Origin of the sequence: Paenibacillus sp. JNUCC-31 (assembly GCF_014844075.1) — a bacterium.
Classification (GTDB): domain Bacteria; phylum Bacillota; class Bacilli; order Paenibacillales; family Paenibacillaceae; genus Paenibacillus.
In genome coordinates, this window is sequence record NZ_CP062165.1 from 4,496,244 (window position 1) to 4,611,586 (window position 115,343).

97 protein-coding genes and 1 pseudogene (2 of these 98 cut by a window edge) are annotated in these 115,343 nt (G+C 43.6%); 71 read left to right on the forward strand and 27 right to left on the reverse strand.

What is annotated here, in order from left to right:
- A protein-coding gene (mprF, locus tag JNUCC31_RS19560) for a bifunctional lysylphosphatidylglycerol flippase/synthetase MprF (RefSeq protein WP_192263551.1) crosses the window boundary here: on the reverse strand, nt 1-429 show its start. It extends 2,202 nt beyond the left edge of the window; only the first 429 of its 2,631 coding nucleotides appear in the window; it begins with the start codon at nt 427-429; the stop codon falls past the left edge of the window.
- A 449-nt stretch (nt 430-878) separates the two neighbouring features.
- Between mprF and JNUCC31_RS19565 the strand changes: the two genes are divergently transcribed.
- From JNUCC31_RS19565 to JNUCC31_RS19585, 5 genes are all read left to right on the forward strand, one after another.
- Complete coding sequence (locus tag JNUCC31_RS19565; RefSeq protein WP_192263553.1) at nt 879-1,193, forward strand: thioredoxin family protein; 315 nt, start codon at nt 879-881, stop codon at nt 1,191-1,193.
- A 116-nt stretch (nt 1,194-1,309) separates the two neighbouring features.
- Nucleotides 1,310-2,233, forward strand: coding sequence for a trigger factor (locus JNUCC31_RS19570; RefSeq protein WP_192263555.1), 924 nt, complete (start codon nt 1,310-1,312; stop codon nt 2,231-2,233).
- Between the two features lie 378 nt (nt 2,234-2,611).
- The gene (locus JNUCC31_RS19575; protein WP_192263557.1) at nt 2,612-3,355 is read left to right on the forward strand and encodes a LytR/AlgR family response regulator transcription factor; all 744 of its coding nucleotides are present in this window, start codon (nt 2,612-2,614) and stop codon (nt 3,353-3,355) included.
- The gene (locus JNUCC31_RS19580) at nt 3,352-4,644 is read left to right on the forward strand and encodes a sensor histidine kinase (protein WP_192263559.1); all 1,293 of its coding nucleotides are present in this window, start codon (nt 3,352-3,354) and stop codon (nt 4,642-4,644) included. The genes JNUCC31_RS19575 and JNUCC31_RS19580 overlap by 4 nt, the downstream gene beginning before the upstream one ends.
- A 295-nt stretch (nt 4,645-4,939) precedes the next feature.
- Nucleotides 4,940-7,255 carry a glycoside hydrolase family 95 protein gene (locus tag JNUCC31_RS19585; RefSeq protein WP_192263561.1) on the forward strand — a complete coding sequence of 772 codons (2,316 nt, stop codon included), beginning with the start codon at nt 4,940-4,942 and terminating at the stop codon, nt 7,253-7,255.
- Nucleotides 7,256-7,449: 194 nt separating this feature from the next.
- On the opposite strand, the gene JNUCC31_RS19590 is transcribed toward JNUCC31_RS19585, so the two are convergent.
- The 4 genes from JNUCC31_RS19590 to JNUCC31_RS19605 all read right to left on the reverse strand — a co-directional run bounded on the left by JNUCC31_RS19590 (nt 7,450) and on the right by JNUCC31_RS19605 (nt 13,473).
- Entirely contained in the window at nt 7,450-9,714 is a 2,265-nt protein-coding gene (locus JNUCC31_RS19590; protein WP_192263563.1) for an MMPL family transporter, read from the reverse strand.
- 88 nt (nt 9,715-9,802) lie between these two features.
- Complete coding sequence (locus JNUCC31_RS19595) at nt 9,803-11,131, reverse strand: sensor histidine kinase (protein WP_192263565.1); 1,329 nt, start codon at nt 11,129-11,131, stop codon at nt 9,803-9,805.
- Entirely contained in the window at nt 11,128-11,826 is a 699-nt protein-coding gene (locus JNUCC31_RS19600; RefSeq protein WP_416234451.1) for a response regulator transcription factor, read from the reverse strand. The genes JNUCC31_RS19595 and JNUCC31_RS19600 overlap by 4 nt, the downstream gene beginning before the upstream one ends.
- 228 nt (nt 11,827-12,054) lie before the next feature.
- Entirely contained in the window at nt 12,055-13,473 is a 1,419-nt protein-coding gene (locus JNUCC31_RS19605; RefSeq protein WP_192273163.1) for a DHA2 family efflux MFS transporter permease subunit, read from the reverse strand.
- A 284-nt stretch (nt 13,474-13,757) separates the two neighbouring features.
- Between JNUCC31_RS19605 and JNUCC31_RS19610 the strand changes: the two genes are divergently transcribed.
- From JNUCC31_RS19610 to JNUCC31_RS19645, 8 genes are all read left to right on the forward strand, one after another.
- On the forward strand, nt 13,758-14,342 hold the full coding sequence (locus tag JNUCC31_RS19610; protein ID WP_192263569.1) for a TetR/AcrR family transcriptional regulator: 585 nt from the start codon (nt 13,758-13,760) through the stop codon (nt 14,340-14,342).
- Nucleotides 14,343-16,032: 1,690 nt separating this feature from the next.
- Complete coding sequence (locus JNUCC31_RS19615) at nt 16,033-16,527, forward strand: hypothetical protein (RefSeq protein WP_192263571.1); 495 nt, start codon at nt 16,033-16,035, stop codon at nt 16,525-16,527.
- 502 nt (nt 16,528-17,029) lie between these two features.
- Nucleotides 17,030-17,782, forward strand: a complete 753-nt coding sequence (locus JNUCC31_RS19620) for an SDR family NAD(P)-dependent oxidoreductase (protein ID WP_192263573.1) — start codon at nt 17,030-17,032, stop codon at nt 17,780-17,782.
- 49 nt (nt 17,783-17,831) lie between these two features.
- Nucleotides 17,832-18,911, forward strand: a complete 1,080-nt coding sequence (locus JNUCC31_RS19625) for an alkene reductase (protein ID WP_192263575.1) — start codon at nt 17,832-17,834, stop codon at nt 18,909-18,911.
- 198 nt (nt 18,912-19,109) lie between these two features.
- Nucleotides 19,110-20,108, forward strand: coding sequence for an NADP-dependent oxidoreductase (locus tag JNUCC31_RS19630; RefSeq protein WP_192263577.1), 999 nt, complete (start codon nt 19,110-19,112; stop codon nt 20,106-20,108).
- 15 nt (nt 20,109-20,123) lie between these two features.
- Nucleotides 20,124-20,702, forward strand: a complete 579-nt coding sequence (locus JNUCC31_RS19635) for a TetR/AcrR family transcriptional regulator (protein WP_192263579.1) — start codon at nt 20,124-20,126, stop codon at nt 20,700-20,702.
- Between the two features lie 354 nt (nt 20,703-21,056).
- On the forward strand, nt 21,057-22,235 hold the full coding sequence (locus JNUCC31_RS19640; RefSeq protein WP_192263581.1) for an alanyl-tRNA editing protein: 1,179 nt from the start codon (nt 21,057-21,059) through the stop codon (nt 22,233-22,235).
- Between the two features lie 88 nt (nt 22,236-22,323).
- Nucleotides 22,324-23,628 (forward strand): DUF1963 domain-containing protein, encoded by a 1,305-nt coding sequence (locus JNUCC31_RS19645; RefSeq protein WP_192263583.1) that lies wholly within the window; start codon nt 22,324-22,326, stop codon nt 23,626-23,628.
- A gap of 440 nt (nt 23,629-24,068) precedes the next feature.
- Here the strand turns inward: JNUCC31_RS19645 and JNUCC31_RS19650 are convergent, their stop codons facing one another.
- Complete coding sequence (locus tag JNUCC31_RS19650) at nt 24,069-24,410, reverse strand: DUF1801 domain-containing protein (RefSeq protein WP_192273166.1); 342 nt, start codon at nt 24,408-24,410, stop codon at nt 24,069-24,071.
- A 2-nt stretch (nt 24,411-24,412) separates the two neighbouring features.
- Nucleotides 24,413-24,988, reverse strand: coding sequence for a GNAT family N-acetyltransferase (locus JNUCC31_RS19655; RefSeq protein WP_192263585.1), 576 nt, complete (start codon nt 24,986-24,988; stop codon nt 24,413-24,415).
- Between the two features lie 256 nt (nt 24,989-25,244).
- On the opposite strand from JNUCC31_RS19655, the gene JNUCC31_RS19660 reads away from it, so the two are divergent.
- Together JNUCC31_RS19660 and JNUCC31_RS19665 are read left to right on the forward strand one after the other, a co-directional pair.
- Nucleotides 25,245-25,700, forward strand: coding sequence for a GNAT family N-acetyltransferase (locus JNUCC31_RS19660; protein WP_192263587.1), 456 nt, complete (start codon nt 25,245-25,247; stop codon nt 25,698-25,700).
- A gap of 366 nt (nt 25,701-26,066) precedes the next feature.
- Complete coding sequence (locus tag JNUCC31_RS19665) at nt 26,067-27,422, forward strand: amino acid permease (RefSeq protein ID WP_228469116.1); 1,356 nt, start codon at nt 26,067-26,069, stop codon at nt 27,420-27,422.
- A gap of 100 nt (nt 27,423-27,522) precedes the next feature.
- On the opposite strand, the gene JNUCC31_RS19670 is transcribed toward JNUCC31_RS19665, so the two are convergent.
- Nucleotides 27,523-28,428: a LysR family transcriptional regulator gene (locus JNUCC31_RS19670; RefSeq protein ID WP_192263591.1), complete on the reverse strand. Its 906-nt coding sequence runs from the start codon at nt 28,426-28,428 to the stop codon at nt 27,523-27,525.
- A gap of 140 nt (nt 28,429-28,568) precedes the next feature.
- Between JNUCC31_RS19670 and JNUCC31_RS19675 the strand changes: the two genes are divergently transcribed.
- Nucleotides 28,569-29,612, forward strand: coding sequence for a 2,3-butanediol dehydrogenase (locus tag JNUCC31_RS19675; protein ID WP_192263593.1), 1,044 nt, complete (start codon nt 28,569-28,571; stop codon nt 29,610-29,612).
- A 148-nt stretch (nt 29,613-29,760) separates the two neighbouring features.
- Here the strand turns inward: JNUCC31_RS19675 and JNUCC31_RS19680 are convergent, their stop codons facing one another.
- Both JNUCC31_RS19680 and JNUCC31_RS19685 read right to left on the reverse strand, forming a co-directional pair.
- A complete protein-coding gene (locus JNUCC31_RS19680; protein WP_192263595.1) occupies nt 29,761-30,270 on the reverse strand; it encodes a GNAT family N-acetyltransferase in 510 nt (169 codons plus the stop codon).
- A gap of 168 nt (nt 30,271-30,438) precedes the next feature.
- Nucleotides 30,439-31,206, reverse strand: coding sequence for a helix-turn-helix transcriptional regulator (locus JNUCC31_RS19685; RefSeq protein ID WP_192263597.1), 768 nt, complete (start codon nt 31,204-31,206; stop codon nt 30,439-30,441).
- A 199-nt stretch (nt 31,207-31,405) separates the two neighbouring features.
- On the opposite strand from JNUCC31_RS19685, the gene JNUCC31_RS19690 reads away from it, so the two are divergent.
- The 5 genes from JNUCC31_RS19690 to JNUCC31_RS19710 all read left to right on the forward strand — a co-directional run bounded on the left by JNUCC31_RS19690 (nt 31,406) and on the right by JNUCC31_RS19710 (nt 38,631).
- Nucleotides 31,406-33,727 carry a beta-L-arabinofuranosidase domain-containing protein gene (locus JNUCC31_RS19690; protein ID WP_192263599.1) on the forward strand — a complete coding sequence of 774 codons (2,322 nt, stop codon included), beginning with the start codon at nt 31,406-31,408 and terminating at the stop codon, nt 33,725-33,727.
- Nucleotides 33,728-33,809: 82 nt separating this feature from the next.
- Complete coding sequence (locus JNUCC31_RS19695; RefSeq protein ID WP_192263601.1) at nt 33,810-34,268, forward strand: Uma2 family endonuclease; 459 nt, start codon at nt 33,810-33,812, stop codon at nt 34,266-34,268.
- 393 nt (nt 34,269-34,661) lie between these two features.
- The gene (locus tag JNUCC31_RS19700) at nt 34,662-35,393 is read left to right on the forward strand and encodes a hypothetical protein (protein ID WP_228469118.1); all 732 of its coding nucleotides are present in this window, start codon (nt 34,662-34,664) and stop codon (nt 35,391-35,393) included.
- Nucleotides 35,394-35,404: 11 nt separating this feature from the next.
- Nucleotides 35,405-37,093: a vWA domain-containing protein gene (locus JNUCC31_RS19705; protein WP_192263606.1), complete on the forward strand. Its 1,689-nt coding sequence runs from the start codon at nt 35,405-35,407 to the stop codon at nt 37,091-37,093.
- Nucleotides 37,094-37,491: 398 nt separating this feature from the next.
- On the forward strand, nt 37,492-38,631 hold the full coding sequence (locus JNUCC31_RS19710) for a toxic anion resistance protein (protein ID WP_192263608.1): 1,140 nt from the start codon (nt 37,492-37,494) through the stop codon (nt 38,629-38,631).
- A gap of 94 nt (nt 38,632-38,725) precedes the next feature.
- Here JNUCC31_RS19710 and JNUCC31_RS19715 read toward each other — a convergent pair whose 3' ends face one another.
- Nucleotides 38,726-39,307, reverse strand: coding sequence for a TetR/AcrR family transcriptional regulator (locus JNUCC31_RS19715; protein WP_192273168.1), 582 nt, complete (start codon nt 39,305-39,307; stop codon nt 38,726-38,728).
- 211 nt (nt 39,308-39,518) lie between these two features.
- On the opposite strand from JNUCC31_RS19715, the gene JNUCC31_RS19720 reads away from it, so the two are divergent.
- A complete protein-coding gene (locus JNUCC31_RS19720; RefSeq protein ID WP_192263610.1) occupies nt 39,519-40,277 on the forward strand; it encodes an SDR family oxidoreductase in 759 nt (252 codons plus the stop codon).
- 324 nt (nt 40,278-40,601) lie between these two features.
- On the opposite strand, the pseudogene JNUCC31_RS19725 reads toward JNUCC31_RS19720, so the two are convergent.
- From JNUCC31_RS19725 to JNUCC31_RS19740, 4 genes and pseudogenes are all read right to left on the reverse strand, one after another.
- A pseudogene (locus tag JNUCC31_RS19725) lies at nt 40,602-40,991 on the reverse strand (SMI1/KNR4 family protein); the annotation flags it as partial.
- Between the two features lie 580 nt (nt 40,992-41,571).
- Complete coding sequence (locus JNUCC31_RS19730; protein WP_192263612.1) at nt 41,572-41,892, reverse strand: hypothetical protein; 321 nt, start codon at nt 41,890-41,892, stop codon at nt 41,572-41,574.
- 56 nt (nt 41,893-41,948) lie between these two features.
- On the reverse strand, nt 41,949-42,209 hold the full coding sequence (locus tag JNUCC31_RS19735; protein ID WP_192263614.1) for a hypothetical protein: 261 nt from the start codon (nt 42,207-42,209) through the stop codon (nt 41,949-41,951).
- Between the two features lie 517 nt (nt 42,210-42,726).
- Nucleotides 42,727-43,755: a LacI family DNA-binding transcriptional regulator gene (locus JNUCC31_RS19740; RefSeq protein WP_192263617.1), complete on the reverse strand. Its 1,029-nt coding sequence runs from the start codon at nt 43,753-43,755 to the stop codon at nt 42,727-42,729.
- Nucleotides 43,756-44,213: 458 nt separating this feature from the next.
- Between JNUCC31_RS19740 and JNUCC31_RS19745 the strand changes: the two genes are divergently transcribed.
- From JNUCC31_RS19745 to JNUCC31_RS19760, 4 genes are all read left to right on the forward strand, one after another.
- Complete coding sequence (locus JNUCC31_RS19745; RefSeq protein WP_192263620.1) at nt 44,214-45,500, forward strand: sugar ABC transporter substrate-binding protein; 1,287 nt, start codon at nt 44,214-44,216, stop codon at nt 45,498-45,500.
- Nucleotides 45,501-45,595: 95 nt separating this feature from the next.
- A complete protein-coding gene (locus JNUCC31_RS19750) occupies nt 45,596-46,951 on the forward strand; it encodes a carbohydrate ABC transporter permease (RefSeq protein WP_090893555.1) in 1,356 nt (451 codons plus the stop codon).
- On the forward strand, nt 46,948-47,784 hold the full coding sequence (locus JNUCC31_RS19755) for a sugar ABC transporter permease (protein WP_192263622.1): 837 nt from the start codon (nt 46,948-46,950) through the stop codon (nt 47,782-47,784). Before JNUCC31_RS19750 ends, JNUCC31_RS19755 begins: the two co-directional genes overlap by 4 nt.
- A gap of 150 nt (nt 47,785-47,934) precedes the next feature.
- A complete protein-coding gene (locus JNUCC31_RS19760; RefSeq protein ID WP_192263624.1) occupies nt 47,935-49,221 on the forward strand; it encodes an MFS transporter in 1,287 nt (428 codons plus the stop codon).
- A gap of 105 nt (nt 49,222-49,326) precedes the next feature.
- On the opposite strand, the gene JNUCC31_RS19765 is transcribed toward JNUCC31_RS19760, so the two are convergent.
- Nucleotides 49,327-51,483 carry an alpha-amylase family glycosyl hydrolase gene (locus tag JNUCC31_RS19765; protein WP_192263626.1) on the reverse strand — a complete coding sequence of 719 codons (2,157 nt, stop codon included), beginning with the start codon at nt 51,481-51,483 and terminating at the stop codon, nt 49,327-49,329.
- A 510-nt stretch (nt 51,484-51,993) separates the two neighbouring features.
- Here JNUCC31_RS19765 and JNUCC31_RS19770 point away from each other — a divergent pair.
- The 3 genes from JNUCC31_RS19770 to JNUCC31_RS19780 are packed head-to-tail and all read left to right on the forward strand — an operon-like array spanning nt 51,994 to nt 56,164.
- On the forward strand, nt 51,994-53,340 hold the full coding sequence (locus tag JNUCC31_RS19770) for an alpha/beta hydrolase (protein ID WP_267132526.1): 1,347 nt from the start codon (nt 51,994-51,996) through the stop codon (nt 53,338-53,340).
- Between the two features lie 2 nt (nt 53,341-53,342).
- Nucleotides 53,343-54,758: a cysteine peptidase family C39 domain-containing protein gene (locus JNUCC31_RS19775; RefSeq protein ID WP_192263630.1), complete on the forward strand. Its 1,416-nt coding sequence runs from the start codon at nt 53,343-53,345 to the stop codon at nt 54,756-54,758.
- A complete protein-coding gene (locus tag JNUCC31_RS19780) occupies nt 54,755-56,164 on the forward strand; it encodes an ANL family adenylate-forming protein (protein ID WP_192263632.1) in 1,410 nt (469 codons plus the stop codon). The genes JNUCC31_RS19775 and JNUCC31_RS19780 overlap by 4 nt, the downstream gene beginning before the upstream one ends.
- Before the next feature lie 208 nt (nt 56,165-56,372).
- On the opposite strand, the gene JNUCC31_RS19785 is transcribed toward JNUCC31_RS19780, so the two are convergent.
- Both JNUCC31_RS19785 and JNUCC31_RS19790 read right to left on the reverse strand, forming a co-directional pair.
- The gene (locus tag JNUCC31_RS19785) at nt 56,373-58,142 is read right to left on the reverse strand and encodes a glycoside hydrolase family 13 protein (RefSeq protein ID WP_192263634.1); all 1,770 of its coding nucleotides are present in this window, start codon (nt 58,140-58,142) and stop codon (nt 56,373-56,375) included.
- 254 nt (nt 58,143-58,396) lie between these two features.
- Nucleotides 58,397-58,975, reverse strand: coding sequence for a hypothetical protein (locus JNUCC31_RS19790; RefSeq protein WP_192263637.1), 579 nt, complete (start codon nt 58,973-58,975; stop codon nt 58,397-58,399).
- A 364-nt stretch (nt 58,976-59,339) separates the two neighbouring features.
- On the opposite strand from JNUCC31_RS19790, the gene JNUCC31_RS19795 reads away from it, so the two are divergent.
- Complete coding sequence (locus JNUCC31_RS19795) at nt 59,340-62,849, forward strand: glycoside hydrolase family 2 TIM barrel-domain containing protein (RefSeq protein WP_192263641.1); 3,510 nt, start codon at nt 59,340-59,342, stop codon at nt 62,847-62,849.
- 90 nt (nt 62,850-62,939) lie between these two features.
- Here JNUCC31_RS19795 and JNUCC31_RS19800 read toward each other — a convergent pair whose 3' ends face one another.
- The gene (locus JNUCC31_RS19800) at nt 62,940-64,508 is read right to left on the reverse strand and encodes a stalk domain-containing protein (RefSeq protein WP_192263644.1); all 1,569 of its coding nucleotides are present in this window, start codon (nt 64,506-64,508) and stop codon (nt 62,940-62,942) included.
- A 426-nt stretch (nt 64,509-64,934) separates the two neighbouring features.
- Between JNUCC31_RS19800 and JNUCC31_RS33840 the strand changes: the two genes are divergently transcribed.
- From JNUCC31_RS33840 to JNUCC31_RS33845, 5 genes are all read left to right on the forward strand, one after another.
- Nucleotides 64,935-65,948 carry a DUF4183 domain-containing protein gene (locus JNUCC31_RS33840; protein WP_267132479.1) on the forward strand — a complete coding sequence of 338 codons (1,014 nt, stop codon included), beginning with the start codon at nt 64,935-64,937 and terminating at the stop codon, nt 65,946-65,948.
- A gap of 82 nt (nt 65,949-66,030) precedes the next feature.
- Entirely contained in the window at nt 66,031-66,315 is a 285-nt protein-coding gene (locus tag JNUCC31_RS19810) for a DUF4183 domain-containing protein (RefSeq protein ID WP_192263648.1), read from the forward strand.
- Between the two features lie 201 nt (nt 66,316-66,516).
- The gene (locus JNUCC31_RS19815; RefSeq protein WP_228469122.1) at nt 66,517-67,749 is read left to right on the forward strand and encodes a WXG100 family type VII secretion target; all 1,233 of its coding nucleotides are present in this window, start codon (nt 66,517-66,519) and stop codon (nt 67,747-67,749) included.
- Complete coding sequence (locus tag JNUCC31_RS19820; RefSeq protein WP_192263654.1) at nt 67,749-68,231, forward strand: hypothetical protein; 483 nt, start codon at nt 67,749-67,751, stop codon at nt 68,229-68,231. Before JNUCC31_RS19815 ends, JNUCC31_RS19820 begins: the two co-directional genes overlap by 1 nt.
- Nucleotides 68,232-68,562: 331 nt before the next feature.
- Entirely contained in the window at nt 68,563-68,685 is a 123-nt protein-coding gene (locus tag JNUCC31_RS33845; RefSeq protein ID WP_267132480.1) for a hypothetical protein, read from the forward strand.
- A gap of 247 nt (nt 68,686-68,932) precedes the next feature.
- Here the strand turns inward: JNUCC31_RS33845 and JNUCC31_RS33455 are convergent, their stop codons facing one another.
- Both JNUCC31_RS33455 and JNUCC31_RS19830 read right to left on the reverse strand, forming a co-directional pair.
- On the reverse strand, nt 68,933-69,571 hold the full coding sequence (locus JNUCC31_RS33455; RefSeq protein WP_228469124.1) for a hypothetical protein: 639 nt from the start codon (nt 69,569-69,571) through the stop codon (nt 68,933-68,935).
- A 21-nt stretch (nt 69,572-69,592) separates the two neighbouring features.
- On the reverse strand, nt 69,593-70,156 hold the full coding sequence (locus JNUCC31_RS19830; RefSeq protein ID WP_192263657.1) for a matrixin family metalloprotease: 564 nt from the start codon (nt 70,154-70,156) through the stop codon (nt 69,593-69,595).
- Nucleotides 70,157-70,514: 358 nt separating this feature from the next.
- Between JNUCC31_RS19830 and JNUCC31_RS19835 the strand changes: the two genes are divergently transcribed.
- From JNUCC31_RS19835 to JNUCC31_RS19885, 11 genes are all read left to right on the forward strand, one after another.
- A complete protein-coding gene (locus tag JNUCC31_RS19835; protein WP_192263660.1) occupies nt 70,515-71,069 on the forward strand; it encodes an RNA polymerase sigma factor in 555 nt (184 codons plus the stop codon).
- A 465-nt stretch (nt 71,070-71,534) separates the two neighbouring features.
- Nucleotides 71,535-72,734, forward strand: coding sequence for a WXG100 family type VII secretion target (locus JNUCC31_RS19840; protein ID WP_192263676.1), 1,200 nt, complete (start codon nt 71,535-71,537; stop codon nt 72,732-72,734).
- A complete protein-coding gene (locus tag JNUCC31_RS19845; RefSeq protein WP_192263685.1) occupies nt 72,731-73,213 on the forward strand; it encodes a hypothetical protein in 483 nt (160 codons plus the stop codon). Before JNUCC31_RS19840 ends, JNUCC31_RS19845 begins: the two co-directional genes overlap by 4 nt.
- A gap of 275 nt (nt 73,214-73,488) precedes the next feature.
- A complete protein-coding gene (locus tag JNUCC31_RS19850; protein WP_192263693.1) occupies nt 73,489-74,163 on the forward strand; it encodes a PDDEXK family nuclease in 675 nt (224 codons plus the stop codon).
- On the forward strand, nt 74,164-74,646 hold the full coding sequence (locus JNUCC31_RS19855) for a hypothetical protein (RefSeq protein WP_163758592.1): 483 nt from the start codon (nt 74,164-74,166) through the stop codon (nt 74,644-74,646).
- Between the two features lie 189 nt (nt 74,647-74,835).
- Entirely contained in the window at nt 74,836-75,165 is a 330-nt protein-coding gene (locus JNUCC31_RS19860) for a hypothetical protein (RefSeq protein WP_192263697.1), read from the forward strand.
- Between the two features lie 327 nt (nt 75,166-75,492).
- The gene (locus JNUCC31_RS19865) at nt 75,493-78,630 is read left to right on the forward strand and encodes a DEAD/DEAH box helicase (RefSeq protein ID WP_192263700.1); all 3,138 of its coding nucleotides are present in this window, start codon (nt 75,493-75,495) and stop codon (nt 78,628-78,630) included.
- Between the two features lie 291 nt (nt 78,631-78,921).
- A complete protein-coding gene (locus JNUCC31_RS19870; protein ID WP_192263703.1) occupies nt 78,922-81,303 on the forward strand; it encodes a sensor histidine kinase in 2,382 nt (793 codons plus the stop codon).
- A gap of 2 nt (nt 81,304-81,305) precedes the next feature.
- The gene (locus JNUCC31_RS19875) at nt 81,306-81,926 is read left to right on the forward strand and encodes a hypothetical protein (RefSeq protein ID WP_192263704.1); all 621 of its coding nucleotides are present in this window, start codon (nt 81,306-81,308) and stop codon (nt 81,924-81,926) included.
- Between the two features lies 1 nt (nt 81,927).
- Complete coding sequence (locus JNUCC31_RS19880; protein WP_192263720.1) at nt 81,928-82,545, forward strand: HNH endonuclease; 618 nt, start codon at nt 81,928-81,930, stop codon at nt 82,543-82,545.
- Nucleotides 82,535-84,148, forward strand: coding sequence for an Eco57I restriction-modification methylase domain-containing protein (locus JNUCC31_RS19885; protein WP_192263728.1), 1,614 nt, complete (start codon nt 82,535-82,537; stop codon nt 84,146-84,148). The genes JNUCC31_RS19880 and JNUCC31_RS19885 overlap by 11 nt, the downstream gene beginning before the upstream one ends.
- Before the next feature lie 397 nt (nt 84,149-84,545).
- Here JNUCC31_RS19885 and JNUCC31_RS19890 read toward each other — a convergent pair whose 3' ends face one another.
- On the reverse strand, nt 84,546-84,890 hold the full coding sequence (locus tag JNUCC31_RS19890; RefSeq protein ID WP_192263732.1) for a helix-turn-helix domain-containing protein: 345 nt from the start codon (nt 84,888-84,890) through the stop codon (nt 84,546-84,548).
- A 141-nt stretch (nt 84,891-85,031) separates the two neighbouring features.
- Between JNUCC31_RS19890 and JNUCC31_RS19895 the strand changes: the two genes are divergently transcribed.
- From JNUCC31_RS19895 to JNUCC31_RS19910, 5 genes are all read left to right on the forward strand, one after another.
- Complete coding sequence (locus JNUCC31_RS19895) at nt 85,032-85,547, forward strand: HEPN domain-containing protein (RefSeq protein WP_192263735.1); 516 nt, start codon at nt 85,032-85,034, stop codon at nt 85,545-85,547.
- A gap of 224 nt (nt 85,548-85,771) precedes the next feature.
- Nucleotides 85,772-85,966 (forward strand): hypothetical protein, encoded by a 195-nt coding sequence (locus JNUCC31_RS33460; protein ID WP_228469125.1) that lies wholly within the window; start codon nt 85,772-85,774, stop codon nt 85,964-85,966.
- A 98-nt stretch (nt 85,967-86,064) separates the two neighbouring features.
- On the forward strand, nt 86,065-86,391 hold the full coding sequence (locus JNUCC31_RS19900; RefSeq protein WP_192263738.1) for a nucleoside triphosphate pyrophosphohydrolase: 327 nt from the start codon (nt 86,065-86,067) through the stop codon (nt 86,389-86,391).
- On the forward strand, nt 86,375-88,810 hold the full coding sequence (locus JNUCC31_RS19905) for a DEAD/DEAH box helicase family protein (protein ID WP_192263741.1): 2,436 nt from the start codon (nt 86,375-86,377) through the stop codon (nt 88,808-88,810). Before JNUCC31_RS19900 ends, JNUCC31_RS19905 begins: the two co-directional genes overlap by 17 nt.
- 483 nt (nt 88,811-89,293) lie before the next feature.
- On the forward strand, nt 89,294-91,213 hold the full coding sequence (locus JNUCC31_RS19910; RefSeq protein WP_192263745.1) for a 3'-5' exonuclease: 1,920 nt from the start codon (nt 89,294-89,296) through the stop codon (nt 91,211-91,213).
- Nucleotides 91,214-92,482: 1,269 nt separating this feature from the next.
- Here the strand turns inward: JNUCC31_RS19910 and JNUCC31_RS19915 are convergent.
- Nucleotides 92,483-93,460, reverse strand: a complete 978-nt coding sequence (locus JNUCC31_RS19915; RefSeq protein WP_192263748.1) for an IS30 family transposase — start codon at nt 93,458-93,460, stop codon at nt 92,483-92,485.
- An 85-nt stretch (nt 93,461-93,545) separates the two neighbouring features.
- Here JNUCC31_RS19915 and JNUCC31_RS19920 point away from each other — a divergent pair, with 85 nt between their 5' ends.
- Nucleotides 93,546-94,895, forward strand: a complete 1,350-nt coding sequence (locus tag JNUCC31_RS19920; protein WP_228469127.1) for an ATP-binding cassette domain-containing protein — start codon at nt 93,546-93,548, stop codon at nt 94,893-94,895.
- Between the two features lie 264 nt (nt 94,896-95,159).
- Here JNUCC31_RS19920 and JNUCC31_RS19925 read toward each other — a convergent pair whose 3' ends face one another.
- From JNUCC31_RS19925 to JNUCC31_RS19935, 3 genes are all read right to left on the reverse strand, one after another.
- Nucleotides 95,160-95,927 (reverse strand): MerR family transcriptional regulator, encoded by a 768-nt coding sequence (locus JNUCC31_RS19925; protein ID WP_192263754.1) that lies wholly within the window; start codon nt 95,925-95,927, stop codon nt 95,160-95,162.
- Nucleotides 95,902-96,828 carry a DUF2268 domain-containing putative Zn-dependent protease gene (locus JNUCC31_RS19930; RefSeq protein WP_192263757.1) on the reverse strand — a complete coding sequence of 309 codons (927 nt, stop codon included), beginning with the start codon at nt 96,826-96,828 and terminating at the stop codon, nt 95,902-95,904. The genes JNUCC31_RS19925 and JNUCC31_RS19930 overlap by 26 nt, the downstream gene beginning before the upstream one ends.
- A gap of 262 nt (nt 96,829-97,090) precedes the next feature.
- Nucleotides 97,091-97,810 (reverse strand): hypothetical protein, encoded by a 720-nt coding sequence (locus JNUCC31_RS19935; protein WP_192263761.1) that lies wholly within the window; start codon nt 97,808-97,810, stop codon nt 97,091-97,093.
- Between the two features lie 83 nt (nt 97,811-97,893).
- Between JNUCC31_RS19935 and JNUCC31_RS19940 the strand changes: the two genes are divergently transcribed.
- The 4 genes from JNUCC31_RS19940 to JNUCC31_RS19955 all read left to right on the forward strand — a co-directional run bounded on the left by JNUCC31_RS19940 (nt 97,894) and on the right by JNUCC31_RS19955 (nt 99,939).
- The gene (locus tag JNUCC31_RS19940) at nt 97,894-98,655 is read left to right on the forward strand and encodes a hypothetical protein (RefSeq protein ID WP_192263764.1); all 762 of its coding nucleotides are present in this window, start codon (nt 97,894-97,896) and stop codon (nt 98,653-98,655) included.
- Between the two features lie 247 nt (nt 98,656-98,902).
- Nucleotides 98,903-99,535, forward strand: coding sequence for a sigma-70 family RNA polymerase sigma factor (locus tag JNUCC31_RS19945; RefSeq protein ID WP_192263767.1), 633 nt, complete (start codon nt 98,903-98,905; stop codon nt 99,533-99,535).
- Nucleotides 99,528-99,707, forward strand: coding sequence for a YvrJ family protein (locus JNUCC31_RS19950; protein ID WP_192263770.1), 180 nt, complete (start codon nt 99,528-99,530; stop codon nt 99,705-99,707). The genes JNUCC31_RS19945 and JNUCC31_RS19950 overlap by 8 nt, the downstream gene beginning before the upstream one ends.
- Nucleotides 99,688-99,939, forward strand: a complete 252-nt coding sequence (locus JNUCC31_RS19955; RefSeq protein ID WP_192263773.1) for a helix-turn-helix domain-containing protein — start codon at nt 99,688-99,690, stop codon at nt 99,937-99,939. The genes JNUCC31_RS19950 and JNUCC31_RS19955 overlap by 20 nt, the downstream gene beginning before the upstream one ends.
- A 127-nt stretch (nt 99,940-100,066) precedes the next feature.
- On the opposite strand, the gene JNUCC31_RS19960 is transcribed toward JNUCC31_RS19955, so the two are convergent.
- Nucleotides 100,067-101,236, reverse strand: a complete 1,170-nt coding sequence (locus tag JNUCC31_RS19960; RefSeq protein WP_192263776.1) for an MFS transporter — start codon at nt 101,234-101,236, stop codon at nt 100,067-100,069.
- Nucleotides 101,237-101,504: 268 nt separating this feature from the next.
- Between JNUCC31_RS19960 and JNUCC31_RS19965 the strand changes: the two genes are divergently transcribed.
- The 15 genes from JNUCC31_RS19965 to JNUCC31_RS20035 all read left to right on the forward strand — a co-directional run.
- Nucleotides 101,505-101,996 (forward strand): MarR family winged helix-turn-helix transcriptional regulator, encoded by a 492-nt coding sequence (locus tag JNUCC31_RS19965; RefSeq protein ID WP_192263779.1) that lies wholly within the window; start codon nt 101,505-101,507, stop codon nt 101,994-101,996.
- A gap of 174 nt (nt 101,997-102,170) precedes the next feature.
- The gene (locus JNUCC31_RS19970; protein ID WP_192263782.1) at nt 102,171-102,989 is read left to right on the forward strand and encodes an SDR family oxidoreductase; all 819 of its coding nucleotides are present in this window, start codon (nt 102,171-102,173) and stop codon (nt 102,987-102,989) included.
- Between the two features lie 203 nt (nt 102,990-103,192).
- Nucleotides 103,193-104,485 carry a galactokinase gene (locus tag JNUCC31_RS19975; RefSeq protein WP_192263785.1) on the forward strand — a complete coding sequence of 431 codons (1,293 nt, stop codon included), beginning with the start codon at nt 103,193-103,195 and terminating at the stop codon, nt 104,483-104,485.
- Between the two features lie 391 nt (nt 104,486-104,876).
- Nucleotides 104,877-105,323, forward strand: coding sequence for a tellurite resistance TerB family protein (locus JNUCC31_RS19980; protein ID WP_192263788.1), 447 nt, complete (start codon nt 104,877-104,879; stop codon nt 105,321-105,323).
- 40 nt (nt 105,324-105,363) lie between these two features.
- The gene (locus JNUCC31_RS19985; protein WP_192263791.1) at nt 105,364-105,957 is read left to right on the forward strand and encodes a TerD family protein; all 594 of its coding nucleotides are present in this window, start codon (nt 105,364-105,366) and stop codon (nt 105,955-105,957) included.
- Nucleotides 105,958-106,022: 65 nt separating this feature from the next.
- A complete protein-coding gene (locus JNUCC31_RS19990) occupies nt 106,023-106,598 on the forward strand; it encodes a TerD family protein (RefSeq protein ID WP_192263794.1) in 576 nt (191 codons plus the stop codon).
- Between the two features lie 111 nt (nt 106,599-106,709).
- Nucleotides 106,710-107,291, forward strand: coding sequence for a TerD family protein (locus tag JNUCC31_RS19995; RefSeq protein WP_192263797.1), 582 nt, complete (start codon nt 106,710-106,712; stop codon nt 107,289-107,291).
- A 24-nt stretch (nt 107,292-107,315) separates the two neighbouring features.
- Nucleotides 107,316-108,560 (forward strand): TerD family protein, encoded by a 1,245-nt coding sequence (locus JNUCC31_RS20000; protein WP_192263800.1) that lies wholly within the window; start codon nt 107,316-107,318, stop codon nt 108,558-108,560.
- A 29-nt stretch (nt 108,561-108,589) separates the two neighbouring features.
- On the forward strand, nt 108,590-109,324 hold the full coding sequence (locus tag JNUCC31_RS20005; RefSeq protein WP_192263803.1) for a TerC family protein: 735 nt from the start codon (nt 108,590-108,592) through the stop codon (nt 109,322-109,324).
- 143 nt (nt 109,325-109,467) lie between these two features.
- Nucleotides 109,468-110,664, forward strand: a complete 1,197-nt coding sequence (locus JNUCC31_RS20010; RefSeq protein WP_228469129.1) for an HpcH/HpaI aldolase/citrate lyase family protein — start codon at nt 109,468-109,470, stop codon at nt 110,662-110,664.
- A complete protein-coding gene (locus JNUCC31_RS20015; protein WP_192263810.1) occupies nt 110,600-112,000 on the forward strand; it encodes a phosphoribosyltransferase family protein in 1,401 nt (466 codons plus the stop codon). The genes JNUCC31_RS20010 and JNUCC31_RS20015 overlap by 65 nt, the downstream gene beginning before the upstream one ends.
- 11 nt (nt 112,001-112,011) lie before the next feature.
- Complete coding sequence (locus JNUCC31_RS20020; protein WP_192263813.1) at nt 112,012-113,163, forward strand: cysteine protease StiP family protein; 1,152 nt, start codon at nt 112,012-112,014, stop codon at nt 113,161-113,163.
- Nucleotides 113,160-113,987, forward strand: coding sequence for an HAD family hydrolase (locus JNUCC31_RS20025; protein WP_192263816.1), 828 nt, complete (start codon nt 113,160-113,162; stop codon nt 113,985-113,987). The genes JNUCC31_RS20020 and JNUCC31_RS20025 overlap by 4 nt, the downstream gene beginning before the upstream one ends.
- Entirely contained in the window at nt 113,984-115,030 is a 1,047-nt protein-coding gene (locus JNUCC31_RS20030; protein WP_192263818.1) for an ATP-grasp domain-containing protein, read from the forward strand. Before JNUCC31_RS20025 ends, JNUCC31_RS20030 begins: the two co-directional genes overlap by 4 nt.
- A gap of 146 nt (nt 115,031-115,176) precedes the next feature.
- A protein-coding gene (locus JNUCC31_RS20035) for a hypothetical protein (RefSeq protein WP_192263822.1) crosses the window boundary here: on the forward strand, nt 115,177-115,343 show its start. The gene runs 565 nt beyond the window's last position; only the first 167 of its 732 coding nucleotides appear in the window; its start codon is at nt 115,177-115,179; the stop codon falls past the right edge of the window.

Below are 115,343 nucleotides of genomic sequence, written 5' to 3' on the forward strand. Positions count from 1 at the left end.
TAGAAAAAGTACAGCAGCACCCATCGTTTTCATTGGAATACCACTTTTCTTGTAGAGAAATGTACGTAATCCTACACCGGTAAGACCCGCGAATCCAACCATGTTGTTAAATGTATTAGCAATCCATGCATACCGAAACGTGGTCAGCCAGTGAACATCGAGCTTAAATTGTTTTCGAATTAGAAAATCATACATGCTCATAACCGATACAGCTACAAATGAAGCGAAGATCAATTGAAACAATACATGTAAAGGTTTCATATGTAATTCATAGAAGATGTTGGCTAAATTAATACTTTGGAGCTCATGTCTTCCATATATAAAGATCAGGACCAATATAGCTAAAGGGATTAGTGCTCGAATGAGTTTGGAACGAAAGCATGCACTTAGAAACTGGATTAATTTTTGGTTTTGAAGCAAATCTTTCATTTGTGTCGTCGACTCCATCTTTAAGCAAATTCAATCGGATTAAATATTAATTGATTATGTTACCGATTGAAGACATCATAATAAAAAAAACTAAGGAATTCATGGGTATAAATCTAAAGAAAATCTGAAGAAATTGCCCAAAGTTCTTTTTTTCTAAACGTATCAAATAGAATTCCTAGAAAACAATATTCTAAGATTCGAGGAAAGTGGATGTTCGAGGGCTCAACTCCTAAAACGAATTGTTCAATATTTCCCTATTAGAGATAAACTCTGAAGAACGTGATAGGTATTCTCTCATAAAATTCTTAATCTATAGTAAATTTTGACTTGAAAAGGAACGGAATAAGCATTGAAGCTACCAGAATTGACTGACATCCTAGACTTGCTTTACCTTGGATGATAGCATTTACAACATGAAGTACATTATTTACTTTGGGAGGCGTTGGAAAATGGCTATCACAGAATATAATCCGGAAACGTATGTTGAAATGATTAAGGAAGGTTTCACCATTGTTGATTTTTACGGAGAACGATGTGGTCCGTGTGATTACTTGTCCAATGTATTGGATGAGCTGGTGTACGAACTACCATTCCTCGATATTATTAAAGTGAATACAACCGTTGAACAAGAGCTCGCCGAGAAAAATAATATTCGCGGTGTTCCTGTGATCTATTTTTATAAGGATGGCGAAGTGGTCAAAGATCATGTGGGTAGCATTGGTTTGGCTCAAATCAAAGAGCTAATCAGCGAGATTATGTATTGAAAAATCAATAAGTCATTGAAATTTAGGTCACCCCCTAATTCCAATGGCTATTTTTTATATGGGCAAACATCAAATAAATTGCGATTCAATTCATAATAACGGAGGAGAATAACGAAATGCTAAAGTCTAAATTAATTAAGCTAGCTAACTATAAGGATATGGAAATTACCGATGATATGTGTGGAGAACCGATGAATGAGAATGAAATAGAGGGTTTTCTTGATAAACTTGCCAAAAGGAATGTTGTAACTACAGATGTTGAGAAGATTGAGAATGGCGATTTTGCAGTACTGAATCTCACATCAGAACAGGAAAAATTCAATCGAAAAAATCTGAAATTAACGGTAGGCTTAGGAATGTTTAGTTCCGAACTTGAAACTCAAGTGATTGGGATGAGTAGAGGTGAGGTTAAAACTCTGAATGTTCACGGGCATGATGTTTTGGTTGATGTACAAAGTGTACAGAGAAGGAGTCTTGCTGAAGTATCCAACGACATTATTTCATCGCTTAATATAAATGGCGTAACAACAGTCAGTGAATATAGGGCACACATAATAAATCAGGATTATATGCAAAAAAGACAAAGAGTTATCTGTCAGCACATCATAGACTTTATGATCAGTGAAAGTGAATTTGTGATTTCTGATGAAGATATTTCGTACCTGTATCAACTGCAATTGGATACTTACGATCGTATTGCCCAGCGTGAAAAAAAATCCTTGGAGGAGCTAGTAAAACATTATTTTGGAAAGTCAGTAGATGAGTTCAAAGAATCATTGATTAATGGAGTCCCTAATTCAATAAAATATATCCTTTTATTTGAAGAATATAGTAAAGAAGATCAAAATATAGAACTTATTCAAGCGCACTATGAAGAGCAAATAAAAGAGGACTCAGCAAATTATGGTGTATCTATTGAGGAAGCGAAAGAAGCTCACCCCTATGATTTCTTCGTGATCAGCAGATATAAGGGAATGGTGATCTCTAAATGGTTTGACTACGCAGAAGAGAGAATAAATCAAGAGGAACCGGCCAAATAAAGGAGTAAAGGTAAAGAAAGAACAGAACAGATTAGAAGTGTAGGGATTTAAGATAACTTAAATCTCTTCGCTTTGTTCACTTGATTGTGATGGACAGTAACAAGGAAATTCTTCTTATAAAATTGATTTAACCCCCGTACTTTTCTCTAAAAATGTGCCATTTACTATGGAATTCAACTGTACAGAAATGCGATGTTTTATTAATAAAATGAATCTCTCCCCCCTATCTTTTTTATCCGATATAATTTTAATTATTGAATTGTAGTACAAAGACATGCTAAATTGAGCTTAATTTTAATTAATTATCTGTACTGTCGCAAGTGTTATTAAATTATACAAACGTTGATCATTGCAGCTTACGGGGGAGGGCATTTCTTGATGAATAAACAGTTGGACGTGTTGTTAGTGGATGACGAGCGAATAAGTCTGGATATTCTTCAGAGCTCCCTAAAAGTCTTTAATTATGTTAACGTGGTTGGTGAAGTTACTAATGGTAATGATGTGATTAAATATCTGCAACAATACGAAGTTGATGTCATATTTCTTGATATTATGATGCAAGATGTCAATGGATTTGAACTGGCAGAGCACATACAATCTATATACCCGGATGTTTTGTTAGTTTTCCTGACTGGAAATGTCGATTTTGCGTTAGGGGGATATGAGTATAGACCTGTCGATTTTCTAATAAAACCTGTGCCATTATTGCGACTCGAACGGGCATTATCCAAGGTAAGGGAATTGAAATATAGTTCAAAAGAGAGAAAAGCGTCTCAGATTGGCATCCATGTCGAAGGTGGGATGGAAATCATTAATGTTTCTGATATCACATATATAGAAAAAAGCGGACGTAAAGTGTATATCTGTTGTGAAGGAGGAAAAAAAATTCATTCAAGCGATTCTTTACAGAAGTTGGAGTCTGTATTTGCTGAATACAATTTTTTTCGCTCACATCAATCTTTTTTAGTTCCTTTAGAGCGAATAGAGAGCATTCATATCGATGACTTCAAGAGGTCTTATAGGCTTCGGTTGAAAAATGTAAAAGACATTCTTCCCCTAAGTAGGGACAAACATAGTGAATTGAAAAAATGTCTCTCACGAAAGGGAATGAAGTTCCATTGAAAATTGAACAATTTCAAATTTTCCAACTTTGTTCAATCTTTGGCCCACTCATGTTAGGGCTCTCCTTAATTGGCCAAAACCCCAAAAAAGTATGGAGAGAGGTCGGCTTTGCAGTAGTGATCATGGCTGTTATCGTCTGGGGATTCAGTAGTGTTGTCAGCTACAGCCACTTTATTTTCATTATCCTTTTACTGTGGATCCCCTTATTAAAGAAAGTATTGAAAATTTCATATGCATTCACTGTGATTGCGGTTTTGCTCGCTTTCGTGTTATTCATGTTTCAGATCATGATCAGTCAAACTATACCTCATTATACGAGTATAAGTTCAAATGAATATAAACTATACGTAAATTTGATATTAGCATTACTATGTTCTGTACTTTCATTCGTTGTACATTTGACCAAACTTACGATCTTCCCACAGAATATTGAAGTGTATGCTGTCGCTGAAAAAAGTCAAAAGACGAATTTTAAATATTATTTAGTTCTAATGATGATTGTCTTAAGCATTCTAATAGTTTGGATTGGATTTCTTATTGGAAATTTAAGTATGTATCCTCTCTCGCACCAAGTTTTTTTCGCGTCAGTTACCTTTATCTTATTTATCATTTTTGTTTCTTTCATGAGACGATTGTCCATTGATGCAATGGAACGTATAGAAGCGATTCTGGATAAGCAATATCAAACAGAATTGCTCGGTTTTATGCATATTATCCGTTCACAGCGTCATGATTTTAACTTTCACCTTCAAGCCATTTATGGCATGTTAGAGAACAAAAACTATTCGGATTGCAGTGATTATGTTAAGACAATGGTAGAGGATGCCAGTACCATGAATGATGTATTGCCTTTGAGTCATCCTGCTATAAGTGCATTACTGAATACGTTTAGTGAAATGGCTTCGCTAAAGGGGATTAAATTGGAGTTTATGATCTATTATAATCTAGAACAAATGCCATGCACAGTGTATGAAACCAATAAGGTTATTGGAAACTTGATTCAAAATGCCATAGATGAAGTGGAGCAGCATCCCGATCGTCCATCTTGGATCAAGGTAATGATCTTAAAGCGTAGTAATAACAATGTGATTAAAGTATCCAATAGCATTCAAAATAATATGGACAGTTATAAAAACATGTTTAATCCAGGGTATTCTACGAAAGAATCGCATGAAGGAATTGGACTGACTACCGTTCAGAGAATCGTATCTAAATACAACGGAACTATATATCCTGAATTTGAAGGAGACATCATTCACTTTATTGTGAAAATACCTTTTAAGTATTAATTTTTAATTAGAAACAATCAATGATTGTAGTCATGAGTTACATCCATAATCATTTGTTTTAAAGAAGAGGCTGCTGTTTAGTATAGCGGCTTTTTGTATTTTAGTTACATCAAGAATGGAGTAATGTTACTCCGAATATATAGGGCTCGATAGAATTGTCTAAGTTTAAGTTAATAATATTCATTCATCTATGGATAAGTCCAACGTAGAATGAAAAATGATAATGTGAGAGGGATATAGATAGTTAAACGTGGGCCTGTTTAAACCAAATATTAAAGAATAGAGGGCATACATCATGAAACCAAAAAAAATCTGGTTCAATCGTCCTGCTGACAAATGGGAAGAAGCGTTTCCCATAGGGAATGGGACCCTTGGCGGCATGGTTTTTGGTAAAAACCATATCGAGAGGGTACAACTAAACGAAGACAGTCTGTGGTACGGTGGTCCAATGGAACGAAACAACCCTCATGCTCTTGAACATCTGGATGAGATTAGAGACCTTGTTTTCAAAGGAGAAATAAGACAGGCAGAAGAGCTCGCATCTATTGCTTTAGTTGGAGTGCCTGATGGACAGCGACACTATGAGCCTTTAGGTGATTTTTACATACAAATGGATCATGTAGACAAAGATTTAAGGGATTACCATAGGCATCTCGATCTTAGTAAAGGGACTGTACACGTTGGGTATACTGCGGATCAAACTTCGTATAAGCGTGAATATTTTTCGAGTTTTCCAGACCAGGTACTTGTGGTTCATCTGAAATCTAGCATACCTGGAAAACTATCATTCTCAACCTTGTTTGGAAGGGGGACGCTTCTCGAGCCCACACCATGGTCTGATATCCTCAAACATCCCGTTGGTTTCCAAGCCTATTTGGATCGAATCGAAAGACAGGGTCCAGATACTGTGATTATCCGCGGAAGAAGTGGTGGAGAGGGAGGTATACGATTCTGTTGCGCAATTCGAATCGTATCAGAGGAAGGACGAATTCATTATGCAAGTGGACAACTTTCTTTGAAACATGGCACTTCAGCTACCATTTTGATTGCGGCTTGCACAGACTTTCGAGTTCCTGTGGAACAAATGGTTGATGAATGTATCCGGAGAGTCGAACTGGCATCAGTCAAGACATATCATGAACTTTTGACCAATCATGTCACCGACTATCATTCTCTGATGAACCGGGTGGAAATGGATCTGCAAGGGGAGGAGAATGATAGCCTGTATTCTGCACTCCCCACTGATCAACGGCTGGAAAGGCTGAAATCTGGGAAATCTGATCCCGAACTTATTAGCTTGTACTTTCAGTTCGGTCGTTATCTACTTATTTCAAGTAGTCGGGCGGGTTCATTACCAGCTAATCTTCAAGGAATCTGGAATAAAGACATGCTTCCGATCTGGGACAGCAAGTATACGATCAACATTAATACCCAGATGAACTACTGGCCAGCGGAAAGTTGTAACCTTGCTGAATGCCACGTTCCGTTATTTGAATTTATAGAAAGGCTACGAGTTCGAGGACAGAAGACTGCGCAAATGATGTATGGGTGCAGAGGGTTCGTCGCTCATCATAATTCAGATATCTGGGCAGATACTGCCCCGCAGGATGTATGTATTACTTCAACCTTTTGGACGGTGGGAGGAGCATGGCTTTCATTACATTTGTGGGATCACTATGAGTACACCACAGATATTGATTTTCTTAAAAAGGCATACAGTACAATGAAAGAGGCAGCCTTGTTTCTCTTGGACTATTTGGTGGAAGACCCCTCTGGAAACTGGGTAGTATGCCCTTCGTCCTCACCTGAAAATCGTTATACTCTGCCTAACGGAGAATCCGGAGCTTTATGTTACGGTGCTTCAATGGATAGCCAGATTATCAGAGAGCTTTTTATGAGATGCATTGAAAGTACGCGTATATTACAAGAGGATCAGGAGTTTGGGGAAGAACTACGCTACGCTTTGACGAGAATCCCGGAGCCGGAGATTGGGAAACATGGTCAGATTCAGGAGTGGAGTATCGACTATAATGAGCTGGAGCCTGGCCATAGGCATATATCCCATTTATTTGCACTCCATCCTGGAACACAAATTACGTTGGAAGCGACCCCAGATTTGGCTAAAGCAGCCCGAGTCACATTGGATAGAAGGTTACAACATGGAGGAGGACACACTGGGTGGAGTAGGGCATGGATCTTAAACATGTGGGCCAGGCTGGAGGAAGCGGAGCTTGCTTACAATAATATTATTGAACTTCTGCGTTCCTCTACACTACCGAATCTTTTTTGTGATCATCCTCCATTTCAAATTGATGGAAACCTAGGGGGAACGGCGGGGATCGCTGAAATGCTTCTCCACAGCCATGGTGGAGAAATTCGTTTGCTTCCTGCTTTGCCAAAAGCTTGGCCTAAAGGGGCTGTTCGTGGCCTTCGGGCACGTGGGGGATTTGAAGTAGATATGGAGTGGAAACATGGACAACTTCAGCATGCGGGCATTTGGTCTGTGGAGAAAGCAAAAGTTACGATATCCTATCAGGACCAAAAAATAGATTTAACTTTCCCAGAACCCGGATCGTATATCTCATTGATGGAAAATGGACACCTTAAGTAGGGAGTGTTTTAGTTCATCTGTTTCACAATCTGTCAGTTGTAGGAGAAAAGTCTTTTGCATACAACGCATTGATTAGCAGAATGGTTAGGCGTTTGAATTAATTTTCAGTTCAGAAAAAGCTTCCTTCATGAAAAGGAAGCTTTTTCTGAACTATGCGAACCGCCAAGCTTCAGGATACCTCACTTTTTGTTGCGTTAAACTTTGGGTTCATTCTCTTTCAGTTTGGATAACAGTTTGTCTCCCTCGACATCTAAATTCGGGAGTATACGGTCTAACCATTTCGGCAATTTCCATGCTTTATCACCGAAGACTGCCATGACAGCAGGGACGAGTATCATACGAACGATAAAGGCGTCAATAAGAATACCAATAGCGAGTGTGAAACCGATCTGTTTAATACTGATATCTGAGCTTAGAGCAAATCCGGCAAATACGGATACCATTATTACGGCTGCTGCTATGACAACGCGGCTCGACTGCTCATACCCGTGAACGATGCTGTCCCTTCCATTATATCCATGAACATAGGACTCACGCATGGAACTGACAAGGAAAACCTGATAATCCATAGCCAATCCGTAAAGAATTCCGGTGACCATGATGGGCATAAAGCTTAGTATTGGACCGCCGGTGTCAAAGCCTAAGAGCGAATGCAACCAACCCCACTGGAACACCGCAGTACAGATCCCGAAGGTGGCAAGTATACTAAGAAGGAAGCCGATTGTAGCTTTAATTGGAACAATAATCGACCGAAACACAAGAAGTAGAATAATCAGCGATAGGATAACAATAATCCCTACGTAGAGCGGGAATACCTGCGCCAGCTTTGAGGACATATCAATATTAATTGCAGTAAACCCGGTTACGCCGATCGTCATATCATTAGTCTTTGCAATACTCGAATCGGTATCACGTAAATCCTGTACAAGCTTTTTGGTGGCTTTGTCAGAAGGTCCTGTTTTCGGAATGAGACTAATAATCGCCATGTCTCCCGTTTTATTAATGTTCACTGGTATCACCTGTGCAACATTATCTTGTTTCTGGAGATCAGCTACAAGATTGTTCATCATTTCCGTTGAGATTTTCTTGGAAGAATCTTTGGACTGGGAGACAAGAAGCAATGGACCGTTGAAGCCTTCGCCGAAACCTCTCGAAATGGCGTCGTAACTCTGCCTTGCTTCTGTTTTTAAATTGGCTGTGGCGCTAGAAGGAATTCCTAAATCCATTTTCGCAGCCGGAATTGCGGCAATGCCTAGTACAGCAATTGAACAGATAATAATAAGCCAACGATACTTAATTGTTCCCTTAACCCAGCGAGTCGCAATTCCATTGCCAGCATTGTTCTTATGACTGCTGTACTTCATACGTTCCTTTTTAGAGACTATACGTTCACCTACTAAACCAAGCAGAGCAGGTAGGAGGGTTAGGGATATAAGTACGTTGACAAGGACGCTCGCTGCTGCGACCAGAGCCATTGTTGATAAAAACTCGATTCCAATCACCAGTAAGCCGCACAAGGCACTAATGACTGTTAAGCCTGCAAAAAATACAGCGCTGCCTGCGGTGCCAATCGCTCTGCTCGCCGCTTCACGTGCGCTAAGTTTTTGGTCTAATATCATTCTACGCTGACGGTTTATAATGAATAGAGAATAATCGATTCCGACAGCCAATCCAACCATGAGTGCCAAGGCTGGAGTGGTACCGTCCATATTAATGAATTTCGATAGTGCGAAGGCTCCAATCAAGCTGATGCCGACTCCGAGAATTGCAGTCAAAAGTGGTAGACCAGCTGCAACCATTGAACCTAGTGTTATGAAAAGAACAATGGCAGCAACAACAAGTCCGATTGCCTCTGTAATACTGATTGGACTTACAGATATAAGCGAATCACCTGGCAAAGCAGTAATACCGGAATTATGCAGCTCGGTAGCTTTAATCGCATCCAATACAGAGTCTATTGTAGATTGAGGCAACGAATCAACCTGAACAGTAAAGTTAATCTGGAATAGACCTACGTTTCCGTCAGGGGAAAGCCTCACGTCAGGCATGAGTGCTTCGGATGCGCCTGCTGTTTTTGCTGCATCATGCTGTTTAGTCCCCGTACTCGAACTGTCGGCTTTCCCACTCAATTCACTTGGATTTACCACATAATCCAGCTTGTAAACGTCTTGAATGGCTTTATTAATTAAGCTCAAACGTTCGGGTGTGTCCAGTCGTTCGCTTTTAGGTGTTGTGAACACGATTCTAGCTTGTCCACCGGTTGCTTCGGGACGTTCTTTAGCTAATTGATCCAAAACCTTTTGGGATTCTGTACCCTCAATTTTTATCCCCGAACTAAGATGAATACCGTTTGCTAGAAGTAATGACAGAACAACTCCAAGGATAGCGACCCAACCAACAATAAAATACCAGGGTTTGTTATAGGCAGATTTGCCCACTTTGTACAAAAATGACGACATAATAATATGTTCTCTCCTCTTTCTATTGAATGAACATATTCTATTGCATGTTTTTAAACTGAGTATAAACAAAAAACCACGAAACGCTTTAGCGCTCATGGTCAGGTAAAGTTACACTTATAATCGTTCCATGGTTCAGTTGGCTCTGCACATCGATCTGGCCTTGATGTAAAGCCGTAATTTTTTGTACAATCGCAAGTCCAAGACCGCTTCCCTCTTGTGAACGATTTCTTGCTTTATCAGATTTATAGAACCTTTGGAAAATGAGCAGTGCATCTTCATCGGCAATCCCAATGCCAGTATCGATAATTCGAACAGTCAACTTGTTCTCACACTTTGTAAGTGAAATGGAGATACGCCCGCCTGGAGGGGTGAATTTTATGGCATTCGTTAATAAATTTATCCACACTTGCGCAAGTTGATCCTCATCCGCATTAACGAGAATTTCCTGCATATCTAAATCAATATCCAATTTTTTTTTCGACCATAGCGGCTCTGTGGAGATTACCGTGCGTCTAAGCTGCTCGTCCAGACGAAAAAAGGTAGGGTTAAAAGGATGATGTTCCGACTCAAGCGAAGCCAGCTTCAATAAATCTTCACTTAAACGGGATACGCGCTCGCTTTCATCAGCAATTATCGACAAATAACGTTTACGGTCAGCATCAGAAATATTATTTTGCAGCAAAGTGGTCGAAAAGCCAAGGATGGAAGTTAGCGGAGATTGGATTTCATGGGACACATTCGATACAAACTCCTGCCTCATCTGTTCGATTTGCCTCAGTTTTTTTACCATCTGATTGAAGCTGTCCGAAAGGATGCCCAACTCGTCTTTGTATTTGACCTGGACATTAACATGATAGTTGCCGGCTGCGATTTTTTTCGTAGCTTTAGTTAACATTTTAATGGGTCTAACCAGATAACGCGATGCGACAAAAATAAGTAAACTTCCTATGATTAAACAGAGAACTAAAGCAGTCAAAACAATTTGATTGTAATTTTTAAGATAACTTTCAATGTGAAAATCAGCAAAAAGAGCATAGGATTCTCCGTCAATGGATAGTGGAAGTCCAATAACAGCAACGTTATTGTTACTTTGATAGAGGCTTCCGTGTAATACTGCGTATATATCATTTTGATTTATGGAACGATTTGGATTTAAACTTGTTAGATCACTTTTATACAAACTCAACTTGTATTTCGAAACGGCCATCACACTCTCCATGTATCCATTAATATCCTCAATTTGTTTCTCTGTAATATAGTTGACGATTTGCTTCCCCGCATATAAAGAATTCGCTTGAATCTTTAAGACAAAATAGTTACTGAATAGCACTCTTAATACTAAAAATGTTATTAGCATACTCATTAAGGTAATCCCTAGAAAAGTGACGACTACCCGGATATAGATTGATTTCATGTTTCAGCGCCAACCTCCAGCCGATAGCCTAAACCGCGGATTGTGACAAGCCGGAAATCGTTCGTGACTTTAGCGAAACGCTCTCGCAGTCTATTGATATGAACGTCGACTGTACGGTCCACTCCTGTATAATCTAATCCCCATATTTGTTCGATCAATTGCTCCCTGGTGAAAATTTGTCCGGGATAGCTTGCCAGCTTGAACAGAAGCTCAAATTCTTTCAAAGGCATAGGAATCTGTTCATTATCTGTAGCCCTTATTACTTTCGCTTCAAGTCTGTTACGATCTAATTGAATATTGCCGATCTGGATTGTCTGCGACATGGAGATTCGGTACCGCTTTAATAGTGCTTTCACACGCATCACCATTTCCATCGGATCAAATGGCTTTACCAAATAATCATCTGTACCTAATTGGAATCCTTTCATTTTGTGCGCAGACTCGCTTTTTGCCGTTACCATCAAAATGGGTATATCGCGATCCTCGCGCAAATACCTGCATAGCTCGTAACCGTCCATCTCAGGCATCATAATGTCCAATATTACCAAATCAATCTTCTGTTCTTCTAAAACCTGTAAAGCTTTTTTGCCATTTTCCGCTTCCCATATATGAAAACCTTCCTTTTTTAAGTGATGGGCTATCAATTCTCTAATAAAAGCATCGTCATCGACGATTATGATTCTAGTCAAGATCATTCCTCCTAATACAATTCCTCTTTCCATTCAAGGATCCAAGGTAACAATTGAATGTAAACTCCATATTAACTGGATTAAAAAAATGACGTTATATCAATAAGGATATTGGAATTTTTTTATTACTTGATATTGCGTTGGGTATCAAACGGTAATAATCAAAAAAAGCGAGAGATCAGACGTAAACGTCTTGATCTGCCGCCTGGATAGCAAACTTAACAATATGAAGCCTCATTGGCTTACAATTTGTTTGTAGTCTTCCTCATCGACTTGTTTGGTTCGTTTGATAAAGAAGGAAAGAATCAATCCAACAAAAGCGATTCCGATGATAACAACATAAGCATCATTGATACCTTGGATCATAGATTCTGTGGCCAACTGCTGTTGACTGAGGGCGTTGGCTGAACCCGTAGCTACGATATCCTGTGCATGTACCTTTGCACGGGAAGTCATGACACTCACGAGTAATGAAGTACCTACAGCGCCAGAAACTTGTCTGATGGTATTAGAGATGGCTGTACCGTGTGCGCTGAGTCTTGAGGGCAGTTGGTTAAGCCCTGCAGTTTGAATCGGCATCATGAGCAAAGCGATACCAATTCGGCGGCTGGTTGACATTAATACCAAGAAACCATAACTGGTTGAATCGGTTAAGTCGATGAAAGCAGTCGTTGTCAAGATGGTGATTACCATGCCGATAACAGCCAACCATTTTCCTCCGAATCGGTCAAATAACTTTCCGGTCACAGGCATAAGGAAACCCATAACAAGGGCACCCGGAAGGAGCAATAATCCAGATTCAAGTGCAGTAAATCCACGTGCGTTCTGGAGATACAAGGGAAGTAACATCATGTCAGCATACATGATCATCGTAATCGCGACATTAATGATCGTAGTTAGGGAAAACATGCTGTACTTGAAAGCCCGCAAATCAAGCAGGGGAGTATCGGAAACGAGCTGGCGCCATGTAAATAAGGCAAGAGCAACAATTCCTACAGCAATGAAGACAAGTACTTCTGCACTTGACCATCCCAGACTTCCTGCCCTGCTGAATCCATACAATAATGCTCCGAATCCGATGGTCGACAGTACAACACTGATGATGTCGAATTTAGAGTTGACCCGTTCGGATACATTTTTCAGGTATACAAAAGCAAAACCGATGACCATAAGAGTTAACGGAATCATTCCGTAAAACATCGTTTGCCAAGTATAATTCACCAAAATATAACCGGTAAGAGTAGGCCCGATTGCAGGAGCAAAAATGATAGCAAAACCAACCATGCCCATTGCAGTTCCTCGTTTCTCAGGAGGATACAAGGTCATAACAACGTTCATCAGGAGTGGCATGATAATACCAGCACCCGCAGCCTGAATCATGCGACCTGTTAGTAATATTCCGAAATTGGAAGCAAGGGCGGATACGATGGTGCCGATTAAGAAAATAAACATGGAAGCTTGGAATAATTGTTTGGTTGAGAAACGTTGCATGAAATAGGCTGTGATGGGAATGAGAACTCCATTCACTAGCATGTAACCTGTTGTTAACCACTGTGCCGTTGCTGCGGAAATGTTAAAGTCACCCATTAGCTCAGGGGTTGCGACACTCATGATGGTTTGATTCAACGTTGCAAGGAAGGCTCCCAAAATCATAATAAACAAGATGGGGCCTTTCTTTACAGAGAGTTCATCTTGCACTCTAGCTTGACTCAATTCTATTCATCCTTTCAATCCACGCATGACTAATTGTACAACGTGTAGTATAGTTTACAATGTATACATTAGGATTATATATATATTTGAACAGATTGCAATTTACGTATTGGTCATTTTTGTTGCTTATCTTACAAAAAAATAAGAACTTGTTGTGTAAATCAAAAATAAATAACAAATTTTTGTTGAATATTTAATGTTAAAAATTTGAAGGAGGGCTCGGCATGAAGGGCGATAAGAAATCAGCGTTAGACCCAAGAATTGTGCGAACGCGTCAGTTAATCCGAGGTGCGTTTGTTGAATTGCTGAAGGAAATGGATATCGAAAAAATGTCGGTAAATAAAATTGCAAAACGTGCGACAATCAGTCGAGTAACTTTCTATCTGCACTATAACGATATCACGGATATGTTGGAGAAGATCGCCGATGAGATGATTCAGCACATTGAGCAAATTGTGGATGTATATGCTCCTGAATTTGAGAAGAAAAGAACGGAAGAGGCTTGGCCGGTTTTGGTGAAACTACTTGAACATTTTGCAGAAAACTCTGAGTTCTATCAAGTGGTACTTACCACGAAGCGCACACCGATTTTCACAGAACGACTTCTCAAATTGTTCAGTAGACTGGTCCAAGCTAAAAACGATCGAGTAGAAGTGGTCGGTCAACAAAATGAATCCGGTAATCACAAAGAGATTGCAATATGGTACGGTTCTTCCGCCCTGATTGGAACTATTGATGCCTGGTTGCGACATGATATGCCTTATTCACCCCATTACCTTGCTAAACGTCTTATACTTCTAATGACCTGATACAATTAAACTACAATCCACATACGGCAAACGTTGTCAGGTGTGAAGAAAATAATTTATTCCTCGCTCCATCCATACCTAATAGAGGAGGAATAATGTAATGAAACATAGTGTAGAGCGCATCTATGTGAGAATTCGGAAGGTCTAAGATAAATTTTAGTTGGTATGCTCATGGATTTTTTATGGAATTATCCCCGTTCATCCTTGATTCATCAGATGCTAGCTGGATTCTTTCGTGGAATAGTATGATCGTTCTAGATAAACGTAATACAATTGGCATTAGAACATTAAAGTAGTACACAGAAGAGGTATTGATTCAAATATAAAATTTTAGCTTTATGCCACTATATTCTATGTAGACGAGACAAAAAGAAATTTAATCAAATTATTCGATTCTTTATTTTATCCGGTATTTTATAATAGAATTTCAACAAAAAAAGCAGCTTTTGAAAGCAGCTTTTTTTGTTGAATAACGAACGTAGGTTCCCTTTGTGTAATGGAAAGCAAACAAAAGTTCTTGTGGCCGTTGAGATTATTTATGAGGATCAGAGCGGCATGATAACGAGACGTCGTATGCAGGTCAAAATTATCCGATCCGGAATGATCAAAGTTGATAATCTATTGTCCTGCATCCTATCCAATCAGAACAACGACTTGGTAGGCGAATATATGTTAGTTTATATTAATAGATTAAGCATTAATTTAACTAATAAAAAACCCAAGTTGGTAATAAAACCTACTTGAGTTAGGGCAACTACTAAACTAAAAATATTATGTTGTAATATTTTCAAACATAAAATTAAGAAGAGACCGGATCTATTGACCGGTCTCTTTCGTTTGATTTTTTTCTGTAGGAGGATAGATATACACAGCTGGAAATACTTTTTTTAGGAGGGGTGAGGTTCAATGCCTTTTTCAAGACCTATTCTGAACTACGGAGGTGCCATAGCAAATGCGAATATTAAGTAATAATGATGTTAAAAAAGTATCAGATATTCAGCAAGTAATCAATCCCAGGCAAGGCAGGTATGGATATTAAACGGGTTACTTAAAGCATGACAAGGTGTTTGGACATAAAACAGTGACATGGTTTGCAGATACCGAGGGAATTCTCATAATTTTACCCTTATCAAGTGGGCCCTTATGTAGCTGGATTTATAGAAGTAAAAGTACCCTACACAAGAATCGAGTCCAACAACACTATGCTTTTTAGATTTAACAAAAGACTCAGTTAAATATTTGAAGCAAGGATAATTACCTAGTTTCAAAGAAATAGGCTTTGGAAAAACCATAAAACAAGTATCTGAGGCACTGGATAGCAAAGTGAGAGAATCCTATTATGAGAGTGGAGGACTATTTTGGATTTTGAAGGATGGAACTATGCTTCTTTTAATTTCAGTGAAGAATCTGGGCGACTAGCCTATGTATATTTAAGTTCTAGAGCTTTTCCTATGAAAGGGTTCGATGATATCGAGAAGATCTTGGGCAAAGGCATAAGGTTTGAAAGTACAAGAGTGGAGTGACTATCTCCGAATTTATTAATACCAAACTACCAGAGAAGTTTATAAATTCGGTGAAAAAATATCAGACTCTATCTGGACAAACTCGATTCCGAAAAATACCTTGTCAGTCGCCTTGATGTAGTTCATATCAAACGAGTACTACAATGATCCGTTCTAAGAAGCCAAACATGACTTGGAATGGACAACAATATGATCATGTTCATAGGTGTTCTGTTTGTTATGTAAAATACGGTTTCATTAAAAATGCAGAAGAACCTAATAAGCTTAATCAGGTGATTAAAGGAAAGTTAGATGGTGCTGCGATGAGACAAAGGGCAGAGACATATATAAACAATCAAATTGCCAAAAATGAGATTATAGCAGACATCTATCTTTACAAGTATTTAGATACTACTAAAAAGACTGTTAAAAAGTTATTTCCTGAGCTATTGGAATGGATTGAGGAACAGAAACAGTTACAGAAAGCGCGAATGAATAACAAAGTAGAGGAGGAGCGAATAGAGCGCATTAAAGAAGCCGTAATTCTTATCACAAATCATGGGGATTATCCAACTTATGAAAATGTTGTTGAAATAAGCGGAGTTCCTAAAAATTACATTAGAACTCATAAGAAGGTAAGCAACGTCTTTAATGAGTTAAAGAAAAGATATAGGAGAAAATAATTTCTTCAAAATACTGCGGCAATTTATAAACGAGCTGCTTATTTGTTCTTTTATTAAGCTAAAGAAGACTAATGATCAAAAACGACATTATACTATAAATTTACCGACAAAAAGACTATAAAATATTCATCATATTAATGATTTTTACCGACAAAATAAAATAAAATTAACAAGTACAATTCAGCGAGCATAAAATCAAGCGGCGTATCGCTTGATTTTATGCTCGTTTTTCTTCCCGGTTTGCCGATGGTTCACATAAATGTGCAATGATTATTCGAGATGATTACAAGTGATCAGCAAAATGTAATGCTATTGTTGATGTAACACTGTCCGCTTTAGATATCACAGACCACAAAAATAATTCTTTACCGATCGTTCTTGAAATGATATAGTAACAGCAAGTTAGATCTAATTGTTTTTTTGCGACTTTGGGAACGATCGTTCTAAAATTGTTTTGCAAGCTTATCTACACTAATCTGAATAATCTGAGGGAGAGAATAAGATGAAATACACAGTGATCACAGGAGCAAGTTCAGGGATTGGATATGAGACGGCATTGGCCTTTGCTGCACGCGGCAAAAACTTGATTTTGGTAGCTAGAAGATTGGATAAATTGGAAGAACTCAAGTCAGCAATTCAGGATATTGATCCTGCTGTAGATGTTATTGTTCGTACAATTGACCTGTCTGTTACAGATCAGGCTTACACGCTGTACGACAATTTAAAAGAATACCAAATTGAGACGTGGATTAACAATGCAGGGCTTGGTGAAGGTTCTTTTGTAGCAGAACAGAAGCTGGATAAGGTTGAAACGATGTTGCGTGTTAATATCGAATCCTTGACCATCCTTTCTACACGATATGTAAGAGATTATGCTGATGTAGAAGGTACTCAACTCATTAACGTCTCATCCGCACTTGGATATGCCATTGCTGTTGGAAGCGTCGCTTACTCTGCATCTAAATATTACGTGAGTGCCTTCACAGAAGGGCTGGCCAAAGAACTCGAACTGAAAGGTGCAAAGCTAAAGGCAAAAATTCTGGCACCAGCGATAACGGAAACGGAATTCGTCAAGAAATCATTAGATGCTGAGGAATTTGATTACAAAGTAAACATGCCTAGGTACCATACTGCCAAACAAATGGCGGGCTTCATGGTGGATTTGTATGATAGCAACGAAGTGGTAGGGATTGTAGATCAGAACTATGATTTCAATCTGAGAGGCCCAATCTATCCAATCCTTTCAGAATTTTAAATTCAATTCGTATATGCATGGAACTTTATCGAAAGAGGAGAGTCTCGAAATGGAAAAGTTGTGGAGTAAGACGAAGATTGGAACAATGGAATTAGCTCATCGTTTAGCAATGGCACCGATGACACGTAGTAGATCACAAGAAGATGGGACACCGGGAGAGCTAACATCCCTTTATTATGCTCAACGAGCGTCAATGGGACTCCTTATTACTGAGGGGGTACAGCCTTCTGATGATGGGCAAGGTTACTTATGGTCCCCTGGGATCTATACGGATAAACATATTGAAGGATGGAGAAAGGTTACAGATGCAGTGCACAAAGCAGGTGGATATATGTATATCCAATTAATGCATGCTGGTCGCATGTCACATCCAGACAACACACCACATCATCGCCAACCTGTTGCACCATCTGCAATCGCACCCGGTGTAGAGATGTTTACTGCCAAAGGAATGCAGGAGATCCCTGTTCCGCGTGAGTTAAGTAAAGAGGATATTCAAACGACCATTGCGGATTTCCGGAAAGCGGCAGCAGCAGCTATTAAAGCAGGTGCGGACGGCGTTGAAATTCATGGAGCCAATGGGTATCTGATCAATCAATTTATCGGAGAAAATTCGAATACACGGACAGATGAATATGGGGGATCAATCGAAAATCGTGCTCGCTTTGCGATCGAAGTAACAAAAGCTATCGTCGATGAAATTGGAGCGGAAAGAACAGGCTTCCGTATTTCGCCAGGGACACCTCTTGGTGGGATTCAAGATGGTGAACAAGGTCCAGAACTTTATAGCTACCTTGTTAAGGAATTAGCTCCATTGGATTTAGCTTACCTTCATGTCATGCATCTTGGGAACGAACAACTGCTCCAAGACATTCGTTCAATCTGGACGAATCCATTGTTAGTCAATCGTGCTGGACGAGCTCTGGAAGATCTTAGCGTGGATATAGATAACGGCATTGCTGATCTGGTACCCGTTGGTGTGTGGTCATTAGCCAATCCGGATTTAGTGGAACGACTGCAAGCAGGTGCGCCATTGAACGAAGCAGATCCAACAACATTTTTTGGCCTGGGAAGCAAAGGTTATACGGATTATCCTACGATGGAAGAATTAAAATCCCGAAAAGGTTAATCATAATGTAAATGGTAAATCATGGCGTACAACGGATCGTTGTGCGCCATGATTTATTCACAAACGTTCATGTGAGCGGCGTAACCTAAACATTTTAGCTTGATGCATACATTACATTCTATCGGCAGGGTGAACCGTGTTTTGGTTTAAGGCATTCGCATCCACCCTGATTTTATTAGCAAAGGAAGAGGATGGATCATGAAAGCAGCACAAATACGGAAATATTCAAAGAAAATCCAGGTGGAATTAAATGATGTAAGCATACCACAGATCAATAGCCGTGAGGTGCTTGTCAAAGTAAAAGCAGCAGGTGTAAATCCGCTGGACATTCTTAATATGAATGGTAGCGTTCGGTTGATTGCCGATTATGCGTTGCCATTAACTTTAGGAAATGAACTGTCTGGCGTTATTGAAGCCGTTGGTGATGATGTTTTGAATTTTAAGGTGGGTGACCCTGTCTATACGAGGCTGCCACTTGCTAAAATAGGTGCTTTTGCCGAATATGCGGCCGTGAATGAAGATGCTTTATCCATCATGCCTGAACATCTATCTTTTATTGAAGCTGCTGCAGTACCCCTTACTGCCTTGACAGCTTATCAGGCATTGCATGATGTACTAGCTGCCCAGCCGAATAAAAAGCTATTCATTCCTGGGGGAACCGGCGGCTTCGGCGCTATGGCCATCCCCATTGCCAAATCCATGGGATTACATGTTATTACAAGTGGCAGTGAAAGAGGCAGATCTCGTGCAATGTCGATCGGCGCGGATCAATTCATTAATTATAAGACAGAGAATTATGCTGACGTCCTATCCAATATTGATTATGTGATTGACACTTTGGGGGCTAACGAGATCAAAGCTGAACTGGCTATTTTAAAACCGCAAGGGAAATTGGTCTCATTAAAAGCCGGGCCTAATTATCGCTTTGCAGTTGATCATGATTTTCCATTGTGGAAAAAAGCATTGTTTGGTTTAGTGGGTGCTCGGTTAGATTCTTTAGCTCGTAAGAATCAAAATGAATATCGTTTTTTATTTGTACAAGAAAATGGAAGTCAGTTACAGAAAATCACTACACTTGTTGAAAAAGAAAATATCAAGCCCTCTATAGATTCAACTTATACATTTGAAGACATTAACAAGGCGTTGATTAAAGTGTCGACGGGTCATTCCCAGGGCAAAGTGATTGTAACCTTCTAGACAGGAGGAATCCAAATGGCCAGAAGCAAAGAGTTCGAAGAGTCCATCGTATTAGATAAAGCGATGAGACTTTTTTGGGAACAGGGCTACGAGAAGACATCCATGACCGATCTTGTCGGGCATATGGGAATCCATCGCAGAAGCTTGTATGACACATTTGGCAACAAACATACGCTGTTTCTAAAGGCAGTAGAGCTTTATGATCAACAAATTAGCACCGCACTTGCAGCAGGGGTAAAGCGTTCCAAAACGGCAACGGAAGCACTTCAGTTTATTGTGGGCTTCTTGATCTCAGGAGAAGAGAATCCAGCTTCTGGTTGCTTAATCGTGAATTCGACGGTGGAACTTTCTGCCCGTGACGCCGATATGAATAATAAATCCATGGAGATGTTTGCGGCCGAAGAGCAATTATTCAGGGACATTATTCTGTGGGGGCAGCAAGACGGTGAGTTCACACCGCAGTATGATGCGGGGGAATTGGCGGAATATGTGCACAATGTAGCGGTGGGATTAAGGGTCATTGCCAAAACTTCGATTACCAAAGAAAAACTTCTTCGTATAGCTAATCTATCGATCCAGCTTATCGCAAAATGATATTTTTTTCACAATATTAATGAAGGGCGCGATCATCGAGGCCGGGCAGGTGGCGGAAGAAGGATATCGAGGCTTTTGCGAGGGAAGATGTTAATTATGCCAGGTGCTCGAAACTGAATGAAAAAAGATTGAATTAGCGGTGTATAAGCGATGAAGCAGTTTAACGATAGCGTATGCTTTCGAAGCAGCCTTCTCTCGGATGATTAGGTTAACCGGAATCCTCTTGGTTGGCCTTTTTTGTAATTGTCATGCGATTACGGAAGGCAGAAATTGGCATGAGTCTGCGAGATAGTGTAATCTGTAGTCAAGTACATAGGTAGCCGAGATTGAACGAGAAGGGATTGGGATGATTCAATGACGCAAAAAATCTATTATGACTTCGCGTACACACGGGAGTGGCATACACAAATTACAGGTAGAGTGGACAAGGAAGATGGTATATATGTCACACTGGCGGAAACAGCTTTTTACCCACATGGAGGTGGACAACCTTGTGATCTGGGGCAGATTGGTGGCATTGCCGTGCTGGATGTGATCAGTGAGGACGGTGAGGTCTTGCATAAGCTGGAGCGTGCGCCCGAGCAGAATGAGGTGGATTGCCAAATCGATTGGCAGCGCAGATTCGATCATATGCAGCAGCATACCGGGCAGCATTTGCTGTCGGCCATTACGCTGAAGCAGGCAGATGCGATGACTTTCAGTTTTCATCTAGGGACAGATTATATCACGATTGATGTAGCCGCAGCCGAACTGGGAGCGAACCAACTGGCTGCAATTGAAATGGAGGCCAATCAGCAGATTTACCGAAATGCTAAAATCAACAGTTCCTGGGTCACTGCGGAAGAAGCGGCACGTCTGCCGCTGGTAAAGCAGCCTTCCGTAACCGAAGATATTCGCATCGTGGAGATCGAGGGTGTGGAATATAATGCTTGCGGTGGAACACATGTGTCAGCCACAGGTGAGATCGGGATCATTAAACTGTTGAAAACCGAGAAAGTGAAGGGTGGCACCCGGGTTTATTTTAAATGCGGATATCGGGCACTGAATGAGTTCAACGCCGCGCAGAGCGTGCTTACAGGGATTACAGCCAAATTGAAGACCAGCCGGGAAGAGCTTGCGGAGCGAATCGATAAAATGGAAGCAGAACAAAAGAAGCTGCAAGCCGAGCTGAACGCTGTGAAAACTTCGAATGACGCTTATTATGCGCAGGAGCTTTTATCCGCACGGGAAGGGCTTGTCATTGCTCAAATCTTTGAGGATAAATCGCTCAAGGATATGCAGAGTCTGGCGACCAAGCTAACGTCAGAACATGAGGGACTTGTGCTCTTTGCGAGCATCTCGGAGGCAAAAGTCGTTCTGGCACAGAACGGACAGCCGCCGGAGTGGGCTTGCGGACCTTTCTTCAAGGGCAATCTCGGAGCCTACCAGGGCAAAGGCGGCGGCAACGACAAGATCGCTCAGGCGGGCTTTGCCAGCAGCGAAGATGCGATCGCTTTTTATGAATTTACGAAGGACCAACTCGGACATCACTGATCAACAAGCCGGCTGATCGATATGATATTGTGCGCTCAGCGCAGCGCATCGTGAGGTGAATCACACAAGCAGAGGGGGTCCCCATAGGATGACAGAACGCATTCCGTGTATACGAGAGGGTTGCGCAAATACGATTTTGCCAGCAACGGCTGTCAGAACAGGCGGGTACTGCATGCCTTGCAAGCAGGAGATGGAACGTGAGGCACAACAAAAATACATTGAGGCCAATCGGCGAAATGTGAACTTGTATGAGGGAATGACGGACCCTGTGGAGATTTTGAAAATCATGCATACTCGCCAGGCTCATGATCCATTGATCCGTTATGTACCATATGAGGAATCCCAGGAACAGGTATATCTGTCCTTGTCTATGGAGCAGCAAGCTCTCATGATTGATTATGCGATGCAGCTGATTCGTGCAGGAGATGATGATACGGGTAAAGATATTCTGGTATATCTGGTTTGTTACCATGATATTTCGTTGTCTGCACAGATTTTGGAGCTGCTGGAGCGCGAAATCTACTACCCTGTCATTTTGTATAAGAGTGCCTCTGCCGAAGTACGTGATCAACTCATACAGCAGGTGAACACCGATGATGAGAATCGGAATAATCTATTGCTCATGCTCGCCTATATTGGAGATGAAGTGGTCGTACGTCAGTTCCAGCAATGGAGGCAGTCTCCACCTCACTGGGCAGTTCAGCTGCATGTCGCACCAGAGCACCATACAACCGAAGCCGGTTGGGAGTTAACGAATGAAGGCCAGCGCAGGGATTTATTCACCACCCCAAGTTATGCACTCTATAAAGTAATAGAGAATACAGGTACTGACGACACGTTAATTGGCGATCCAATGTCCATGCTTTTACCCAGTGCCAATAACTGTAAGTGGTGTGGCAGGAAGTTAACGACCTTAATTGAGCTGGATGTCGGGCATCCAGCATTGCAGGACGTAGCTTGGAACAGTGAGCGACTTCGAGTGCAGACTTGCGTGATATGCAGCTGTTATGGCGTCGTTTATATGGAGATGGATTCAGCAGGTGAACTGTGCTGGAGTGCGCATAATGTGATGCCCATGGGGGCGGATGATCTTGACCCGGATGACTATGCTCAGCTTGCACCGGATGCAGGGCGGCAGTTTCGGATTGCGATTGCATCACGTCAGGCGTACCATGCCAGTGAGTGGGCGATGGAGCCTTCTTTATCCCAGATTGGGGGCCATCCTGGATGGGTTCAGGACGCGGAGTATCCAAATTGTCCATGCTGCTCTTCAAGGATGAGGGCCGTTGGTCAACTGGACTGGAGCGAGGTTGAGGAGTATGGGGATGGTATGTATTACATGTTCATTTGCGAGCCATGCCAGATGACTGCGGTATCTTATCAACAGTCCTGATGAAGGAAGCAAAGATCTGATATTTCATAGATGCAATACAGAAGTTGTAAAGACAGTCGAATATTTAAAAGGGGCTATTCCGTATCTAGAACATTACGGAAAGCCCCTTCGTATGAACAGGGGGATGTCCATAAGTCATGAGGATGACACTGGACGCCCCTTGTTCACCTTATTTTGGTTTAACGAACCTGACACACGTTATTCGCACCCATTTGCACCATGCTGAGATGTAACGAATTACAGAGACGTTATTTCATCGATGGGGTCGATTATAAGGCTTTGACGCCGTTGTTGCACCGAAATAACGCCACTGAGATTCGTTAAAGTTTCCATTTCTTAAGAATCAGCCATTTAGGGTGTAACAGATTCGTTAGCGTCTTGGCCAAATGGAGAAATGAAAATTCAAGATAGTCTCACTATTTGATCGTATTCTCTAATGCTTAGAGTTCTGCCGATGCCTGAGTCAGAAGACGAGTCAACCATTCATAATCCGGCGTATCTTTTTCCTTGATTTTGATGGTTTTGCGTTCTGCCGGGCCTTCGAATATACCATCTGGCAGGTCAAGCCCGGTTGCATTGAAGATCGTGAAGGATACTGCCGGCTTGGACGGGGAGATGACCGCCGCGTATTTACCGTTTTTCAGGAAATGAGGTTTCTTGTACTGCACACGTTCCTGTACTTCAGGGATCGACTCATGTACCAACTCCCGCAGTTTGCTTGCAACCTGGACTTGCCAGGGAACCGGGATCTGTTCGATAAATTCAGTGACTTCCGCATTCATATTCATGCTTGTCCACCCTCCACATTGATCTGATTGTGTGCTTCCCATTCTGGTCGTAGAATGCCCATCCATAAGCGATCGTAGCGCTTGCCGTCACGATACACGGCTGATCTGGCGCGACCTTCCAACTGAAAGCCGACCTTCTCATAGGCACGGATGCCTTTTGCATTATAGGCGATGACATCCAGACCTACCCGGTCCAGATTCAATTCATGGAAGGCATACCGCAAAATAAGATTCAACGCTTCCGTTCCGTACCCTTTGTTGCGATGCTCTGCGAGCCCGATGCCAATGGCAAGCTGTCCGCACCGGTTGTTCCATTCAATGCTGTGAATGACAACGAATCCGATCAGTTGTTCATCCTCACGTGTTCGAAGCCGGAAGTAAACTTCCTTGTCCTTCGTCTCACCTTCATCTTCAAGTTGCCTTTCCGAAAAAGGAATGGCAATATCCGTATCCACATTTCGCAAATATTCGGGATCTTCATTCCATTGCAGCATGGTCTGCACGTCTTCTGCACGGGGCGGAGTCATTTTCAATCGTTTGCTATAAAACAGATTTTCAGTCGATAGTGTCATGGGGGTCTCCTTTGAATAAGTTAAGTTTGCTTCACCTCAAAACGACGATTAACTACATAGCTGCTACGCAATATTCTTCGCTCCTTTTGGTTTCAGATAGCCTCACTATAATGGAAATTTCAGGGCATCACAATAGACATTTCATTTGTGTTTTTGAAGCTGTTGTCAGAAAACCTGTCATGGTAGTACTATATAAACAATAGTCATGTATTCTGTGATACAACATACAACAAAATTGTCGGCAGGAGTGGTAGATATGGAGATCAAAGTAGACGATTTGAGCGGTCATCAAGTCATTGGATTAATTGCAGAACATTTGCAAGGCATGGCAGCAGATTCGCCGCCGGAAAGCATTCACGCCCTGGATCTGGATGGGTTAAAGAAACCTGAGATTACATTCTGGTGTGCATGGGAAGCAGATGAGCTGCTCGGCTGCGGTGCCATGAAGGAGCTGAATTCGGAGCATGCAGAGTTGAAGTCCATGCGTACAGCCAAGGCTCACCTCAGAAAAGGCGTCGCGAGACAAATCCTTGCCCATATTATCGGGGTTGCCCAGAATCGGGGGTATCAGCGGATCAGTCTGGAGACAGGTTCGATGGATTCTTTTATCCCGGCGCGGAAGCTGTATGAGGACTTTGGATTTGTTTACTGTGAGCCATTTGCAGATTATCGTTTGGACCCGAACAGTGCTTTTATGACGAAGGAATTATAAATGGATGATAGATATATAGGCATAACGGCATAACGTGAACACAGATAACCAGCATTCTGTTGCATACAGACCGCTGGTTTTTTCGTGTGCATAATTGTTTTGAACATAGTGGTGGATTGCAACAAATCATACATATTCAAGGGCGCAAGGAGAGTAGAATATATTTAAATGAATAGGTTACGATGCATACCGATTGGCTCGTATCATTGTAGGGTATAAAACATACGTCATGTCAGCATAGGCTTGGGATGAATTGGCCGTACGGAACTGCTGGGCTGAGGCATGCACAATAGGGTATACTGGACATTATGTTTATATAAACATGAAACAGGAATGCAGACGTTTTTTACATCAGGAGGATTGGAATTGGCTCAGACAGAAGGAACATTGCAGAAGAAACTTAAACCAAGACATATTAGCTTTATGGCTATGGGCGGTGTCATTGGAACCGGAATTTTCAAAGGAAGCGCCGAAACGATTGGACTCGCAGGTCCGGGAGTCATTGTAACGTACATTTTTGCTGGATTATTGTTACTGGTTGTCATGGCTGCGATGGCGGAGATGGCTACGGTTTACAAGAACAAAAATATGAAGGATTTTGTGCAGGAAGCATTCGGCAGCCGAGTCTCCTTTGTCATGGGATGGATGTATTGCTTCCTATGGTTATCGGTTTGTGTAATTGAGGTAATTGCCGCAGGCAGCTTTCTGCAGTATTGGTTCACGGAAGTGCCGCTGTGGATGCTTAGTCTGGCGTGCGCGGTGTTTATTATACTGATTAATCTGCTGAGTGTAGGTGTATTTGGGGAATTTGAATTTTGGCTGGCAGGCATTAAAATCGCCATGATTATTATTTTTATTATTCTTGGTGCTGGTCTGATCTTTGGAATTATTCCAAGTGACAATACACCGTATTTGCAAAACTACACGCAAGCTGGGGGCTTCCTCCCGAACGGTTGGTCATCAATTTTCTCGGCTCTGCTGGTTGTTATGTTCTCTTATGGAGGTTCGGAGTTGATTGGTTTGACACTGACCGAGACGGAAAATGCGGACAAGGTGATGCCCAAAATTGTGGGGAACTTCATGCTGAGAATCATTTTATTTTTCACGCTGCCGATTCTCATCATCTGTGGCCTCATTCCGTGGAATGAGTTGGGTCCAGAGAGCAGTCCCTTTGTACAGGTGCTGGCTTCCACGGGACTCCCAGGTGCAGCGCATATTATGAACTTTATTTTGGTGACAGCCGTTTTGTCTGCTGCAAATTCGGGCATTTACGGTGCATCCCGAATGATGCACTCCATGGCGGTAGGTGGTGAAGCGCCCAAGGCATTATCACAAACGAATCGTAACGGCAGCCCAGTTAACACACTACTGGTATGTGCCGTGGTCTTGCTCGGAGGTTCCATGTTGGGACTATTCGCACAGGATCAGCTCTTCCGCGTGTTGCTGGCGGTTCCGGGGTTCGTGGTGATGCTTGTGTGGATTTGTATTGCGTCTTCACAGCTGAAGCTGCGCAAGAAATACCCGCTAAAACCGACATTCAAAGTTTGGGGATTCCCTTACATCACTGGAGCAGTGGTGCTTTGTCTTAGTGTAATTGCAGTGATGTTTGTGTTTGATGAGGGCAATCGTTTCAGCATCAGCATCTGTTTATCTGTACTCGCGTTACTGGTTATCTGGTCCCTGATTCGATTCAGGAAGACGGATGGACGGGCAGGGAGTTAGTTTGTATCAAAATTTTATACAAATCTCTGGATCATAACGACATCTCGGCGCTCGCGCCGGGGTGTTTTTTATACCGAAATTGTACTTCAAGCTTCGGAATTCATAACTGGTCCAGCTCAATCGCCTGTCTGAAGCGTTGGGCAAAGCGCTCCGCGGCTATAGCAACCTCCTTGGATTCGGTCTGTACGAAGCCGATTTGCATTTTAGGTTGGTCTATCGAAGCGATCTCTACCATTTTTGCAATGCCTTCTTTCCATAGCGGATGTTGGTGGAAGGAGAAGTCATGACCAATGGTAGCGGCAATATTATTTCTTAGAACTGTGGTGATTGCTTCCGAGTTGTTCGTTTTGAAGAGGATGGACAGAGGGCCATAATCATACGTGAACTCCTGCAGGAAATCTTCGATGAATCCATCACGATACAAAGCCAGCTTATGTTCTTTTAATTGCTCGGGAGTGACTCGGCTAAGCTTGGCTAGTTCGGATTGGTGATGAGTGCATACGACCAATTTACCCGAATACATCGGACTGAAGTGCAGTCCATCGAATTCCCGCAATTGTTTGGCGTAGATGGCAATGAAGCCCAGGTGGGTCTTGTTGTTCCGGATATCCTCGATAATTTCCATGGAACCTTTCTCTTCAATGGCAATATTCAATTGGGGATGTTCGCGTTTCATATCTGCCGCCGTTTGCACAAGGTAAGGCATCACACTTGGAAAGGTGGCGACATGCAGTTCTCCGGTTAAAGAGGACGTCTCGGCATTCAGTGATTTCAATTCATCAATTCGCTGCAAAATATCGAGTGCCTTGGCAATAAATGGTTTTCCTTCAGGAGTGGGAAATGTCCCCTGCCGGGAGCGTTCGAACAGAATCATACCGAGCTCGTTTTCCAGGCGGTGGATCGACTGGCTGATTGCCGACTGAGTGACATGCAGGTGCTCCGAGGCAGCCGAGAATGATTGGGTTTTGGCAATTTCAACAACATATTCAAGCTGTTCCAGATTCATGGTTTCATCTCCGTTTTAGCATTAGTACAAGTAATATTAACATTAGTATCTATAAATATGAATAATACGTGAACAGCGATATAATGTATAGACAGAGTTGGAATTTAGATGGACTAGACAAACAAAGGGGGATGAATCGAATGAAAGCAGCAGTATGGTACGCCAAAAAAGATGTCCGGGTCGAAGAACGGGAAATACCGGTAGCCCAATCAGGACAAGTAAAAATCAAAGTCGAGTACGCAGGAATCTGTGGCAGTGACTTGCACGCTTACCATCATGGCGTAGGCATTCAGGAAGGGCAGAACCACCCGCTTTCAGGGCAGCAAGCGCCGCTGACACTTGGTCATGAGTTTGCAGGAACCGTTAGTGAACTGGGAAGTGATGTAAGCGGTATCAACATAGGCGATCGTGTTGTTATTGAACCGTTGTATCACTGTGGACAGTGTGAGTACTGTATCCAGGGGCGCTATAACCAATGTACCCAATTCGGATTTGTTGGGCTGAATGGCGACGGTGGCTTTGCTGAATACGTTGTAGTTGAGGCGTACATGGTGCATAAATTGCCGGACAACGTATCCTTCGAGGAGGGCGCACTGATTGAGCCTACGGCCGTAGCCTTTCATGCCGTTCGCCACAGCAAGCTGAAAGTGGGCCAGAAGGTTGCCGTGTATGGCGCGGGTCCAATTGGACTGCTGACGATTCTGTCAGCCAAAGCTGCAGGAGCTTCCGAAATCTATGCGGTAGACGTGTTTGAAGAACGCCTGAATCTGGCAGCCAAGCTGGGTGCCATTCCGGTGAATAGTGCCAAGGTCAATGCCACTGAAGTGATTATGCAGCAATCTGGCGGAATTGATATCGCATTTGAAGCGGCTGGTGTACAGCCAACCATGGATAGCGCCGTAGCCGTCATTAAAAAAGGTGGAGAAGTTGTTGTCATCGCAGCCATTCCGAATCCATTGCAGGTGAATTTCTTCGACCTGCTGGTGAAGGAAGCGAACCTGACTGCGACGCTAGCCTATCGTCATATCTTCCCTGAGGTCATCTCTTTGATTGCTGAGGGAGCACTTGATGTGAAACAGGTGATTACCAAGAAAATCAAGCTGGACGACATTGTACAGGAAGGGCTTGAACTGCTGATGAGCGATAAAAGCCATGCGAAAATTTTGGTGGAAATCGGCGGTTAATCATGTGGAAAATGATGCGAATAGCATTTGCTGCTCGATACCGATTTTTTAGCTCAGAATAACGCAAAAAGGGATGTCCATACGTCAGTTAACTGATGTTGGGACATCCCTTTTTCTGCTATCCATGGTTTATTACCATTTGCGAGAATTATGAATCATAACGGTAGCAGATCGCTTTGCCTCCACTACTTTCGGAACTGAATTCCGGGTCTTCTACAAAACCGAAACGTTCGTATAATCGGATCGCGTTCACCATCTGGCCACCCGTATATAAATACACCGTATTTTTGCCCATGTCTTTGGCAGATTCAACACATTGTTGAAGCAGTTCTCTGGCAATGCCGTGACCTCTCCACTTGGGATCAACGCCCAACAGTCGAATAAACGGATAATCAATAGGCAGCTCGAAGTTCGGGTAAGCCTTATGTGCGGTCTCAAACAATTGAACCGTTCCAACAATCTGATGTTCTATTTTGGCAATCCATAATTGCTTAATATAAGGATTGCTCGGCGATTCCCGAATATCCTTCAAATAATGTTCCCATTGTTCCTGTGTTTGGAAAGTGTCCCGGTACTCGGAGTAACTTTCAATGAGAATATGTACAATTTCTTCATGGTCAGCTTCTGTAGCGGGATGAATCGTTACTGCCGTTGTCATCTCAAGTTCTCCTTCTGTTCTTGGTTTGATAAGAGATATAGCTGACTTGAATTGTAACACACCTGATGGTGCTGGATTAATTCAAATTTTCTATATATGACTCATGAAATTCTATGAGTTGGTGCATTCGCACAAGCACATCCAAGGTTCGCGCCCGTACAAGATTCATTATAAGCGGTTGAGCTGTGTGGAATACAGATTATTGCGATATTCGGTGGGTGTATTGCCCTCGTATTGTTTGAACATACGCAGGAATAGTTTGTAATCGGAAAAACCGCATTGTCCCGCAATTTCTTTCACACTGGCATTGGTATTGAGCAGCATCTGCTTGGCCCGGTGAATCCGTTCCGTGAGGATATAGGTTTTGAGTCCGATGCCTTTCTCGCGTTTCACCATTTTGGAGATATAGTCCTTGTTAAAATTAAAGGTCTCCGCAATTTTGCCTACCGTAATCTCAGTATGAAGATGAATATCCACCCACTTGCAGATATGGTCAACGATTGCATTGTGTGGCCGATAACCAGCTTGAGTGTTGCGTTCCAGCTCTTTGAGCAGCAGTAACAATGCCGCATCTGCTTCTTCCGGTGAGAACGATGAACTGTGCAGCAGCTGCTTGAACAGCTGATTAGCCGTGGACGGAACCTGAATGGTCGCATGGGTGGGATACTGGTCGAACTCTCCCTCATTCGAATCATAATGAACCCAGTAAAAGCTGACGGGAGCATCGCTGACCTGATAGCCATAGTGGATGCGTCCAGCCCTCAGAAATAGCAGATCATTCGTACGCACCACGTACTGCTGTTCCTCCTCCGCAATGTACATCTCGCCTTCCAGCATCAAAATGACCTCGTGAACAGGCATGCTGCGCTTCATGTGGCTCCAGTTGCCTTCGGATATGAATTTGCCGCACAGGTAATGCTCCAGTGGTTTTGGCATAGGACGGATTTCTCCACCTTTTCTTGGATTATGAGTCTGATGTAGTTGTATTTTATTTGATAATATGAGGATATTCAAGGATTGGATTGAAAAAGAACGCAAGGAATATATGAACCGCAACACGGATTTTATCCTTATCCTTCGTACATCCATTAAAGTACATCTGAATATCGACTACATTTCGAGGAGGAGCGAGATAATGATTGAAACGAAAAAAGGTTTTTTGGGACCTGAGCATGTAGATCTGTTAAATGGCGTTTTCCAAACGTCACAAGAGGTTGGGGAACGTTATCTGTTAACACTGGACATTGATCGTTTTCTTGCGCCGTGTTTTGAAGCCCATGGATTACCTGCCAAAAAGGAACGGTACGCGGGTTGGGAAGCACGCACCATCAGCGGGCATTCTCTCGGACACTATCTGTCTGCCCTGGCTGTAACCTATCAGGCGACAGGGAATGAAACGCTAAAACAAACCCTGGATTATGCCGTCAGCGAGCTTGCATCCATTCAACAGACAACAGGCAGCGGGAACATCGGCGGATTGTCCGAAGAAGCTTTCCAGATGGCTTTTCGAGCAGAAAATATTGGTGGCTTCAACATCGGCGAGTACTGGGTACCTTGGTACAGTGTACACAAAATCTACCGCGGTCTGATTGACGCTTATAAATTAACGGGGAATCAGCAGGCACTTGAGGTGGTAACACGTTTTGCAGACTGGGCGGTAGAAGGCTTGCTGCCGATGACAGAAGAACAGGTACAGACGATGCTTCAAAGTGAGCACGGGGGCATGAATGAAGTATTTGCACATTTGTATGGGATTACGGGCAAAGCCTTATATCTTGAGATAGCTAACAAGTTCACCCATCAATTGATTCTCAGACCGCTCGAACACAAGCAGGACGATCTTCAGGGCAAACATGCCAATACGCAGATTCCGAAAGTCATCGGTGCAGCCGAAATTTACAATCAGGACCATACCCATGAGAGTTATCGGACAGCGGCGGAGTTTTTCTGGGATACCACGGTTCATCATCGTTCTTACGTGTTTGGTGCGACGAGTATTTCCGAGCATTATGAAGCCAAAGGTATGGAAAGTCTGGGCATCAAAACCGGAGAGAGCTGCTGTACCCACAACATGTTGCATTTGACGAAACAACTCTATACTTGGAACCACGACAGTGCCTATATGGATTATTATGAAAACGCTATCTACAATCATATTCTGGGCACACAGGACCCGGATACGGGGAACAAAACGTACTTTGCGTCAACGCTGCAAGGCCACTACAAAATCTATGGTACTCACGATACCGCCTGGTGGTGCTGCACAGGATCTGGCATGGAGAACCCGGGCAAATACGCCGAGGCGATCTATTTCGAGGATGAACAGGATCTGTACGTCAACCTGTATATCGCTTCACAGCTGGACTGGAGATCCCAAGGTCTATCGCTGAAGCTCGAAACCGACTTTCCTTATTCGGAAAAGGGTACCCTGACGATCACCGAAGGCAGCGCTTCGGCCAATCTTAGACTACGTGTGCCCTCATGGCTGCAAGAGCCAATGACGGCAACGGTCAACGGGGATACGGCGCATCCGTATACCCGGATGGAACCCGGATACCTCGACATCGACCGCAATTGGAACGCAGGCGATGTCATCACCATCACGCTGCCGATGTCGCTCCACCAATACACGTCCCGGGATGATGCGCACAAGGTGGCATTCCTGTACGGTCCGATTGTACTGGCAGGGGCTTTGGGAAGCGAAGGGCTGCCCGAGGATACCATCGTGGACGAAACAGCACTGAATCCCAAGACCGCACCTGTTCCTGTAATCTGGACAGAGCAGGAGGACGTGAGCGAATGGATCAAGGTGGTAGACGCAAGTGCGTTAACATTTGAGATCAGCAAGGATGTCACCTCGGATGGCAAACCGGTGAAGCTGATTCCGTTCTATGATGTACATCATGAGTTCTATACGGTATATTGGCCGTTCAACGATGAAGGGGATGCGCTGGAAAAGGAATTAAATGATATCACCATCGACAGGGTACAGCCTGACGGACAGCAGGATGAGATTGGACATCTTCTGGATAGCAATTGCCGTGCGGAACATCATAACGGTTCCTATACAGACGGCCGCAACAAGCTGCATATGTGGCGGGAAGCATTTGGTGTCAGCGGGGCCTATTTCAGCTACCAGCTGGCGGTGGATGGTTCCGTACCGAACGTTCTATGCGTGGCATACTGGGGCGGGGATCATTCTCCTTTTGAACGAAAGGGTACGAAGTATGAGAGAACATTTCATATCACTGTCGATGGAACGGTAGTCGGTGAACAGCGGATTCATATGAACAAGATTGGCGAAGTGTTCTACGTTACCTATGATATCCCTGGGAAGGTTACGTCAGGCAAAGATAGCGTTCGGGTTGCATTCCAGGCATTGGACGACAACGGCTGTGCCGGGAAAGTCGTGGAAGTACGTACAACGCGTAGCAAACCGGAGTCCATCTTTTCGTAAAAGAAGTATGGTATGAAAATGGGCAAACACAAAGGTATATTAAAAGCAAAATGCTCGTTAGGTAAAAGAGGAGGTAGGAAGTGTGGCCAAACCGGATAATAAAGGCATCTATACTTTTCAGGATTGGCTGACTTGGGAGGGTGCATGGGAATTAATTAACGGGAAAGCCTATGGCACGTCTCCAGCACCCACCTCATTACACTCGTTTATTGTGGGTGAGCTGCACTTCTCATTGCGTACTTTTTTTCAGAATCGAAAATGTTTTGTATTTGTTGCCCCCTTTGACGTGTATTTCAGCGAGAATGAACAGTATGACGTACCTGACCATGTTGTCCAACCGGATTTATCGGTGGTTCTGTATCAGAAATATGGTGTGAATGAATATGGGATTGTTGATCCTGGGAATCAGACCGTTCATGTGTACACATTGGAAGAAGGCAGTTACCAAAACCGTCATCTGTACACGGAGCAAGAAACGATTCAATCGGAGTTATATCCGGAACTGGAGATTCCGCTTCGGAATTTATTCAAGCTGAATTAGATTAAAAGAGATTTGCTCTAAGGAGCCAATAAGAAGAACAAAACATCATAATCACTCCGGCGCTGGCGTCGGGGTGTTTTTTTAAAATTTTTATCAAATAAGCCCTATATAAAAAATGACACGCACTCCGTATTACCACGTATTACCTGATAACATTTATTTTTCCGTCACCGTTTGTTCAAGGGCGCCAGGCTCTTTTTCCAAAGGTTACAAAATCGGTTCCACGTTGTCCCTCTAAAGATGAAATGGGATAAGCCCATGCCACGTATATTATGAATATCCATATTAATCCACCCGAATGCGACGACATCATGTACAATGAAATAAAGTTCCAATGGGGAATATCGACATAAAAGTCCAACACATAGCGCGAAAGGAGGTCTGATGATTTACATGATAAAGTACATAAAACTGCTGGGGCTGATCTTCGGCGTTGTCGTCATGGATGTGCTGCTGTTCTCGCCAGGATTCATCGGACTGGGGTTTAGTGGGGGAGCCTTTACGACAGCGCTCTCGGTGACATGTCTGTTCGGCAGTGTGCTTGCTCTCTTCTATGGAAGCTACACCTTGTTGTTCAGGCAGCCTGTAGTTCTGCCCGTGAAGCAGATCGAAACCCATGAAGATTATGTGGAAGCGTTATCCTTTTATCGACGCATTAAAGTGCTTGAGGAAGATATCACACTGGGGTTGTCCCAATTGAACCGCATGAAGAAAAAGAAAGAAACCCTCCTGAACGTGCTGAATCAGCGATTTGATCCGGGGGAACTGAGTTACAAGAAGTTTGCTTCGGTCACCCTCGAAGTGGAGAAGCTGTTATACCTCAACATCCGAAGTGTACTTAACCGGCTCAATGTGTTCGATGAAGTGGAGTACGCCAGCCTGATGAAGTCCAAATCCGCTACACTTCCCCAGAAGCTTTTTCAGGAAAAGACCAAAGTATATAACGACTATCTAAGCTATGTGAAGAACTCGCTCCATACCAATGAGGAAATTTTGTTAAAGCTTGACCAGCTGATGCTGGAAATCTCCAGGCTGGACAGCTTTGAAGCCGGAGACATTGAACAGATGCCTTGTATGCAGGAAATTGACCAATTAATCAAGCACACCAAATTATACAGACAGTGAGGGGTTGCCTTATGGCGAAGAAGGGGAAGTTTTTTTTCATATCGATCATGATGCTGTTGCTCGTGTTTGGCCTGGTATATGCAGGGATTACGCTGACATCGAACGTTGGTAAATCCAGTACACAGGTGACGACAGAGAATGCAGGCAAAGAATTAGGGAAGCTGTATGCGGACATTGCACCGGCAACGGCTGAACCGGTCAAAGGACAGATCGATCTCGATCCGGTCGATGTGGCAGAGTCTCTGCCGGATATCTCCAAATTCCCGATTACGGTCGAGAATACAACGAATGATTATGTAGAGATTTTCTCTTCGATTGAGAAGGCGGGAACCGGAGCCGATGGCTGGTTAACCGAAGTAACCGAGGAGTTCAACAAGGCTAACATTACCGTTGGTGGCAAACAGGTCTCAGTGAAATTACGCAATATCGCATCCGGTACGGCTGCTGATTATATCAAGTCTGGCAAATATGTGCCTGATGCATTTACCCCTTCGAATGAGTTATGGGGCGAGATGGTGGCCGCGAGCGGTGTAAAGACAGATCTCGTATCCAAAAGACTGGTGGGGAACGTTCCCGGTATTGTGATCTCCAAAGCCAAATATGATGCACTGGTCGACACGTACGGCTCGGTTAATGTAAAAACCGTGACCGAAGCGATAGCCAACAACGAACTTGCAATGGGGTATACCGATCCGTTTGCCAGTTCCACGGGGCTAAACTTTCTCGTGACTGCACTCAACACATATGATAGCTCTAATCCGCTCGGAAAGAAGGCCATTGAGGGTTTTGAGAAGTTCCAGGCCAATGTGCCGTTTACAGCATCAACCACCATTCAGATGCGTGAAGCAGCCAAGTCGGGGCGTCTGGACGCCTTTGTACTGGAATATCAGACTTACGTAAACACCGCAGATCTGAAAAGCGGATACGTCTTTACACCGTTTGGCGTAAGACATGATAGCCCGCTGTATGCACTGGGACAATTGCCACAGAACAAGCAGGAGATCATCAAGAAGTATGCGGAATTCGTAACCCAAGCGAAGTATCAACAATCGGCTGAAGAATTTGGATTCAACGGCTTGCAGGATTACAAGTCCGAGTTGGCCACAGTAGATGGCGATACGCTGCTGTCTGCGCAGAAAGTATGGAAAGAGAAAAAGAACGGCAGCAAACCGATCGCAGCCGTATTTGTCACCGACGTGTCTGGAAGCATGGACGGCGAACCGCTGAACCGACTCAAGGAATCCTTGCGCAAAGGTCAAAAGTTCCTGGGCACAGACAACAGTATCGGCCTCGTCTCTTACTCCAGCGGGGTGACTGTGAACCTGCCGATTGCGAAGTATGATACGAATCAGCAGTCCATGTTTGTCGGTACGGTGGATAGCCTGCAAGCGGGTGGCGGTACGGCAACCTTCGATGGCATCGTTGTAGCGATGAAGATGCTGGAAGATTATATGGCTGCCAATCCGAATGTGAAACCGCTAATCTTTGTCCTCAGTGATGGCGAGACCAACGAGGGTCATACCCTGAAGGATATCCGTGATCTGGTCGAGACGTACAAAGTACCGATCTACACGATTGGTTACAATGCGGACATTAAAGCTTTAGAGAGCATTTCCAGCATTAACGAAGCGGCGAGCATTAACGCGGATACTGACGACGTGGTGTACAAAATCGGTAACCTGTTCAACGTGCAGATGTAACACGGGGATTGCACTCGAAATGACCTGGAGCGTGTTTTCAAACCTTGTTATGAAAATCTGAACCGGGCCGAACGTGTCCGGGGCACTAACGAACATGAGACACGTTATTCAAGGGTTTGAAGCAGTTGCAGAAGACTAAAGGAACCTGAGACACGTTATATCGGGATTTAGTGCCGCATGTCGCATTTTTTGAGGGGGGTTAGGAAATAACGTGTCTGGTGTTCCTTACGATTGAAAAAGAGGGTCTGGAGTCCGAATAAGACGTCTCATGTTCCTTGGAAAAGGGCAAAGCATGGGTCGAGCGAGTGCGTGTGTGTTCTTGCCTGAGTTTGAAGGTACGCCTTGGTATATGGTTCATTATTTCATTTATACAGCACGTAATTGAAGGGGGAACTTGGATGTCGTTTTCGATGGAGATACCTAGCCAGAAGGAAATTCAGAAGGTGATTGAGGAAGAAGTAAAACCCGTACCTGCCGAGGTAGCGGAGCTGCAACAAGTGGCGAATGCCAACGTGGAGATGATCATGACACTGGATCTTGAATCGTTGGAGAAACGCAAAGAGATTCTGCAATCCATTGACGGCTTTGGCATGAACACGATGAGATCATCTTCCGAGAAAAACGCGTTGCTTCAAGTCTCCGTTGGACATCTGTCCAAGACGGGAGACGAGGGCGGTCAGGTCGCCAAAGGCTTAACCGAGCTGCATATGCAGCTGAAGGATCTCGACCCGAGCGTCGTCGATTTTGCCAAGACCGGATTCCTTGGCAAATTGTTCAATCCGCTGCGGGCCTACTTCCTGAAATACCAGAAGGCGGATGCGGTAATTGCCGACATCGTGACCTCGCTGGATAAAGGCAGATCAACCTTGAGAAACGACAACACCACACTGGAGATTGAACAGCAAAATCTGCGGGAACTTACGAAACGATTGCAGAAGGAAATTCAGCTTGGCGTGCTCATGGATGAGTCGATTGATGCGCAGATCGAAGCTGCCAAGGTGCGTAACGAGGACCCGGAGAAAGTCCGCTTTATTACGGAAGAAGTCTTGTTCCCGCTGCGTCAGCGGGTCATGGATTTGCAGCAGATGTTGGTCGTGAACCAACAGGGCATTATGGCGATTGAAGTCGTGATCCGTAACAATAAGGAGCTGATCCGAGGTGTGGATCGAGCCAAAAATGTAACGATCTCGGCATTGAAAATTGCCGTTACTGTAGCGAGTGCTTTGTATAATCAGAAGATTGTATTGCAGAAGATTGAACTGCTTAACCGGACAACCAACGACCTGATCGCAGGTACGTCCAAAATGCTGAAAGATCAGGGCATTGCCATCCAGAAGCAAGCTTATGAGGCCAGCATTTCCGTTGATACGATGAAGCAGGCGTTCACGGATGTGCTTTCCGCGCTCGACTCTATCAGTGTGTATAAGCAGGAGGCCTTGCCACGGATGCGGGAGACCATTAATCAGTTCCGTGAACTGGCGGATACCGGGGAGCAGCAGATTCAGCGGTTGGAGAAAGGGCAGAAGTTGGGGTTATAATTTTAATTTTCATAAATATACAAAGCGGCCGTTCCTTGTTAATCATTGGGGAACGGTCGCTTTTTGGCATACATGCATACTCGCATCATTGAACTCATTTTAGGGTAGACTGAACCACCATATCACCGGGTTTGAAATTAATGATTTTGAATAATTCTTCTGCCATATAAGCGGGGCTATGTTTGAATTCCTGCCGAATCCATTCAATAATCATGCCAAAGATCGCATGGGATTGATAACTTGCCAGCAGCTCGCGATTGATGTGGGACGGAAAGACTTCGTTTAGGTCCTGAAGGGCAAGGTCACGCAGAACATCGCAGATCATCTGCTGAAAATTGGACGATGCCTCCGATTTCACGACAAGGGTGTAGAATTGCGCATGCTGATGTACATGTTCGAAAATTTTGATTGCCGAAGAGGGCATATGACTTACTTCAAATATTTCTTTATCCAGATAAGGTTCACGATAGGAGAAGACCAGATCCTTAATGATGTCATCGATGATCTCATTGAACAGGTCTTCCTTGTATTGATAGTGTCTATAAAAGGTTCCCCGATTCAGATCCGCCAGCTGTACGATATCGGTAATGGATATTTCTTTGAATGACTGCTTTTGCATCAATTGGATGAGGGCATCCTTCAGTGCCGCTTTGGATTTCTTGATTCTTCGATCCATGGAACTCGGAAATTCGGTCATAGGCAGTACTCCTCGTAAATAGGTATTTTAAGATAAAGTACATTCGGAATTAGAAGTGTTGATTAACGTACAATTGGACAAGCTTTTACTGATTGAAGAGGAATGCTATGACTTATTATACTAAGGATAAGAGTTAATGAACATTTGTTTGTTAACTTATTGTAAACGAATACATGGAGGATGATACAACATGAGACTTCAAGATAAAGTAGCTGTAGTAACAGGGGCAGGTTCAGGCATGGGTAAAGCAATTGCAACACTGTACGCGCAAGAAGGTGCTAAGGTGGTTGTATCGGATATCAATGAAGCTTCAGCGCAGGCGGTTGCTGAGGATATCAAGGCAAATGGTGGAGAAGCGACGGTTGTGGTTGCCAATGTGGCGAAGGAAGAGGATATTCAGAACCTGATCGATACGACGGTTAACACCTATGGAACAGTGGACATTCTGGTCAATAATGCAGGCATTATGGACGGCATGGAGCCAGTTGCCGATGTTCTGGATGACAAGTGGGAAAGAGTATTTGCAATCAACACGACCAGTGTCATGCGTGCGACACGCAAAGTGCTGCCAATCTTTCTGGAGAAACAAAAAGGAGTCATTGTGAATATCGCCTCAGCAGGTGGGTTAAACGGTGGACGAGCAGGTGCAGCCTATACAGCCTCCAAACATGCAGTGGTAGGATTAACGAAAAACACTGGCTTCATGTATGCCGAACAAGGCATTCGTTGTAATGCAATTGCTCCAGGTGGGGTGGCAACCAACATCAGTTCGTCCATGGACGGGATAAGCCCATTTGGTGCAGGGCGACAACAGCTGGGCATGGCGATCAATCCACGTGTAGGGACGAGTGAAGAAATTGCACAGGTGGCGCTGTTCCTTGGTTCGGATGAATCCAGCTTCGTGAACGGAACAGTCGTAACGGCAGATGCAGGATGGAGCTCTTACTAATCCATCGTTCAGTGCAGGGGCTATCAGGAATGGGAAGATGTCATAATGAGGCCTTCTTGTTTCTGTTCTGCTAGCAAGTAAAGTTAAATAACTGAAATATGAAAGAAGCTCATACCAGTGTATGGGCTTCTTTTGAACGTTCATAAAAGAACTTCGTCATGGATAAATACATTTTAAAGTCTGGGCAGAGCAATTAAAGAATCTTGATTAATTGAGCAAGGTTTCTGGAATAGGAAGAATCCCGGTGATAAAATAGAAGATTACTGAAGAGGATTCTGCATTAATAGGTGAGAATAAAGAGAAATAGATTGATTTTTAAAGGAGTTATTTCTCTTCAAAACTGCGTTCTGTTTTCCAATACCAGAACTTTGAGCCTTGAGAAATGATGAAACGCTCCAGCCAAGTCTCAAAGTTGCTGTAGAATCGTCCTGTGTGTTCAACAGAAAATAAACTCTCACAAAGCAACAAATATTGCTCATTGCCGGAACGCCAACGTTCTAAATCAATTAGGATTCGATCATCAAGAATATTAGCGACCACAATCTTATTATCTGATGCTTCATTGTAATGTATGACATCCTGGACTGAGTATAAGAAATTTCCCCCGCCATATTCAGGGTCTGCAAACAAGGACGCTCCATTACATAATTGTAAAAAGCTTATGTAGTCTGGAGGCAAGGGAGTAGAAAAATAATCGGAAAGCTCTTTGATTTTATCTTCTGATGCACTTGGTTAAAATTTATTAATAGCAGGTGTTTTCCCAGCAGGAGTAAGTATTTCAATGTGACCTTCATTTTGGTCAGACCATTTCTTAAAGTCTTTGAATACATCCATTTACATTGCTCCTTCTTAAAAAAACTGACTTCACAAAAAGCCTGTGAAGTCAGTTTATCATATTAATACCCTGTGAACCAAGGACTTACAATCGACTCATGCACTCTAGCAGGGATAGGTATTAAATTGTCAAAAGCATTAGTTCCGCCATATTCACGTGGTCTAACATGGTGTATATGGGTCACGGCTCCAGCCCAGTTCCAGCCACTACTTGGATACAATTCGATGTATTTTTTATGTATACACCGCGTTCAGTTTTACCCCATATAACATAGGCCAGTCGGATGGGCGAACCCTTTAACTCTCAGTCCTACCTACTGCCTCTTTCCACGGTGTGTTTTGTTTTATCAGGACTCTCTTTTGCATAACTATTTTCCTTTCTCCTGAACATAAAAAAGCCGCTAAAATAGCGATTTCATTGGGAATATGTTCTTGTCCCTCGACATTTTCTTCTTTTCAACTACTCTTTATCACTGTGTTCTGTAACGATTGACCATCCGTTACCCTTGCCACTCAAAAAATCTTGCTCATAGAAATCTATGCCATCAGAAGTTATGCTTATTTCAACCATCTCAGGCTCATTTTCTACTGAATTTGCGACTATGTAGCCTTTATTTAATAGGTAAGTTATTGCTCTATGCTTCTCGATGTGTTCTCGTTGATAAAACTTTTCCTTCGGAAATACTAAAGTAGGGTTTTCAGTAAACCACGATGAATACAGTGCTTCTACTATATCGTATCTTTCTTGTATACGTTGTTTTATTTGACTTTCTCTTTCCATAAATAGTTTTCCTCCTTAATGGAATAAGGAGCCTCATAAGGCTCCTTTCAAATCTACTATTTTGCTTCTGGTTCGTCTGAAATAATAATTCCCCCTCCATCATAACTTCTTGCCCCTGACCAAAGCAAAACGTCATGGTGTCCGCCTATATATGAGACTTGACCTACAAGCTTAACGCGATATTGACCTTTTTCAGAAATTCGGAAGGTATGTTCATTTCCCTCATGGTCACTCAAACCACCTCCATATACAAAAGCGTAGGAATCGATAGTTTCCCAAGTGAAGTCAAGAAAGCTTGTTCTGTATTCTAGTTCCATGGCTAGAGCAACTTTACTGACAATTTTACCGGGATTATCATAAGTCCACGAACCCCTAACTGTTCCATTTTTTGGTTCAGATATATCAAGATTATAAGGGCCTGTTGCTTGGATTTCTACGCTGTCATTTCCGGGCGCGGCTGTAATCGTAGATGTTTGACCACTATCGTCTACCGAGAAACAGGTTACTCAATACAAAAATATATTAAAAGGAGTCATGTCTAACGAAAAAAACTATGCTTATATTAGCTGCCATGTGTAGCTTTGCATTTATCTCCATTGTGGGAACAAGCACAACAACTTACACTACAAATAATTACAGGTCTGGCTACTGATCATACCCTTTAAAAAAAGAATCGACTCTCTTCTTATAGAGAGTCGATTCTTTTTTTGTAATCTTACAAGGGCGAAAAATTTAAAAGATTTCTTTTCGGTGAATAATTGCTTTATTAATTTGACTAATCAGACGAGAGTATAGGACAGCAGAATAGTAGGACAAACGTTTGCACATGCATGTTTAAGGGTTCCCGGACAGCGTAAACAGGGACGAATCTCGAACAATTAAGCGGTGCGGGATGATGACCGGGTTCTGAGGCAGCTGCTCCCCATTCAGAATTTTCAACAGTACCTGAACCGCGGTATAGCCCAGCTGATAAGTTCCGATATCAATCGAACTAAGCGGCGGCGATGCAAGTTCCGACAAGGCAATATTGTTGAAGCTCACAACACTTATATCTTCAGGAACGTTATATCCCAATTCGGCCAAAGCGCGAAGTACGCCAAAGGCAACATTGTCGTCAATAACAACGAGGGCGGTGGGCCTGTCGGGTAGCGACATGAACAGGGACATCGACCGGAAGCCGCTTTCCTGCAAGAATTCTCCCTCCACGATCCAGTCATTGTTAGCATCAAGACCCGCTTCTTCAAGCGCATTTTTGTATCCAAGCAGGCGATCATGAGACAACGTCAAGTCTGGTGGTCCGCTAACAAATCCAACTCGTTTATGCCCTTGGGCAATCAGATGTGTGGTTGCATCGAAAGCCGTCTGTACATTGTTATTGTCCACCATCGGAGCATCAGGATGCGTTTCGCTGCGGCCAATCAGTACAAAAGGAAACTTTTCCGCCTCCAAAAACGAAATAATCGGGTCTTCCCGTTTGGAGCCAAGCAGCAAAATGCCATCCACGCGCCGCCCATGTACCAGGCGAGATATGGCATTCAATTCATCGCTGGAAGACGTTTCCGTTGAGAGAAGAAGTTCATAATTCATGCGGGTGGCATGGGTAATGATTCCCCGAAGCAATTCTCCGAAAAAGTAGTTCTGAAACAGCTCTTCAGCAGGTCGGGGCAGCATGATACCCAGGGTTTGAGTCGTTTTGGAAACAAGGCTTTTAGCCATCATATTTGGATGATAATTCATTTCTTTCATGATTTGCTTCACTTTGAGTGATGTTTCCGAACTTATTCTGGGATGGTTGGAAATAACCCGTGAGACCGTAGAAGGGGATACACCCGCCAATTTGGCAATATCTTTGATTGTAATCATGTGAAAAATCCCTTCTGTACAAGCATTTCAACATGTCTCCTATGTTAATTCAAAGACTTCGATAAATCAATTGCTAACTACTTCATGGTAAAGAGGAGAAACGAAAAATAAAGGAAGATGGTGGGAGATCAAGCAAATAGGAAATTACAGAAAGAAACACCACAAAAGTGACGGAAAATGAACGAAAATGACTTGTGCAAACGTTTGTACAAACAAAGTTTGCTGTTGTATGATGTTATTGTTATTATAGCGCTTACATGAATTAAATCAACATACTTCCTAGAATATTCATCCCGATTACATAAGGATTGGACCAGTCTGAGGTTGATATGAGCAAACGTTTGTATTGCTTTCAAACGGAACCACGGCGAACTTCGGAGTACAGGAACAGTACACAGAAAAACGGGTGAAAAGCGCGAGTACAGCATCGATCAAGACTACGAAAAGGGGGAAATTCAATGAGAAAATGGCAGCAAGCAGCACTTGCAGGTTTCATGGCACTTGCACTTACCGCATGTTCAAGCGGAGGTGGAGGCGCTGCGCCGACCACAACAGACAGCGGTGAGACTGGGGAAACCATAGTGACCGCGGAAAATATTCAGCCAGAAGAGGGCGCGAGCCTTGTCATATGGGAGGATAAAAATCAGCGCAGCTTTATCGAGGAGCGTGCGAAGAAATTTGAAGAGGAGTACGGCGTTACTGTAAAGATCGAGGAATTGCCGCCGACCGATCAAGTGACCAAGCTCACTACGGACGGACCCGCAGGATTGGCTGCGGATGTAGTCGTTTTCCCGCATGACAAGATTGGTAGCGCTTCAGAAGCTGGACTGATCTTGCCGAACGATATTTTTGAGCAACAGACCACACAATCTACCAGTGACAATGCGGTTAAAGCCGTAACTTTCAAAGACATCTTATACGGATATCCCTACAGCGTAGAAACCTATGCGTTATTTTATAACAAAAAGCTTTATCCCGAAGCACCGAAATCATTTGATGACATTATCAGCTTTGCCAAAACCTTTAATGACACCAAAAACAACAAGTACACTCTGATGTGGGAACTCCAGCAATTTTATTACAACTTTGCTTATCTGGCTTCTCAGGGCGGATATATCTTTGGCGATGAAGGCATGAACAGCGAGGACATTGGCCTCAACAATGAGGGAGCTATCAAGGGTGGTCAGTTCCTGCAAACGCTGAAATCGGAAGTACTGCCTGTGAAAATGGGCGATGTGAACTATGACATCAAAAAAGGTCTATTTTCAAGTGGAAAACTGGCCATGGATATTAACGGACCTTGGTCCATCGCCGATTATCGCAATGCTGGCATTGACTTCGGTGTGGCTCCACTCCCGGCCATTGAAGGCAAACCGATGACCTCCTTCTCTGGAGTCAAGGCGTATTACGTCAATGCATTTACAACCTATCCGAATGCTGCCAAGCTGTTTGCGGCCTATCTCTCCAGTGCCGAATCCCAGATGGTCAACTTTGAGCTGAACGGAACGCTCCCGGCCAATAAAGACGTGGCGGCAGATCCGAAGATTCAAGGGGATGAAATCACGAAGGCATTCCTTGAGCAATTCAACAACTCCACCCCAATGCCTTCGCTTCCTGCCATGGATAACGTATGGGGTCCCATCAGCGCGGCAATTACCGACATATGGGATGGAGGCAAGGATGTAAAAACCTCTCTGGATAACGCAGTGAAACAAGTCAAGGAGAGCCTTGCAACCGTCCAATAAAAAAAGAAAGAGCAGGTGCAGAGGAAGCTAACATGTCCTCTGCACTCTGTTATAACTGATCGGTAACTTCGCTTGCCGGGAAGGAGTAGGAATGAATGAAACAACAGCATGTTCCAGTCACTGTTAAGCCGAATAGAGAAAGACAGCATCGCATGACAGCAGCTGTGTTGTCCGTTGTCCTCCAAGGACTTGGACAGTTGTATAACCGTCAGTGGATCAAGGGAATCTGTTTTCTGATCTTAGAGGCAGTGGGACTCGCCTATCTGATTCCCCGTTTGAATCAGGCCGTATGGGGCGTATGGACGCTGGGCGAGCAGACGCAGCGTTTCGTCAAGGTCAATGGATCAACGGTGCTGCAGCAGGGCGACCACTCCATCTTTTTGCTGCTCAACGGAATCATAGTACTTTTGGTATTTTTCGTTTTTCTTCTTCTGTATATCTTCAATATTCGGGATGCGTACCTCACGGGAAAATTAAGAGAGGAAGGCAAGCAGGCCACCGGAGCTTCTGCTTCCCTGAGATATCTGCTCGATAAACAATTTCCGTATCTTTTCTTATCCATCCCTGCACTGGGCATCCTGTTTTTCACGATTATGCCGATTTTGTTTACGATTACCTTGGCCTTCACCAATTACTCGGCACCGGATCATATTCCGCCCGCCAAGCTGGTGGACTGGGTCGGTTTCAAGACATTCACGGATCTGGTCCAGCTTAAATCGTGGAGCCATACCTTCTTTGGGGTATTAACGTGGACCGTGATCTGGGCCATTCTGGCAACGGTCACCACGTATTTCGGCGGGGTGCTGGTTGCGCTTCTTATTGAACAAAAGGGTATTCGCTTCAAAAAGGTGTGGCGGACGATCTTCATTCTTCCTTATGCCATTCCGCAGATTATCTCACTGCTTCTGATGCGTAACCTGTTCAACGGACAGTTTGGTCCGATTAATACGTATATGAAGGCTTTTGGCCTCGAGGGGTTGCCATGGTTAACTGATCCATTCTGGGCAAAAGTTACTGTTGTTATTGTAAACATGTGGATCGGAATCCCGGTCAGCATGGTGCTCATACTGGGCGTGCTGACGGCGATTCCACGGGATTTGTATGAAGCGGCTGAGGTAGACGGTGCGTCCGGATTTCAGAAGTTTCGCATTATTACGCTTCCTTTTATCATGTTCGCTACGACACCGGTGCTCATTATGCAATTTGCCGGGAATTTCAACAACTTCAATGTCATCTTCCTGCTAACAAACGGCAATCCGCTGCGTGGTGATTATCAATACGCGGGATCAACCGATCTTCTCGTGACCTGGTTGTATAAATTAACGTTGGATAACAACAAGTTCAATATGGCTTCGGCGGTCGGCATCATTATTTTCCTGATTATTGCGTCGTTCTCCATCTGGAATTTCCGTCGTTCCAAATCGTTCAAGGAGGAGGACATGATCCAATGAAAAAGCGCAACAATCCCATGCGTCTGGCGATCAGTTATGTGCTGTTGGTCATTATTGCCATCGTATCGGTGTATCCCGTCTTGTGGATATTTCTCTCGTCACTGCGTCCAGGGGCGGCGCTGTACAGTGAACGTCTGTGGCCTGAAGCGTTCACGCTGGCCCATTACGTGGAACTGTTTACCAACCCGTCGTTCATGTATGGCACATGGTATCTGAACACGTTGAAGATCGCCTTTTTCACGATGATTTTCTCAACGCTTATGGTCACTTTGGGCATGTATGCCTTATCCCGTTTCCGTTTTCGCGGGCGTAAGACCATTCTATCCACCATGCTGATCCTGGGGATGTTCCCCAGCTTCATGAGCATGATTGCCATTTATATTATTTTGCTTCAGATCAAATTGCTGGACACTCATGCCGCGTTGATTCTGGTCTATTCGTCCGGGGCTGTGCTGGGTGGATTTATTGTCAAAGGGTTCTTTGATACCATCCCGCGCAGTTTGGATGAAGCAGCACGAATTGATGGTGCCAGTCATCTGCGTGTGTTCACCAGTATCATTCTGCCGTTGTCCCGGCCGATGCTGACTTATGTAGCCTTAACCAGCTTCACTGGTGCGTGGATGGACTTTATCTTTGCCCGGCTGGTACTTCGGACAAAAGAGAACTGGACACTTGCAGTTGGCATGTGGGATCTGGTTAGCCGTTATCAGGACAGTAACTTTACGATGTTTGCTGCCGGTGCTGTACTGATCGCCATTCCGATTACGTTGTTGTTTGTATTCCTGCAGCGCTTCCTGGTGCAGGGGCTGACCTCTGGCGCCTCCAAAGGATAACGTGATAAACAATTAACCGCATAGACAGCCTGTAGAACATATCCAGGCCACCAATCAGGCGCTTCTGAGAGGTTCCATTCATCGCTGGAACTGTTCCGGAAGCGCCTGCCTGCTGTTTGAGATCCGAATGACAAGAGGAGGAAAAGATCGATGGGAACGTTACAGTCCCCGGAACCGGAAGTGGGGCCAAACGGGGCTCTTGCTGCTGCGGAGAGTCAGAAAATGGCCAACAGGGCGCTTTGGCGCAATGTTGCTTATCGCAGAATTTTGTGTGGCTATGGCATCTCCGTATTTGGTGATTGTTTCAACGGCATTGCCATCAGTCTGTGGGTATTGCAGACCACGGGAAGTGCGAAGAGTATGGCAGCTGTACAAGTATGTAATATGGTCGTCAGTTTTTTGTTCGGATCATTCGCGGGTACGTTTGCCGACAGACTGGATCGCAGAACATTGATGTTGTCGTCGGATTTGTTTCGCGGGGCCATGGCATTTATCATCGCAGTGAGTCTGTTTGTGCTGCAAGCTCCTTTTCCAATCGTTCTGCTTATGCTTTCCCTTTCGATGTTCTCCAGCCTGTTTCAGGCGCCTGCATTTCATGCTTCGGTAACCAGTCTGGTGGGGAGGGAGCATCTGCAGCAAGCTACAGGAACCATTCATCTGGTCGATAATATTGCCCGGATCAGCGGATTGGCCGCAGCGGGCATTGCGGTTTCTGCATTTGGAGGATTTACGGCTATTATGATTACGGGTGTGACCTTTCTGCTGTCTGCGATATGTGTAATGTTGGCCGGACGTTTTCCGGATGTACAGCGCTCTTCCATGCATAGAGGATCGTTCGTAAAGGAGTGGGGCGGTTCGTTCTCCTATATCTTTGCACATCCCCTGATTCGCTCAATCGTTATCCTAAATCCGCTGCTGATTCTCTTCTTCATGTCAGCCATCATGCTTGTTCAAGTTATGGCCGTCAAAGTATGGCAGGCGAATCCTGTCCAGTTCGGACTGATCGAGACATGTATTCCGCTGGGGTACATGCTAGGCTCCGGGATTCTGATTGCCTCAGGAAATCGGCTGAAACGGAGGGGACGATGGGTGTTTATCGGTCTACTGGTCCTTGGTCCACTGTATATGCTGTTATCCAATGTATCTTCTCCTTTGGTGGCCTTGCCGCTGATCATTGCCGGGGGAGCCATGTTTGCGTGCTGTACGATGTTAACCCAGATCATGATGCGTGCCGAGGTTCCCGATGAGCTGCAGGGGAGAATCTACGGGGTGCTCGGAACGATAACAAGTACAGCCCCGATCCTGGGATTAACGGTAGTTTCCGTTTTGGCTGATCAGTGGGGTGCCCAAACTGTGCTGGAGAGCCTGGGAGCATTGCTGCTGGGGGTAGGGATTATTGCGGCAGCAGGATTAAAATCCATTCGGACCTATCAATAGTAAATGCATGCCATATGTAAGGATGAGCCTAATCAAAGAACCCGGAGCAGGCGCTTATCGCGTCTGATTCCGGGTTGAATGATAGGGCAAGGAAGGAAGGAATGACTATTGCCAGTCCACTGTAACGGTCGCGGTTCCACTGGTTGGTGTGGTAAAGGTATGATTGTTGCCATTTTCCCACGTAATGGTAGAGCCGTTCTTTTTGAAGAACTTGAATTCCAGATTCGTTCCGGCAGGCACGCTCACGTCATAATACCAGGTTGGATAAGAATAGATCACCTGATTGAACGCCGGACCAATGGCGAGAGGGCCTGTGGACCAGTTACCCAGCTCCGCAACATTGCCCGTCAGATAGAGATTCTGGCCGAGTGTCGTGGATGCATTGTTGATGACAAACCGAACGGAAACCTGGTTGCCACTAAGAATCGTGAAATTGTTATAAGTGTTGCTGTTGACTCCACTCGCTGCGACTTTAACTGCATAGTTGCCGGCGGCAACAGCAGGGATGGTCACTTTGATCTGAGTATCTTCCCATGATGTGATGGCTGAACCGGTAACAGCGGTTGTACCGAAATAGACAGTGCCTTTGGTAGTACCAAATCCACGACCATCAATGGTAACGGTATTACCCGCTTTGCCCATTACAGGGCCCACATGCCCGATGGTTGGTGTAGTGGTATTGGCTGTATACTGCCAGACTGCTGTAGCTCCTGCTGCCAAAGTGAAGTTAGCGACGTTACCTCCTGTAGAGGTAATGTTATTACCACTTAATGCACCTGCAAGAACATCGTTGTATGTACCCGAAGGGAGTGAAGTGGTAAGGCCACTGATGGATGTGGAAGTCGAAAGATTACGGTTAACCGCTACGACGGCCACGTTGTTGCCGAATTTACGTTCATACACATACACATCATTGTTAATCCAGCGCTGCTGGGTTGTTCCATAGGCGATGGCTGGATTAGTTTTGCGCAATGGAGCCAGCTTGCTGATGACGTTAAAAGCAGTTGTTGTTTTGGAGAACGAAGGCATTTTGGCACGGTTATCCGGGTCACCGTTACCTGTCATATACTGCTCAGTGCCATAATAGATGGCTGGTACGCCCCGAGAGGTAAGTGTAAATGCAAGAGCTTGTTCCAGGCGACGGTTGTTAACGGCACTTGTTTTGAAGCGATCCATGTCATGGTTATCAATAAAAGTCACTTGGTCATTCACCTGGGCATAATCAGCGGCAGTGCTGGTGATCATGGAATCCAGGGCAACCATCGTGGATGTGTTATCACGGAACACGTTACGTACTTCATTGTTGAAACGGAAGTCGAGCAGACTCATGCCGGATTGGTTGGCGAAGTTGGTGTTGTCCGCATCGGATGCGGATGAACCCAGGAACCATTCACCAAACGTGAATACCGGTTTGTAGCCATAGATGGAAGACATCCAGTTCTTTTGCCATCCCATCGGCATATGCTTCACCGCATCTACCCGGATTCCGTCAATGCCCATATCCAGCCAGAGCTTGATCGCATCCTTGAAGTAGGTGTCAATGGTGCTGTTATTGTGGTTCAGGTCAGCGAGATCATAGAGATTTTTGTAGATGCCATTCTCCAGTGTGGAGAAGTCAGAGCCGCCATTGTGGTGGAAGTATTTGTTCGTATCATTGGTGTAGCCACCAAGCAGAGTGCCGTTATTGTACAACTTTCCATTCTCTGCGAACGAGGTGTCAGTCTCCATGGCAGGAGAGGTATGATTGGGAGCGAAATCAATGATGACTTTGATGCCCTTGGCATGGGCTGTGTTGATCAGGTTCTGGAAGTCGGTCATCGTACCGAATGCCGGATTGGTCTTCTTGAAGTCCCGTGCCCAGTATCCGTGATAGGCCGTGTTGTTGACACCGGAGTAGTTGATCAGCGAGTATATGTTCTCGACAGGCTGGGAGATCCAGAGTGCCGTAATGCCCAGATCGGTAAAATAGTTATCATTGATCTTGTTGATCAATCCCTGCCAGTCGCCGCCGCAATAGAGCTTCAGGTTGGTACAGGAGGAATCAGAGGCCCCCCCGGTAGGATTATTCGAGGGATTGCCATCCAGGAATCGGTCGGTAAACACCTGATAAATGACATCGGTGCTGAAATTCTGCTTGTTGGTTACTGCCGTATCGGCATCTGCGAATACAGAGGCAGCCGGGAATAATGGAAGTGCGCTGCCAGCCAGCAAGCTGAGGGTTAGCGTGGTACTGAGGATAATTCGCTTGGTCCAATTGAACATGGTAATCCACCCTTCGTTTATTAGATGTGTATTCTCTTCCTTGATCAGAAAAGCGCTTTCAAGTCAGTCGTTGACCGATTATCCCTAACGTGTCCCCTCCTTTTTGAATGCCAACAACCCCGGCACCTCCTGCTGGAGTTACCGGGGTTGTCCTAAACCGAATGGGTTTAAAAGCATGGCCCTCTAGTTATAATCACAACGTTATGATAATTAAATAATGGCGGAGTTGTCAATAACTTTTTGTTGAGCATTTTTTTTCTATTTCCATATTTACAAACAAGCCTCAACAGATTTAAACTATTCGCAGACACACTAATATAAGGGCTATGCATTTTAGAACATCTCGGTGTTTTAAAACAACCCCGTCTCTTCTGAGACGGGGTTGTTTGTCGATGCAGCCGAGGGCAGAGCACGAGCAGGAGGCATATCGAAAACCCGGTAGTGTACCGAGGAAAATCCATAGGAGAGGCGGTTGATGGCTCAGTGAACACTCATTCTGTCATCGAATGTGTGGAAGGTTTCAATGCATCCCGGCTGGGTAACATGAGAACGATATTTATCTATTTGCCACCAGGCTACAAGGAGCATGTGAATCATCGCTATCCAGTGTTATACATGCATGCGGGTCAGAGGGCCTTTGGTCCTTCGGCTGCGGGAAATGAAACGTGGAATGTGGATCAGGTGGCAGACCGGCTGATTGCTCAAGGCTTGATGGACGGGCTGATCATTGTCGGGATAGCCCATGTGCGTCCGGTTACACACAATGAATTCTATCATTTCATCAGGCCTACAAGAGAAGCGGTGAGTGTGGGATGCTCAGGCCTGGACTATGAACACTTTATCATTCATGAACTGAAGCCATACATTGACGAGCATTACCGCACGCTTCCGGACAAGGACAACACGGGACTGCTTGGTTCTTCCGCAGCGGCACTCAGCACCTTCCATATCGGAACACGTCATCCTGATATTTTTGGCAAACTGATGATGCTCTCGCCTTTCTTCGTGGACGTGCAGCTGGATGAAACGTCGGAGAGCAGGCTGCAGGAAGAGAACATGTACCTCATGCCTGAGAGTAATGCTCCGGTTCAAATGTGGATGGATATTGGAGACGCAGAAGGACTGTTTCTGCCTTCCCAGGTAAGGGATATGGTTCATCAGTTGCTTGCTCTGGGATACAAACCTGGCAAGGATATCGCATTTCTGGAACAACCGGATGCCGGTCATCAGGAAGCGGATTGGGGAGAGCGTGTTCATCTGCCTTTATTGTACATGTTTGGCCGAATCGGTAACCCAACTTCTCTGGAGCTGAAGGGAAGGGATGTTATCGGATTGAAAGGCGGAATGAGTTGTCACATCAATGCACTGCTTCATTACGACAGCGGGTTCACCATGAGTGTGATTGAAGGGGACTATAAGTCCGATCATCCTGAGGTGCTGGAGGTACGACCAACCGGGGAACTGGTTCCTTTACGACCTGGTAATTCAGTGGTCACCCTGACGGTGGGAGAGCTGTCGGCATCATGCATGTACACAGTCTTGGAAGAATTATCGGGGTATGTGAGCGTATGTATGAGTGTAGAAGCACCGCCCCAGGATATATATGATGAGTCTATCTACGGAGGAATGGGTATGAAGCTTCTGCATACAGGTGGTGGGCGGTATGAGGGCTGCTTCGAGGTTCCGCGTGATAGCGGCTTTCGGTTCAGGTTCACGCGCGGCTTTCGGCAGTTCGAAACCGATGCTGATGGCAAAGCGCTGCCCAATCGGGTGTTCCGAGCCCGTGATAACCTGTCTCTTCATTATCAAATCCAGTCTTGGGGCAGCGCGGCTGCCAAAGCCGGGAACAGGAGGTAGCCATGATCATTCATTCGTTTCAACCAACGATGGATATTCCGTATTATTATCCCTGCAATTTTCCTATGATTCATGAAATCCTTCAGCGTCAGGGCTTAATAAGCAGTCTGGGCCTGTTGGCCTCCAGCCGCTTGTATAGTCTGCCTTCCTGTTCAGATCGTGGCCTGATCAAGCCTTATTTTCACAAGCTGAATTATGGTGAGTCGGTGTGGGAAGTACGTGGAGAACGGGAGTTTGGCAGCTTCGAGCAAGGAAAGGAACATATTGAGCAGCGGCTGCGGGATGGGGAGCTTTTTATCGCCACAGGTACAAGCTACTGCCTGCCTTATGGGGAGGATTACCGTAATCCTGAGTATATTCATAAACTCGTTAAACAAGGCTCGCGCCTGCATCTGGTCGACCATTGGCTGGCCGTGTACGGAATGGATGAGAAGCAGTTCTATGTCTATGATCCCGTTCCTTCCAAATACATGGGAGCTGTATCGTCTGCAGACTTCCAGGAATTCTGGAAAGGGAACAAAAATATTTCCGAGCTGGAGGTAGCCCGGCGTAAAGAAACATTGCGGACATATGGCACGATGGAGATCTGTGCTGTGGAACCACTTGACTCTGCGGGCTACCGGGACATGTTGCGCACTGCGCTGGCAACGCAGGCTCATGAATTCATCACGGGCAGAACGGTCTGGCAAGGAAAGCGAAGCTATTATTTTGGACAGGCTGTATCCCTACAATTGTTACAACGTCTACATCCGGATGCTGAGGTGGATCGGGAACAAGAGAAGGCCGTCTCCGCGTTCTTGTTCGATATGCGCTGGAGTCGCTATTTTTTTCGCGATTTGCTGGAAGAGGCCGCCAGATGGCTGGATTCTCCCCATGATCGATATGTTGAGGGGTTCCGTGCAATCATAGCCCGCTGGGAACAGGCGCACAAGTTGCTCCAGATCGCCAGGATGAAGCGAAGCGCGGATTGGCGGGAGCAGTTGACGGGTATCGTTCAACAATTGGCGGCGGACGAATTGCGCTGGTACGAAGCGCTGATGACGACACATCAGCATGCTGACCGATTCAGACAGAACTCTTCGACTGCAGAGAACCCCGGGCCTTCACAACGGGAAGTTATTGAGCGGATCGTACTGGGGAGCTGCGAAGAGCTCAATCGATACCATAACGCGCCCATTCTTCTGGAGCAAGGCATGCAATCGCCTCTGTATGGAAGCCGGGGGAGACTGGACTCTCTTGAACTTGTCACCTTGCTTGCGATTGTAGAGCAAGGGGTTGAGGATGAGTTCGGTGTAGGAATAGCTCTCGCGGAAATGTCGGCTGCTACCATGCCGGAAAGCCCTTATCGGACCGTGGAATCGTTGGTTAATTATCTGGAGGCGCAATTGGAACGTTGCTCAAAGGGGGACACGGGATGAATATCACTTTTCTTCTCGAACGGTTCGCTGCATATGGTAATTGCCCTGCGTTGATATGGGAGGGTGAGCAATATAGTTATAGCTGGCTATTGAATCAGGTACACACCCTTAACCAGTGGATATCCAGAGAAGGGCTTGAAGGGGCGATCATTGCGCTTGAAGAAGATTACTCCCCTTATTCGGCAGCGGCGTTGATTGCTCTTTTGGAACGGGATTGTATTGTGGTTCCGCTGGATCGTCATCTGGTTGAGGCCAAACGGAATGAATATATAGCGCTCGCACAGGTAGAATGGCGTATGAGTGTTGGGAACGGAGAAGTAGTGGTCAGACGCTGCTCTGTGCAGGGCAGTCGATCCCCGATATTGGCCAGGCTGGTTCAGGAAAAGAAAGCAGGTCTGGTGATCTTCTCATCCGGATCGACAGGGCGAAGCAAAGCTGCTGTTCACTGCGCGGATCGACTCCTGGACGGTTTCAGACGGCAAGTCCGGCCGCTCTGTACCATTCCGTTCATGATGTTTGATCATATTGGCGGGTTAAATACAATGCTGCAATCCCTGTCCAGCGGCGGGTGTTTATGTGTCATACCGGATCGCTCACCTGTGGAAGTATGTCGAGCCATTGAGAAGTACCGCGTTCAGGCGCTGCCTGTCTCACCAACGTTCATGAATCTAATGCTCCTTAGCGGAGTCTATCGGGAGTTCGATCTATCCAGTCTCGAAGTGGTCTCTTATGGTTCAGAGGTTATGCCAGAGACGCTGCTCAGCGCATGGAATCGCCAGTTTCCGAATGTACGCACAGTGCAGGCTTATGGCATGTCGGAGCTTGGCATCCTGCCCACTCGTTCCAAAGATTCGGGTTCATTGCTATTTACGGTTCGTGGTGAAGGAGTCAATTATAGGATTGTGAACGGGTTGCTTGAGATCTTGACCGAAACGGCCATGATCGGGTATCTGAATGCTCCATCTCCATTCACGGAAGATGGTTGGCTTCAGACTGGGGACGAAGCAGAGATGGAGGATGGGTACATTCGCATTTTGGGCCGCCGCTCCGAGATCATTAATGTTGGTGGGCGTAAGGTTTACCCTGCGGAAGTGGAGAGTATTCTGGAGCAAATGGATTCCATTGAAACGGCTGTCGTGAGCGGGGAGCCCAGTGGAATTACGGGGCAGATGGTCAAGGCCACGATCAGACTTACAAGTGAGCAGTCTCTTAAGGAACTGCGAAGACAAATCTGGGACTTTTGCCAAGACAAGCTGCCACCCTACAAAATCCCGCAAAAGATCGTCGTTACCCAGGAGACTTTAACAAGCCCAAGAATGAAGAAATTAAGAAATGCCGGTCCAATCTACTCCGTTCGGGATGAGGTTGCGGCCAGTATGGAGGAAAATTTGGGAGGGACAAATTAACGGAGTGGCTAATAAATGCCAACGCAGGATGGACACAGCGGGTTGCAATGGGAGAGGGGAACCGTAGGCTGCATTACGCGCCAAGGGTTCCCCTTTTTTTTGTCTTTAAGTGATAAACATATCTGCATATTAATGTGCTTAACAAAAAGCATGACTTTACTCCTGACCGGAAGTAGCATCGAGAAAGCCTCATAATTCAAGTGGAATATTAAGCGTTCACATGTGATTTGACATCCAGCTGCAACAGGGAGAAACCGTACGCATCCAGCGCCAGCGCCAGCTTGTTATGCTGAGTCTCCTTGGTGGTGGCTGAGAATACATCACGCCAAGTCCCTTGGTGCAGCGGCAGTTCCATGCTGCGGGGTTCTTCGCTTGCATTCAGAACGAGTACAAATTGTTCCCCGGTATCCCGATCCTTGCGTCCAATGGCAATGCACGGATCTCCAGCTTCAGCGTATATCATCGTAATGTCCGCACTGCGCAATGCAGGGTGTTGTTTGCGCAGGGCAATGGTTTGGGTGAAGAAGTCGAGCAGATCCTTGTTCTGCTTCTGTTCGTCCCACTCCATACATTTGCGGCAACCTGGATCATAGCCTCCATCAAGCCCTACCTCGTCACCATAATAAATACAAGGAGCACCTGGATACGTAAGCAGCAGGAGGACGGCCAGCTTCATTTTGCGTACATCTCCCTCACATAAGGTGAGGAGTCTTGGCGTGTCATGACTACCGAGCAGGTTGAAAGCAGCTTCCGTTACAGGCTGTGAATACGCAGCGAGCAGTTTGCCAATCTCGTTGGCGAATCCGAGACCGTCCAGCTTGCCGAGAACGGCAAAGTCCATAACTGAATTCGTGAACGGGTAGTTCATGACCGCGTCAAATTGGTCCCCTTGCAGCCACATGATGGAATCATGCCAGATTTCGCCGAGCAGATAGGCATCCGGATTAAGTGATTTGACCGTTTGCCGGAATTCACGCCAGAATTGATGGTCCACCTCATTGGCAACATCCAGTCTCCACCCGTCGATTCCCATATCCTGAATCCAGTAGCGAGCTACTTCCAGCAAGTATTCTTTGACCTCGGGATGCTCCGTGTTCAGTTTGGGCATAAGGGGTTCAAAGGCAAAGGTATCATACGTGGGAATACCGTCCTCGATTCGAGCCGGCCATTCTCTGACGTGGAACCAATCCGCATAACGAGAAGCCGCCCCTTTTTCAAGCACATCCGCAAATGGAAGAAACTCTCTCCCGGAGTGGTTGAACACCGCGTCCAGAACAACCCGTATGCCACGTGCATGGCATGCATCCACGAGTTCCTTCAATTTCTCATTGGTGCCAAAGTGGGGATCGACCCTCATATAGTCTGCGGTATTGTACTTATGGTTGGTTGTAGCCTGGAATACCGGGCAGAAATAAATGGCGGTAATGCCAAGCGCACTTAGATGGTCGAGGTGGTCCAGAACTCCTTGCAGATCACCTCCAAAAAAATTGACAGGGGTCGGCTCACCGCCCCAAGGCTCAGCGTTCTTCGGACTGATCGACGGATCACCATTGGCAAAACGTTCAGGAAAGATCTGATAAAATACAGCGTCCTTGACCCACGCTGGCGGTTCGAAGATATCTGCCGGATTCATAAATGGAAAATCGAAAAATTCCAGCGGATGATCGGGCAGAGCCTGCTCAAATCCCCGTTCCGTCATCCAGACCGATTCCTCTCCCTTAATCAGTTGGAAGCCGTAGCGTAATCTCCGGTAAGGTGGTTGCGCGTCCACTTCCCAATAATCGAACAAGGCATCACGGGCAAAGATTCGCATCGGAAGGTGGAGAACCGTACGATCCCAGGCATATTTATCCCCGATGATGGCAATTACGGCATCCAGATCGCCCCGCTTGGAACGGAGTCTCAGATGCATGGTTGAACGGTCATACACGTAGGACCAATTCATTTTGGGACGATGATAAATGGCTTCAAGTAACATGGTATTCACTCCTTGGTTGGGATGAATCATGCAGCTATAAACGCAAAAAAGGCACAACCCCAATGTTTACGAGGTTGTACCTTTCGGCAGCATAGCCTTTTGATTATACTGCTATTATACGAAGTAACTTGGAAAAAGAAAACACTTTTTTTTCCTTAATTCTCAATTTATCGAATTCAAAACGCAAGATGCGTTTTCGCTTCATATATGGGATAAGGTGATTTGGAATCACCAATCCATTTGGGTTCTATTTACTAAAATTCATACCCAAGTTTATTGGCATAAGCAGAGATTTCTTTGTGATACTTTTCGATGCTTTTCTTGCCGACATCAATTTTGGCGTTAGCTTGTTTCAGGACAGCACTGTTTACCGTTGTTTTGGAGACGGATTTTTTAGCGAGTTGGAATCCCTCCAGCTGTGTATAGCTACCTTTGATCAAGTTGGCATGGATTTTTTGCAGCTCCACATTTTGCGGTTTAATGAGCTTCAGCTGGGATACATATTTGGTGTAGTTAGGAATCGCTGTGTTGGTCAATTTCAGGAAAACGGACTTGCGATTGGAAGATGTAATGTAAAATCCCCCTCCCAAAGCATTGAAGGCTTTCTCCTCATATACGGCTGCGATATCCAGTTGATCCAGGTAGTTCAAGAAATCCTCTTCGTCGGCTGTAAGTTCCGGCTCTTCTTCTGTCGTGTCAACTTCGGTGTATCCGTCTTCCGAATATGTAGTCGTTGAGTCATCCGCAGCAGCGGCATAGGACCCTGCAGGTGCGAATACCCCGCCGAGCAAAACAAAACTCATAATGATGGATAGTACCCATGATTTCTTCACGTTCTAATTTCCCCTATCTATATATGTGATATTATTCCAATGGATAATCTAACATAGCACGACAAGAAATTACAGGAATTGATTGCCATAAATTCAGACGTAAGGGATATCCGTGAGTTTAAATGGTTCTTGATCGGATAGGAAAATTACAGAGAGAAAGGACAGGAGCAGACGACCAGTTAAATATTTTGTTCATAAAACTTATCAAAAAAAGTGCAATAAATGGACGTACAAACGCGGGGCAGATGATATAATCGGGGAAGTGTTAATGTTTCATCATATTATGTTCGAAAAGGTTTTCGGGGATAAGTCTATTTTTGTTTGTAACCGCAATCATAAATACACACAGGAAGTGAGAACTGAGATGAATCAGAAAAAGCTTTTTACAGATGGATGGCAATTTGCGAAAAGTAAGCTGGAGGTTTCGGAACCTGCAGGGTTAACGTTTGAACCGGTCGAACTTCCTCATGATTGGCTAATCTATAATACGCTTGAACTGTATGAGGACAGCATTGGCTGGTATCGCAAGACATTCCCGTATACGAAGGATGAGCAGCAGGTTCTGCTTTGCTTTGACGGGGTGTACATGGATTCTTCCGTATATGTGAACGGTCAGCTTGTCGGGGAATGGAAGTACGGCTATTCAGCTTTTGAGCATGAGATCACGAGTGCTTTGGTGGAAGATGACAATGAAATTGTAGTCAAAGTGGTGCATCAGAGCCCGAACAGCAGATGGTATTCCGGGGCCGGAATTTACCGCAATGTGTGGCTGAAAACGAGAGAGCGGAATCATATCGTCACAGACGGTACCTATGTATCCATTCAGCAGCAGCCAGAAGGTTGGCAGGTGGAAGTGGATACGGAGCTGAATCTCGACAAGAACGCACAACTGGTGCACACGATTTGGTATCAGGGTAAGCAGATTGTATCCAGCAAAGCGAACGTTACCGCCAGAGCGGATAAAGACGCTGGACATGGAGAGATACAATTGAACAGCCAACAGCTGACGGTCGATCATCCGAAGTTATGGAGCCCGGATGAACCGAATCTGTATGATCTGGTAACGGAGCTGCAAGTAGCTACAGGTGAGCAGGGCTATGAGACGATCGAGACCGTCACACAGCGGATTGGCTTCAGGGATATCAAGCTGGATGCAAACGAAGGCTTCCACCTGAATGGGATCAAGATGAAGCTGAATGGCGTGTGTGAACACCATGATCTTGGGGCGCTGGGGGCTGCTTTTAACCTGACGGCGCTGCGCAGAAGATTTGGGCTGTTGAAGGAAATGGGCGTTAACGCCATCCGGACCGCTCATAATATGCCTGCCAAAGAGTTCATGGAACTTGCGGATGAGATGGGGATGCTGATCGTTTCGGAAGCGTTCGATATGTGGGAGAGAGCCAAAACTCCTTACGACTATGCGAGATTTTTCCCGGAATGGGCACATACCGATGTGAAGAGCTGGGTGAAGCGTGACCGTAACCATGCCAGTCTGATCATGTGGAGTATCGGTAACGAAATCTATGATACCCATGCGGATGAGCGGGGGCAGGAAGTCACTCGCATGCTGATGGAGTATGTACTGGAATTTGACCCCAAAGGGAATGCAGGCGTGACCATTGGTTCGAACTACATGCCGTGGGAAAACGCGCAAAAGTGCGCCGATATTGTAAAGCTCGCAGGCTATAACTACGCGGAAAAATACTACGACAAGCATCATGAGGAACATCCGGATTGGATTATCTATGGTAGTGAAACGTCGTCTGTGGTGCAGAGCCGTGGGATCTATCACTTCCCGTTTGAGCAATCCATTCTGGCAGATGATGATGAGCAATGCTCGGCGTTGGGGAACAGTACAACAAGCTGGGGCGCGAAGTCGGCAGAATACTGCATTTTGGCAGAACGGGATACCCCGTATTCCTTGGGTCAATTCCTGTGGACCGGATTCGATTATATCGGGGAGCCGACACCGTATCATACGAAGAATTCGTATTTTGGACAGCTGGATACAGCAACGTTCCCGAAAGATTCCTATTATATCTACCAGGCAGCCTGGACGGATTATAAGAAAAGTCCGATGGTTCACCTGTTCCCTTACTGGGATTTCAGCCCTGGTCAGCTGATCGATGTACGCGTGTGCAGTAATGCGCCGAAGATTGAATTGCAGCTGAATGGCAAGACAATTGGCACGTATGATATCGATCATGCAAAGGGAACCCAGCTGGCAGGCTGGTGGAAAGTGCCGTATGAAGAAGGTGAGCTCAAAGCCATCGCTTATGATGAAAACGGAAACGTTATTGCAACGGATGTGCAACGATCCTATACCGATGCGAAGAAGATTCGCCTGCAAGCGGATCGGGAGCAGCTGCAAGCGGATGGTACAGATCTTATGTTCGTAGAAATTCAAGTGGAAGACGAAGCAGGCAATCCCGTGCAAAATGCAAATAACCGGGTGCAGGTCCAAGTGACTGGTGCAGGCCGTCTGCTGGGTCTGGATAACGGCGATAGCACGGACTATGATCCATACAAAGGACTGAGCAGAAGATTGTTCAGCGGTAAGCTGATGGCAATCATCGGAGCAACGAACGAGCCGGGAACGGTACGGATCGAGGTGACTTCGGAAGGGTTAGAAAGTGCGGTTGCCGAGTTCGAATCGCGAGCCGTTGAAGGCGAAGGGAATCGTAACTTCATTGATTCCGGGGCCGCCGCCAGTCAGGAGCAAACCGTGCTCATGAGTAATACGGATCGTCCGGTATTGACGGGACGCGCGCAGGAGATTCCTTTGCGGAAAATTGAGATTATCAGCGCAGGTGGGCAGCTATTCGATCCATCAAAGCAGGAGATGACGGTGAGCGCCAAGCTGTATCCAGAGAACACATCCTACCGGGATATCGAGTGGGCCGTGGTGAACGATGCAGGGATCGAATCCAACATTGCTAAGGTCGAAGTGATTCATGCGGAATCGGACGTGGATGGAGATAGTCAACATGTAGTGAAGGTCATGGCGCTGGGGGATGGAAAATTCCGACTTCGTGCGACAAGCAGCAACGGTACGGATAAAACGAAACTCATCTCCCAGCTGGAATTCAAAGCAACGGGTCTGGGCACGGCTTACAAAGATCCATACAGTTTTATTACGGGCGGACTGTATGATTACACCAAAGGGGAAGTCGGTAACGGTAATGAACGCGGGGTAGCGACAAGCCGGGATGGGGAGACGCATGTGGGCTTCCGAAATATCGACTTCGGGCCGTATGGCTCCGATACCCTTACGATTCCGATCTTCGCGTTGTCCAGTGAGGATTACTTCATTCAGATCTGGGAAGGCATGCCGGATGAAGAGGGAAGCACACTGCTTGCGGATGTGGTGTATCAGAAGGAATCCAGATGGAATGTATATCAGGAAGAGACCTATCAACTGTCCAAGCGACTTAGCGGGATTACGTCGATCTGTTTTGTACTGAAGCAGAAGATTCATATCAAAGGCTTCTCGTTCGAGCGCCAAAGCCGTGCATTCGAGCAGAACACAGCTGCATCATGTGATCATCTCTACGGGGATACATTCAAGATCGAGGGCGATCATGTTGAGGGGATCGGAAACAATGTGTCGCTGGAGTTTGAAAATATGGACTTCACGGCAGAAGGCACGTCCAAGCTTGTGATCTATGGCCGTTCGCCGATTGATAAAAACACGATTCATATCCGCTTTGCGGGTGAGGATGGACAGAGTAACCAACTGGTTGAGTTCACACAGTCCGATGGATATGAGGAGCGGGTGTTTGCGCTTGAGCTGGTAAAAGGTGTGCAGAAGGTGACCTTTATTTTCCTGCCGGGTAGCCAGTTTGACTTTGGCTGGTTCCGGTTCGAAAAGTAGAGTAACAGAGCAATCCCCTTCAAGTAAACGGTGTTCGTTAAGAACAAGACGTTTATCTGAAGGGGATTTTTTCTATGCTATGCGGCTCGTTTAGCGTCCTGAATCTTTCTGATCAGCATCGTCAATGGTCAGCATAGCTTTTTCTGAATCCCAGGATACGTTCAATCCCAAGTCGCGTAATACCTCGAAAGGCACTGTGGTTGCTCCTGAGTAATTGCCTATAGGTTCCGATAGTGTCCTGACTTGCTCCCCAGACGCAATTGCGTGTGTTACAAGATACTTTGTTTCATTGGGGCGGAGTGTAATTGTTCTGCCTTCATATTTCAACGTATAGTGGTCTGCGCTACCTTCCGTCTTATGAACCTCAAATTCTGCACCGAGTGCTAAGGCGATGGCCTTAATTGGCAGCTGCACGGTCTTAGGCGTTTCAATAGCAGCATACATCGACTGGAACAGTTCACCGTTCAGATATACATCTGTACCAATTTTGGCTTGAACGGGTTTATAAACCATGCCTCCAGATGATGTTGCAGGTGCCCCCGCTTCCTCGTATTTATCACTTCCCCAGCCCCATACGGTTCCATCCGAGGATAAGGCAAGACTGTGGTAATATCCTGCTGAAATATCAGTAATGCCGGATAGATGGTTTACTTTTCCTTCTTTGCCGTTCACGGTCCTTCCGTAGCTGTACACCTCACCGGATGTCGTGAGTAATAACATATATTGCGAATTTCCATCCATCTTCTTCACCTTGAAGTCGTAATGAAAGCCGAACGCTTTCCCTTTCTCGTCCACCCCCCAAACTTTCCCGTTCTTATCCAATGCAAGCAGGGATGTATCTGAACTTGTGATCGATGATATGTTGGTCAGGCCTTTTATCTTGGTAGGTTTGGACAGGGTTTTACCGGGTTCGTCGGGCTCGTTCCACGTCCATACGGACCCATCTTTCTTCAGAGCATATCCATGCAGACCTGCCGTTCCAACCTGGATGATATCTTTCAGTCCACTGATCGCATGCGGTTTACGTAAGTGATCAGAATCGCTTACTTGAGCCGCCGGGCGCTGCCATGACCAGACTGTCCCGTTCTGGAGAAGGGCAACGTTGAAAGTACCAGTCACCACATCCTTCGCAGAGTGGATGCTTTCGACTTTGCTGGGTAGTTTACCAGCACCCCACTCCCAGACGGTTCCATCCGCCTGAACGGCTGCGTTGATTCCACCACTGGCGGCTGAAATGGCTATTACATTGGATAGTTCCGGTATGCGGGTTGGACCAGATGTATGACGATATCGAACCTTTTCGCTCACACCCAGCTCTCCCCACAAATTACGGCCCCAGGTCCAGACCGAACCATCACTTCTCAAGGCAACAGTGTAATAATAAGCTCCCTCTACAGCGGTATAGTAGAGTTTCTTCTCTGTGTTTGCTGCATTCGATTGAACAGAAGGATTACTGGCTGAATGCTGTACGATGGTGGCTGCGTGAGTCGTTGGTACAGTAGTCAGCTCAATCAGCAGGCCTGACGCAACTAATGCGGCAGCCATTGCAATGGCGAATCGCCGGGCTGATTTATTTTTACCCTTGGGTCTATGATTCAAGCGTGAAGTGGAGCGTTGTTTGTCTTTTGCTGTATCATCAAATGGGTTAACCGAACGCATGGTATCGCCTCTTTTTCGGATGAGATGGATGTGAATGATGCATTGTTATATAAACGCCTTATGAAGGATTGAAGTTACATACCAATGATAAAATTTCTTTTATATTGAAGATCCGTGCTGAGTGTGTTTAATTTCTTTCTAGCAACCAATAGGAAACATATACGGAGTCGTAACTTAAACGTGGGGGGATAGAATGAGAAAAAATATATATCATATCGTTAGCGTTAATCCTGTTAACTTCAATATCCTTTTGACCCTTCATAAGCAGACAATGAACGCATATCGGTAAGACAAAGGACTATGGCAGGAGCTGTTGTCTTTTTTATTGGGCATCCTTCCTAGTTATACGCACACTCTCCGAATGTGCTAATGACATATATATAGGGCATATACACTGTGTGCTTTGGCCTAAGGAGAGTGAACGTTTTGAAGTATCTAAATAAGAGGATAGCTACGCCTAAACGATTAAGATCCAGACGTTCAACATCGAAATGCAGAAACAAATCCCCAGGAAAACGCAGGATATGCCATATTATCCGTAAACCTTGCCGGAAAAAGCGGCGCTACCTCCGACCGAAGCGCCCAATCAGACAACTGAAAGTAGTCTGTGGCAAAAAAGTCATTGCTTTGCCGAGGGGGATTGGCGTCAACCCGGTATTTCCGGAGCCCGGGTCCCGGCTCGCTCCGACGAGACAACATGAAACGGAGACGGTCGGACCTCGTGGAACACAAGGTCTGGTAGGGGAGCAAGGTGCCAAAGGCCCTGCTGGCCCTCACGGCGAGCATGGCCCACCGGGATTTCCCGGAGCCCAGGGGCTCGTCGGCCCTCCCGGAGCGGAAGGTCCTGTCGGTCCTCCTGGAGTGCCGGGCGCGCCAGGGCTTCCCGGCTCCCAAGGCCCCGTCGGCCCTCCGGGCAAGCAAGGCGAACCGGGCCTGCCCGGAGTACAGGGTCCCGCCGGACCTGCTGGTGAGCAGGGCGTGCCGGGGCCTCCCGGCTCCCAAGGCCCCGCCGGCCCTCAGGGAGAGCGAGGCGACCCGGGCGTGCCCGGAGCGCAAGGCCCCGTCGGTCCTCAGGGCGAGCAAGGCCCTGCTGGTCCTCCAGGTGAGCAAGGTCCGCCGGGCAGCGTACCCGGAATTGAGATCATTCCTACGGTAAACCGTTACTTCTATTTTCCGGAAACCGATCTGGATTTATCTGACTCGGTTACGATTCCCGTCGGGGAATTCGTGAATGACGAAGGCGGTAGCGCAATCGAATTTGCTGGACTTGGACTTACCAGCTTCAGCAATCTTTATATCAACGGGATTGTCCAGCCAGGCAACTCCTACGACGTAAGTGTTGATATGTTGTTCTTCCCGTCACAAAGCGGTGTGCTCTTTGCTGGAACGCCAATCATTGTGGAGACAATTCAACTAACAGCAAATATAACAAATGGTTAAATTTGGTCAAACCTCCTCGTGACTTCGCCTTCACTACTCTCGAATCTACCACATATACTATGTCAGGTAGGAGGTGAGAACTATGCCACTCGTAACCCCATTTCAGAACAGTGTAAGATTTGCTGCAACCATTGGTGACGGAACAGGTACCGGAGCAACGTTTGCGATTGCTGCAACTGCTTTTACAAACGACGCCGGTGCAGCTGCAACGGCATTTCCAGGCACGTTCAATTATTACAATCTTTATATTAACGGCATTATGCAAACAGCGGATACATCTACCGTAACAACCACCACAATTACGATTCCTGGTGGAGACGCACTGAATGCTGGAATTCCAGTTGTCGTACAATTCGTCGTGTCTTAACGCTTACCTGAATCATGATGCATCATTATCTTGTTCGGCTTCTATCTCAGATAGAAGTCGTTCTTTTTTTGTACAAGGCATCAGCCAACTTAAGGTATTCATGCACTAATGCGCAAAATAGCAACCTAAGGGATGTTGCCCAACGACCGAATAACCGATGAGAAAATGAATCCTCCGTTTGATTCCAATTCCCTTTCTGACTTGTTAAAATTTAGGTACATACACTACGGACAGGTTGGCGGTGAAGAGGGAATGCAACGAATCGAGGTACATCCCGTTGTATTGGACGAAAAAGCCCGGTTGGTCCAGCAAAAGAAACAGGAACTGGAGCGAATGGTCCGAGAACTGGAGAAATCCATCTATCTGTTGCAATCCGAATGGTCGGGTGTGACAGGGGAACGTTTCTTTTGGGATTTTATGCAGGTGAAAGAAGTGTTCCCGGCCACACTCGGGCTGCTGGACGACATTCAGAATGAGTTTACCTTTATTGCGAGAAATTTCAGGACAACCGATGGCTCAGGTGAGGTTGCGCTGTACATCCCAGAAGAACTAAAGCGAAATTTCGCTGTAGGACTGCTTGATAAATCCATTGGCGAAACGATAACCGGAATGGGCCAGACGGCAGAAGCGCTCTTCTATAATCCGTTCAGTACATTAAGCAGTGTGGCATATGCCATGACAGTGGGGAAAGTGGTTGACGTTGGACGAGGTATTGGATTCGCATGGGATGCAGCCTGGGGCACGGGAACAGCTAGGTCTGATATAGAACAATTTGTGGATGAGCAGAAGAAGCAGATTGATGAGAGTGGAGCAGGATATTACGGTGGAGCGATGACGGGCCAGGCCCTGGCCTATGTTTTATTTGGCAAAGCTTTTCGTTCGGTGGAGAATAAGCATAGCGATCTGGGTGGATCGGGTGGAGGTAAGGGCAAAGAGGGGAATGTTGGTAGTATAGTTAGGGATGGAAACAAAACAAAATATACGAACCCTGCTGGGAATGATCTGACGTTTGTTGACCAACACCCTAAAAATATTAATCGTGATGTTGTTAACTTTTTGAAAAGTCCAGACGTAGGTAAAGCCACTGAAGCCAAGGTTGCCGACTTTATTAACAAAGAGCAGCAAGTCACAGCATTTGGGCAAAAAATCCTGAAAGAGAATGGCGAAGCGGCAGGTGATCTAGACGTAGTTACCAAAAGTGCAATTATTGAGGTGAAGGCTTCAATTAAAGCTGTAAAAGAAGATCAATTTAATAAATTCATGGATAAAAACCACGAGTTATTCTTTAATCCAGAGCAAAAGCAGGTAATTCTATATATTGATAAGCCGTTAACCAATTTGAGATCAGAACATTCACAAATGTTAGAACGCATTGAAAAGCAAGGTGTAACTGTTGTAAATTCATTGGAAGAATTAAAGGGGGTATTAAAATAATGGGAACTTCCGCATTTATATTAACGGATCGAAAAAAATATACAACTGAAAAGTTATTATCAGATTCTATAGTTGCAGCTTTTAATGCAGATGTTATGCTCAACTTTCACAATAGTAAGAATTATTCAGCAGACGGTCATTTTCTCTCAACTACCATGAACATAAGCCATAAATTAGTGAAAGAAAATAACTATTCGTTTATCTTCTACGTTGATGCAACAGATAATCCGGGATTGGAATTTTACTATAATGATGATGTTGGACTAGAAGCAGACAGAGAACTTTTTCAGGTCGGCTGCATAGAAGAAATATACGGTGTTCAAGAACTTGTTTTTGAATTTATTTACCATTACCTCAAGTTAAACCCTGATGATTATTTTTGGGTAGCAGACTATGACTGGGTTTATAGTTGGGGGGATATGGAAAAATTAAAGGCTCTACCGTACGACCCGGATTGGTGTTATAAGAATCCGCGATCTTAAAGAAGATTATTAACATGTGACATGTTAAACAGCCTATTCCTATTAAGAATATATGAACAAAAGAGAATCTTTTCTTTGATAAAGATGAAGAAACTTACAATAGCGAAGGTGCATTAAAATATACTCGACTATAATAATTGGTGTTATATAGATCCAAACAAAATTTAGGTGAAACACAATAATTAAGATTCAGGCACTTCTACCAGACCCTAAGTAGAGGTGCTTTTTCTATAAAATCACAACAACTAGATTGGATAGATAACGAGATTAAAACCTTAGAGAAGGAGAAAAAAATATGTTTGGTAATTTTTATTTTGGAGGGGATTAAGAAATGTCCATCAGTGCTGTGATACTTGAACCACAGAATGATTATGAAAAGAGTTTTTTTGTTGCAGTAGCAACAGAAGCTTTTTTCAAAGAGTGCTGGCAACCTGCTGTTGAATCATTAGATTGACGCCAAGTCTTCTAATTTTCCAATTGAGCTGCCTATATTCATTTTGATCCTTTTCAGACACTCAGCCATAACTGTATTTTCACATTTATATTCCTATTGTTTTTAAATTTTAAAAGCATAGGGTTTATAAACTAAAAATCAGGTTGCTGATCATATACCCTAAAGGTTACCTTTCTTTATAGACAAAAGAAAGGTACTTGCCCTAAGCTGCTAAAGCTTAGGGCAAGTACCCATGAACTACTATTACCTATTGTTGATTCTCAGCAACAATACGTTTGATTTCTTCTTTAAATGTAGCTAGATCCTGGCCACTTATCATAGCTTTTGATTTCTCCTGTTGATTTACTGAAAATACCCTGTCGCCTTGGATTTCATATTTTCCCTGAAACTCACCTGCAACATAATAAAGTGGGCCAATCTCTTCATCATGTCCAGCTTTCAAAAATAATACGTAACTGTCACCCGGTTTCATAAGTGGGTTATCACGCTGAATAGTGAGTTCGCCTGTTTTTTCCCTTTCCTCTTCTACACCAACTTGTGTTAGAATAACTTCTTTCTGCTCACCATCGCCCTTTAACTGGTCTGTAATTGTAGCGTTATAAAATGTAGAGTCCTTTTCAACATCTTCGCTACGAACATCCTTTATCTTCACTTCAGCAATGACGACCGAAGCCGCTTCAAGTTCCTCTATACTATCATAAGAGTATGCCAAACTTCCGGAGGTCCCTCCAGTGACAGCCTTAGATTTAGGATCACTTGTTATTACTGATACTTGATCTGCCGCTGGAGCAGTTGTTTTTTGACTCACTTGGGAGGGAGTCGCAGAACATCCTGCAATTACTGCAACCGCTGCAATAGATCCAACAATTATCTTTACAGATTTCAAATTTACCGCCTCCACTTTCGTTTAATAAAGAGAATTAATACCACTTAAATCATCGGATTGAGGTGTATAAACGCCACATGTATCATACCGAGCAGGTGTGTTGTCCCTCATCAGAACACATCCTGATGCATGGTCAAGTCCTAGTACATGGCCGATCTCATGTGCTGCTACGGAACGTGCCTTAAGACTAGAATAGCCGCTAGTGTAGTATGTGTTTATCCAAGTGTAGGAGTAATATGTTGTTCCGTTAACGTCGGTATACCACTGTGCTTTTCCATCATAGTCAGTATTGCTTAGGTGTACACCTTGAAATTCAACATTAGGACTTGATGTTGTTTGCGTAGAAAAATTAGGTTTGGTTGATTGCTGGTTCCAGTTATAGATAGCATCATTCCAAATAGAATTAACCGAATCAGATCCGGTTTTATTATAGCTTAACTTACTGACTTGATTAGTAGACCATTTAGCTCCAGTGGGAACCCATGCGTGCGTTACATCAGTAAATCCACTAAACGGAACGAGAAGGCCCGACATCATTGCTGCGACGGCAATTTTCACACCTATACGTAATTTCTTTGTTTTCATACTAAAACACCATCCTCCTTTTGTTGGATTCCCTGAACAGGTCTGCAATGGATCGGGCTTTCATTCTCTAAACGATCCATCCATGAGAAATGTTTCCAATTTCCAAAAATTCGCAACACCTAACCCCCTCTGATAATATTCACTCTCACTGTACAGGAAGAACGGAAAGCTCCTTTAGATCAGAGCCTATTGATTATAACGTATAAAATACCAAATCCTGACCGTTTCTACCAATTTTTTTTATAAATAAGGTATACTATGTTTACCAAATATATGATCTACCGCACTTTCATAATTTAATCCTGTATTTAAAGTGAACCATCATTACATATGCAAAATGGGAAGGAGTATACACCAGTTGACGAGGGAAAAATGGTTTTATTTATTACGCAGGCCAATGGAAGAATTGGAAAATGATCAACATGAAGAAATCTACCAATCATATTATAAATTTATCTATGGAAATTTGTATTCGCTGCTTGGAGATCATGCACTCACAGAAGATTTAATTCATGAGAGTTTCCTTAAAATTATTGTAAAGGGACCCGATCTTCAGTCAGAACAAAATATCCCCGCTTGGATTAGAAAAGTTGCCTACAATACCACTATTGATTTTTTAAGAAAGAAAACTAAAGAAAATCAAACATTAAAAGCCCTTATTCCCTTGTACGAGTGTGATACTCATAGGACCAATAATGTCGAATCTGAACTGGAATTAAAATGGAGGAACGAGAAGCTTTATCAAGCTATTGGGGAATTAAAATTAAATCATCAGATAATGCTCAAAATGTTCTATGTAGAGGGGAAGACCTGTAAGGAAATTGGGGAATCTATTTCTCTGACAGAAGCTACTATCTCTAAGAGATTATCGAGAGTCAGGAAATATCTACGCGAACTTATTATAAATCAGTAATTATTAGCTCTGGGATAGCGCCCGTTGGAGCCTATAGAGTATTGAAGAAATACTGCTACAGCTAATTTCTATGGACAAATTGTTCCATACAATAGTTCTGGATCAACAGTTGAACCAGATGACTATTGGAACTATACCGCAGTTTTATATATGACCATATAATGAGGGCAATCGCTGCTGGAGAAGTTAACAGTAAGTGGCCTTCTTTTCCATGAGAATGTGGATTGTTCTGTTTCAGATCAACTTAAATTATGAATTTTAGGAGGATTTGTATGAGGGAAATTCAAAGCATCACAGTATAATTAGCGTCAAACATGCACTATTGCGCAAAAGAGCTGGCTTAGGAATGTTCCCCAACTACCGGATAACCAATGAGAAAATGAATCCTCCGTTTGATTCCAATCCCTCTTCTCACTTGTTAAAATTTAGGGATAATTACTACGAACAGGTTGGCGGTGAAACGACATGCAACGTATTCAGGTACATCCTGATGTGTTGGAGGAAAAAGCCCGGTTGGTCCAGCAAAAGAAACAGGAACTGGAGCGAATGGTCTGGGAACTGGAGAAATCCATTTATATGTTGCAATCCGAATGGTCGGGTGTGACGGGAGAGCGTTTCTTCTGGGATTTTATGCAGGTGAAAGAAGTCTTCCCTGCTACACTGGGTATTTTGGATGATATCCAGAAAGAGTTTACCTTTGTAGCGAAAAATTTCAGGACAACGGATGGTTCGGGTGAGGTTGCTCTATATATTCCTGAAGAGCTGAAACGAAACTTTGGTGTAGGGCTGCTCGACAAGTCGATTGGAGAGACAGTAACTGGAATGGGTCAGACGGCGGAGGCACTCTTCTATGATCCGTTCGGCACGGTGGCCAGTGTGGCATATGCGATGACGGTGGGAAGGGTGGTCGATGTTGGGCGAGGCATTAAGTTCGCATTTGACACAGCCTGGGGAAACGGTACGGCCAGATCGGATGTGGAGCAGTTTGTGGAAGAACAGAAGAAACAGATTGATCAGGATGGACTGGGTTATTACGGCGGCTCCATGATGGGTCAAGTGTTGGCCTATGCTTTCGTTGGTAAGGCGTTTCGTTCGGTGGAGAACAAGCATAGCGATCTGGGCGGATCGAGTGGGGGGAAGGCGGAGCCGGGGAAAGGGAACACTTATACTAATGATGCTAGGTTAAGAATGGAAGGGAATAAAACTATATACCCTAATCAATTCGGTAATGAGATATCTTGGACCAAACAAGGTTCTAAAGATATAGATGCTATTATCGAGAAGAATTTAAAAAGTTCAAAAGCTGGTGATGTTTTAGAGGGTGAAGTAGCACAGACTGTAAAAGGTACAGGAAGATTACAGGGGACTGGAATACAGTTGAAATTGCAAGATGATACAATAGCAGGGGATATTGACGTGTTAACAGATTCACATCTTATTGAAGTGAAAAAGTCTTTAAGTGCAGTAAGTAAAAAACAATTTGATAAGTTGACTGATCCGTTAAATGAGAAATACTTTAACTACGATAACAAGGAAATCATATATTATATTGAAGATATTACTGTAAATAATAGAACCCAGGAAAATCTAGTTAAAATGATTCAGAATAAAGGAATAAAAATAATAAGTTCTGCTAACGAATTAGAGGAGGTCTTGAAGAAGTGAGTTCTTTGATTTTTTTGAAAAAGATAGAAAATTACGTTCCTGAAAAAGCCATTGAGGATTTTAAGAAAGCAGCTCAAAAAGCGAATATGTTTTGCATTTTGATAAAAGATAAATATCGTGATGATCTTTTTATATCTGCTGAAGGGACACTATCAGAAGTTGATGAATCTACTTTTAAAAGCGTAGAGAATAAGGACAACTTAAAGTACTTCACATTTAATGTTAATCAAGTAGAAGAAGATTCAATTGATAGTTTCACTTGGCTTACTCAAGACGAAAATTACTTCTGGGCTATGGATATTGAAAATATAAATCATGAGTACAAGTTTATCTTTAGATTCGTTGTAGAGTACTTCAAAGATAATATTCAAGATTATCTATGGTTTGATGATGCTGAATGGTATTACTCCGCTGACGATATTTTAAAATTAAGTCAGATGCCATATGACCCGAAGTGGTGCAGTGAAAAGATTATATAGTCTTATACATCTATAGATAATTCATTAAAGTGATTAAGCACTTCTACAAGAGAGATTCAAAATTAGAAGTGCTTTTCTTCATGAACGGGTGCAAAAGAAAAATCAGACATCAGTGATGAAATGCCACAGTGTAGGGCATATTAAAACATACTCGACTATATATAAGTCACACGCCATTTAGGGAGACCTTTATTTCAGATCTTTATTATAACGATAGTAACAATTGAAATTTTCGTATATATAGTCCCACGGCCAGATCGGATGTGGAGCAGTTTGTGGAAGAACAGAAGAAACAGATTGATCAGGATGGACTGGGTTATTACGGCGGCTCCATGATGGGTCAAGTGTTGGCCTATGCTTTCGTTGGTAAGGCGTTTCGTTCGGTGGAGAATAAGCATAGCGATCTGGGAGGATCGGGTGGAGGTAAGCCGGAGTCTGGGAAGGGAACAGATGCGTATATTGGTAGTATAGTTAAAGATGGAAACAAAACAAAATATACGAATCCAGCCGGAAATCAATTAACTTGGGTTGATCAACATCCGAAAAATATTAGTCGTGATATTAAGTCATTTGTTGATAGTCCCAATATTGGTAAAGCAACAGAAGGAAAAGTTGCAAAACTTGTTTCGGAACAAAAAGAAGTTATAGGCTTTGGACAAAAGGTTCAGAGGGAAGATAAAACACCAGCCGGTGATTTTGATGTGTTAACAAAAGATGAAATTATTGAAGTGAAAGCTTCTGCTGGCGCTCTAAAAGTTGATCAAATTGAAAAATATACAAATGTAAATCACAAAGATTTTTTGAATTCAGAAAACAGAAAAGTTATTGTATACATTGAAGAGCCACTAATTAATCTAGCGCCTGAACAATTACAAAAATTGAATAAGATTAAGGATATGGGCGCAATTATAGTAAACTCAGATGAAGAATTGAGAGGAGTTTTAAAGTAAATGGGAACCTCATCATTTTTTTTAGTTGAAAGAGACAAATATTCACCAGATAACTTACTATCATCCATAATGTTAGCAGCTTTTCATTCTGACGCTATGCTTTACTACAGGAATGAAAAGTATTTTACCGAAGAGAAACAATTCAAGTATACAACGATCAGTATCATGCAGGATCCAGATATGGATGATAATAAATTTTTAATATACATTGATGGAGTTAAGAACGATGGGTTAGAGTTTTATAATAATGGACAATTTTCAGGATTAGAAACCTCCCTTTCCTTATATCAAGTTGGTTGTATCGAGGATGTGTATGATAACGAGAAGTTACTTTTTAGTTTTGTGTATGAATACTTGAAATTAAATCCCCATCAATATTATTGGTTGGGAGGTTATAATTGGGTTTACAGTTGGGAGGATATGAAAAAACTTAAATCATTACCGTTTGATCCGGATTGGTGTTATAAAAATCCCCAACACTAAACACCCTGATGCATGTGATGAATTCTTGAAAAACTTCAAAAAGCCTATTCCAACTTGATTAAAAGTAGGAATAGGTTTCTTTTTACAAGGCTAGCTCACAGAAATGAAATCTAGTTAGCAAGAATAAAGAACAATGCATACCGTCCACCGGACTATTTTAGTTCGGTTTTTGGGGGGGGGGATTAAGTAATGTCTATCAGTGCAGTAATACTTGAACCACAGAATGATTTTGAAAAGAGTTTTTTTGTTCCAGTTGCCACGGAATCCTTTTTTAAGGAGTGTTGGCAACCTGCTGTTGAATCATTAGGATTAAAATGGATTGACCTCTTTCCATCAGGTGTTGATATAGAGAAGGAAGATGTAACCTTAATTATTGGGGAGCTAATGCTGATAAAAGAATGGGCGGCAGAAAACTTAAATGAGGAACAAAGAGATAAAATATTCGAAAGGATAGCAGGACTTCGAGATAAACTGCCACTTGCATTTCAACGTAAGGATACAGTTATTTTTATAGGGTAGACGGATTTATATTCTATGAAAGTTTAATAGGATTTGAATAAGATTGAAGGAAAATGAGGCTTTGTTTATTCAGAAGAGAAAACACATTCAAAGACATATAACCCTAAGTGGTACAGTAAAAAGATTGTTTGAGTCTACTCTTCCTCATAAAACAAATAAGTAAAGCACTTCTACCAGATCACAAGTAGAGGTGCTTTTTCCTATGAAATCAAAACAACTAATGAAATCTTCCACAGGTTGGTCGATAATATAGAAGAAGTAATTTTTAGCTCACCATATACATAGAGAACTATCCACAACCATCCTACACCCACACGAGGTACATTCATGAAACAAGGCATATATGAACAGCTTATCAACACCATCACCAGACAGGAGATTTCGGCGCTGGACCCGGATGTGTATAACATTGGGACCGAGAAGCTGGATGCAGAGGAAGCACGTAAACTGCTGTCCACGTATTTGGCGGCGGTGACCCGGCGAGCGCTCAAGATTGTACGGGAACAGACAGAAGATAAGACAGCTGTGTTGGCGCAAATCCGAACGTGTAATGAGATTATTGCTACCCTGAAAGGTACGCTTGGGGAAGAAGAATACAACGAATTGCAACTGGATGAGCAGGGGGAAGTGCTGACCCATGTGTATTCCAAGCTGAACAGCATTCGTGCGGTCCGGGATACCAAAATCGTTCGTCCAGATACGCCCATCTCCCAAAGCTCTTTATTCACAGGTGCAAAGTCCGAGCCGAGTATGTTACTGGAGTTGCAAAAGGAGATCGTGACCGCCGATCGGATCGACTGGTTGGTGTCATTTATCAAATTTAGCGGGCTTCGCCTACTGCTGGAACAGCTTGAACAGTTCACGGCTAGTGGAGGGAAGCTGCGGATCATCACAACTACATACATGGAAGCAACCGACCTTAAGGCCATCACTGAACTTAGCAAACTGCCCAACACGGAAATCCAGATTTCCTATGATACCAAAGTGACTCGGCTGCACGCCAAAACGTACATTTTTCACCGCGATACTGGATTCACCACAGCCTATGTCGGCTCCTCTAACCTGTCCAACCCGGCGCTAACCAGTGGTATGGAGTGGAACCTCAAGGTGACGGAGAAGGATTCACTCGATGTGCTGCGCAAGATTGAAGCGACCTTCGAGAGTTACTGGAATGACCGCGAATTTACTCGGTATGTAGCTGAAGATGAGGGACATGAGGCACAGTTGAAGGCGGCTCTGAATCGCAAAAAAGATCAGTCCAACCACTTTCATCTCGACATCCAGCCATACGATTATCAAAAGGAAGTGCTGGAGCAGCTGGACGCTGAGCGTACGCTGTACGGACGAACCCGCAACCTGATCGTCGCCGCCACAGGCGTTGGCAAAACGGTCATCTCTGCCTTTGACTACAAACGATTCCGTGCATGTCATGCGGGAGCTAAGCTGCTTTTTGTCGCCCATCGGGAAGAAATCTTGAAGCAAAGCCGGGATACGTTCCGGTATATCCTGAAGGATATGAATTTTGGTGAGCTGCATGTCGGGAATCACCGAGCGGAGGCGCTGGACCAACTGTTTGTTAGTATTCAGAGTCTTAACTCCATGAAGCTGACGGAGATCACCAGCCCAGACTATTACGATTACATCATTGTGGATGAATTCCACCATGCCGCTGCTCCTTCGTACCAGAAGCTGTTATCCCACTACGAACCGAAGATTTTGCTAGGACTCACTGCAACTCCGGAACGGATGGATGGCAAAGACATTACAGCCTACTTCGATCATACGATTGCCGCCGAGATCCGTCTGACTGATGCGATTGATCGGAAGCTGCTGAGTCCTTTTCAATATTTTGGCGTCACCGATACCGTTGATCTATCTCAGGTGAAGTGGTCGCGTAAAGGCTATGATCTGAATGAATTGGAGAAGCTGTATACCCATAACAAAATCCGTGCCAACCAGATCATCCAAAGTCTGAACAAATACGTAACCGATCTGGACGATGTGAAGGGACTTGGGTTCTGCGTAGGGGTGGATCATGCAATGTATATGGCAAAAATATTTAACGAAGCCGGCATTCCATCCATGGCCCTGCATGGCGGGTCGAACGAACAGGAGCGTCATTCTGCGAAAGGACAGCTGGTAAACGGGGAACTGCGCATGATCTTTGTCGTTGATCTGTACAATGAGGGCGTGGATATCCCTGAGGTGAACACCATCCTGTTCCTGCGTCCTACCGGAAGTCTAACCGTATTCCTGCAACAGTTGGGACGTGGACTACGGATGGCGGATGGAAAAGAGTGCCTGACCGTGCTCGACTTCATAGGACAAGCGCATCAGGAGTACAGGTTTCAAGATAAGTTCCGTGCTCTGATCGGCGCCACCAAACATTCCATCTCGTACTACGTCGAGAACGGCTTCTCTAAACTGCCACGCGGCACGTTCATTCAATTGGAAAAACAAGCGAAGGAATACGTCATGCGCAACCTCAAGCAGATGAGTCGTAATCGCAGAGCGTTGATCCAGAAGCTGCAAACGTTCCAGCAAGACACCGGACTGCCGCTGACACTGGCTCATTTTGTAGAGCATCACGGGATGACACTATATGAATTGTATGGTGGACGTACGGGCAAAAGGTATTTCCGCGGTATGTTGGCCGAAGCCGGATTAATAGCACCCATCGAAGATGAACACGAGGAGTATATCCGCCGACTACCGTCTGTGCTGACGATTAACTCCCGAAGCTGGCTGACGTTCCTGATCGACTTTATTGAAAAAGGCCAAGAACCGACTACCGCCGATGAACAGCGCATGTTGATTATGTTCTATTACACCTTCCATCGGGCTGCGCCTGAGAAACTAGGACTGAGCAGCATCGAAGAGGGTGTGCGGCGTGTGTTGTCTTGTGAGGCATTCCGAGCAGAGCTTGTGGATATTTTCAAATATAATTGGGCTCATCTGCGATTTGTGGATAAAAGTAATTCGTTCCCGTACACTTGTCCACTGGATATCCACTGTATGTACTCCATAGACCAAGTGCTTGCCGCCTTTGGTTATTGGAATGCCCAGCAATCGCCCGCCTTCCGCGAAGGTGTGAAGTATTTTGCCGATGAACAGACGGATATTTTCTTCATTACGTTGAACAAATCAGACAAAGATTTCTCACCCTCAACGCTGTACGAGGATTATGCGATCAACGAGCGTTTATTCCACTGGCAGACTCAGAGCCGGGTGTCGGAGCATACGGCTACCGCGCAGCGGTATATCCATCATCGAGAGACGGGCAACCGGATCGCGCTGTTCGTGCGGGAGTATAAGGAGGAGCATGGCTATACGTCTCCATTTGTCTTTCTGGGCGAAGCGGATTATGTGAGTAATGAGGGGAACAAACCGATGAGTTTTGTTTGGCGGTTAAGGGAAGAGATGCCCGCGAAGATGGTGGCGGTGGCGAATAAGTGTATTGTTTGATGGAATATAATTGAATATAATATTTATTAGTTATATATTTTGCACTAATGGATTATAATAGTGCAAATTTGCCCCAGATCTGTGTTGTTCCGTTTTCAAAGGGAATAAAGTTGAGTTATTTGCTTAAATATATTATTTTTTGTCGATTCAGCTTAGGAGTGTAAATCTTAATTGCGGCATTGTTTTAGAGTTCAATAACCTTTAGCTATTAAAAGTTATTTGTTACATTTTTAGTCCAATATCGAGTTAAGTTCGGTTTTTATTATAATATTTTTAAAGGAGGAAAAGAGAATGCCGCAAATCCCATTCAAAGTTTCAGCAAGGGCTGCAAGACTTATAGGTAGAGAAAATGTTAGCAATGCAGATGGTGCACTTATCGAGCTTATAAAAAATTCTTACGATGCTGGGGCTAGTATCTGTGTGGTTTATTTTGATTGTACGAATCAAGATGATAATTCTATTTATATAATAGATAATGGTCATGGTATGAATGCGCAAGTGATCGAGGACAATTGGATGACGATTGGGACTGACAATAAGGAGCATGATTATTTAGGCGAAGATGGAAGGGTAAAAGCGGGCGCCAAGGGAATAGGTCGGTTTGCACTCGATCGATTGGGTGGTAAAGCTGAGATGATTACCCATCCCAAAAGTGGTAAAGAGACTTACTTTTGGAATGTTAACTGGGAAGACTTTGAAGAAACAGGGACTACCATTGAGAATGTGTATGCTAATATTGAGATAAATCAAGGGTTTGATTTTCAGAACAGTGTAAAGAATCTATTGGATCTTTTTGAACAGAGGATAGATTTTAAAAGACATAAATTCAATAACGGAACAATTCTAAAAATAAAGGAGTTAAGAGATGATTGGAGTGATTATTACATTGATAAAATCAATACAAATTTAGAATTCCTAGTTCCAGCTAAAGAGCAAACAATATTTGAATTATATGTATTTAATAAGGAATTTCCTAAAAAGTATGGACAAATAAGTTCACTTGCCGAATATGATTTTGACTACAAGCTTCGAGCAATAGTTCTACCGAATAAGAATATTGAAATTGAGATACATAGGAATGAGCTAGACTTAAAGTTAGTTGACATGGACTTGTTTGAACTTGAGGAAATGAAAGCAGCACCTTACGATATTGACACGTTTAAAAGAGGCTTTTTTCAAAAGTCAACAACATTAAACTATTTACTACCTAACTTTGAGAAGGAATTTAATAAAAATGTTTTAGATAATTTAGGTGGGTTTGAGTTTACTATGTACTTTATTAAAAGATCTTTCTCCAATAATGATAGGAAAAAGTTTTTCTATAGAAATTTTGATTCTGGAAAACGAGATAGTTGGATGAATACGTTCTCTGGAATTAAGGTATATAGGGATTATTTTAGAGTAAGACCTTATGGAGAAATGGAAGGAAGTTCATTTGATTGGCTGATGCTTGGGGAAAGAGCTGCAAAAAGTCCAGCAGCTCCAAGTCACAAAACAGGTTCTTGGAGAGTACGTCCCAATCAAATATCTGGTAGTATATCTATATCCAGGCTTAATAATCTTAATTTCGAAGATAAATCAAGTAGAGAAGGTTTTCAAGAGAATAAAGAGTTCCAAGCACTAAAAGAAATAATAAAAAAAATTGTCCACGAATTTGAATATGATCGTCAGTACGTAATGAGAGCCTTAGATAAATTGTATTCTAAGAAGAATTTTGATGAACAAGATAGAAAACAAGCAGATAAAATAGCAAAAAATATCTTAAATAAGATGGTAGATAATGAGCATGAGGATATTGGTACATTAACCGAGAAGAACATAAAGTCATTAAATGCTCATAACGTAAATATTTTGGCTAAATCGTATCTGGCACAACAGCGCTCATTTAAAGATCTGATAACTGAGAACCAGTTGCTAAGGGCTCTCGCAAGTACAGGACTAACTCTGACTTCATTTGCACATGATTTAAGCAATTTAAGTTCAAACATACTGCATAGAAATAATAATGTAAAAAAAATGATGTCGAGGTTAATTGATGATCATCAATTATTAGAGTTAAAAGAATATCAAAATCCTTTTGTATTAATTGATGATATGGCAAAAGAAGATGAAAGATTGAAAAATTGGCTAGAGTTTTCTTTGAATACTATAAAAGTTGACAAAAGGAAGCGTAATAAAGTTGATTTATACAAATATTTTGAGGTTTTTGAAAGATCTTGGAACCCTGTTTTGACATTTCAAAAAGTAAATATTGTGGTTCCTTCATCTATGGATAATGAAAGATTCTATTTTAGAATATTTGAAATTGATTTTGATAGTATATTTAATAATTTAATATCTAACTCACTCTCTGCGTTTCGACGAGAGGATGCATCAGAAAAAAGGGAAATCCGTATTGAGTTGTATGAAATTAATGATGAATTAGTTATTAACTATTCTGATTCGGGCCCTGGTTTGTCTCAAGATATTAATGAGCCTTTTAAAATTTTTGATCCATTATTTACAACTAAGAGAGATAAAGCGGGGAAAGAAGTTGGTACTGGTTTAGGAATGTGGATAGTAAGGTCTACAGTCGATTATTATAATGGACTCATAAAGATTACCAATATCAGACCAGGCTTTTCATTACAACTTGTTTTTCCTAAAAGAAAAGATGAAGGAGTACTAAATTAATTATGTATAGAATCGCGTATATAGACGACGAAACTAATATAGTAAGACAATTTCAAGCGACTATGGATGAGGATTTCGATGTAATTGAAATTGATCTAAAAGAGAATATTGAAGATATGATTGAAGATATCATAGAATCAAAAGTATCAGCAGTGGTAATTGATTTTAATTTAAATAGTTCTAAATCTGAAATTCATTATAACGGAGTGGATTTGCTTAATTATTTGTTTGGTGTAATGGAGAATTTTCCGGGTTATATTCTAACATCATTTGAATCTGAGGCAGAGGGGACTCTGCTTGATCCTGATCTAATTCGTGCTAAAGAATTTGTTAGAGACCATAAAGATTGGTTTGTTCATAAGCTAAAAAAGAAAATTGAGAGTCATAATAAACAGATAGATTTATTCAAGTCTGAATTATCTAACTTAAATAGAAAATTCCCTAATTTGAATTCTAAAGAAGAAGAAAGACTTATTTTTTTGGATGATTATTTAGAGAAAAATTCTAATGGTTACAAGTCATTACCTAGTGAAGTTAAAAAAATATCAAACGATGCAAGGTTAGATAGGCTGATATTGTTATCTCAGAGATTAATAGATGAATTTAAAAATGAGAGGGAATGACATGAGCACCAGTAATCTTAGAACTAGAGATCCGATAAGAACTTGTAAAAAAACTTACACTAATTATAGAAGTTTTAAGAAGTATTTAGCTCAAGATTTCAATAATAGGTGTGGGTACTGTGATGATTTTGACGGATGGATTGGTGGGACTTCAACCTATCATATTGATCATTTTGCTCCAAAAATAAAATTCCCACTATTGGAAAACGATTATACTAATTTAGTATATGCTTGCTCATTTTGTAATAGGTTTAAAAGTGATGATTGGCCCTCCGAAGATCATACTATAAGTGTTGTAAAAGATAAGGGTTACATAGATCCTTGTGATGCTAAATATAAGGGTCATTTTGAAAGAGACCTGTATGGAAACATCATTCCATTAAACAATGTGGCGGATTATATGCACAACAAGCTACAATTTTTCTTAGCAAGACATCGTATTATATGGAATTTAACTAGGTTAAAAATTCAATTAGATGAGTTAGAAGGACTTGCTACTCGTTATAAAGCTGAGAAAGAAAAATATGATAAGATACTTCATTTGTATTTTGAATTAAGTATTGAATTTCAAAATTATCTAAGATATTTGTTAGGGGAAAACTTCCAAGATGGAACATAAGAAAAAAAATGGGGTTTATTATACACCTGATTCCTTGGCGAACTTTGTCATAAATCACTTGTATTTTAATTTCCTCGAAAACAAAAAAAAAATAAACGTCTTAGAGCCAAGTTGCGGTGATGGTATATTCATCAATGCCATTGTTAACAGTAAAACTGAAAAAAAACAAAAACTGAATATTACTGCGGTAGAACTGGATGAACTAGAGATTGGCAAGATATCTCAAGAAATGTCTGATAAAGTTGGAACAGATATAAATATTACTTTTCATAATAGAGATTATCTTGAATTTCAGGTGTTAAATAAAGACAAATATGATTTAATCATCGGAAATCCACCATATATTAGTCACAAGCATCTAACTGAACATCAAATCTCTTTAAGTAATGAAGTATTAACTAAGGCAAAAGTGAGTCCACCTAGAACAAAGAATCTATGGATTTCCTTTTTAATAAGTTCAGTTCTATCATTAACCAATAATGGAACTATCTGTTTTATATTACCCTCTGAGTTGTTACAGGTTAAACATTCGTTATCTATTAGAGATTTCCTATTTAAACATTTTAATTATATTGAAATATTTACTTTTGGAGAGATAGTTTTCGAAGGTATTGAGCAAGATACTATTATATTCATAGGTTCTAATTCAAAAGGTAAAAGAGGTTTTAAATACAGCAATATTGACAATTTGAAGGATTTAAACATAGATGTAATAAATGAGAGCGAAAATTTAGCGGATATTCAAATCAGCGAAAAATGGACCTCCCTAATATTAACGAATAGCCATATCGATAAGTTAACTGCTATGAAAGAAAGAGTTTATCCCCTCGACTTTTACTGTAGCTCTGGTGCAGGTATTGTAACAGCGGCTAACAAAAGTTTTATTGTTGATGATAATTTAGTTGAGAAATATAAGCTGGAAGAATTTAAACTCCCTATAATTCAAAAAAGTTCACAAATAAAAAATTTAATAAACTTCACTAAAAATGATTTCGAAGTGATACAACATTCAGGAAAACCTACTAACTTACTGCTTTTTAAAGATCAGGATTATGAACTCTTCACCCCTGAGAGTAAGTTATATTTAGACCTTTTAGTGAAAGATAAAGTACATCAGAGATATAAATGCACAAAAAGAAATAGGTGGTATGTTGTACCTTCAGTATGGAAATCTGATGGTTTTTTCTTTAAAAGATCATTTTTGCATCCCAAAATAATTGTAAATGATGCTGAGGTATTGGTAACTGATACAGCTTATAGAATAACCATGAAAGAGGGGTATGATATTAAATCATTAGCATTTTCGTTTTATAATTCCTTGACGCTTGTATTTACTGAATTATTCGGTCGATATTATGGTGGTGGGGTCTTAGAACTTACTCCGAATGAATTTAAAAAAGTACCGATACCTTACGTTAATGTTACCAATGAAGTGTTAATACAATTAGACGATATGTTCAGAGATGAAGAAGATTTCAGTAAGATTTTAACCTTTACGAATGATATTGTATTAAAACAAAGTTTTGGTTTCACAAATGATGAGATTGAATTTTTAAATACTATAAGAGAACGGCTAATAAATAGGCGGTTAAAAAGATACTGAAACCATATTAATCTGGTAGTATTTTGATTAGGTCGATAACATTTTTTAGTTGTTGATTGGATATAGAATATGCTTGGAAAATAGTTAGTGGGTTAGCCTCATGGGCTTCAATTTTACATTTTTGTAGTTCGAGGAATTGTTTATTTGAGGAATAGTTCTGTTCTAAAATTTTTAAAATTTCCTGTTTATAATCCATAATTCACCTCTAAATTTAACTTATTGTATAAAGTCAGTATTATCCATTGAGTGCGATGTATTCATTTAGATTTTTGATCTAGTCTGTTATTGATCAATACTTCCTAAATTTGTTCTGAATTATACAGGGTATGTTTATTCTCTTTGTAAAAGACCGCAGAAACAAAGAAGCAAAGTAGCCAATAGCTGCTTTGCTTCTTTGTTAACCTTTTAAAATCTCGCGTATCACATTTTTCGTTAGTTGAATACTTTCTGGAGAGGCGTCTCTCAACATTGTTACAATTTCTTGAATTACTACTTCTGACTCTGTGAAGTGAAAGTCCTCATCAACATAAGCGAAAAGCTGCATTAAGTTTACTTCAAGTGACTCAGCGATCTTTGCCAAGTTCACCAAAGAAACATTCTTTTCTCCACGTTCGATCTGTCCTATGTATGAAAAATGAAATCCACCTTTTTCTCCGAGGGATTCCTGTGAATACCCTCTTTCTTTGCGTAGTGCGCGGATTCTGGCTCCCACCAGCTTCAAAACTTCTCTGTCCTCGTTCACGGTATTCACCTCTCTATGTTCAAAAGTGTAGACAAGTTTCCTCAAGGTAAACACCAAACGAAGAATACAAATAATTTATTTGATTACTATAGGTATCATTTTATTGTATAATACTGGTATTAACTCTTTGGAGGGATGACAATGGCAAGAAATTGGTCCATAACCGAAGCACATTTTAATCACCAAGTAGATTTTACTCCACGTTCGCAAGACCATGATATCTCCACACAACCTAGGTCCAAACACATTCCTGCTTACCATATGCTACATACTACAACAAATGCCTATCACCAACATGCTAAGTATCATCTCAAACTTGCCGCCATCATGTGTAATCATAATCAGTTTAAAGCCTGCCTAATTCTATGTGATTGGGCTCTAGCCTCCATGATTAAGGCGCTTTATATCCATAAGTATCATTCAGTTCATCCACCCAAGGAACTCACCATGAACGAAATCTTGCCTTTAGTGCATACGGACACTGAACCCGGACTGGATATTGCCTTGTTCATCGGCACGATGCAACATATGTCATCGCAAGCAGATTACCCACATGACCAGCCACTAGAACTGAACAACATCGAAAAGCTTCTTCAACGAACAGAAGAGATATTGTACGAGTTATCCAAACGAATAATGAATAATTCATCAGAGTGAGATTGATTTTGAAATGGCTTCTTAGGGTTAAATGCTTGAGTAATCTATGTTGCGCTTACAAGATGACATCATCCAAATAAAGGATATATGATGCAGAGAATACAAAGGATGCTCCTTTCTCTGCATCTGGAAAGTAGGTGTACATTTTGAAAAGAGTAATCGCTATCTCGTTTCTTATATTATCTCTATTGGAATTGGTTACTTTAATCCTAGTCGGTAAAAGCATGATGAACGGGTATATGGAACCAAGCACGTTTAGAGGGATGATTTCATTCCCGTTATTCGCGATGTACCTATCGATCTGGATGTTCTTCTCACGACAAGAGTTTACCGGAGGACGAGTCGCGGGACAGATCAGTTTGACAGCGGCATTGTTGACGTCGTGCCCGTTGGTGTGTTTGTTGATTATTTTCTATTAAATCAACCCATCTCTTCCCATGGCAAATGGTATAATGGCAAAAAGGGAGATTCTGGCGCGAGGCTTGAAGCTCTCACAGCAGAAAGGATGTTATACCACATGCCTACATACAACAAATTGGTGCGGGACAAGATTCCGCATATTATCACATCCAGTGGTAAGGAATGCCGCACACGCATTCTGGACCCGGAGGAATATAAGCAAGAACTAAGAACGAAGCTGCGTGAAGAGTCTGAAGAATACATGAGTGCAGCGAGTGATCAGGAAGCTTTGGAAGAACTAGCCGACATGCTGGAGGTGATCCAGGCGCTGGCGGAGGTGCATGGTGCGAATGCGGCCCAGCTAGACAAGCTTCGGGCAGACAAAGCCGAGGCGCGTGGTGGATTCCAGGAACGGGTGTATCTGATCGATGTCGACGAAGCTTAACGTTAAACTCATTACAGATAACTTGGCAGACGAACTCATTTCCCGGATGCAGCATGCGTCCGGGATTTATATTATGACTTCCTTTATCATGCAGTCTGGTGTGAAGCTGCTTGCTCCGCATTTGAAACGGGCAGCAGAACGTGGAGCCGAGGTACGGATGCTCGCGGGAGACTATCTGTATATTACGCAGCCGGAAGGACTGCGGGCGCTGTGTGAGGTAGATCCACGAATTGAGGCACGACTGTGGCGAAGTATGGGAACTTCTTTTCACCCAAAAGCCTATCTGTTCGATCATGACAACGGGGAAGGACTGCTGATCGTCGGCTCGTCGAACTTCTCATTCACGGCGCTGAAGACGGGGTATGAATGGAATCTCGCGATGAATGCCGAGGCGGAACCGTATACGTTCCAGATGGCCTTGGACAAGTTCATGCAGAGCTTCTACCATGAGACGACATTACCAGTGAACCCGGATTCGATTGCGCTGTATGAAGAAGAGTACCGGAAGTATCACCAGAAGAACCCGGAGATGATCCAGCGGATCACGGAGATGGAAGAAGCGGAGTTCGGCACAGGGCTGCCGGAGGAAACAGAGGAGGAAACCGCCGAGCTGTCGCTTGTACCCATTCAGCCGCGGTTTGCGCAGCTCGATGCACTTGAAGCGTTGGAAGGCACGATGGAAGAGCAGTATGACAAGGCGATGGTCGTTATGGCGACCGGGCTTGGCAAAACGTATCTGGCGGGTTTCTTCGCCCAGCGGTTCAAGCGGATACTGTTTGTGGCGCATCGGGAAGAGATTTTGTTCCAGGCGAAGAAGTCTTTTCAGCGGATCATGCCGGAGCGCAGTCACGGTATTTACAACGGGCAGCATAAGGATGGAGCGGCGGATTGTGTGTATGCTTCGATCTTTACACTGAGTATGCAGCGACACCGGGATGGTTTTGCGGCGGATGCATTCGATCTGATCGTGGTGGATGAGTTCCACCATGCGGCAGCTAAGACGTATATGTCGGTGATCGAGCATTTTCAGCCGAGGTTTCTGCTGGGCATTACCGCTACCCCGGATCGACTGGATGGCAAGGATGTGTATGCGCTCTGTGATGGGAATGTGGCGTACCAGATGCATTTTATTGAAGCGATCCGGCGAGGTTGGCTGGCGCCATTTCAATATTACGGAGTATTCGATGATACGGACTATTCGCAGATCCGCTGGATCGGGACAAAGTATGATGAAGAACAGCTCATGGCCGTTCAGTTGCAAGAGGAGCATGTGGAGACGATCTATGCGGCCTGGGTGCGGCACAAGCAGACGAGAACGATTGGCTTTTGCTCATCGATCCGCCAGGCGGACTATTTAGCTGCCTATTTCCGCAGTCAGGGCGTGAAGGTGCTCAGTCTGCATTCGCGCACATCGGAGATGTCGCGGGAGGAAGCCATTCGCCAGCTTGATGCGGGTGAGCTGGAGGTTGTGCTGACGGTGGATCTGTTCAATGAGGGGACAGATATTCCATGTGTGGACACGTTGTTGTTCGTGCGTCCAACGGAGTCACTTGCGGTATTCACCCAGCAGGTGGGGCGTGGTCTAAGGCTGGCGGAGGGAAAATCGCATTGTGTTATCATCGACCTGATCGGAAACTACCGAAATGCGGATGTGAAGCTGAGTCTGCTGGACGTGCGTGGAGATGAGGAACGAAGCGGGAAAGCGATGGATTCGGCTGTGCCTGAGGTTCCGGCTAACTGTGGGATTCATCTGGAGACCCGAGTGGTGAACCTGCTTCAGGAGCTAAGCCGCAAACGGCTACCGCGCCGCGAAAAGCTGCATCAGGATTTTCTGAATGTGAAGCGAGAACTGGGGCGTATTCCGACTTATCTGGAACTGCATCTCATGGGGCATTCGAAGAGTATCGGGTACAGGAGCGAATTTGGTTCGTATGTAGGGTTTCTGCATTGGGCAGAACTGCTGTCCCCATATGAGGGAGAGATATACGTCCGGCATGAAACGTGGCTGCGGGATGTGGAGAAGACGGTTATGAACAAAAGCTATAAAATGATTGTGCTGCTGTACATGCTGGAGCGAGGAGAAGCGCACTGGATGGACCCGATCACACCGGGGGAGATGGCAAGGTTCTTCCATACGTATCTGACGGAGAAGGAGTACCGGAAACGGAAAGACTTTTCGGACAAAGGCAAACTTGCGCTCTGGGAGTGGAATGAGAAGACGGCAACAGAGATTGAAAAGTTGATTGTTGATATGCCGATGACGAAGTGGAGCAGCGCGAAGGGCAGCATAACCCGGTTTGTGGATGGAGTCTTTTCGCTGAATGTGCAGGTGGAGGATGCGGAGGAACGTGCGGTCCTGTATCGCTGGACGAAGGAGATTTGTTTGTATCGGTTGCATGCGCATTTTGAGCGGGGGTAATCTCTTACGATTAGATTTACTTGAAGATATTTTTTTGATCGATTAATTGATCACAATATCTAGTTTTTAAATTCATAAATAGCCAGAATTATAATGGCGATTAACGCTATAAGAAAAAAAATAGCCAGGGCAATTAAAAGACCGTAACCTAGTACAGAGGCTAACTTGGTGATTAACTTTTTCATAATAAACAACCTTTCTGGCGCTCGGTAAAGTTACTGTTACTTGGGCAACTGAAAAAGTAAGCGGAAATTGGAATTGGTACTTATTAGTATATAACAACGGAAAAAGAGTTTAGTTTCCCATTTTTGCAAAAGAGTGACTCTGAATATCGGAGTCTCTTTTTTTGAGTTAGCACCTGATAGATTTCGTCTGCAACGGAATGAAGTATAGATCCATATATAAATCTATTGTGGAAAATTGTGGTTTTATGGTGGATAATGTCTGTATAGCAATTATAGATTTTGACTAGGAGCGGTTCGCATGGCATATACAGTACCCGAAGCTATTCCGAAGAAAGCGACAGCTGGAGAAAGGCTGTTATTTGAGACACTGAAGAAACATCTTCCAGAAGACTACATCGTATATTATGAACCTGAGATTCGTGGAAGACGACCGGATATCGTGATTATCGGGCCAGACCTCGGCCTGCTTGTGCTTGAAGTGAAGGATTATACGAAAGGAACGCTGCATCAGGTGAACCGGGATGAATGGATATTGCGCAATACGGCAGGAGAGACGGTTACCGCCCGGAGTCCGTTGAAGCAAGCGAGAGACTACGCATTTCTCATTGCGGATCAATTGAAGAAGGACAAGAACCTAATTAAAGAGGGAACGCCGGGATATTTGAAATTCAATTATGGGTATGGGGTCGTCTTTACCCGCCTGAAGCAAAAGGATTTTCTGCACATGGATTTATACAGCGTCATTGATCCTGTGTTTGTGCTGACCAGGGAAGAGATCGACCCTGAGGATGAGGATTTCTCGGAAACAATCCTGATCGAGAAGCTGCTGAACATGTTCACGGTGCCGACTCGAAATCGATACACCTTGACCGATGAGGATGTGCAGGCGATCCGGTACCATCTGTTTCCCGAAGTGCGGATTAGCGCGGAGCGTAAAGAAGTCGTACCTCATCAAGACCAGCTATTATTATCCCTACATAATATCAAGACGATGGATCTGCATCAGGAAAAACTGGCGAAGCAAATCGGGGACAGGCACCGTTTGATCCGTGGAGTAGCGGGTAGTGGCAAAACGCTGGTGCTCGTCAGTCGGGCCCGGATGTTGGCCAAGGCCAATCCGAACTGGAATATCCTTGTTCTGTGCTATGGTTCTACACTGTCCCAATATTTGAAGCAGGCGATTGTACAGAAGATGGCGGAGCCTGAGGATTTATTTGATTTTGCCGATGGTGATGCGGCTTCAGCGCATACATCGAATATTCAGGTGAGCACGTTCCACTCGTGGCTGGGTAAACATTTTCGCATCATCGACAGGAAGTTGCCAGCGTTGCTGGAGAAGGTGGAGCAAGGGCTGGAAGAGTTGCCGGAATATGATGCCATATTGATCGACGAGGGGCAGGACTTCGAACCAGAATGGTTGAAGCTGGTGAGCGCTTGCCTGAATGCTGACACGCAGTCCTTGCTGCTGGTGGAGGATCGGGCACAAACCATTTTCAAACGAAAGAACAGCTTGGCCCAAGATACAGGGTTAAATTTTCGTGGCCGCTCCAAAATACTGACGATCAACTACAGGAACACGGCTCAGATCGTGCAATTCGCATGGGATTTCTACAAGGAGTATTCCAAGCTACAGGAGAAAGTCATAAGTACTACGGTAGACGGAATCGAGATTATACCGCCTCAGTTCACGAAGCGTAAAGGGCCAGAGCCTCTGATCTACAAAAGCCGGAGCACTCAGGCCGAGATGGCGTTTGTTGCCAAGTCCATTGACTTTTTACGACGGGAAAAATCGTTTGCCCTGAAGGATATTGCAATCCTGTATAGGGTACAGGAACATCAAGGGATTAACATTATTGGTGAGATGCAGCAAGCTCTAAACGATAACAGTCTTGCGTATAATTGGGTGACCAGAGATGACCAGAGCAAGAAGAGTTTTGATCGGGAAGAGGAAAGCATTAAAATTCTAACTATCGATAGTGCAAAGGGCTTGGATTTCAGGGCTGTGTTTATCATTTCCATTGAAACGATGCCACGCAAGGTTGGCAAAACAGATGAAGTGGATGAGCGGGAAGTGTCCCGCTTCTACATTGGAATGACTAGAGCCCTGGAATGGCTGTTCCTTAGCTACTCTGGCGAGTCCCGATTCACGCAGTATCTGGATGAGGTGCAGCAGCAACGAACGGAGAGGCAGATGGATAAGGCTGTAAGGAAAGTGTAAATGCTCGTGGTTTGAACAGAGGAAAATAAAATACTCACTGAACTATACTTGAAAAAACGTACCTTTCATACATTTTGTTATGGAAATGCGTTTTTTCGTTTTGTGTTCTTTTAAGAGGTGCATTCATACAGTTCCAGAATGAGGTGTTTCGTTAGAATTTTCAGGTGCAGGATACGGAGGAACGGGCGGTGCTGTAATGTTGGATGAAGGAGATCTGTCTATATCCGTTGTGTATACATTTTGAGTGGGGGGCGGAATATATTTTATTTAAGAAGAGGATAAATGTAGTTGAAAAACGTCTATTTTAAGTAAATTTAGTGAAATTAAAAATTTATCTTGACACAGAACTCACACAAAAAAATAAAGACTGGTGATTGAATAAAAGAAAACAAAATGTATAATTGTATTATAATCCCAGTTGGAGATGAGAAAGGAGCACAAATGAAAAAATATGTTGGTTTGAATGTTCTTTTAGGGGTAATTGTGATTTTATGCTTTGTGACTATAGAAAATCTTTGGCCTGATCTAAACTATAAATTCCTGATTTATCTAGGTCTCATTGTGGCTATATTGTATATTCTCAAAGATTTTTTCTTAACCAATAAACTTTCTTACAAAACGAGTTCTACTATTTTATTGATATTTCTAGCTGTTACTATAGTCGCGCATTTTATATTTTCCGTCTTAATTATGGACAAAGGTTTTTTTGATAACAATTATATTGTTTTTTTAGGATTAATTTATTTGTTAGTATGGATTCGTCTAATGTACACCAATAAATCTAAACAAAGGGCATAGAAGGAAATTTTCAAAATGATTTTAAAGCTCTACTAAGTGGAATTTTAAAATAAATAATAACACGGAAATGAGGTGATCGCATGTCAGAGATTACGAATTCCGATGTTACTCCAACTTGGAGTAAATGTACAACTGGTTGTTTAGTGTGTGTAGGGACTTGTGTTGCCGACGGCCCAGTCCCATTGGTTGATGTAGCAGGTGCCATTATAGCTTCTGAATCACTTGACTGGTTTAATAATCACTAGTGAAAGGAATGTATTTTGGGTTGGCTCTGCGTTAGTCAGCTATTCTGCGGGGCTGACCCTCACCTTAATTAAGGAGGTAAAACCAAAGTGAACGTAAAGCTTAGCTTTGGTTACTGCTCATGAAAAGGGGATTTTATTTTTCAACCAAGAAGAATAACTACTTTTACGATGATATAACAGGAAATGTTGATATAGTCAGAGATGATTTACCTGAAAATGCTATTGTTTATGGAGATTCTAAATATACTCCATCAAATGTCGACACAATGGAAATCGAATATTCGTGAGCGGTTCTCCAACCCAAGCATTTTCGTGGTCTGTGATTCATTAGATCGAGTGAATGGGCGAGATCTTCATCGTCCACTTGAGCGAGATCGGTACCTTTAGGGAAAAACTCTCGAAGCAACCCGTTTGCATTCTCGTTGGAACCGCGTTGCCAAGACGAATACGGATCAGCAAAATAAACGTGCAGGTTATGGGTCGTTTCCAGATTGGCATAGCATGCAAACTCCTTTCCTCGATCAGCCGTAGCTGTGAGGAAGGTCCCTGTAGGGTACTGTGAGATAGCTACACCGAGCGCAATCTCCATCGACAACGCGGTACGGTCGGGCATGAGAACAGCGGTATATAGGCGTGTTTTGCGTTCAATCAACGTCGCTACGCAGCCTTTACTTTTCCCACGACCCGATACGACGGTATCCAGTTCCCAGTGTCCAAACGTTTCACGGGAACGAACCTCTTTGGGGCGATCTGAAATGGATTGACCAATAGCGAATTTACCGCGAGTTTCTGCGGGTTTCTGGCGCTTCCCCTTGTGCCGAAGAACCTGTAATACACCTCGAACCAAGCGCCCAGCGTAGATCCAGCGATAGATGGTTTTGAAGGAGACTACACGCCGGCCTTCGGTACGGAAGCGTTGAGTGATCTGTTCCGGAGACCACGTTGCCTCCAGCTTTTCCTCCAGTGAAGCAGCCAAGCTGTCTGACCATTTACCTGGAGAGACAGAGGCTTTACGACGCTCCTCATAAGCGTTCTGAGCGTGTTCTGCCTGATAGGGTTGTGATGAAGTAGCACGATCTAGTTCACGGCAAATCGTGGATGAGTGCCTTCCCAGCTCTTTTGCAATGGCTCTTGAGCTTTTTCCTTGTCTGTGGAGGATTTCTAGCTTGCTGCGTTCGATTATGCTAAGATGTGAATAACTCATGGACTGATTCTCCTTGTGTGAATGCTTGTGTGGTAACTTTCATTCTACACGAATCAGGCTATGAGCCATTTTTTATTTACAGTAGGTGTCGCACTTCATATTACAATCCGTCAATAAAAAAGAAAAAGGCTATCTGATGTCAAGAATTTCAGAGAGTTCGAATGTTTCTAATTTATTTTCCCCATCCATGATTAATATGGTAGTAGGAGTTTTCGATTTTGTTATTTCTTTGATGATGATATTCAAAATTAACCTTTACTTATCTTTAGTTGTTGTGATCATGCTCCCCTTTTATGTTGTCCTTTCTGTTTACTTTTCAAGTAGAATAAAAAAATCAGTCACTCAAATGAATGAGGATTCCGCAATCATGGCAGGTGGAGTATTTGAGACAATTAATTCTATAGAAGAGATTAAAATACTAGATTTGAAAACAATTCAAATGAATAAAGTTGAGAAATTATCCAAAATTGTAAAAGAATCCATTGTAAATATGAATCGAAATTTAAATTTTTACTTTGAGAATTTTTCTTTTATGAGTGCATTCATTGGTACAGGAATTTTATACTTATCCGGGCTTCTAATCATAGATCATGCTTTTACTATCGGGAGTTACATAGCTTTCACAGGTTACTTGTCCAGAATATTAGGAAACCTTCAAGTCTACTCAACAGCTGGTATTACTATTCAACCCATACTTGTAAGCATTCGAAGAATTCAAGAATTTCTTGGCTATGGTGATGAAGGAGATGAAAGAGACAGGAATCTTATTGGTGGTATAGAAAAAATTGAATTTATAAATGTTAGTTTTAATTATGCAGACAAACGGGAAGTCATTAGAAATTTTAATCAGACAATTATCAAAGGGGAGACCATTTTGATTCTGGGGTCTAACGGATCAGGGAAATCAACTTTAATTAAATTATTATTAGGTCTGTATAATCCCAGTGATGGTCAAATCATGCTTAATGATGTTGATCTTACTAAAATTAAGCTGAATGATCTAAGGGAAAAGATAGGCGTAGTTTCTCAAAATATTCATTTATTTAAGGGAACCATACTAGATAATATACTTCTAGGGAGTGATGATTCTAAGTTGAGTTATTTAAATAAGCTCATTAAAGATTATAACTTAGATGTATTCTTGAATTTCGAAAATAAGTTGGATACCGAAATAGGAAACGGAGGAAGTAATTTATCTGGGGGGCAAAAACAATTAATTGGCTTCTTAAGAGCTCTTGTTTTACAAAAAGAAATTCTTATTCTGGATGAGCCGACTTCGGCTTTAGATACAGCAGTCAAGGAATGTGTTATCGACATTATAAAAAATAGATCCATCGCAAATATTACCATAATTATTTCCCATGATCCTAGTTTTTATTTTATCGATAATAAAATTTATATGAATAAGAACTTTGAAGGTATGGTGGCGAAATAAAGGATCAAACTAACGATCAGAGGCTGACAATATAGGTCAACAAATTGGATGGTTAGAGGAATTCTGGAGCAAAGAGTTGGTTTTAAACTTTTGATCTATATTAAATTAACGATTCAAAAAAAAGGAAAAGTAAAACGTTGGAACGTTAAAGTATTGGAAAAAAACCTTTGGATGCATTCCGAATCCATGAAGAATACAACCAAAGGTTCTTTGTTTTGTTTGGACTGAAACCTCCCACATATTTCGTTAGGCATAGAAAAAATCTTATACTTCCTCACCCTCCACAAAAACCATAATCGCCCGATACAAAAATTCCAAGAATTCCGCATCGCCAAACTGATCAAAATAACCCGCGTATCGACGATCCGTCGTATAGGCCTCCGCAATACATCTCAGAATCTCAGCATCACAGACCATGAACTGTTCCAGGCAACTCTTCCATTCACGCACTAAGGCTTGTACCTCACCAGAAGCAGGAGACAACTCCTGATGCTTCGCCAATTCCCGAAATACCTGCTCCATGTTGACCGAAAACTGCTGGTAGGCTTGTTCTTGTTCTTCCACTGACAACTGGCCCATATTAGCTTTGAATTCCTGATATTTCTTTGTATCCCCGTAAACGAACTTCGCCTCGGATTCATATTGTTCTTGAATGGACAGGATGGGGGAGTCGCCAAACAGATTGAGTTGAGCGATATCCGTTCCATCCACATACTCGTCCAACTGGCCGATGATCGTTTCGAGCTTTTGTTTTCGTTGAACGAGCGTACTGCGATGCTCTCTTAGAATATCTTTCTGTTCTTCTTTGGAAAGCTGCATCATAGCTGCAATGTCTTTCAATGAGAAATTCATTTCTTTGAACAACAGAATCATTTGCAGATTCCCCAGTGCTTCCTGATCGTAATACCGATAGCCATTGCCCTCGACTTTGCTCGGTTTTAATAGATCCGTTCTATCATAATAATGTAATGCGCGTTTGGTGATGCCGGTAATCTGAATGATATCTTTAACGGTGAAGTACGGTGTCTTCATTCCAAAAGTCCTTTGTTTCCGCAAGGATGTCACTTGCCGGAGTGATAGTTGCTTCGGTAATCGATTTGCCTGTTTTGTTCAAATAATATTGGATTAAGTGATAGCCGCAGGCATAACCAGCAGCATATGGCATCCCTACGGGAGTGAAGTTTTGCATCTTCGCAAGTTCATCGCCGTACAGATACGGATTCATCTGGTCAAAACCGGTGACATGCAGCTGGTCTTTCATTTTTGGCTTGATTATGGTATTCAATGTTTCCATATTCGTTTTGGATACCCAGGGTCCTAGTAACTCTTCTCCATACAAAGATGTCGCAAAGTTCTCGGCCAACCCCTCACTAACAACCATTTCTCCAAGCGTAATCTGTGGATTCCACTGGATAAATTGATATCTCACATTATGATTGCATTCATGAGCTAACACGGATTGCATACGTGGTAAAGTATACGCACCCGGAATCAGGTTCGCCATAATATAACCAGGGATGCCGCCATCTCCACATATGCCTTCATTCATTTGTAGCGACGGGCTGTTCTGATCCCCCAATAAAATCGTGTACAGATATTCGGAGACCGGTAGTTCAATCCCGTGATCAGTAAAGGTGGAAAAGCTTGTTGTAACGGCTTCATGACACTTTTGCCAAAATGCTTCAGACGAGATCGCTGCTAACGGTTCGTTAATCTCAGTTGTTATATCTGCGGGAGCGATATTCATGAAATTGTTCATCATAATCACGTCGAAGCCGTTAGGCTCACTGGATCGAAACGGAATCTGTTGAATGTTCCACTTGTTCATAAATGGACCCATCATATGCTCGCGATATAGCTCCAACTTCTCATCGGGTGCGGCCTTGATGATCTCTTCATAGATTTTATCCGAGCGTAATGCGGTAATCTTCATCTTTAATCTCTCCTTCATGTTAGCTTGAGTTCATTATCAAGTATGACCTTACGTTACAGTCAAGGAGGATTTGCCTTGTGGTACCTTAATTTTAACAGGTGAGTGGAATAATTAACCAAATAGGTGATTTACTAATTGTTACAATTTTGGTTCTATTCCTTGAAGCTTTGAGACAGAACTGAAACCCGCATCAAAGTTCCTTATTATATAATGCTTTTAAATTGGAAAAACACCCCACAAAGGGGTGTCCACTTTTACCGTATTAAAAGTTGGTCGAGTATGACAATCCAAATGTTGAAATGTTATAACTTTTTCCGTGTACGGTGCCTGATCCGTTACGGATCGCTGTTCTACGGGCAATCGGATCTGAGCCGCTAACTCCTTTCAAGACAGAATACAATCGGTCTTTGTCGGGATAACGACCTGTCTCGCCCATATCTCTCCATGCTTTTTCGAGAGATGTAATTTCGGAAATAATGGAGCTTTCTCCGGAAAGGCTCCAGGACTGCACGGAATGATCGAATAAGAATGCAAGCCCCTGCGTGCTAATAATGCCGAATTTGCCAGCGAAGGTGATGGCACGATTAAAATAACTTTCGGCGTATTTACGCTGAAGTGCCTGGTTCGCAGACTTTGCCCCCATGGACTCAAACAGTGTCTTCCACTCGGATACCACATTACCACCACTTGTTGAGATACTTTCACCCCAAGCAATTTGCTGTGATTTTGTTTTGTTGTTGACCACATCTTTCAGAGTCGCGGCTTTGGAGGTACCGAAGACGGCTTTGAACTCGGTGTCATTGTTCTGGATGTACTCCTTCAGTAGAGGTTGCAAAGTACCTTGTCCAAAATTGTACTGAATGATACCAAAGGAAAGTCCCTGTCCATCAAAATTACCAGTAACGTTCGAATATCCATTGTTGCCTTCAAAGAATCCGGTATTTCTCAACAATTTGTCTTTCAAGCTGTCTGTAAGTGCCATATAACTTCATCTCCTTATGTTTGGGAATACTCATAAGGCGAACGAAGTCGACTATAAAACAACCTGAAATGAGGAAAATGGTTATGAAAAAATATACGATCTTCTTCTTGCTCTTGTTCATTGTTGGTACGGGGAGTCTGGTTTGGTTGTACATAACCAACTCATCCGCGAGTGAGGCAGCTGAAACAGTTGCCACGGAGACGGAACTCCCGCATACCGAATTATCGACTTTACCTGATATCGTTGAAATCAAAAGTGAGGGGAAATCCATAAAATTATCCCTTAACGACATTCCTCAGTATAAGAATTATTTATTAAATGAAGCAGATATCCAATCGGAGATTGCTCGTACTCAATTTACGTCGTTGGATGTACCTTCTTCCGAAACGTATGCGATACTGAAATATGGCTGTGGGACCAAGGATTGTTCCACCATTTTAGTTAAAACAGATGGAAGTAAGAGCGAAAGTCTAACCATGCCTGTCGGCATATTTCAGGATTATAAACTTTCTCCAGATCAAGGAAAGATGTTAATTCGTTATGCTTATGATGAAGGCGGCCTGGTCCGTAGACAAATCCTTGTTGCCGTGGATCTCAAACCATTAAAAGTCATTCCGTATACATCAGCTGATCTTGAAGAGCCATTCATGTTGAAGCCGACTTGGCCCATCATCTCATATGATTGGAATGATAATAACGAATTCACTATTGAAACGGCAGCGTTGGAAACAAGCGAGTATTCAGCATTGAAAGACTGGTTTTCTTCCGAAAATCGCAAAACCAGGAAGGTCACGATCCGGCTGGATTCGATCAGACGCCTCGATGAATACCCAAAAGCTACTTAAAACACTCAGGTAAGCTATATCAATCTAAAAGTGATAATAAGACATCGGCCTAATTGTGCTGGTGTCTTATTTTGTATATCTATGGATCATGGGGATAAGTAATCCTAAAGGATGATCTTTTAGTTATTTTGTACGATATGGAAAAAAATATAGTATAATAAAGGGAACAAATGTTCTTATTAATGGTTGTTTTTTCTATTGGTAAGAACGCCTTCTTATATATAAAGATTAAAGGAGGGGGAGTCAGATGAGTACCCTAGAGAAGACTAGTGATTACACAACACTTGCGGTTACTGCACAGTTTGAGGAGTACAAGCACCAAAATCCAGCGTTATTCCATAATCGGGTTGTTCTAAACTTTTTTGAGCAGGAGAAGCACCAGAAGTTACTGTTGGAGTCCTTGAGAGGGGAGGCTGGTAAGGAAGAAGAGTTAAATGAGGCGTTCCGCAAATATTTCTTTCAATTTCGATTTATCACTTATGTCACATCATCGCTCAAATTCATGAGTATCGATCAGATGCGGCGGAATCAGCGTTATGCAGCTCGAAATGTATTGATCTATGACAGGCCATCCTCGGACGAGTCCAGTGTGTGTATCGGTGAGACGATGAGTGCCTATCAAACTTCAGCGGATATTCTACAATCGGATGAACGTTCTATGAATTTCCAAGAGGGTTTTGCTGATGAGCATGTGGAATCGGCATTTGAGAGTTTAACGGATAAGCAGAAGCATGTCACCACGCTATATTATGGACAAGGCTACCACGATCATGAAATTGCGAGCAGGCTTCAGGTCAGCCAGCAGGCCATAGCGAAGACAAGAAATACAGCTCTGAAAAAAATGAAAACCGTAATGGAGAAAGGAGTAAGCAATGGATAATAGCTCATTTGCAACTTTTATAGGGGGAATCAGTCAGGTCGGTTTTCCCATCATGATTACATTATATTTATTTACCCGATTCGAGAAGAAGCTGGATCAACTCTCAGTGAATATCAGTACTCTTATAGAGGTAATCAAAGCGGTGATTAAAGATGAATCAAAACAAGGTTGAATTCTATGATGCAGTGCGGAGGGCACAGAATGGAGATCGAGAGAGCATGCTTCAAATTATCAGTGCATTTCAACCTATCATTCAGCGGATGAGATATCAGGTTAAACCCCAGGAACGTGACGACCTGTCACAGACCATTGTTGAAGGATTGATCATTAAAATCATGAATTACGAGTTGGAGCATGTACCTACGTACTCGGAGTTCTGCAAACAACTGTTTAATGCCGAATGAAAGACGAGCGTATATACTTAACTAACCGAATTCAGAAGCCCTGTTATATTCCATGGTGTCACTAAGTCACTGTGAAATATAGACAGGGTATTTATAATGTTAAAAACAAGAATCGATAGTGGCTTCATCAAACGAGGTAAGGCAGTTGTAACGAAAATACTCTATCGAATGTTGTTTCGCTGACTCGCACCAGTAATCCGCCAAGCAAGGTACCAACGGCACTAATCCCAAAAGACAAAAAGCGAAACACGCTTCCAACCCTGCCGAGCAACTCATTAGGTACGGAACGTTGCAGGATTGAAGAACGTGTAACATTGTAGACGATAATGAAAAATGCAGCACAGAAATACAAGCCGCCTACCCAATAGGCGTTCGTGGTTAAACCCACCACACCGTAGATGATGCCCATACACAAAATGGAGGAGATAATTAATTGTTTTGTACTCCATTTCTTACGCATATAAGCAACGGCCTGGCTCCCCACGATGCTGCCGATTGTTGCAATGGAGATTAATATACCGAATGCAAAAGCATCCAACTGAAGGACATCTCGTACAAAGAAGATTTGAGTGGCCAGAATGATCGAATACATCAGCGTAATCGTGACGGACAGAATCGCCAAACCACGGAGAAAACGATCATGATACACATATTGAATCCCGGACCACATCTCCCGTTTCCAATTCTTCATTGGGCGAGCTTCCTTCCTGGTTGCTTCCGTATCCCCTGGGTAAAAGTTTCCCTTCAAACTGATTAAAAAGAGCAAAGCAACAACAGCCGTCACGGTGTCTATCGCAAAAGGAAAGACAATATGCAGGGTGATGATGAACCCTCCCAGAGCAACGCCCAGAATATCACTCGTCATTAACTGTCCAGCGGTGAACTGCCCATTGGCTTTCTCTAATTTACTTTCATCTACAAGTTGCGGGATGATCGTCTGCACCGTGCTGTCGAATACGACTCGACTCAGTCCGATACCAAACATGAACAGAGCCAGAATCGGAATGCTCACCCAGCCTCCCCATATACATAAAGTCAGCACAAGGAGAAGAATCATTCGAGTAAAGCCTGCTCCGATCAGCATATGTTTGCGAGAATATCGGTCGATTAGAACGCCCACGGGCAGACTGAAGAGAAGCCAGGGCAAACGGAGGGCTGTCATGGTTATGGAGGCATATAAAGTATCGGTCGTAAGATTGGAAATGAGCCATGGAACCGCAGCGAGCGTAAGTCCATCACCCAAGAAAGTAAGAGAGAACGCACCAAAGAGTTTAGTATAGTTCGACTTGATCTTCATAGTTTCCTCCACCATCAGATTCAAAGCAGTTCTACATCAACCTGTATAAAACCATATTTATCCTTTTTAATACAAATTTAAGTTATTGTATAATGGAGTGCAATCCTAATTTTACCATTTGAAAGTATAGAATGGGTGAAAAAGGGTTCATTTATGTGCAAGCGTTTTGATTTTTATAGAAAAGAAATAATGAATTGACATTTTCTATGGGGTGAGTTATCTTTGCCTATATAGTTAAGCTATTAACTAAATGGAGAGGACAGAACACATGGATAATCTGCAAGAAGAGAACCTACTGCCAATTGATCCTAAACAAGATACGCTGCAAGAATATTTGCTTCGTCTGCCACTGCCCAATGAAGCTTTTTTTACGATGGTTGAGGCGACTGCCAATCTGGTGGCCGTGTCGGAGAAATACTGGCAATCCCAAGGGCTGAATGGAGCAAGAATTCGCATACTCGTAGAGATTGCCAAAGATGGGGGAACGATGCTTCCTTCAGTGCTTGCCGAAAAAATCGGTGTCACCAAGGCCAACATTAGCTTGCTGCTGACACCGCTGGAGCGTGATGGCTACATTGCGAGGGCTGAACATGCCCGAGATGGTCGCAAGACGGTGATTTCCATTACCGATGCAGGACGAACATTGTTGAGGGAGCATCTGCCGGGTAACCGTGAAGCTGTGGCTGGGCAAATGGGCAAGTTGAATGAACAGGAGCAGCATCAGTTGATTGCTTTGTTGCAGAAGCTGAACAGGTCTTAATCCTTAATGCAGTCTAAAACGATGCTAAGATCAGTCGATTCTGAGGCAAGATATGTGTGGAAAGGGATAGGATTGGTTCAGTGAGGAACATGTTGTAGTTCAGTGGATCACTCTGTCTATTTAGTTAATGACTTAACTATTTGTTGCAATTCATTTACAGGAGGGAAAAGCAGGATGACGATCATGATTACCGGAGCCACAGGACAATTAGGCAATATGATTATTGCAAATATGCTAGTCAGGGTCCCCGCTACAGAAATTATCGCAGGAGTCCGTAATGGGGGGATGTCTGCAACCTTAAAAGCTTTAAAGGATCAGGGTGGGGAGGTTCGCTGTATTGACTATGATAGGCCGGAAACGCTACAGAAAGCCTTTGCCGGTGTGAATAAATTGCTACTGATTTCCAGCTCGCATAACGATGATACAGTCCGGCTAACTCAACATACAAGTGTAATCAATGCGGCGAAGAACGCTGGAGTTGAACATATCCTTTATACCAGTTTTGCTTTCCCACAGACGGGCCTTAAAGGTTCAAGTAACGTGCATAGACTTACCGAGCAGGTCATATTTGATTCGGGGATGAAGTATACGATTTTGCGCAATGGGCTGTATATTGATTTTGTGAATGTCCTTGGACTACAGGAGGCGATACAAAGTGGCGTGCTAACAACTCCAGCCGGAGATTGGCGGTTTAATGCGGTTACACGCAGTGATCTTGCACGGGCCATTGCGAACGTACTCGCAGAGAAAGGTCATGAGCAGCGGATATATGAGCTGGCCGCGCCACGGACTTGGACCTTTGCTGACCTGGCAGAGGTGCTTACAGAGTTTGCAGGCAAGACCGTCATTCACAGCGAGGATGTGTCGGTACAGCACTGGATCTATCCTTTTTTAAGCAGTATTGATACCGGATCTACATCTAAGGATCTTGAGCAATTGATGGGCCAACCGATAACTTCGTTGAAGAAGAGTATTGCACCTTTTCTGAATTAATCGAATTACATTGGAGTGACGTTAAGCCCGTATGAATTGTTAATGCATTAACTTCAAAAAACGCTTACAAACTTTCAATTCTACCCTACCTTTTCGGAAACGAAGCTGAGATAATGGAAAAGTAAACGGGCATGAAGTCATCCCGCTATCGTTCATCATTCACGTAGAAAAATACATGCTGCATATCCATAGGAGGATTATTCATGACTACACAACCATTGGCACTGATCCAATCCACTTCAGGCCAAACGCTGCTTGCCCAAATGTATGGTCAGCAACAACTGGAAGAACAGACAGCACGTTACACGAAGCTCAATGAATCATTCGAACAGTACTTCGGCGTACAAGAGGGCAGCAAGCTGTTCAGCTCGGCTGGACGCAGCGAAATTGGGGGCAACCATACGGATCATAACCACGGTAAGGTACTGGCGGGCAGTATTACGCTGGATACGATTGCGGTAGCTGCGCCAACGACGGATTCGGTAATTACTTTTTATTCCGAAGGGTATGACCAGAAATATGGTATCGATCTCACGGATTTGGCACCCAAGGCGGAGGACGATGGCACTACGGCTTTGATTCGTGGTATGGCTGCAGGGTTCGGGGAGTTCGGATATAAAGTAGGCGGATTTCAGGCGTACATCTCCAGTAATGTGTTCTCGGCATCGGGCCTGAGTTCGTCGGCATCATTCGAGATGCTGATCTGTACGATCTTGAACCATTTCTACAACGAAAGTACGCTGGATGTTGTAACTCTGGCGAAGATTGGTCAATACGCGGAGAATCACTATTGGAACAAACCGTCCGGTTTGCTGGATCAGATGGCTTGTGCCTATGGTGGGCTGATTGCAATTGATTTTGAAAATTCGGCACAGCCGGTGATTGAGCCTGTAAAGTGGGATTTTCAGGAGAACGGATACTCTCTCGTGATTGTGAACACAGGTGGGAACCACGCGGATCTGACAGAGGATTATGCTGCTGTTCCTTATGAGATGAGAGCTGTTGCTCAGGCGCTGGGCAGTGAGTATGTTCGGGAAATTACGGCTGAGGCAATCTATGCCAATCTCAAGCAGGTCCGTGAGGCTGCTGGAGATCGTGCGGTGCTGCGTGCACTTCATTTTCTGGCAGAGAATGATCGGGTGGATGGTCAAGTGTCGGCGCTTCGTGAAGGGCGTTTTGCTGACTTCCTGAACCTGATTACGGCATCCGGGAACTCTTCCTGGAAGTGGCTCCAGAATGTATATCAAAGCGGTTCGGTGAAGGAACAGGAGATTGGGATCGCGCTGGCACTGACAGAGAATTATTTGCATAACTTGGGTGATGGCGCTTGTCGCATCCACGGTGGAGGCTTCGCAGGGGTCATTCTGACGATCCTTCCCAACGCTAAAGTTGAGGAATATATGTCCTGGATGCACGGCATGCTGGAGACGCCAATTATTGTGGTTAATGTGCGCGAGCAGGGTGCGGTATGTTTGAATGCATTGTTGAATAGTTAAGCTGGATTTATGAGTTTTAAACGAATAAAACATTTGTTATAACTGTGCATAAATGCGCATTGCTATTGGCGTATAAATTCTATAATATGGATGAAAAGTGAAGAACAGCCTCCTGAAACATCATGGTTCTGGAGGTTGTTCTTTTTTTGTTTGTCGAATTTTGTAATTAAATGTAGAACGTTTAAAAAATAGATGATATCCCTTTATAAAATACTTCATGGTATATGAGATGTTTTTGTTTTTATATGTAGAAAAATGACAAAATATAGAGTATAGTAAAGGGATAATTTAACTATTTTATGCCATGAATTAGGATGTAATGACGTATATTGTATTTTGCTAGTTTGCAAAGGAAGTTGAAGTGAAATGAATCTAGTAATGGAGGATAACAATGAGCTCATTCAGAAATTGGCTTAACTCGACGAAACAGGGTCTTGAGGAGCAGGTTAAACGATTTAAGAACAAGGATTTTATGGATGCTGTAGTGGCAGGTTGTGCTTTAGTTGCTTTTGCAGACGGTACGATCGATGCTTCGGAGAAAAACAAGATGGCGGGATACATAAATCTTAGTCAGGAATTGAAAGTATTTGATATGACTGTTGTTATTGAACGTTTCAATCACTATGTGAATAATTTTGAGTTTTCCCCCGAGATCGGGAAGCAGGAAGCCTTGAAAGCTATCGCCAAGTTCAAGTCCAAGCCGGAAGTCGGTCGTGTCATTGTGGGTGTATGTAGTGCTATTGGTTCTGCTGACGGTAACTTCGATGATCAGGAGCGCAGAGTCGTAGCTGAAATCTGCACGGTCCTTGGGTTGAACCCAGGTGAATTCAGTTTGTAGCAAACAGTACGCATCTCAAGCTGAAAGGAGGTGAATATCAGTGGCTGGTATTAATTTGGTCAAGGGACAAAAAATTGATCTAACCAAGGGTAAAGCAGGGTTAACTCAAGTTATAGCCGGTTTGGGTTGGGACCCTTTAGCCTCCAAAGGATTTTTCGGAAGAAAAAAGCAGGCGAATATCGATTGTGATGCTTCGGCTTTGCTGTTGGATGAGAATGGCAAGTTAACGAAGGAAACCAATCTGGTCTGCTTCCATAACAAGCAAAGTCTTTGTAGATCTGTAGTTCATTCAGGAGATAATCTAACTGGCGAAGGTGAAGGGGACGATGAGCAGATCAAAATCAACCTCTCCTCTGTACCTGCCGATGTTCATAAAATTCTTATCGTCGTTAATATTTATGACTGTGTGAATCGTAAGCAGGACTTTGGCATGATTGAACGAGCTTATATCCGTATTTTGGATGGGAGCAACTCACAGGAATTAATAAAGTTTAATCTATCCGATAATTATGCAGGTATGACAGCCCTCATCTGTGGCGAATTGTATCGACATGGTGGAGAGTGGAAATTCTCTGCAATCGGTGAAGGCGCTCATGCGGTACATATCGATGAGCTTGCACGTCGCTATACGTAGAAATATATTGGATTTCCGGAATAACATTTTGTATCTAATATTACAGCGAAGCGGAGATGAATCGAATGGCTATCAATCTATCCAAAGGTCAAAAGATCGACTTAACGAAAACAAATCCAGGACTGGCCAAAATCACTGTAGGTTTGGGCTGGGATACGAATAAATATGATGGCGGCAAGGATTTTGACCTGGATGTATCCGTATTCTGCGCTAATGCGGACGGTAAGGTTGACGGAGAGAAGAATTTTATTTTCTTCAATAACCCGCAAAATGAAAATGGTTCGGTAGTGCATACGGGCGACAACCGTACGGGCGAAGGAGATGGCGATGATGAGCAAGTAAAAATCGATCTGCCTAATGTTCCGGCGAATATCGAGAAAATTGCGTTCACCATCACAATCTATGAAGCTCAGGAACGCAGCCAGAATTTTGGACAAGTGTCCCGTGCATATGTACGTATTCTGAATGAAGCGAATTCCGAAGAACTGATCCGTTTCGATCTGGGCGAAGACTTCTCCATCGAAACAGGTGTTGTTGTTGGTGAATTGTACCGTCATAGCGGTGAATGGAAATTCAGCGCGATTGGTAGCGGTTATCAGGACGGTCTGGTCGGCCTTACGCGCGACTACGGTCTGCAATAGGATTCATTTATTAATCTGTGACCATATAAAAGTCAGGGAAGCCGTCAATTTGGCGGTTTTCCTTTTCATTAGAGAAAGGTATTTCAACAATAAAGAAAGGTGGACGAATATATGACAATTAGCTTGGCTAAAGGACAGCGTATTGATCTAACGAAAACGAACCCTGGCTTGACACGGGTTGTCGTAGGCCTTGGATGGGATACCAATAAATATAGCGGTGGAGTCGACTTTGACTTGGATGCTTCTGCATTTCTGCTTCATGAAGATGGCAAAGCCAAAGGTACGGACGACTTCGTCTTTTACAACAACCCAACGGGTGGTGCAGGTTCATTAACGCATACTGGGGATAACCGTACAGGCGAGGGAGAAGGCGATGATGAGCAGATTATCGTGGATTTCAGCAAAGTCCCTGCAAATATTACTCGGATTGGCATTACCGTAACCATTTATGATTATGAAGCGCGCGCACAGAATTTCGGTCAGGTGTCCAATGCGTTTGTTCGCGTTGTAGATGCGTCCAATGAGCGAGAGGTTTTACGTTATGATCTGGGCGAAGACTTCTCCACCGAGACAGCTGTTGTATTCTGTGAATTCTACCGCTCGGGTGCGGATTGGAAGTTCCAGGCGATCGGCAGCGGTTTTGCTGGCGGACTTGCAGCTCTGTGTCAGAACTACGGATTGGACGCCCAATAAGAGAAGAAGAAAGGTGAACCTGTTATGGCTGTAACTGTCGTCAAAGGGCAAAAGACGGACTTGACCAAAACCAATCCCGGGCTTTCCCGTCTTACGGTTGGTATTGGCTGGGACTCTTCCTCAGCTCTTGAACTTGATACATCTGCATTCCTTCTTGGTGCTGGCGGTAAAGTGTCAGGTGATGAAGATTTTATCTTTTATAACCAGCCGACAACGGCATTTATTACGTATAAAGACACACCTCAGCAGACCGATAAAAAGCAATTTGATATTGATCTGAGCAAAATCCCTGCTCGTATTGAGAAGATTGCGTTCAGTCTGACGATTTATGAAGGTGAGTCCAGAAACCAAAGCTTTGGACAGGTTCAGCATACCTATATCCGCTTTGGGAATGCCAATAGTGGACAGGAAGCATTGAGATATGACTTAGCCAGTGGGTTTACAGTCGAGACGGCGATCGTCATTGGCGAGTTGTACCGACATAATGGAGAGTGGAAATTTAATGCGGTGGGTTCCGGTTTTGCTGGCGGACTGAATGCCCTGTGCGGCAATTTTGGAGTGAGTGTAGAGAGTGATACTTCAGCTTCACAGCCTGTTCCTCCAACACCCCAGCCGCCCGCACCGAAGCCTCCAGCTCCACCTGCTCAGCCGCCTCAACCCAAGATTGAACTGAACCTTAACAAGATTGAACTGAAGAAAAAGGGCGACACGATCAACCTGAAGAAAAATTCTGGCGGACTTGGGGAGATTTTAATTAATCTCAACTGGAATCAACAGACCAGCCGAGGGTTATTCGGGCGAAACAAGAGTGTGGATCTGGATCTCGGTTGCCTGTTTGAAATGAAGGACGGTAGTAAAGGAGTCATCCAGGCACTGGGAGAATCATTCGGGTCTTTGAACCGATATCCATACATTTCGTTGGATGGAGATGACCGAACAGGGTCCGTGAGAACTGGAGAGAATTTACGCATTAACGGTGCGCATATCTCCGATATCAAGCGCATTCTGGTGTTCACTTACATTTATGAAGGGGTTACGAATTGGTCACAAGCCGATGGCGTAGTCACGATCAACCAGAAAGACGGACCTGATATTATCGTGCGCATGAATGAATATGGAAGCTCCTTGGGAATGTGTGGAATTGCTATGTTCCGCAACGTAAATGATGAGACGTTCAGTATTGAGAGAATTGTCCAGTTCTACAATGGACACCGTGCCCTGGATGAAGCCCATGGGTGGGGAATGCGCTGGACTGCCGGCAGTAAATAACAATTTGAGTTAGCGGAGGCTCTCTTTTCATGTTAAGTGATTTTTTCAAAAGTATTAGCGAGAACTATGGCCATTTTTTCTCTTGGACCGAGATTGTGGCTACGCTCTCTGACCCTGTAAGTTGGGGGATTATTGGTAGTCTGATCTTGCTGGAAGGGCTTCTATCCGCAGATAATGCGTTAGTGCTGGCCGTTATGGTTAAACATTTGCCTAAAGAACAACAGAAGCGCGCGTTGTTTTATGGTATTTTGGGAGCTTATATTTTCAGGTTTATTGCCATTGGGCTGGGGACATTCCTCGTCAAGATTACCTTGATCAAGGTGCTTGGAGCGTTATACCTCTTGTACATTGCCTACAAAGGACTATTCAAGTCTCAGGCAGAGGAAGATCAGGAAGGCAAGCAATATTCATTCTGGAAAACCGTGCTTATGGTCGAGTTGATGGATATTGCTTTCAGTATTGACAGTGTTATTGCAGCATTTGGTATCAGTGAGCAGATTTGGGTACTCTTCCTCGGAGGCATTATCGGGGTGCTCATGATGCGTGGTGTTGCACAGGTTTTCCTTAAACTCATTGACAAGTTCCCTGAACTGGAAAAAGCAGCATTTGTCCTTATTGCTATTATTTCAGTGAAAATGATGTTGAGTGCTTTTGGTATCCATATCTCAAATGTGATCTTCTTCTCATTACTGATTGCTGTATTTGCTGGAGCCATGCTCCTCAGTTCTGCCAGAAGAAAAAAAGAAAACAAAGGTCAGGCCTAATCATTTTCGTCACATTTGCCACATCAATCCCTCCGCTTCTTGGAGGGATTGGTTTTTATACCCCGACAGCATTCATTTGACGATGCAGACTGGCTTCAAGTCAGATGTGTAAGGAGGAGAATAACCTGAAATATTTTAATTTTTTGAACTCAGAGGAGGAAGAAACGTTATTTTTTTCTTCGCCCGTATCGTTTAGTCATCGAACCTCCAAAGAAATACTGGCATACGCTGTTGGGGCTGCTTTGTACATGCCGGCTACCCGTCCGCATATTGCGGACGATATTATGAACGGTAAGCATGAAGGACTCACGACCATCATTATTGATCTGGAAGATGCTGTAGGAGATGAGCAAGTTGAGTTTGCGGAACAATGTTTGGCCCAGCATCTTACACTAGTTGCAGAGTACATGGAGACGGGAATGCTGCTTTCCAGCAGAATGCCTTTGCTTTTTGTACGGGTAAGATCTCCAGAACAGTTGGAACGTCTTTTTGAAATACTGGGTGAACGGATATCCCTGCTGACAGGTATTGTCCTGCCGAAGTTCAACTGTGAAAATGGACGTGCTTATTTGCAGCTTGTTCACGAATATAATCAGCAGAAAAGTAGCGCACATGCAATCCTATACGCCATGCCAATTTTGGAGACAGCGGAAGTGATCTACCGTGAGACGCGCTGGGATACATTGCTCCAGTTGAAGCAGATCGTGGATGAGTATGCACAGTATGTACTGAACATTCGAATTGGAGCGACGGATTTCTCAAGCCTCTTTGGACTGAGAAGAAGTCCGGAACTCACCATATATGATATTGCAACCATTCGTGATTGCATATCTGACATTATCAATTTATATGGACGCGTAGACAATGGTTATGTGATATCGGGTCCAGTCTGGGAATATTTTAGCCAGCGTGAACGAGTGTTTAAGCCGCAATTAAGACAGACACCATTTGAGGAATCACTGGGCAAGACAGGCCGGAATCTCAGAATGAAATATATTTCGAACTCCATGGACGGAATGATGCGTGAAGTCATGATGGATAAGGAGAACGGTATTATAGGAAAAACAATCATTCATCCGACACATATCAAGCCCGTTCAGGCAATGTATGTTGTTACCCATGAAGAGTTCATGGATGCACAAAGCATTGTAGCTCGCAATGACGGAAGTTTAGGGGTTTTCAAAAGCGTGTATACCAACAAAATGAACGAGATCAAGCCGCACTTGAGTTGGGCTAAACGAATTTTAATCCGATCACAAATATATGGGGTGTTACATGAACAGCAACATTTTGTCGGGCTCTTGCCCAAACACGAACCAACTTACGTTTCCTATTCTTGATCAGTTCAATGTCACGATTGAGGCTACCCACAATCCTTTGGAAATCCCACTGGAGAATCTATTCTCCATGGCGGCTCGCTTGAATAAAAAGAGATCATTTCTCTTTGTCAGTAAGTTACTTGGCAAGCATATTGCCGTCAATCCCTATACCTCGCTATTAAGCGGGGCTGCCCTAGCCGTTCTTCTGTATGAAGATCTAAGTCACGGAGAGGACAAGCGCATTTCAGAATGGAAACAACGGATGGTTCACGGATTGACAGACCCGGATCAAGCTCGAGAGGCTTATGAGTATTTAATGGATGTCGGAATGACTTTGCCTGAAGAGGTGAAATTCGTCGGTTTCGCCGAGACAGCCACTGCTCTCGGTCACAGCATGTACGAATTATTCTCTGATCATGCAACGTACATTCATTCTACAAGGGAGTATCTGCCTGAAATAGAGCCTCATATTCAATTCGAAGAGGAGCATTCTCATGCGATGTCTCATCGCTGTTACGCATTGGACTCCGAATCACTCGCAGAGGGTGGACCTCTTGTCCTTGTGGATGATGAGATGACAACGGGCAATACAACATTGAACATTATTAGGGATATCCAGCGCACTTATCCGCGCAAGAAATATTATATCGCTTCTTTGCTGGATTGGCGCACAGATGCGGATGAGCAAAGATTCTCTGCGCTGGAAAATGAACTTGGAATAACAATTACACCATTATGCTTGTTAAAAGGGAAAATTCAGGTCATGGGTGAACCATTGATCGATGCTTCCAGAGAGAAACTGGTGTATGAACCCTCATCGTCGATAAGTGTTTTGTCTGTAGCAGGTGAAATGGAGCAATGGGCTGCTGTCTCTGCTGATTCGGAGGGGAATCGCTCGTCAATTCCCTATCTTCGATATACAGGACGGTTCGGAATTCATTCAGCCCATAATCCCGTTCTTAGTTCAGGTATTTCAAGGATCGCAGCTCTTTTGCGAGAAAAAAGGAAGGGCCAGCGCACCCTTGTTATGGGCACAGGCGAGTTTATGCATATTCCGATGCGGGTTGCAGCTGAAATGGGTGACGGGGTGCTGTACCAGTCCACGACTCGAAGTCCCATCTATCCTGTGAATTACCCGGGATACGCTGTTATTGCTGGTGAAGGATATGCTTCGCCAGAAGATCCGGCTGTCCAGAATTACATCTATAATGTATCCCCGGGGCAATATGATGAGATTTTTGTACTGATGGAAAGACATATGTCCGAAGTTCACATGCAGCCTATGATGGATGTATTGTCACGACTCGGATGTAAGCAAATATACGTGGTGTACTGCGGTGTTCCACAGGAGGGCTGAGAAGACAAGCTATGAATTTATCTACGATTGAAAGTATGATGAAGCGCAAGATTAAATCCCCTGAGCCGCTGGGCAGTTATGACTCGTCCGATGTTGTGTTTTTATTAAAGGACTTAAGCAACATTCATTTGGAAAAAGAGACCGGAGAGCGTGAACATGCCATTCAGTCGGGTGTGCATTATTCGGAAATGCTACCCGTGGAGTATCACCCTACGGATGAATATATGGAGTTATTTCACGATACTTTAGCACAATCGGCGGAGAAAGTGGCTATGGCTGCTGCCGTGGTAGCAGAGATGATCGTGCGCAAGAGGGGATTGGACACCGTTCTGGTCTCGCTCGCTCGTGCAGGAACGCCAATTGGCATTTTGGTCAAACGTTATATTTCAATGAAATATAACGTGGATATGCCTCATTACAGTATTTCCATTATTCGCGGAAAAGGAATTGATGAGAACGCCATTCTATATATTTGGCAACAGCATGGATTGAATGCACCTATTCAATTCATTGATGGATGGACGGGTAAGGGGGCCATTCGTAAAGTACTGGTTGAAGCCTGCGCGAAGATGGAGGCGCGTTACGGTATTCGACTAAATGATGATCTGGCCGTGCTTGCTGACCCAGGCCAATGTTCTGAAACCTATGGCACTCGAGAGGATTATTTAATTCCGAGTGCTTGTCTGAACTCGACAGTGTCCGGTCTGATGAGTCGTACCGTACTACGGGAGGACCTCATTGGACCGGATGACTTCCATGGAGCCAAGTGGTATAAGGAATGGGCTTCTTCCGATCTGTCGGTTGTTTTTGTGGACAAGGTGGTCGATTACTTCACTAAGGTTGAACAAGAGGCATCCCTTCAAGCCGATGAAGCACTGTCTCATCCCTCAGAAGTGACTTGGCAGGGAATGGAGGATATCCAAGCCATTCAACAGGCATTCGGTATTCAAGATGTAAATCTGATCAAGCCGGGGATTGGAGAGACTACACGCGTACTTTTGCGTCGTGTACCTTGGAAGATCCTGATTGACCGCCCGAACAATCCCAATCTGAAACATATTATGCTGCTGGCAGAAGACCGCGGAGTCCCCGTTGAAGTGTTTCCTGGATTGAGCTACTCCTGTTGCGGTATTATTCAATCGGTAAGGGGGGACGGCGAATGATCTATGCAAGCGATCTGGATCAGACCCTGATTTATTCTCGCCGCTCCATGGGCGTTTCCGACGATTCTTCGGGATTGGTTCCAGCCGAATGGATTCGGGGTGAGTTATCAGCCTTTATGTCAGGTGATGCGTTACATCAGCTCAAGACTCTCCCCAAAGATATCTTTTTTATCCCTGTAACTACACGGACCGTAGAGCAGTACCAACGCATTCGGATTTTTCAGCAGGACGTCATTCCGGCTTATGCGATAACGAGCAATGGGGGGAATATTCTGATTGACGGTGAAGTGGACCTGTCCTGGAACAAGTATGTCCGCTCTCAACTTCAGCAGCATTCGGTGGAGGCTGTTGAGGTGAGGCAGATGTTTGGCGATGTGCTGAACAGCGACTGGGTTGCAGGGGAGCGACTATGTGATGACTTGTTCTTTGCCTTTGTGATTCACCGTGACCGTATGCCGATAGAGCAAGTCAAAGAGAAGATTCAGGCTTTGGAAGCACTAGGATGGGAGGCCTCCATTCAAGGGCGCAAGCTATACCTTGTTCCTTCTGGAGTAAATAAGAGAGCTGCGGTAGAACATGTTCGGCAGCGGATCGGAAATGGTCCTGTTATTGCTTCAGGGGATTCTCTACTGGACCGTTGTCTACTTGACTTCGCAGATTATGCTATTGCTCCGCGCCATGGTGAACTTTACCGAGAGAAGCAGCGGAATTCTGACTTGATCCCTTACCAATTTACCAAACAATCCGGTATATTTGCCGCCGACGAGATATTGGAATATGTTCGTTCTATACACCACGTTGCGATAGGAGATGCTGTCTCATGAACAAGACCCGTATTTATTTTAATCGTTGGTTTTCGGTGGCATATCACTATATGAATCTGATTCGAAACAACGAAGATGGTTTAGCATTCGAGATCTACGGCACACATTCCGATCCGAACAACATGGCGCTTCAGGGATGTGACCACGCAGAGCTAGAGCCGAAGGTTACGGGAAGAGAGTACGTTGATTTCTGTCTGGATTTTTGCCGTAGACACCAGATTAATGTGTTTATTCCACGTCTCCATATGCTGGATATTAGCAAGCATGTTCACCTCTTCGAAGAGATTGGAACCAAAGTCTTGGTTTGCACAGATACAGAATTACTGGCGCGACTGATGGAGAAGGATCGTTTCTATGAATCTGTGCGTGAATTGGGAATTATGAATATCCCGGATTATTTCACCGTTAGCAACGCTTCACAGTTCAAACAGGCTTATGAGGCACTCTCTGGCTCTGGTCATGAGGTGTGTTTCAAACCATGTAACGGTGAAGGTGGGATGGGATTCAGGGTTATCGATAACAGTCGCAATCCGCTAGAGGAGTTGTTTGGGCATACCCAGAACCGCATCTCTTTTGAAGATGCATTCCGTGCATTTTCTTCTGTGGAATCCTTCCCCAATATTATGGTCATGGAACGACTCGAGGGGTATGAGTACAGTATTGATTGTCTAGCTGACAGTGAGGGGAATTTACTGGCGGCTGTCCCACGCTGCAAAGCAGGTGGGCGTTTAAGAAGGCTTGAAGAGCATACTGAACTATTGAAAGTTGCCAGTGATGTTGCTGCTGCTTATCGCATTCCTTATAACTTCAACATCCAGATGAAATATCGCAAGGAGACTCCGAAACTTCTGGAGATTAATCCACGAATGTCTGGAGGATTACACGTATCCTGTCTATCGGGAATCAACTTCCCTTATCTGGCTGTGAAGCTGGCTCTAGGTTATGAAGTAGGTCCCTTATATCCACAGTATGGTATATTGGGGAGTCATGTAGAACAGCCACTGATTATGGATGCGCAGAAGGTTAAGAACATTAAAGTTTAGTTTCCAAACATTGACACCTTCTGACTGGTTTTTTTACAATACGATTATATAGATGATCTTGAGAGTTACACAGAAACGAAGTGATCAAGTGTAGTCTTCATTTGTTCATTGTATACCATGTGTTGTTACAGGCAGGAGGATACAGGATGTTACGCAAAACAAAAATTGGACTGGGCGCGTTGATTGGATATGGTATCGCGGCCGCCAGTAGTCCCTTTGTTCCCGAATTTGTCTCATGGGCAATTCCAGCTCTGGCTACTATGGTAGGTGGTTTGATCCCCTCAACAAAGCCTCAACAACGGCAAGTTGAAAC

Coding starts and splice junctions, on each gene's coding strand:
- JNUCC31_RS19995 (WP_192263797.1), top strand. CDS start 106,710: ATGACAATTAGCTTGGCTAAAGGACAGCGTATTGATCTAACGAAAACG.
- JNUCC31_RS19730 (WP_192263612.1), bottom strand. CDS start 41,892: ATGGAAAGAGAAAGTCAAATAAAACAACGTATACAAGAAAGATACGAT.
- JNUCC31_RS19655 (WP_192263585.1), bottom strand. CDS start 24,988: ATGACACTATCGACTGAAAATCTGTTTTATAGCAAACGATTGAAAATG.
- JNUCC31_RS19990 (WP_192263794.1), top strand. CDS start 106,023: ATGGCTATCAATCTATCCAAAGGTCAAAAGATCGACTTAACGAAAACA.
- JNUCC31_RS19650 (WP_192273166.1), bottom strand. CDS start 24,410: ATGAATGCGGAAGTCACTGAATTTATCGAACAGATCCCGGTTCCCTGG.
- JNUCC31_RS19710 (WP_192263608.1), top strand. CDS start 37,492: ATGTCGTTTTCGATGGAGATACCTAGCCAGAAGGAAATTCAGAAGGTG.
- JNUCC31_RS19735 (WP_192263614.1), bottom strand. CDS start 42,209: ATGGAACTAGAATACAGAACAAGCTTTCTTGACTTCACTTGGGAAACT.
- JNUCC31_RS19970 (WP_192263782.1), top strand. CDS start 102,171: ATGACGATCATGATTACCGGAGCCACAGGACAATTAGGCAATATGATT.
- JNUCC31_RS19875 (WP_192263704.1), top strand. CDS start 81,306: ATGTATAGAATCGCGTATATAGACGACGAAACTAATATAGTAAGACAA.
- JNUCC31_RS20015 (WP_192263810.1), top strand. CDS start 110,600: ATGAACAGCAACATTTTGTCGGGCTCTTGCCCAAACACGAACCAACTT.
- JNUCC31_RS19955 (WP_192263773.1), top strand. CDS start 99,688: ATGAATCAAAACAAGGTTGAATTCTATGATGCAGTGCGGAGGGCACAG.
- JNUCC31_RS20000 (WP_192263800.1), top strand. CDS start 107,316: ATGGCTGTAACTGTCGTCAAAGGGCAAAAGACGGACTTGACCAAAACC.
- JNUCC31_RS19915 (WP_192263748.1), bottom strand. CDS start 93,460: ATGAGTTATTCACATCTTAGCATAATCGAACGCAGCAAGCTAGAAATC.
- JNUCC31_RS19895 (WP_192263735.1), top strand. CDS start 85,032: ATGGCAAGAAATTGGTCCATAACCGAAGCACATTTTAATCACCAAGTA.
- JNUCC31_RS19630 (WP_192263577.1), top strand. CDS start 19,110: ATGAAAGCAGCACAAATACGGAAATATTCAAAGAAAATCCAGGTGGAA.
- JNUCC31_RS19950 (WP_192263770.1), top strand. CDS start 99,528: ATGGATAATAGCTCATTTGCAACTTTTATAGGGGGAATCAGTCAGGTC.
- JNUCC31_RS19810 (WP_192263648.1), top strand. CDS start 66,031: ATGCCACTCGTAACCCCATTTCAGAACAGTGTAAGATTTGCTGCAACC.
- JNUCC31_RS19675 (WP_192263593.1), top strand. CDS start 28,569: ATGAAAGCAGCAGTATGGTACGCCAAAAAAGATGTCCGGGTCGAAGAA.
- JNUCC31_RS19720 (WP_192263610.1), top strand. CDS start 39,519: ATGAGACTTCAAGATAAAGTAGCTGTAGTAACAGGGGCAGGTTCAGGC.
- JNUCC31_RS19600 (WP_416234451.1), bottom strand. CDS start 11,826: ATGATCTTGACTAGAATCATAATCGTCGATGACGATGCTTTTATTAGA.
- JNUCC31_RS19590 (WP_192263563.1), bottom strand. CDS start 9,714: ATGTCGTCATTTTTGTACAAAGTGGGCAAATCTGCCTATAACAAACCC.
- JNUCC31_RS19975 (WP_192263785.1), top strand. CDS start 103,193: ATGACTACACAACCATTGGCACTGATCCAATCCACTTCAGGCCAAACG.
- JNUCC31_RS19690 (WP_192263599.1), top strand. CDS start 31,406: ATGATTGAAACGAAAAAAGGTTTTTTGGGACCTGAGCATGTAGATCTG.
- JNUCC31_RS19575 (WP_192263557.1), top strand. CDS start 2,612: ATGAATAAACAGTTGGACGTGTTGTTAGTGGATGACGAGCGAATAAGT.
- JNUCC31_RS20005 (WP_192263803.1), top strand. CDS start 108,590: ATGTTAAGTGATTTTTTCAAAAGTATTAGCGAGAACTATGGCCATTTT.
- JNUCC31_RS20030 (WP_192263818.1), top strand. CDS start 113,984: ATGAACAAGACCCGTATTTATTTTAATCGTTGGTTTTCGGTGGCATAT.
- JNUCC31_RS19860 (WP_192263697.1), top strand. CDS start 74,836: ATGTCTATCAGTGCAGTAATACTTGAACCACAGAATGATTTTGAAAAG.
- JNUCC31_RS19930 (WP_192263757.1), bottom strand. CDS start 96,828: ATGAAGATTACCGCATTACGCTCGGATAAAATCTATGAAGAGATCATC.
- JNUCC31_RS19570 (WP_192263555.1), top strand. CDS start 1,310: ATGCTAAAGTCTAAATTAATTAAGCTAGCTAACTATAAGGATATGGAA.
- JNUCC31_RS19700 (WP_228469118.1), top strand. CDS start 34,662: ATGATAAAGTACATAAAACTGCTGGGGCTGATCTTCGGCGTTGTCGTC.
- JNUCC31_RS19595 (WP_192263565.1), bottom strand. CDS start 11,131: ATGAAATCAATCTATATCCGGGTAGTCGTCACTTTTCTAGGGATTACC.
- JNUCC31_RS19740 (WP_192263617.1), bottom strand. CDS start 43,755: ATGATTACAATCAAAGATATTGCCAAATTGGCGGGTGTATCCCCTTCT.
- JNUCC31_RS20025 (WP_192263816.1), top strand. CDS start 113,160: ATGATCTATGCAAGCGATCTGGATCAGACCCTGATTTATTCTCGCCGC.
- JNUCC31_RS19625 (WP_192263575.1), top strand. CDS start 17,832: ATGGAAAAGTTGTGGAGTAAGACGAAGATTGGAACAATGGAATTAGCT.
- JNUCC31_RS19765 (WP_192263626.1), bottom strand. CDS start 51,483: ATGTTCAATTGGACCAAGCGAATTATCCTCAGTACCACGCTAACCCTC.
- JNUCC31_RS19565 (WP_192263553.1), top strand. CDS start 879: ATGGCTATCACAGAATATAATCCGGAAACGTATGTTGAAATGATTAAG.
- JNUCC31_RS19660 (WP_192263587.1), top strand. CDS start 25,245: ATGGAGATCAAAGTAGACGATTTGAGCGGTCATCAAGTCATTGGATTA.
- JNUCC31_RS19760 (WP_192263624.1), top strand. CDS start 47,935: ATGGGAACGTTACAGTCCCCGGAACCGGAAGTGGGGCCAAACGGGGCT.
- JNUCC31_RS33845 (WP_267132480.1), top strand. CDS start 68,563: ATGTCCATCAGTGCTGTGATACTTGAACCACAGAATGATTATGAAAAG.
- JNUCC31_RS19865 (WP_192263700.1), top strand. CDS start 75,493: ATGAAACAAGGCATATATGAACAGCTTATCAACACCATCACCAGACAG.
- JNUCC31_RS19645 (WP_192263583.1), top strand. CDS start 22,324: ATGACAGAACGCATTCCGTGTATACGAGAGGGTTGCGCAAATACGATT.
- JNUCC31_RS19870 (WP_192263703.1), top strand. CDS start 78,922: ATGCCGCAAATCCCATTCAAAGTTTCAGCAAGGGCTGCAAGACTTATA.
- JNUCC31_RS19605 (WP_192273163.1), bottom strand. CDS start 13,473: ATGATTTTGGGAGCCTTCCTTGCAACGTTGAATCAAACCATCATGAGT.
- JNUCC31_RS19715 (WP_192273168.1), bottom strand. CDS start 39,307: ATGGATCGAAGAATCAAGAAATCCAAAGCGGCACTGAAGGATGCCCTC.
- JNUCC31_RS19980 (WP_192263788.1), top strand. CDS start 104,877: ATGAGCTCATTCAGAAATTGGCTTAACTCGACGAAACAGGGTCTTGAG.
- JNUCC31_RS19840 (WP_192263676.1), top strand. CDS start 71,535: ATGCAACGTATTCAGGTACATCCTGATGTGTTGGAGGAAAAAGCCCGG.
- JNUCC31_RS19945 (WP_192263767.1), top strand. CDS start 98,903: ATGAGTACCCTAGAGAAGACTAGTGATTACACAACACTTGCGGTTACT.
- JNUCC31_RS19680 (WP_192263595.1), bottom strand. CDS start 30,270: ATGACAACGGCAGTAACGATTCATCCCGCTACAGAAGCTGACCATGAA.
- JNUCC31_RS19880 (WP_192263720.1), top strand. CDS start 81,928: ATGAGCACCAGTAATCTTAGAACTAGAGATCCGATAAGAACTTGTAAA.
- JNUCC31_RS19670 (WP_192263591.1), bottom strand. CDS start 28,428: ATGAATCTGGAACAGCTTGAATATGTTGTTGAAATTGCCAAAACCCAA.
- JNUCC31_RS19785 (WP_192263634.1), bottom strand. CDS start 58,142: ATGTTACTTGAAGCCATTTATCATCGTCCCAAAATGAATTGGTCCTAC.
- JNUCC31_RS19900 (WP_192263738.1), top strand. CDS start 86,065: ATGCCTACATACAACAAATTGGTGCGGGACAAGATTCCGCATATTATC.
- JNUCC31_RS19640 (WP_192263581.1), top strand. CDS start 21,057: ATGACGCAAAAAATCTATTATGACTTCGCGTACACACGGGAGTGGCAT.
- JNUCC31_RS20020 (WP_192263813.1), top strand. CDS start 112,012: ATGAATTTATCTACGATTGAAAGTATGATGAAGCGCAAGATTAAATCC.
- JNUCC31_RS19905 (WP_192263741.1), top strand. CDS start 86,375: ATGTCGACGAAGCTTAACGTTAAACTCATTACAGATAACTTGGCAGAC.
- JNUCC31_RS19685 (WP_192263597.1), bottom strand. CDS start 31,206: ATGCCAAAACCACTGGAGCATTACCTGTGCGGCAAATTCATATCCGAA.
- JNUCC31_RS19755 (WP_192263622.1), top strand. CDS start 46,948: ATGAAAAAGCGCAACAATCCCATGCGTCTGGCGATCAGTTATGTGCTG.
- JNUCC31_RS19610 (WP_192263569.1), top strand. CDS start 13,758: ATGAAGGGCGATAAGAAATCAGCGTTAGACCCAAGAATTGTGCGAACG.
- JNUCC31_RS19960 (WP_192263776.1), bottom strand. CDS start 101,236: ATGAAGATCAAGTCGAACTATACTAAACTCTTTGGTGCGTTCTCTCTT.
- JNUCC31_RS19925 (WP_192263754.1), bottom strand. CDS start 95,927: ATGAAGACACCGTACTTCACCGTTAAAGATATCATTCAGATTACCGGC.
- JNUCC31_RS19800 (WP_192263644.1), bottom strand. CDS start 64,508: ATGCGTTCGGTTAACCCATTTGATGATACAGCAAAAGACAAACAACGC.
- JNUCC31_RS19935 (WP_192263761.1), bottom strand. CDS start 97,810: ATGGCACTTACAGACAGCTTGAAAGACAAATTGTTGAGAAATACCGGA.
- JNUCC31_RS19855 (WP_163758592.1), top strand. CDS start 74,164: ATGGGAACCTCATCATTTTTTTTAGTTGAAAGAGACAAATATTCACCA.
- JNUCC31_RS19910 (WP_192263745.1), top strand. CDS start 89,294: ATGGCATATACAGTACCCGAAGCTATTCCGAAGAAAGCGACAGCTGGA.
- JNUCC31_RS19750 (WP_090893555.1), top strand. CDS start 45,596: ATGAAACAACAGCATGTTCCAGTCACTGTTAAGCCGAATAGAGAAAGA.
- JNUCC31_RS19585 (WP_192263561.1), top strand. CDS start 4,940: ATGAAACCAAAAAAAATCTGGTTCAATCGTCCTGCTGACAAATGGGAA.
- JNUCC31_RS19705 (WP_192263606.1), top strand. CDS start 35,405: ATGGCGAAGAAGGGGAAGTTTTTTTTCATATCGATCATGATGCTGTTG.
- JNUCC31_RS19795 (WP_192263641.1), top strand. CDS start 59,340: ATGAATCAGAAAAAGCTTTTTACAGATGGATGGCAATTTGCGAAAAGT.
- JNUCC31_RS19820 (WP_192263654.1), top strand. CDS start 67,749: ATGGGAACTTCCGCATTTATATTAACGGATCGAAAAAAATATACAACT.
- JNUCC31_RS19775 (WP_192263630.1), top strand. CDS start 53,343: ATGATCATTCATTCGTTTCAACCAACGATGGATATTCCGTATTATTAT.
- JNUCC31_RS19965 (WP_192263779.1), top strand. CDS start 101,505: ATGGATAATCTGCAAGAAGAGAACCTACTGCCAATTGATCCTAAACAA.
- JNUCC31_RS33460 (WP_228469125.1), top strand. CDS start 85,772: ATGATGAACGGGTATATGGAACCAAGCACGTTTAGAGGGATGATTTCA.
- JNUCC31_RS19620 (WP_192263573.1), top strand. CDS start 17,030: ATGAAATACACAGTGATCACAGGAGCAAGTTCAGGGATTGGATATGAG.
- JNUCC31_RS19745 (WP_192263620.1), top strand. CDS start 44,214: ATGAGAAAATGGCAGCAAGCAGCACTTGCAGGTTTCATGGCACTTGCA.
- JNUCC31_RS19940 (WP_192263764.1), top strand. CDS start 97,894: ATGAAAAAATATACGATCTTCTTCTTGCTCTTGTTCATTGTTGGTACG.
- JNUCC31_RS19615 (WP_192263571.1), top strand. CDS start 16,033: ATGACTTGGAATGGACAACAATATGATCATGTTCATAGGTGTTCTGTT.
- JNUCC31_RS19830 (WP_192263657.1), bottom strand. CDS start 70,156: ATGAAAACAAAGAAATTACGTATAGGTGTGAAAATTGCCGTCGCAGCA.
- JNUCC31_RS19780 (WP_192263632.1), top strand. CDS start 54,755: ATGAATATCACTTTTCTTCTCGAACGGTTCGCTGCATATGGTAATTGC.
- JNUCC31_RS19635 (WP_192263579.1), top strand. CDS start 20,124: ATGGCCAGAAGCAAAGAGTTCGAAGAGTCCATCGTATTAGATAAAGCG.
- JNUCC31_RS19885 (WP_192263728.1), top strand. CDS start 82,535: ATGGAACATAAGAAAAAAAATGGGGTTTATTATACACCTGATTCCTTG.